The sequence below is a fragment of the Kitasatospora sp. NPDC050543 genome, assembly GCF_044457565.1.
GTDB lineage: Bacteria > Actinomycetota > Actinomycetes > Streptomycetales > Streptomycetaceae > Kitasatospora.
Genome location: NZ_JBITGZ010000011.1, coordinates 113,436 through 228,778, shown reverse-complemented (window position 1 = coordinate 228,778; position 115,343 = coordinate 113,436). Strand labels below are relative to the sequence as shown.

Below are 115,343 nucleotides of genomic sequence, written 5' to 3'. Positions count from 1 at the left end.
GTGGTGGCTGGACGGCGAGCCCGTCCTGAGCGGCCCGCACCCGGACACCCCCGGCCACTGCCCCGAGCCCGACCTGACGGCGGTCCGCCCCTTGGTCCGGGCCCTGGGCTGCCGCTTCGTGACGACGGACCTGGCGCTGCGGACGGACGGCAGCGGCTGGCGGGTCGTGGAGGTGGGCGACGGCCAGGTCAGCGACCTCCCGCACGGCATCGACGCCGCCCCGCTGCTGACCTCGCTGATCGCCGCCTGAGCGGACGGCCGATCGCCCCCGGCCCGGCACGGCAGGGGGCGGGAGCGATCGGCCAGGGTTGCGCGACGCTCGGGCGGCCGGCTAGCGGGCGACCGGCGCCGGGGCAGCCGACCCGAGCACGGTGGGATCCGCGTCGGGAGCACCGGGGTGCCGGTCCGCGATGAACGCCCGCCAGAGCCTGGCGTATGTCCCGTCCAGGGCGAGCAGTTCCGCGTGCGTGCCGTCCTCGACGACCCGCCCGTGGTCCAGAACGACGACCCGGTCGGCCCGCTCCGCGGTGGTGAGGCGGTGGGCGATGACCAGCGTGGTGCGTCCGCCCGCGAGCCGGTCGGCGGCGTGGTTGACCGCCGCCTCCGTCGCCAGGTCGAGCGCCGCCGTGGCCTCGTCCAGCAGCAGCACGTCCGGATCGACGAGTTCGGCCCGGGCGAGTGCGATCAGCTGGCGCTGCCCCGCCGAGAGGTTCCGCCCGCGCCCGGTGACCTCGTGGTCGTAGCCGCCCCGGAGCCGGACGATCATCTCGTGCGCGCCCACCGCCCGGGCCGCCGCCTCCACCTCGGCGGCGGAGGCCGCGGGTCGCCCGTACGCGATGGCCTCGCGGATCGTGCCGGCGAAGAGGTAGGCCTCCTGTGGGACGACGCCCAGCCGGTGCCGGTACTCGGCGAGGTCGTAGTCGGTGACGTCGACACCGTCCACCCGGACGGTGCCGCCGGTCGCGTCGTAGAACCGGGCGACCAGCTTGACCAGGGTCGACTTGCCCGCACCGGTCTCACCGACCAGCGCGACCGTCTGCCCCGCCGGGATGCGCAGGTCGATGCCGGAGAGCACGTCCGGGCTGCCGTCCCCACCACCGTTGTACGCGAAACTGACGTCCTCGAAGTCGATCTCCCCGCGCAGCTTGCCGACGGGTACGGGCTGCGCGGCGATCGCGGTCGTGGTGGGTGTCCGCAGCAGCTCCCGGATCCGGCCGAGGCCCACCGCGGCCTGCTGGTAGCCGTCGAAGACCTGCGAGAGCTGGTTGACCGGCGCGAAGAACAGGTCGATGTACAGCAGGTACGCGACCAGCGCACCGACCGTCAGGCTCCCCGAGTCGACCCGGGAGGCCCCCACGATCAGGACCAGGGCGGCCGCGACGCTGGAGAGGAACTGCACGAAGGGGAAGTACAGCGAGATGTAGAACTGGGCGCGCACCCGCGCGTCCCGGTAGGCGATGCCCCGGGCGACGAAGCGGGAGGTGTTGGCGTCCTGGCGGCGGAACGCCTGGACGATCCGCATGCCCGCCACGTTCTCCTGGAGATCGGCGTTGACGGTGCTGATCAGGTCCCGGGAGATCTCGTACTGGGCGGTGGACTTACGGCGGAACACCAGCGTCGCCGCGACCAGCAGCGGCAGGACGGCGAAGACCACCAGCGCCAGGCCCGGGTCGATGATCAGCAGGGCGGCGAAGATCCCGAAGAAGGTCAGCAGGCTGACCACGGCGGTGACGACGCCGGTTTGCAGGAAGCTCGTGAGGGAGTCGAGGTCGGTGGTCATCCGGGTGAGGATGCGGCCGGAGAGCTCGCGCTCGTAGTAGTCCAGTCCGAGCCGGTTGAGGTGGGCGAAGATCTTGATTCGCAGGGTGTAGAGCACCCGTTCACCGGTCCGGCCGCTGACCCGGTTCTCGGCTCCCTGCACCAGCCAGTCCAGGGCCACGATCACCAGCGCGGCGAGCGCGGCGGTGGCCACGCCCGCCATGGCCGTCTTGCTGACTCCGTCGTCGATGCCGTGCCGGATCAGGATCGGCAGGACCAGGCCGGCCGCGGCGTCCAGCGCCACCAGCAGCAGGGCGAGGGCGAGCGGACGACGGAACGGCGAGAGCATCCGGCGGAGGCTGAAGTCCGGGTCGCCGGCCTGGGCCTCGTCGAGTGGGACGCGGGGGGTATCGGTGGCCGGCGCGAGCGCGGCGACCTTGGCGAGCAGGTCCGGGCCGGCGGTCCGGGCCGCCTTGGCGAGGGCTTTGGTGGCCGCCGACGACGGGAGCTGCGCCTCGGGCGCGGGCGCGGGGGCGGTGGCGGTGGCGGTGGCGGTGGCGGTGGCGGGCGCGCCGGTGGGGGTGGTGTCCGCGGGGGGCGCGTCGGCGGGGGGCGCGGCTTCGGCTTCGGACTGCTGTGCTTCCATCTGCGGTGGTTCCGGCTGCGGTGGTTCCGGCTGCGGTGCCTCCGGATCGGGCTCGAACCCGGTGATGGCGGCGACGCCTGGCTCAGCCTGCTTCCCGGCCTCGGGGTCGGTGATCAGCGCGCGGTAGCGGGGGCACCGGCTTTCGAGCTCTTCGTGTGTACCCACGTCGATCAGCCGGCCGTGGTCCAGCACCGCGATCCGGTCGGCGAGCTGGAGCGTGGAGCGGCGGTGCGCGATGAGCAGCGTGGTCCGCCCGGCCATCACAGACCGCAGCGCGTCGTGGATCTCCGCCTCGACCTGCGGGTCCACCGCGGAGGTCGCGTCGTCGAGGAGCAGGATCCGGGGGTCGGTCAGGATGGCCCGGGCGAGCGCGATCCGCTGCCGCTGGCCGCCGGAGAGCGTCAGGCCCTGCTCTCCGACCTTGGTCTCGTAGCCGGCCGGGAGCTCCCGGATGAACTCCTCCGCCTGCGCGGCCCGGGCCGCGGCCACGACCTGCTCGTCGGTGGCGCCCGGCCGCCCGTACGCGATGTTGGTGCGGACCGTCTCGGAGAACAGGAAGCTCTCCTCGGGAACGATGCCGACGGCGGCCCGGACCGAGTTGAGGGTCAGGTCGCGCAGGTCGTGCCCGTACAGCCGGACGGCTCCCGCTGTCGGGTCGTAGAACCTGGGCACGAGCTGCGCGACCGTGGATTTGCCGGAACCGGACGATCCCACCAGCGCCAGGGTCTCGCCCGGTGCGAGCCGCAGGGTGAGGCGGTGCAGGACGGGCGTGGGGTGCTCGGGGTCGTACCGGAAGTCGACCTGGTCGAACTCCAGCGCCGGTACGGAGGCGCTGGCGCCTGCGGCGGCGGGCGCGGTGGTGTGGTCGGTCGCGATCGCGGGTGCAGTTGTGGTCGCGGGTGCGGGTGCGGCCGTCGGACCAGGCGCCGGACCAGGCGCCGGATCGGTCAGGTCGAGGGTCACCGCGCCGGGGCGCTCCTGGACGAGCGGGCGCTCGTCGATCAGCTGAAGGACCCGCTCCACGCCGGCCCTGGCCTGCTGGCCGACCGTGATGACCATGGTGAGCATCCGGACCGGGCCGGTCATCTGCGCCACGTAGGTCGAGAACGCCACGAAGGTACCGAGGGTCACCTGGCCCTCGACCGCCAGCCAGCCGCCGAACGCCAGCACGGCGACCTGCGCGAGCGCGGGTATCGCCTGCATGGCGGGGTTGTAGCGGCTGTTCAGCCGGATCGAGCGCAGCCGGGCCGCATACAGATCGCGCGACGCGGCCTCCAGCTTGCCCAGCTCCTGGCTCTCCTGGCCGAAGCCCTTCACCACCCGGACGCCGCCGACGGCCTCGTCGACCACGCCGGCAACGGCCGCGGCCTCCTGCTGGGCCGCCCAGGTCGCCGGGAACAGCCGCTTGCGGCTGAGCAGCGAGACCCACCACAGCGCCGGCCCCATCACCAGCGCGATCAGGGTCAGCGGCAGCGACAGCCAGAGCATGACCGCGAGGGACATGACGAACATCAGCAGGTAGCCGGTCATCATGGGCAGCATCGACAGCAGTCCGTTGATCAACTGCAGGTCGGAGGTGGCCCGGCCGACCACCTGGCCGGTGTCGAGGCGGTCCTGGCGATGGCCGTCGAGGCGGCCGAGCGAACGGAACAGGTCGCTGCGCAGGTCGTGCTGCACGTCGAGGGCGAGTTGGCCGCCGTAGTAGCGGCGGACCTGGGTGCAGCCGAAGACCAGCAGGGCGGCGAGGAGCAGCACGGCGGCCCAGGGTGCCAGCGAGCGGTCGTGGGCGGTGATGACGTCGTCGATGATCAGCTTGGTGACCAGCGGGACCAGGGCGGTGATGGTCATACCGACGAGCGAGGCCCCGAAGGACAGCAGCACGTTGCGGCGATAGCGCCAGCAGTAGCCGACCAGCCTGCGCAGCCAGCCGGAACTCTCCGGTCCGGAGACCTCCGAGGTTCCGGCCGGTCCGGCCGACCCCGCTGGGTCGGCCTGTCTGCGGGAGCCGCCGCGGCGTACGCCGCCCGCCCGGGCGGCACCGCGATCGGCGTCGTGCTGCCCGGTACCGCTGTCCTGGGTGTTACCGCCTCGGGACAGCTCCGCAGTGGATCCGTGAGTCTCAGGCATATTTAGGGATACTAACCATTCCGTCACGTGGCCGTCCATGCGATCCGGCAGGACCGACGGAGGGGCCAACAGTCGCTCGCCCGAGCTGATTCCTCGCGCCTGCCCTGTCGGCCCATCTGCTACCAGCGTGAACGATGAACGCCGAAACGCACACCCGTCGGGAGAGGCACCCGCCCACCCCCTTTGGTCCTAGGCCATCCGCCCCCGGCCGCCAGGCCCGGTCCCACGGGACTGGTAGCCGGGGGCCGGTCCCACGGGGCTGGTCCCACGAGGTCAATCCCGTGGTACCGGCTCAGCCCGGTGTGATTCAGGCGGCCGCGGCCCGCCCCGCCGATTCGGCAGCGGCCACGAACGCTCCGTGGGCGAGGCTGTGCAGCAGTGCCGCCATGCTGTCGCGCGACAGGCCGGGCCGTTCACCCTGTGCGACGTGCGGGCCCAGGCTGTGCGGGGTCGAGTTGAGCAGGCCGAACACCGCGTGCACGGCGGCCCGGGCCACCGGCTCGGCGTCGGGTTCGGCCAGCGGCGGGAAGGCCTGGCGGACGACGTCCACCCAGAGTTCGAGGTAGCCGCGCTGCAACCGGCGCACCCGCCGACGGTCCTCCTCCTTGAGGTGGAGCAGCTCGCGGTCGTGCAGGGTGATCAGGTCGCGGTCGTCGAGGGCGAAGTCCACATGGCCGCTGATCAGGGAGTCCAGCACGGCAGCCGCACCCGCAGCGCCCGCCACACCCATCGCACCCGTCGCACCCGTCGCACCTGCGGGGTCAGCGGTGTCAGCGGTGTCGGCCAGCGCCATCAGGTCGGCGCCCACTGTCGCTCCGTCGCTCTGCCCCGCGCCGGGCATCCGGCCGTCGCCACCGGCGCCGACGCGCCGGCGGCCCTCCTGGAGGAGCCGCTCGCTGATGCCGATCAGCAGGTCCGCGAGCATCGCGTCCTTGCCGGCGAAGTGCCGGTAGAGCCCGGGCCCGCTGATGCCGACCGCCTTGCCGATCTCGTCCACGCCGACGCCCAGGAAGCCCCGGGCGGCGAACAGCCTGGCAGCCTCCCTGCGGATCTGGTCGCGACGTGGGAGCGCGGGGGCGGCTGGGGCGTTCGACATGCTGCCCATCGTAGACAGTCGGGTTATCGAGCGTTAACCTGACGGCAGGAGTTAACGCTCATTAACTTGGGGCCGCGGGCTCATCCCGCCCTGCTGTCACCTGGTTCCGAGGGCAAGGGAGCTCTTGGGATGTTCCTCACCACCGCCGGCGTGCCCGCCGGTACCCCGCTCGCCACCGCGGGCGGCCCGCCCGCCGGGCGCGGCGCCGCGGCCCCCGCCGCAGCCGCTCCGGCACCCCGGCTCGGGACGGCGGTCGATCCCGGATCGGACGCCTACCGGTCGAACACCGCTGCTCATCAGGCACTGGTGGCCGAGCTGCGCGACAAGCTCGCGACGGCCGCACTCGGCGGCGGGGCGAAGGCGCGGGCCCGCCACACCTCCCGAGGCAAGCTGCTCCCGCGCGACCGCGTGGACACCCTGCTGGACCCGGGCTCACCCTTCCTGGAGCTGGCCCCGCTGGCCGCCGACGGGATGTACGACGGGGCAGCGCCGGCCGCCGGCGTCATCGCCGGCATCGGCCGCGTCGCCGGACGCGAGGTCGTCGTGGTCGCCAACGACGCCACCGTCAAGGGCGGCACCTACTACCCGATGACGGTGAAGAAGCACCTGCGCGCCCAGGAGGTGGCGCTGGAGAACCGGCTCCCCTGCATCTACCTGGTCGACTCCGGCGGCGCGTTCCTCCCGATGCAGGACGAGGTCTTCCCGGACCGCGACCACTTCGGCCGGATCTTCTACAACCAGGCCCGTCTCTCGGCCGCGGGCATCCCGCAGATCGCCGCGGTCCTGGGCTCCTGCACCGCCGGCGGTGCGTACGTACCGGCCATGAGCGACCAGGCCGTGATCGTCCGCAACCAGGGCACGATCTTCCTCGGCGGCCCGCCGCTGGTGAAGGCGGCGACCGGCGAGGTGGTCACCGCCGAGGAGCTCGGCGGCGGTGAGCTGCACACCCGGACCTCGGGCGTGACGGACCACCTGGCCGAGGACGACGCCCACGCGCTGTCCATCGTCCGGACGATCGTGGCCGGCCTCGGCCCGCGTGCGGACAAGCCGTGGCCCCTCACCCCGGCCGAGCCGCCCGCCGTGGACCCCACCGGACTGTACGGAGCCGTGCCGGTCGACCCGCGCACGCCGTACGACGTCCGCGAGGTGATCGCCCGGCTGGTCGACGGCAGCCGCTTCGCCGAGTTCAAGGCCGAGTACGGCGCCACCCTGGTGACGGGCTTCGCCCGGATCCACGGCCACCCCGTCGGCATCGTCGCCAACAACGGCGTGCTGTTCTCCGAGTCCGCCCTCAAGGGCGCCCACTTCATCGAACTGTGCGACCAGCGCGGCATCCCCCTCCTCTTCCTGCAGAACATCACCGGCTTCATGGTCGGCCGGCAGTACGAGGCGGGCGGCATCGCCAAGCACGGCGCCAAGATGGTCAACGCCGTCGCCTGCACCCGCGTCCCGAAGCTGACGGTGGTGATCGGCGGCTCGTACGGAGCCGGCAACTACTCGATGTGCGGCCGGGCGTACTCACCTCGCTTCCTGTGGATGTGGCCCGGGGCCAAGATCTCGGTGATGGGCGGTGAGCAGGCCGCCTCGGTACTCGCCACCGTCCGACGCGACCAGATCGAGGCGCAGGGCGGCGAGTCCTGGCCGGCCGAGGCCGAGGACGAGTTCAAGCGGCCCGTACGGGAACAGTACGAGCGGCAGGGCAACGCGTACTACGCCAGCGCCCGGCTCTGGGACGACGGGGTCATCGACCCGATGGACACCCGGACCGTGCTCGGCCTCGCGCTGACCGCCTGCTCCAACGCCCCGCTCCCGGTGCCCGGCCCGTACGGCGTCTTCCGGATGTGAGCCCGGCCGGGCCGGGCGGCCGTCGTGGCTGCCCGGTTGACCGGCTCCCGGCCGAGCACCTGCCCGGACACCCGCCCGACGCCGGACCGACGTCCGACGCCTCGGCTGGTCGGGGCTCGGCTGACCGGTTGACCGGCCAGCCGGCGGGCCGAAGGCCTCGTCCCGTGGCAGGCCCGCTCCGCTCGCTCTCATCCTCTCTTGCACGGCTCCCCTCGACCCGGAGGAACGCCTCCCATGTTCGACACAGTTCTGGTCGCCAATCGTGGCGAGATCGCCGTCCGGGTCATCCGCACCCTGCGGCGGCTCGGCGTGCGCTCGGTCGCCGTGTTCAGCGATGCCGACGCCGACGCGCCCCACGTCCGCGAGGCGGATGTCGCGGTACGGCTCGGCCCCGCCGACCGCAGTGACAGCTCTGCGGCCGAGACCTACCTGCGGACCGACCAGATCCTCGCGGCGGCCCGCCGTACCGGCGCCCAGGCCGTCCACCCCGGCTACGGCTTCCTCGCGGAGAACGCCTCCTTCGCCCGCGCCTGCGCCGACGCCGGCATCGCCTTCATCGGACCTCCTCCCACTGCGGTCGAGCTGATGGGCGACAAGATCAACGCCAAGGCCGCCGTACGCGCCGCCGGCGTGCCGGTGGTACCCGGAAGCCAGGGCACCGCGCCCACCGACGAGGAGCTGACCCAGGCCGCGGAGGGGATCGGCTATCCCGTCCTGCTCAAGCCGTCCGCCGGTGGCGGTGGCAAGGGCATGCGCCTGGTCCGTGACCCGGCCGACCTGCCCGCGGAGCTCGCCGCCGCCCGCCGGATGGCCAGGACCGCGTTCGGCGACGACACCCTGCTGCTGGAGCGCTGGATCGACCGGCCGCGCCACATCGAGGTCCAGGTGCTGGCCGACGCCAACGGCACCACCGTTCACCTCGGCGAGCGCGAATGCAGCCTGCAGCGCCGCCATCAGAAGCTGATCGAAGAGGCACCCTCCGTTCTGCTCAATGCCGAGACCCGCGCCGCCATGGGCGCAGCCGCCGTCCGGGCGGCCGAGGCCTGCGGTTACACCGGAGCCGGCACCGTGGAGTTCATCGTCCCCGGCATCGACCCGGCCGCTCCCGCCCCGCCCGAGGGCGTCCTGGACTTCTTCTTCATGGAGATGAACACCCGCCTCCAGGTGGAGCACCCGGTGACGGAGCTCGCGATCGCCGTGGATCTCCCGGACGCCGCGTACCCGCAGCGGCTCGACCTGGTCGAGTGGCAGGTACGGATCGCCGCCGGCGAGACTCTCCCGTTCGCCCAGCCCCACATCTCCTTCCAGGGCCACGCCATCGAGGCCCGGATCTGCGCCGAGGACCCGGAACGGGACTTCCTGCCCACCGGCGGCCGCATCCTGCGCCTGGACGAACCACACGGTGAGGGAATCCGGGTGGACTCCGGCGTCACCGCCGGCACCATCGTGACCAGCATGTACGACCCCATGCTGTCCAAGATCATCGCGTACGGGCCCGACCGACCGACCGCGCTGCGCCGGCTCCGCGCCGCCCTGGCGGACACCCGGATCCTGGGGGTGACCACCAACGCCGGCTTCCTGCGGAGACTCCTCGCCCACCCCGACGTCGTCGCCGGCGACCTCGACACCGGACTGGTCGAGCAGACCGCCCAGCAGCACCCGGCCCTGCTGGCCTCGCCCTACTCCCCCGCCGGCCTCACCGGGCCCACGGATCTCGGCGCCCCGGCCGAGCCCGATGCCTCGACTGCCCCGACGGAAACCGCTGGTCCCGCTGCGGCACCGGCACACCTCCTCTACTACGCCGCCGCGCTGACGCGGCAGCTCGACCTCGCCCCGACGGCCTCCGCCGAAGGCTGGACCGATCCGTTCTCCCTCCCGTCCGGCTGGCGGCTCGGCGGCCAGAGCGCCTGGACCGCCCACCGACTCCGCATCCCCGGCCATGACCCGGTCTCGGTGTACGTACGACCTGCCAGTGCGGGCACCGTAGCCGAGGCCACTGACAATCCTTCAGTCACCGCACCCGACCTGCAGGTCCGACTCGACGACGGCCCGATCCTGGCGGCCCGCGTGGTGCGGGCCGGGGAGCGGCTGCACCTCACCCTCGACGGTCTGCAGACGACCTTTGCACACACCACCGACAACGCACCCGCGGCGGCGGCCGGCGGCCCGGTGACCTGGCTGGGTATCGATGGCGACGCCTGGGCCGTGCACGCGTACGACCCGGTCGGCGACCGGGCCTCGGCCGGCGCCGCCCACCACGGCGCGCTGACCGCCCCGATGCCCGGCACCGTCACCGTCGTCAAGACCACGGTCGGCGAGCAGGTCAGCCGTGGCCAGGCCCTGCTCGTCCTGGAGGCCATGAAGATGGAACACGTGATCTCGGCCCCCCACGACGGGACCGTGAGCGAGCTGCGCGCCACCACCGGAGCCACGGTGGCCATGGAGGAGCTGCTCGTGGTGGTCACCCCCGCCGAGGAGGCGGCCGGTACCGACCCGGCGGGCGCACCCTCCGAGCTGAGCGCCGGGGTGGCGTCATGAGCGCCCCCGAGCAGCACCTCGCGCCGCCCCGCGAGCCCGACACGCTCGAACTCGGCCTGCCCGCCCCCGTCCGGGCCCCCGGCCTGCCCGCCGAGGTCCGCATCCACGAGGTCGGCCCGCGGGACGGCCTGCAGAACGAGAGCGCCCTCGTCCCGGTCGAGGTGAAGGCCGAGTTCATCGGCCGGCTGGCCGCCGCCGGTCTGCGCACCGTCGAGGCCACCAGCTTCGTCCACCCCAAGTGGGTACCGCAGCTGGCCGACGCGGAGGACCTGGTACCGAAGCTGGCCGGGCTCCCCGCCGAGTACCCCGGCCTGCGGCTGCCCGTGCTGGTCCCCAACGAGCGGGGGCTCGACCGGGCGCTGGCCCACCACGTCACCGACGTGGCGGTGTTCGCCAGCGCCACCGAGACCTTCGCCCGGCGCAACCTCAACCGCTCCGCGGACGAGGCGATGGCGATGTTCCAGCCGGTCGTACAGCGCGCCACCGCGGCCGGGGTACCGGCCCGCGGGTACCTGTCGATGTGCTTCGGTGACCCCTGGGAGGGGCCCGTACCGCCCGCCCAGGTGATCGGCTTCGGCGTGCGGCTGCTGGAGATGGGCTGCACCGAGCTCAGCCTCGGCGACACCATCGGCGTGGCCACCCCCGGCCAGGTCACCGCCCTGCTCGACGGCTTCGTCCGCGCCGGCGTGCCGGTGGAGCGGCTCGCGGTGCACTTCCACGACACCTACGGGCAGGCCCTCAGCAACACACTGGCCGCGCTGCGCAGCGGGATCACCGTCGTGGACGCCTCGGCGGGCGGCCTCGGCGGCTGCCCCTACGCGAAGAGCGCCACCGGCAACCTCGCCACCGAGGACCTGGTCTGGATGCTGCACGGCCTCGGCATCAGGACCGGAGTCGATCTGCGGGCCCTGGTCGGGACCAGCGCCTGGATGGCGCGCAAGCTCGGCCGTCCCAGCCCGTCCCGCGCCGTTCAGGCCCTGCTCGGCGATCAGGGCTGACCCGGAGCCCGCACTCAACCCCACCCCCCACCGGTCGCACCATCAGATCGGCGGGGCACTCCCACCCACACCCGCGGCCACCTTGCCCGGGTCTCAGGAGGACCACCATGCTCGACCACCGGCTGAATTCCGAGTACGAAGAACTGCGCCGCACCGTGGCCGAGTTCGCCCAGGACGTGATCGCCCCGAAGATCGGGGAGTTCTACGAGCAGGAGGAGTTCCCGTACGAGATCGTCCGGGAGATGGGCCAGATGGGGCTCTTCGGCCTGCCCTTCCCCGAGGAGTACGGCGGCATGGGCGGGGACTACCTCGCGCTCGGCCTCGTCCTCGAGGAGCTCGCCCGGGTGGACTCCTCGGTGGCGATCACGCTGGAGGCAGCCGTCTCGCTGGGCGCGATGCCGATCTACCGGTTCGGCACGGAGGAGCAGAAGCGGGAGTGGCTCCCCCGGCTGACCTCCGGCGAGCTGCTCGGGGCCTTCGGCCTGACCGAGCCCGAGGGCGGCTCCGACGCGGGCGCCACCCGCACCACGGCCCGCTACGACGAGGCCACCGACGAGTGGGTGATCAACGGCACCAAGTGCTTCATCACCAACTCCGGTACGGAGATCACGGGTCTGGTCACGGTAACCGCGCTGACCGAACCGATCGCTCGTTCGAGTGAAGAGGGCGAAATTCTCTCGCCGCAGCGCGAGATCTCCTCCATCATCGTGCCCACCGGGACCCCGGGCTTCCAGGTATCGAAGAAGTACTCCAAGGTCGGATGGAACGCATCCGACACCCGCGAACTGTCCTTCACCGACTGCCGCGTTCCCGCGGCCAACCTGCTGGGCGAGCGCGGCCGCGGCTACGCCCAGTTCCTGCGGATCCTCGACGAGGGCCGCATCGCCATCGCAGCCCTGGCCACCGGCCTGGCCCAGGGGTGCGTCGACCAGTCGCTCACCTACGCCAGCACCCGACGGGCCTTCGGCCGGCCCATCGGTGCCAACCAGGTCATCCAGTTCAAGCTCGCCGACATGGAGATGCGCGCCCACACCGCCCGCCTGGCCTGGCGGGACGCCGCCTCCCGGCTGGTGCACTCCGAACCGTTCAAGAAGGAGGCCGCGATCGCCAAGCTGTACTCCTCCGAGGCCGCCGTCGACAACGCCCGTGAGGCCACCCAGATCCACGGCGGATACGGCTTCATGAACGAATTCCCGGTCGCCCGCTTCTGGCGCGACTGCAAGATCCTCGAAATCGGCGAGGGGACCTCCGAGGTCCAGCGCATGCTGATTGCGCGGGAGCTCGGCATCACTTCCTGACCCACCCGCGGACAGCCCCGGCAAGGGGCCAACACAGCAAGGGACGGGCCGGCGAGGGACGGGCCGGCAAGGACACCCACACCAGCGGGGAGCACGTCCGACCGGGACACCGGCCGGGCGGGTGCGGGGCACGGCTCCGGCGGCTTCGATCCGGTCGTACTGCGCCGATACCGGATCGACCACGCCGGAGCCCCACGCGCCGCTCTTACTCCTCCGACTCCACCGCCCTCGACCCCACCGCACTCAACTCACCTCGGGCGGGCCGCAGATGGCCGACGGCGACCGATCCGTACGGCATGGTCGTACAACCGGGCCGCCGAGCCCACCCTTGATGGTCAAGGAGACAGGGGGCTCAGAGGGCCAAGAGGCCAACTGGCTCCCCCAGCCCGCTCCTGGACCTCCACCCGTACACCCGACCCGCAGCGGAGTCCCCTACCAGCTTCTCAGCGCGGTTAGTTCAGGCCGCGCGCCCAGGTGCGCTCATCCGTCGGAACCCGGGCACGACGATCACCGGCTCAAGGGATGACGATCACCGGCCGGTTGGCGCGACGGGCCAACCGGCCCGACACCGAACCGAAAATCTTGCCCAGCAGACCGTGCGTACTGCCGACCACGATGGCGTCGGCGGCGTACTCCCTGCCGACCTCCTCGATCTCATGGCAGATGTCGCCGCCGCGCTCCACCAGGATCCAGGGCACCCCGGCGAGGAAGTCCGCACAGGCCAGTTCCAGCCCGAGCACCTCGGTCCGGTGGTCCGGCAGATCGACGAAGACCGGGGGCTCGCAACCCGCCCAGACCGTGGCCGGCAGCCGGTTGGCCACATGGACGATCACCAGACCGCACTGGGAGCGACGGGCCATGCCCACTGCGTAGGCGAGCGCACGCTCGCTGGAGAGCGAGCCGTCGAATCCCACCACCACACCGTGCTGGAAGGCCGGGTCACAGGGGCTCACGGCTTCTTCCCGGGCCGTCGGCTCACCCGGCGTTCCCGGCGTTCCCGGCGTTCGGGACGGTCGCGAACGGTCGGGCCCGGGGCGCCCCGTCACCGCTCGCTCCGCAGGGGCGTCGCGATGCTCCTCGCGCCGTTGGCGGGGCTTGGGCCAGCCACCACGCGCAGAGTCCCTGCCATCGGCCCCGGCGTCGGCCTGCGGCGGTCTACGGCCCCGGAAAGGCCCGAGGTCGGGGTCGCCGACCGTCGACGCGGCGATGTCCGCGTCTTCTGGTCGGGAGGACTCAAAACCAGCCATGGCTCAAGGCTCTTCGAGGGAGATGGGCCGACAGGAAAGGACAACGCTGCCCAGGCAGCAGGCCCGCCCACGGCACGAAGTCGGTCTGTGCCGAGCACCACCGTATGTGACCTGTTCCTTTCAGAGTACGACGGGCGAGAGACCCCGCCCAGTGCGGAGCCCCGGAACAGCGACGTTCCCGCGAAAGAAGGAGGTGCACTCCGACCGCGACGCGCCCCTCGGCGCGGGGATTACGCCCCCCATGTCCAAGAGGTTCACTGGAGCTTGACGGAGCGGGCCCGACGGCGCAACTGGCCTGCCACACACCGTGACCGGTTTGTCATCGAGCGACGGAGACACCCCCTATTTCGTCCACCTCGTCTCCCGCTCCGTCCCCGGAGCCACCACAGCCGTGGCGCCTGCGACACCCAACCCCTCATCCGCTACCCCTGTACGCCCGAGTCGCGTGTACGCCACAGTCGCGCGCCGAAGCTGTCCAATCCCCACCTGACGACTCCGGCACCGGCCGGCAGTGCCCGCCCTGCCGAGGCTCTACGCGCCGCCGGATTCGTACGGTCGCGGTCGCACTGTCGGATTCGCACTGCCGGTGGTGCGGCGGCGCGGTGGAGGTTCGCCCGCGCGGTGGAGGTTCGCCCGCGCGGCCGGCGCAACGGCACCGGCGTCGTCACACCCAGGTACCGCGCGCTCACCGCTATATATCTATTTCAGCCAATTCGCACCAGTTCGCGACGTCAGTTGGCAATTGCCAAGTGCATACCCAGCGGCGCTGGCACCATGCTCGGCATGCCGCTGCTCCTGTTCGACCTCGACAACACCCTGCTCCCCCGGGACGCCGCCTTCCGAGCCTGGGCCCAGGACTTCCTGGCCGAACGCAGACTGCCCGCCGGCGAAGTCGACTGGCTGACCACGATCGACGGTGGCGGCTACGTGCCGCGGAGCACCGTACTGTCCGCCGTCCGCCGTCGCTACGGACTCGACCACTCGCTCGACTTCCTGCTCGCGCACTACCGACGCGGCATCAACTCCCACATCCACTGCCCCACGGGTCACGTCGAGGCGCTCCAGGCTGCCCGCGCCGCCGGCTGGACGCTGGGCATCGTCAGCAACGGCGGCACCCGGCCCCAGTTGGAGAAGATCCGCCGTACCGGCCTCGCCCCCCTGGTGGACGGCTGGGTGATCTCCGAGGAGGCGCGGTGCCTCAAGCCGGACCCGCTGATCTTCGAGATCGCCGCGCAGCGCTGCGGCGTGGCCCCCACCGGCGACTGGGCCGCACACACCTGGATGATCGGCGACCACGCCCCTGCCGACATCGCCGGAGCCGAGCTGACCGGACTGCGCAGCGTCTGGCTGCACCACGGCCGGCCGTGGTCCGAGCCCGGCTACCGGCCGACCCTGAGCACTCGCGGGCTGCCCGAGGCGGTCGGGCTGGTCCTGTCGGCGGTCAACGCCCGGAGCCCGCGACCGGCCGCACGACCCGGGGTACGACCGGACGCTCGCCCAGCGCCGCGTGCAGCGGCGCAAACGGCGGCTCGGGCAGGGGTCCCGATGGTGTCCCCGGTCGGCGGCGGGGTGAGGAGCCAGGCCGATGGCCCGAGCGATACCCGGGCAGCGGAGGTGGGAGCGCTCAGCGGCGCCCGCGCGGGTGCGCAGATGGCGACATCCGCCCCGGGCTCGTCGTACGCGCCCGCCGGGCCCCAACTCGCCTCAGCCGCCGTCGCGGCTCACACCCAGGAGCCGCCTGTCCGAAACCTGCCCGGTACGGCGGGTACGGCGGGCAGCACGGCAGGCACCACGGCCGCCGGGGCATCTCAGCCGCGTCCGCGGAGCGCCGGACCGGCCTCGGCCGTCGGATCGCGCACCACGGTGGACCTGGTGAGCAGCGGCCGGGGCGTGCCCACCCCCGCCGCCCTCAGCGGTCTGCCGAAGGCCGCACCCGGACGACGCCCGGGCTCCGCCGGCTACCTCGCCTCGGGCGCGGCCGGGTAGCCCCACCAGCGCGTCACGCCCTGCTCGACGAAGCCGAGCTTCCGATAGAGCGGCTCGCCGAGCAGAGTCGACACCAGCGTTGCGGAACGGCCCGGGTGGGCGGCCAGGGCCGTCTCCAGGACGGCGCGGGCCACGCCCTTGGAGCGGTGCTCGGGGAGCGTGGCGACCCAGTACACCCCCACCGTCCGCCCGTCGTCGTGCGTCAGGCAGGCACCGGCGTTGGCACCGCCGCTCTGCGCGAGCCAGACCCGCAGCCCCGGCTCTGCCAGCAGGCTCTCCGGCAGCATTCCCCCGCGCACCCAGGGCTGCTCGGCCTTCACCGGGAATCCCTCGACCACCGTCCGTTCGACGTCCGCCAGGCCGTCAGCGTCCCCGTACGGCACCTCCCGGATCGTCAGGTCGGCGATCGGTCGGCCCTGGCCGGGGGCGCCTGGCCGGCCCACCCGGGGGGCGCTCTCCACCGGCCCGGGCTCGCGGACCATGACGGCCATGTCCAGCCCGTGAATACACCCGAAGCGTGAAAGGTCGAGGCGGGTGTACGGGTCTTCCAGGCACAGCTGCGTCGTCCCCCAGCTGCGCAGCAGGTCCGCCAGCTCCTCCTCCAGGGGGGCCGGCTCACCGTACGGCCGGGTGACGATCAGCCGGTGCGGGTCGGTCGCACCCGGCGCACAGTGGACGGCGGTGAGGCCGGGCCGGTGCAACCGCTCCCAGCCGCGGGCCCGGGCCTGAGCGGACCAGAATTCAGCTGCGTTGTCGTTGGCCAGTTCGAGCCGACTGTTGGTCTCCACGACAGGACGATAGCCGGGCGTGCCGGCAGCCGCTCAGAGGCCCGCAAGGGCTGCCCAGGCGGGGTCATACGGGCGCACACCTCTGTCCCGTGCGCCCCTCGTGCGCACCGCCTATTTTCGGTCAATCTCGTGCGGGTCCTCTCTCCTTGGGCAAAGCCGCAGCCCAGACCTGCCGGCCGGGTCCACCGGGGTGGGAGCGTCACGGACCGGCCGTGCGACAACCAGCCACCGTGCCACCCGCCCCCTTCCCAGAAGGGTCGACGGGTGCCACGCTTCGTGATCGAATGCATCACGCCAAATTGCCATGTCGACATAGCGTCGGATGGTGAACTTGTCACAACGGTGACGGTCCAACCAGTAGATTCGATCTTGGCCAGCAGTGCCGCACCACCACACCACACCACCGAGGGGGCTTGAGCGCCTTGAGCAGGGTGAGCAGGAGCGACGCGGGTCCTGACAGCGGCCAGGCCGTGGCCGGTCTCACGGGTCAGGCCTCGAGAAACACCGATACCTCGGCGAGCGCTGCTGCCTTCGACGGCTCCGACCTCGGCGGACGGCCCGTCAGCCGCCCGACCCACGGGTCCTCCCCTGCCCTCGCGCCGCACCCGTCGCACCCGTCGCACACCTCGGCGGCCACCGCCGCCCAGGGTCAAGGGCACGGCCAGAACCAGCTCCAGGGGTACCCGATGGGGTACGGCAGCCAGCAGGCCGGGCAGTTCGGCATCGCGTCGGCCGCACACATCGCCGGACTTGCCGTCAGCCCGACCGCGCCCGGCGGCGGTTCGCAGTCCGGCAGTCCGGCCAACGGGCAGGCCATCGGCCAAGGCATCGCTCAGGCCCTGGGCCAGGGCATCGGCCAGCCCGGCGGCCTCCCGGCCGGTTCGCCCAACGGCGGCGGCCCCGCCGGCGGCACGTCGACGCCGGCGCTCGCCGTGGCCCCGCGCAAGCTCTCCGGCCGGCGCCGCCGCGAGACGGTCGCCGTGCTGATCTTCGGCGGCGCGCCGATCTTCGAGAGCTCCATCCCGCTCTCGGTCTTCGGCGTCGACCGGCAGGACGCCGGGGTACCCCGCTACCGCCTGCTGGTGTGTGCCGGGGAGGACGGCCCGCTCGCGACCACCGGCGGGCTGACCCTCACCGCCCCGTACGGCCTGGAGGCACTGGCCCGGGCGGGCACCATCGTGGTCCCCGCCTGGCGTTCGATCTCCCAGCCACCGCCGGTGGAGGCCATCGCCGCCCTGCGCAAGGCCCACCACGAGGGCGCCCGGATCATCGGCCTCTGCACCGGCGCGTTCGTCCTGGCCGCCGCCGGTCTGCTGGACGGCCGGCCCGCGACGACGCACTGGATGTACGCGCCGACGCTCGCCAAGCGCTACCCCCGGGTCCACGTCGACCCGCGCGAACTCTTCGTCGACGACGGCGACGTGCTCACCTCGGCGGGCACCGCCGCCGGGATCGACCTCTGTCTGCACGTGGTGCGCAGCGATCACGGCGCCGAGGCGGCCAACGCGCTCGCCCGCCGGCTCGTGGTGCCGAGCCGGCGCAGCGGCGGCGGGCAGGCACAGTACATCGACCAGTCTTTACCGGAGGAGATCGGCAACGACCCGCTGGCCGAGGTGGTCACCTGGGCCCTGGAGAACCTCAACCAGCAGTTCGACGTCGAGGTTCTGGCGGCTCGCGCCTACATGAGCCGGCGCACCTTCGACCGCCGGTTCCGCACGCTCACCGGCAGCGCGCCGCTCCAGTGGCTGATCACCCAGCGGGTGCTCCAGGCCCAGCGGCTGCTGGAGACCTCCGAGCTGTCGGTGGACGATGTCGCGCGCCGCTGCGGCTTCCGGTCGCCGGTGGCGCTCCGCGGGCACTTCCGCCGCCAGTTGGGGGTCTCCCCGGCCGCGTACCGGACCACCTACCGGTCCCGGCGGCCCGGGCAGCAGCCGACGACCGCCTCGACGTCGGGCCACCCCTCCGAGCGGCTGGCCGAGCGGTTGTCCGGCCCGGGTGCCACGCACTTCCCGGGCCAGCCAGGGCAGAACGTGTCCGGCGGCGGCGCCCACCCGGCGTCGGTGCCGGCCCAACTGCCGGGAGGCCAGCCGGCGCACACCTCGCACCACGCGCTCCAGCCCGTGCCCGTCCAGCCGGGGCAGGGTCAGCAGCACCCGCGCCAGCCGCATCAGCAGTACCCGGTGCACGGTGGTCACGGCGGGTCCGGCAAGGGGTCGGCGGCCAGGCCGCTCGTCCCGGCGCAGGGCGGTCCGGCGGCCGGCCGGCCGCCTCGTACGGTCGAGCACGCGGCTGCCGAGGACGGGCTCCCACAGCCCGGCGCCCGGGGCCAGGGGCAGGACCGTCGCAGCGCGGCGGCTCCCGGCCCGGACGGTACCGGAGGCGGGTCCGCCGGTACCGTCAACGGTGGCGGGATCGGCAACGCCCGTGGTACGGCCGAGCGGCTCGCCGCCAAGGACCGCGCCCAGGACCGCGCCCTGTCCGACCACGCGAGCGCCGGTCACCCGGCCTCCGGACAGGGCGCACCCGCGCCCGGGACGACCGGGCACGGAACAACCGGGCACGGAGCGGCCGACCACACGTCGACCGGGCAGCCCGCGGACCAGAAGTCCCGGGCCTCGGGCTCCCGTGCGGGCCTGCCGGTGCCCGCAGCGCGCGATCGCGCCGTAGGGTGAGTGACGTGAATGACCGTTTGGTATGGATCGACTGTGAAATGACGGGGCTCGACCTCGGCCGGGACGCCCTGGTCGAGGTCGCGGCACTCGTGACGGACTCCGAGCTCAACATCCTCGGCGAGGGCGTGGACGTCATCATCCGCCCACCCGCCGAGGCGGTGGAGAACATGCCCGAGGTGGTGCGCACCATGCACACCTCCTCCGGCCTGCTCGACGAGCTGGAGCACGGGGTGACCCTGGCGGAGGCCGAGGCGCTCGTCCTGGCCTACGTCCGCGAGCACGCGCCCGAGGCGGGCAGGACCCCGCTGTGCGGGAACTCGGTCGCCACCGACCGCGGCTTCCTCGCCCGGGACATGCCGACGCTGGAGAAGCACCTCCACTACCGGATCGTGGACGTCTCCTCGATCAAGGAGTTGGCCCGCCGCTGGTACCCCCGGGCGTACTACAACAGCCCGCAGAAGGGCGGGAGCCATCGGGCGCTGGCGGACATCCGCGAGAGCATCGCCGAACTGCGGTACTACCGCGAGGCCGTGTTCGTCGACCAGCCCGGCCCGGACACCGACACCTCCCGCGCCATCGCCGCGAAGTACCAGCTGCCCGGCTCCTGAGCCGTCGCGCGGGGGCGCGGCCGCCGTGGGCGCACCGTCCGCGTGCCCCTCACGTGCCCTCCGCGCTGCGTCCGCTCGCCGTCCGGCGCCGCGGCCGCGGGCCTGGTCGGCAGCACCGTCGGGCCGACGGTAACCCTGGCGCGAGCACCCTCTCGGATCCTGTAGAGTTCTTCCTGTCGGAGCGGGAACGCCCCGGACAGATGGTGGGTGTAGCTCAGTTGGTAGAGCACCTGGTTGTGGTCCAGGTGGCCGCGGGTTCGAGTCCCGTCACTCACCCCAGAGCCTGAGGGCCTGATCTCTTCTGGAGATCAGGCCCTCAGGCGTTTTTGGCGTTCGGCCACACCGCAGCCCCCGGAGCAGCCCGGGACCGGCCGGAGCCCACCACGACCGACGCGACCGGCACTTCGACCGACTCCCGAAGCAGCACTGTGACGAGCGCCACAGGCCATGGCCGAGCGGCCGGTGTCAGGACGGGACCGGCCGGCGAAATCTCCCTGCCGCCAGAGCTGCCCCAAGAAGCTACCGGCTAGTAACATGACCGCATGACCACACCTTCGATCGGCCAGCTGCTCGACTCGACCGTGCCGATGGCGCGCACCCTGAAGCTCGAGTACCTGGAGACCTCGCCCGAGCGCGCCGTCCTCCAGCTGCCGGACCAGCCCGAGTACCACAACCACGTCGGCGGGCCGCACGCCGGCGCGATGTTCACCCTCGCCGAGTCCGCGAGCGGCTGCATCGTCCTGGCCGCCTTCGGCGACCAGCTCTCGCGCGCCGTTCCGCTCGCCGTGAGCGCCGAGATCGCGTACAAGAAGCTGGCGATGGGCGTGGTCACCGCCACCGCCACCCTGGGCCGCCCGGCCGCCGACATCGTGGCCGAGCTGGACAAGGGCGAGCGCCCGGAGTTCCCCGTCACCGTCGAGATCACCCGCGCGGACGGCGCGGTCACCGGCGTCATGACCGTCATCTGGACACTCCGCCCCAACTCCTGACCCACCGCCGCCACGAGCCGCACGCCCCGGGGGCCCTGAACACGGTTCAGGGGCCCCGGGCGCATTCACCGGCCCGTGTCCGGATCACGCCGCTCCCGGCACGGTGAGGAGACCGATCTCCGGGGTACGGATCGGTAGTCCGCACCACCGCGCGTCCCCCACCACCCGCGCGGCCACGACACCCCGGGAGCGCACCGCATGCCGCCTGTTCCTCCCCACACCCCTCCCCACACCCGCACCCCGGCCACGACCGCGCCCACGCCCGAGACCACCCCCGCCCGCCCCGCCTTTCCGCCGGGCTTCGCCTGGGGCGCCGCGACCGCCGCGTACCAGGTCGAGGGCGCGGTCACCGAAGGCGGGCGGGGGCCGTCCATCTGGGACACCTTCAGCCACACGCCGGGGAGGGTCGCCGGCGGGGACACCGGTGACACGGCGGTCGACCACTACCACCGCTTCCGCGAGGACGTCCGGCTGATGGCGGACCTGGGGCTGACCTCGTACCGGTTCTCGATCTCCTGGCCACGGATCCAGCCCACCGGGCGCGGGCCTGCGACCGAGCGCGGCCTCGACTTCTACCGCGCGCTGACCGATGAGTTGCTGAGCCACGGGATCACCCCGCTCGCCACCCTCTACCACTGGGACCTCCCGCAGGAGTTGGAGGACCGCGGCGGCTGGCCGGCCCGCGACACCGCCGGCCGGTTCGCGGACTACGCGGCCCTCACCGCCGAGGCCCTCGGGGACCGCGTCACCAGCTGGACCACCCTCAACGAGCCCTGGTGCAGCGCATTCCTGGGCTACGGGTCCGGCGTGCACGCGCCCGGTCGCACCGACCCGGGCGAGGCGCTGAGCGCCGCCCACCACCTCAACCTCGCCCACGGCCTCGCCACCGGCGCGCTGCGGGCCGTCCTGCCGCCCGCCGCCCGCGTACTGATCTCGCTCAACCTCCACCAGATCCGGCCGTTCAGCGCCGACCCGGCCGACCTCGCCGCCGCCCGGCGGATCGACGCGGTCGGGAACCGGATCTTCACCGGCCCCATCCTCGGCGGCGAGTACCCGGAGAGCCTGCTCGCCGACACCGCTCACCTGGTCGACTGGGACACCCTGCTGCACCCGGGCGACCTGGCGCAGATCTCCCGCCCCATCGACCTGCTGGGCGTCAACTACTACACCCCGACCGTGGTCTCGACGCCCGGCAACGCCGACGGCGTCGCGCGCCACGACGGTCACGGGGCGGGTGCGCACTCTCCCTGGCCCGGCGCCGAGGACGTCGTCTTCCTGCCCGCCCCCGGTGAACGCACCGCCATGGACTGGCCGATCGACCCCGGCGGCCTCACCGACCTGCTGCTCCGCCTGCACCGCGCCCACCCGGGCCTGCCGCTGCTGGTCACCGAGAACGGCGCCGCCTTCGACGACGTCGTCGGCCCGGACGGCTTCGTCGACGACCCCGCCCGGATCGCCTACCTGCACGGGCACCTGGAGGCCGTGGCCGACGCCATCGCGGCGGGCGCCGACGTACGTGGCTACTACCTGTGGTCGCTGCTGGACAACTTCGAGTGGGCATACGGATACGGCAAGCGCTTCGGGGCCGTGCACGTCGACTACGCCACCCTGGCCAGGACCCCGAAAGCAAGCGCCCGTTGGTACGCCGAGGTGATCAGGCGCGGTGGGCCGGTGCGGCAGGCGCCCGACCCGGACCGCGATGACTGTCCGTGATGGAGACAGAGGTCGAAATCGTGACCTAACACCCCGTCCGATCGTTCTGCCCTCACGTGCGAGCCAATTACGCGAGCGACCACCAGGCGCCGGGCCCGACCCGGCGTGACGGCGACCGTCGGGGTGGCGGGTGGCTGCCCAACCCCCGCGTCATCGCGGCGGGCGGGGCGGTGCTCGCCCAGGTATGGACGCTGGGCATCGGCGTGACCAGCTCGTACGCGGCCTCGATCGGCCCGACCGGCGGAGCGGTCAGCAGGGCCGTCAGCCGGGCTGCGGAGCAGGGCCCCGCCGGGACGGAAGTCGGCGGGACAGGCGCCGGTGGCGGGGGCCAGCACAGCGACCAGGCCGACCATCGCACCGGCGCCCAGATCTCCGGTCGGTCCACCGCCCCCGTCGGCGATCCGATGGCCACCGACCGGAGCACAGGGCAGGGCACGGAACGGACTCCGGGCCAGACCGAGTCCCCCGGGCTGGTCGGCAACCTCACCGGCGCCGTACCCGCTCTGAAGGGCAGCACGGCTCCGGTCAACCAGGTGCTCCAGGAGCGGATCAGGGCGGGTGGGCTGCCGCTGCCCGGCCAGGCGACGGCCGTCCCCGACGCCTTCTCGATCGCCTCCGTACTGCTGCCCGCCGTACCCACCCAACCGCACACGTCGGACCCACGGTCGCCGCGGGACGCCGTACCGAGCCCGGAGCAGAAAGCGGCACCCGCGTCGACCTCGGCCCCCGGTGCCGGCTCCGGAACCGGCACCCGCACGGAGGCCGGAGCCGTCCCGTCGGCCGTCGGCGCCGATGCCCCCACCGACGGCAGCCCTCTCAACTCGCCGCCGCCCGCCCCGGGCAGCAGCACCGCCGCGCCCGGCACCGCCCGGCCGGCCACCGGCGGGGCCGAGCGACGGCTGCAGTCGGCCGAGCAGATCCTTGAGGACGACCTCGCGCTGACTGCGCTGGCCGCAGCGGCCACCACCACCGTCTCGGCGCCGCCGGACACCACCGGCACGGCCACCGCGGTGCTCGCCCCCATCGCGGCGGGCATGCTGCTCACCGCCGCGGCCATGTACAAGCACCGCGGCCTGCCGAAGGGGCACTGAGGCACCGCGGCCCCTTCAGCGCCGGAGACCGTCAGCAGGCGGTATCCGGCGGCTGTCCACCGGTGCGCGTCGGACGGTGCGCCGCGTCGTGCGCTGCGCCGCTCCCCCGACGGCTGGCGGCATGGGTACCTCCCAGCGAGGCGTCGGACGTGCGCTAGCGGAACACGCCCGGCGGGGGTGCCGGGGAGGGAGCCGCCGTCTCGTCCGTGGCCGGGGCGGCGCCGGCGGTGAAGTCGGCCAGCGGGCGGCCGTGTTCGACCCGGCCGAGGGCCGCGTCGCCGGCCACCCGGCGGGTGAGTTCCGCGATCGGGAGCGGGGTGTGGGCGCCGGCCAGGATCAGGTTGCCGAAGCGCTTGCCGCGCAGCACCGCCGGGTCCGCCACCAGGCAGAGTTCTGGGAACACCGCGGCCAGCGTGGCCACCTGGGCCCGCGCGAACGGCAGGGCCGCGCCGTCCGCGATGTTGGCGGCGTACCACCCGCCGGGGGCGAGGGCCCGGGCGGCCAGGGTGGCGAACTCCACGGTGGCGCAGTGGCCGGGCACTCTGGCGCCGGAGAAGACGTCGGCGATCACGAGGTCGACGGCGCCCTCGGGTGCCCGCTCCAGCACCGCCCTGGCGTCTGCCCCGCGGACCTTCACCTGCCAGCCGCGCTCCAGCGGGAGTTCGGCGCGGACGAGTTCGGTGAGCGCGGTGTCGATCTCGGCGACCTGCTGGCGCGAGCGGGGCCGGGTCGCGGCGACGTAGCGGGCCAGGGTGAGCGCGCCGCCGCCGAGGTGCAGCACGGTGAGCGGCCTGCCGGGCGGGGCGGCCAGGTCGATCAGGTGGCCGAGGCGGCGCTGGTACTCGAAGCCGAGGTACGTGGGGTCGGAGAGGTCGACCATGGACTGGGGGGCGCCGTCGATCAACAGCGACCAGGCCCGTGCACGGTCCCGGTCGGGGACGAGTTCGGCGAGACCCGAGTCGACGGGCCGGCTGAGCGGGCCCTGCGCGTGTGTGCGGCCGGCGGTGTCGGCCGACGGTTCGAAGTCCCCCGTCGTGCGGCTCCGGCCGGCCCTGCTGCTGCGTCCCATGCCCGCCATTATCGCCGCCGGCCCGGCGGAGCCCGCAGCTCAGCGGGGGTGGGGCAGGCAAGGGCGGTGCGTGGGCGGTGCGCTGGCCCCGTCGCGGGCAGGGCGCGGGGCAGGCGCGAGGCGCGCGAGGCAGAGCCTCAGAACGGGCCGAGACCGCCTGCGGTCAGTGTGCAGGCGGCCTCGCAGAGGGCGGAGCGCAGGACCCAGGGGTCGGTGGGCCGGGCGGCGGCCCCCGACGCCGAGGGGGGCATCACCCAGCGCGGGTCGCTGGTGGGCAGTAGCACCGCGCCTGTCGTACAGGAGCTGCCGGGCAGGTGCCAGCCGTCCGCCGTACCGGGTGGGACGAGGAACGAGACGGTGCTGCCGCTCCGGCTCTGCAGAACGGCCCCGCAGGCCCGGCGCAGCCGCAGGATGTCGACAGCCTCCAGGCCGTGCCGCACGGAGACCGTCACGGTGTCGAAGGCGGCGACCGCCATCGGCTGGTCCAGCGGGCCGGGGCGGCGGACCGCCGCCGCGCCGCCCGCGCGGACGGGCCGGTCCTCGGGGCACTCGGGCAGCAGGGCAGGTGCGACACCCGGGAGCACTCCTCCGCCGGCCGGGCGACGGTACTGCGGCACTCCGGTGGCCATCTTGGGGCCCTCCTGTCACCTCGTCAGATCGGAAGCGGGGCCGCCCGAGGGGTGGTGGGGGTGGCCGCCCTGCACGGCGGCGGACCGGCAGGCGACCGGGCTTCCACGTAACAGGACAACGCGGCGGGAGTGCCGTAGGCCACGGGGCGGCTTACAGCAAGGCATGGCATTTCATGGCAGAACTCGGCAACGGGATCCGATATCAACCGAATTGACCCTACATACTCCTAGAACTTGCCGTGGTCGGGTGATTACTCCCGGTACTGTCGGAGCAACGCCCCGGGACTGCTCCGGACCCACTCGGGCCCCACCGGGCCCACTCGGGCCCCACCGGGCCCACTCGGGCCCCACCGGGCCCACTCCGGACCCGTCGGGGGGGGGCACCACCGTAGCCAGACGTAGCAGCCCGTACGCAACTGTCCTCGACGGTCCACCCGCTCCGCCGAGCTCGGCCGAGCTCCACCGAGCCCAGCCGAGCCAAGTCCGTGGCCCACCCCGGCCCACGGCACCCCGCCCCACCCCGCCCCCGCAAGCACCGAAGGCCCCGCGCACCACCAAGTACCCCAGCACGACCACGGAGTGCAGCATGGCAGCCACGATCCCGGCCGGGCCGGACCGACCGTCGCCCAACACCGCGATGCGCGAGCTGCGCGGCGACCGCTCACCCGGCGAGTTCGCCACCGCCGTCCGCCGTGCCGCCCGCGAGATCGGGGAGCACGTGTCCTGCGACGCGCGCTACGTCGGGCGGGTCGAGGCGGGCGAGATCCGCTGCCCCAACTACGCCTACGAGCGGGTCTTCCGGCACATGTGGCCGGACCGCTCCCTGGAGGATCTCGGCTTCGCACCCCGCACGGCCGTCCGCCGCCGCCGGCCGGCCGATTCCGCGGCCGAACGCCCGGTCGGCCGGACGCAGCCCGTTCCAGTGCCGCAGGCGGTGCCGATACCGGTACCGGTGGTGCCCTGGTGGCCCTACGATTCGCATCATCCCGACGAGGAGAACGACGACGTGCGTCGCCGTACGTTCCTGAGCGGCGGTTCGACCGCCCTGGCGACCCTGATCGGCCTGGACCCGCCGGCCCACGCCGAGGCCCCGGGCCAACCGCCCATCACCCAGCCGCTCACCGCCCGGCCCTTCGCCGTGCCACCACCCGGGGGCGAGCTGCCGCCCGGCCTGTTGCCGGCGGCCGTACCGGGCCGGGCCGGGACCGGCGCGCCGCCGCCCCGCAAGGTCGGCGCCGCCGAGGTGCGCAGCGTCGAGCAGGCCATCCGGGACATCCGGCTGCTGGACGACGCGCACGGCGCCGACGCGCTCTTCGAGCTGGCCGGGCAGTCCCTGCGCAGCGCGTACGTGCTGCTGAACGACGGCGAGTACAACGAGGCCACCGAGCGCCGGCTCCAGGCCGGGGCCGGCGAACTGGCCATCTCGGTCGGCTGGCTGGCGCACGACTCCAACCGGCTCGCGGACGCCCGCTCGTTCTACTCCGAGGCGCTGGCCACCGCCCGGATGGCCAACGACGCCGCGCTGGAGGCCCATGTCTTCTGCAACAGCGCCTTCCTGGCCCGCGACTCCGGCCGCCCCCGTGAGGCACTGCGCGCCGCACAGGCCGGGCAGAGCGCCGCCCGGCGGCTGGACTCCGACCGGCTGCTGTCGCTGCTCGCGATGCGCGAGGCCGGCGGCTGGGCGGTGCTGAAGGACCAGGCAGCCTGCGAACGGGCGCTGTCCCGGGCATACACGCTGTTCGACCGGGGCGAGTCGGAGTCCGACCCGGAGTGGATGTCCTTCTACGGGGAGGCGGAGATCGCCGGCCTGGAGTCGCAGTGCTGGTCCGCGCTCGGCGACTGGGACCGCGCCACCGAGCAGGCCCACCGCGCCATAGCGCTCCAGCAGCCGCACTTCGTGCGCAACCGCGCGCTCTACACCGCCGAGCTGGCCCACGACCGGCTCGGCCGGGGTGACCTGAGCGGTGCGGCCGGGTACGGCTCGGCGGCGGTCACCTTGCTCGGCGAGGTCCGCTCCGCCCGGATCAAGGGGATGCTGGCGGTCACCGCGAACCGGCTGCGCGGGCATACCGCCGTGCCCGAGGTCGGGGCGTTCCTGGCGTCCTACGACCTCGTGGTCGCCGCCTGACCGGCCGGAGGCCGCGACACGAGGGCCCGCGACACGCTGCGCCCTGACCACCGGTCAGGGCGCAGTCGCCTTCGGCGTGCGGCGCTACTTCGCCAGCTCCTCCAGGTGGCTGACGTCGTTCCAGACCTCGATCGCGGGCAGGCCGTACTCCCAGGAGAGCACGCTGAGTGCGGCCGTCCCCAGCTTGAGGCGCTGGGCGAACTCGGGTGGCTGGCCGAGCCAGCGGGCCGCGAAGATGCGCAGCAGGTGGCCGTGGGCGAAGAGCACCACGTCGCGGTCGGCCTCGTGCATGGTGGTGGTGTCGGGGTGCGGGACGCCGTGGGCGGAGTGAAGCTCCCCGATCAGCGTGTCCACCCGGGCCGCGACGTCAAGGAGCCGCTCGCCGCCGGGTACGCCGTCCCGCCAGATCAGCCAGCCCGGGTGATCGCTCTGGCGGATGTCGTGGCCGGTACGGCCCTCGTACCGGCCGTAGTCCCACTCCATCAGCTCGGGCCGCTCGACGGCCCGCCCGCCGAAGCCGGCCAGCTCGCAGGTCTCCTCGGCGCGGGAGAGCGGGCTGGTGAGGACGATCGCGTCCGGCAAGCCGTTCCAGGGGGCCTTGGCCAGGCGGGCGCCGAGCGCGCTCGCCATCGCGCGGCCCTCCTCGGTGAGCGGGATGTCGGTACGGCCGGTGTGCCGGCCGGTGGCCGACCATTCGGTCTCGCCGTGGCGGACGAGCACGATTCGGGCGGGCATGGGAAACTCCTCGCGGCAGGGGCGGCGGCAACGGTCGGTCTCGCCATTGAGCACCGGTCTCCATGATCTCCCACCCCACGGCGGCCCCGCCCGCCCACGGGCCGCCGGGGCCCGCGCTGACCCGGGACACCCCGCGGCACCGGCGCACCGGCGCACCGGATTGTCGGACCCGGGTGCAACACTTGGCCGCACCATGAACGTCTCGCACATCGGGCACCCCGAGCCGCTCACCCAGCGCCTCGCCGAGCTGCGCGGCCCGGCGCCGCAGCGCAGCCTGAACGCCCGTGCCCTCGCCGCGCTCGCCGCGAATCCCGGGTGCCGCCGCCGCGCCGTGCTCGACGCCGCCGGGGTCGACAAGACCGCCCTCGCCAGGCAGCTGGGCAATCCGGCGCCGTTCGGCCAGTCGCCGTTCGCCATCGCGCGCGGCAACGTCTTCGAGGCCCGCCTGAAGGACGACGACTACGCGGCCCTGCTGGAGCCGCTGCGCCGCCACCTCGGACTGCCCGCCGACGGCGCCGCCCCGATCGCGGTGCCGGATCTGCTGCGCCGCTCGGGCCCGGCCGTCCGCGCCGAGCGGACGGCCGCCGTACTGGCCGAGGCCGCGGCCGACCGATCCGCCTGGACGCTGCTGGACCACCCGCTGCTGCGGCTGACGGTGGCCGGTGGCCCGGCCTACCTGGAACCGGACGCCGTGGTGGTGCACGGCGGGCGGTGCACGGTGGTCGAGATCAAGTCCTTCCCGGTGCTGGACGGCGGCGCCGATCCCGCCAAGGTCGGCGCGGCCGCCCGGCAGTCCGCCGTCTACGTGCTGGCGCTCCAGGAGACCGCCGCCGCGCTGGCCGGCGCCGTCGTCGACCCGGACCCGTACGCGACGCCGGACTTCCCGGGCAGCCCGGAACTCAGCGTGCTGCTGGTCTGCCCGAAGGACTTCAGCAACCGGCCGACCGCCGTCGCCGTCGACATCCGCCGGGAGCTGGCCACCACCCGGCGCCAGCTGACCCGGATGACCGGGATCGACCAGCTGCTGTCCGAGCTGCCGCCGGGGACGACGTTCGACCTGGCGCCCGACCAGGCGGGCCTGCCGACCAGGCCGGCCGAGGAGCTGGCGGAGGCGGTCGGGCACGTCCCCGCCGCGTACAGTCCGGACTGCCTCTCCACCTGTGAGCTGGGCTTTCACTGCCGTTCCCAGGCCCGCTGCGCGGACCGGGTGGAGCAGCTGGGCCGGGGTGTACGCGGCGAGCTGGGCAGCATCCGCACCGTCGCCGAGGCCCTGGCGGCCGCCGCGCGCCCGGCACCGGGCCGGCCGGGCGCCGACTCGGGCGCCAACGCCGACGCCGGGTCGGACGCCGAATCGGACGAGGCCGCCGCCCGGCTGGCCTACGCGGCCGCGCTGCGCGCCGAGGCCCTGGCCGGGGGCATCGGATGACGCCGCGCCGCCCGACTGCCCGCCGGGCCGCCCGCACCTCCACCGCCCGCACCGTCGGCACCGCCCGCACCACCCGGCGGGGTGAGCGATGAGCCTGCTCGGGACTCTCGCCCGGCTGGAGGCCGTCCGCAGCGGCCGGGCCGAGCCGCTCGCCACCGTCCGCCACCGCCACCTCTCCGACCGCCCGATGGTGGTGGTGCCGCTGGTGTACGCCGGTGAAGAGGGCGCGCCGCTGGCCGTCCTGCTCGGCACCGAGCGCGACGCGCCGCGGCTGCACATCGTGCCGCAACCGCTGAACCGGCCGCTGCGCTTCGACTTCCTGGCCGGCTTCGCCGCCGACCTGCTGCCGTACCTGGAGTCCTTCGGCGCGCAGGTCGAGCAGATCGAGGGGTCCGAGAAGGATCCGCAGACCGGCGAGAAGACCCAGGTCCTGCGGGAACTCTGCGCCGAAGCGCCGCAGTTGATCGTCCCGAACAGCGGCGCGGTGCGCCATCTGGCGCTGCTCGGCCGGTCCACCCGGTTCCGCCGGACGATCGAGGACGCCGATCCCGGGCCGTACCCGGCGCCGGCCCGGGTGCCGCTGCTGGGCCGCTGGCTGACGCACCTGACCGACCGCGCCCAGGTGCCCGGCAGCAGCCTGCTGCTGCCGATGACGGTCCTGCTGGCCAGGCACTGGGCGACGGGCCAGAGCCACCTGGAGGACCAGCACCTGGCCGCGCGGCTCGCCTGGCACTGCCCGCCCGGCGGCCTGCCGGGCGCCGCGGCGGCCGAGCTGGCGGAGTCGGCCCGCGACGCGGACGGCCAGCTGCTGCACCCGCCCGCCGGGCCGGCCACCGACCCGCGCTTCGACGAGCTGGTGCTGGCCCCGGCGATCACGCGCTACGACGCCGCCGCCTCCGTCCTGCGGCACACCGACCCGGACGCCGAGCCGCATGCCCACCGGCGGGCCCGGCGGCACGTGGACGAGGCGGTCGAGCGACTGCACTCCGTGCTGGAGCGCGCCCTGCTCCCCACCTGGCGGGACGTCTGGCACGGCCTGGACCTGCTGCGCGCCCTGCCGCCCGCCGCCCATCTGGAGGAGCGCTGGACGGGGGACCGCTGGTCGTACACCGGGCACCGCGACCGGCTGGCCGCCGGGGAGCCGCCGCAGCCGCGGCTGGACGACGCGGTGACGGCGGCCCGCAAGCTCGCGCAGCGCGAGCGCGAGCAGGTGCGGCTGGAGGTCCAGGAGGCGCTGGACGATCCGCTGGCGATGGCGGAGCGCAGGCTGGCCGGCGAGGCCTTCAGCGGGGTGGTCACCGAGGTGGTGCCGGAGTACACCTCGGGCCGCTCCCCCAGGCCCCGCCCGCTGGTGACGGTCCGTACGGGCGACCGTCCGCACGCGGACCTCGGCCGGGAGGCGCACCGGGCGCACGCGCCGGCGGCCCAGAAGGCCGAGATCGCGGCGGTCGACGCGGCCGGCGGCCTCATCACGCTGCGCATCCTGTCGGGGATGGGCCGCAAGCGGGAGCCCGAGCCGGGCAGTCTGCCCGAGCCCGGCGAGCGGGTGACGTTCACGCTCTTCGAGCTGACGGCCCGCCAGTCCGCGCCGCTGCCCGAACCCGACGACACGCCGTGGACGCACGGCGGCCCGCCCGGCGGCGCGCACCCCGCGAGCGCCGCCAGCGCCACGACCAGCGCGAACGCCACGAGCGCCGCCGCCACGGAGGAATGGGAGTGACCAGCCCGATGGACCAGCCGAAGCGCACCCCCGGCGGCCGGCCGGCCGGCCCGACCTCCGGTGCAGGCCCGACCACGGGCGCGGTCCCGGCCTCCGGCTCAGGCCCCGGCGCCGCGGCCGACGCGGTGGTGGCCGAGATCCTGAACGCGACCGTCCGCCCCGTCGTGGGCGCCCAGCGCGGCGTGGTCGTCGACTCCCCGCCGGGCGCGGGCAAGTCGACGCTGGTGGTGCGGGCCGCCCGCGAGCTGGTCGGCGCCGGGGAGCGGCTGATGATCGTCGCCCAGACCAACGGCCAGGTGGACGACCTGGTGGACCGGCTGGCGGAGAAGGCCCCGGACATCACCATCGGCCGCCTGCACGCCGCCGACTCCCGCCCGGCGCCGGAGGCGCTGCGGCACGCCAATGTCACCGCCGCGGAGAAGGTCGGCGACCTCGCCGAGCTGGACGTGGTGATCTCGACCTCCGCCAAGTGGCAGTGGGTGAAGGCCGAGGCGCCGTGGCGGCACGCGATCGTCGACGAGGCGTACCAGATGCGCTCGGACGCGCTGCTGGCCGTGGCCCGGCTGTTCGAGCGGGCGCTGTTCGTGGGCGACCCCGGGCAGCTCGACCCGTTCACGGTGGTCGGCACCGAGCAGTGGGCGGGCCTGTCGTACGACCCGTCCGGCAGCGCCGTGGTCACGCTGCTCGCGCACAATCCGCAGATCGAGCCGTACCGCCTGCCGGTGTCCTGGCGGCTGCCGGCCAGTGCGGCGCCGCTGATCTCCTCGGCCTTCTACCCCTATACGCCGTTCCGCTCCGGCACCGGGCCCGACGAGCGCCGCCTCACCGCCTCGGTGCGGCCGGACGGCTCTGCGCTGGACGCGGCGATCGACCGGGCCGCCGAGCACGGCTGGTCGCTGCTGGAGCTGCCGGCCAGGCACACCGTACGGACCGACCCGCAGGCGGTCGCGGCCGTGGCGGCCACCGTCCGGCGGCTGCTGGAGCGGGGGCTGACCTCGCACTCCGAGCAGGGCGAGGCGCCGTTGTCCCCCGCCCGGATCGCCGTCGGCACCGCCCACCGGGACCAGGCGGCGGCCGTCCGCGCGGCCCTCACCGCGCTGGGCGTGCCGGTCGACCACGCGGCGGGCCCGGCCGTCACCGTGGACACCGCCAACCGGTTGCAGGGGCGGGAGTACGACGTGACGGTGGTGCTGCACCCGCTCTCCGGCCGCCCCGACGCCACCGCCTTCCATCTGGAGACGGGCCGGCTCTGCGTCCTGGCATCCCGGCACCGGCACGCCTGCATCGTCGTCGCACGCGAGGGGATCGCCGCTCTGCTGGACGAGCATCCGGCGACGGAGCCGGTGCAGCTGGGCGTGTCGGTGCAGTTCCCGGACGGCTGGGAGGCCAACCACGCCGTCCTGGCGCACCTGCGCAGGCACCGGGTGGCGCTGCGTTGAAAGCCCGCCCCGCGCGCCGGGCAGGTGGGGCGCCACCCCGGCGCACGGGGCGGGAATAGCGCCCGCCGCCACACCGTTCCGTTAGCGGCTGCCGCCGAGCGACAATGGACGGCGGTCACGAGCTGCTGCCCCTGCCCGGGCGGCCGCGGCGGCCCGCGGCCGTACCCAGCACCCACCACCCCCCGGAGGTGTCACGCTATGCCCGACTCCCACGCGAAGGCGTCCGACCGGAGCGGCTCCCCCGCGCCGGCCGCCCAGGGCCACGGCACCCCCGAGCCGCCCGCCCGCCGCCTGCGCCCGGCCCAGCTGCTCTTCGAGCCGCAGGCCGCCGAAGCGGAGCCGGAGCGGTTCTTCGACCTGGAGTCGATCGAGGACCCGGCCGATCTGCTGCGCCGCTCCACCGAGCTGGCCCTCGCCTTCCGGGCCGCCGCCGAGCGCGCCACCGACTACCAGGCCGTCGCGGCCGCCCAGCTGGCGGACCCGCGCCGCTTCGACGCGCTGTCCGCCGCCGAGATCGCCGCCCGCGCGGACTGGACGCCGGACTACGCGGCCAAGATGGTCGAGTACGGCCACACGCTGCTGCGCCCGCAGCGCGACAAGGGCGACCGCTGACGCTGCGCCGCCCGGTGGCGGCCGGCCGCCGGCGCCGGCCCGGGCCCACCGGGTAGCCGCAGCCTCGGCAGCGGCCTCGGCCTCGGGCTCAGTCCCGGGCTCGGTCCCAGGCAGCCCGGGCGTGTCGCCACTGGCATATGCGCGGGGCAGGGTACGCCGCACCGCTTGGCGCTGTCCGGCAAACCCTGCTTTCCCTCCGCATCACCCACGCGAGGGAGCACCCTGCTCCTCGTGGACATCTGGACCTATCAATCCGTGGAGTACGTGACCGTGGCGGGGGAGGCCTGGCTGGCCTCCGCCAGTGAGTACCCGCGCAGCATGCGCGCCCTGTGGGAGTCACGCCCGTGGGCGGCGTCCGTGCTGCCGTGCGGCCGCGCCTTCGACGTGATCAGCATGCCGTCGCTGTTCGGCCGCAAGGTGCTGGACGAGCTGTGGAACTCCGGCCCCGGCTGCGGCCCGGTGGCGACCTACCGCGGGCGCACCCTGCTGTTCGTCCAGCCCGGCGCGGCGCCCCGGCTGCGTACGCTGCTGGCCTGGGAGGAGTGGGCCCGCGACGTGCCACCGCTGCTGTGCCACGGCCTCGGCGACGCAGTGACGGTGCCCCCGGTGCAGCGGATGGTGAACTCGCCGGACTCGCCCGGCCAGGGCGCCGGCCGCTGGATCGTCGCCCCGGACACCAGGGAGCCGTGGCTGCCGGGCGCGGCCGTGGTGCTCTGGGCCTGTGTACGGGCGACCCGCGAGCCGGTGGCGAGCGGCGTCCTGGACGAGGTACCGCCGCCGGCCGACTTCCGGACCGTACTGCCCCGGCCCCGCACCGGGCAGCTGCGGCCGCTGCCGTCCGCCTGAGCGATCCGGGCTGCTGCCGGCCGCCGGTATTCGATTTTGGCTCCATGACGGGCCGCTGCTAAAGTCTTCTCTGTCAGCAGGCGCCGCTAGCTCAGTTGGTTAGAGCAGCTGACTCTTAATCAGCGGGTCCGGGGTTCGAGTCCCTGGCGGCGCACAGACGGTTCGAAGGCCTCTCGCGAAAGCGGGAGGCCTTCGGGCGTATCGGAGCACCCATGGGCAGGCGCCCTGGGCCCACCCGTCAGGCCTGCTCCGCAGCCTTGGCCTGCTCGGCGGCTTTGGCCTGCTCGGCGGCCGCGAGGCGGCGCCGGGCCTGCGCCCAGTCGATCGGCAGCTCCTCCGCGGCGGCCTCCCAGAAGGTGAAGGTAGAGTCCTTCATCACCCCGCGCAGCGAGGTCATGATCGACCGGTGCGGCTCGGCCCGGACGTAGCCGTTGAGGCTCTCGCGGTCCTCCCAGGCCGAGAGCGTCCAGAAGGTCCGACTGAGCGGCTGCGCGACGAGCGAGGCGCCGACCGCGCCGCGGGCGGTGCGCACCTGGCGCCAGGCGGCCAGGGACTTGAGGAAGAACCGGGGCACGTCCCGCAGCGAGCGGACCTCCAGCCGGGAGGCCATCACCAGGACACGCGTCTGCGGCTGCGGCGGGTTGGGCGTGACCCAGGGAAGCGTGGGCATGTCGATCGACCTCCGGTCGGGCGAAGCGGGCCTCTCCATAATAGACACTGGAACTCTCCAGTATCCATAGGGTCTGCTTAAAGAGGCCCCCCGCCATTGCGGCGAGGGGCCTCGGGAGAGCCCTGGATCAGCGGCCGCGCACCGAGCGGTAGCGGGCCACCAGCTGCGCCGTGGAGCTGTCGAGCTCCCCGGCGCCCTCGCCGGTGAGCAGCACCGGCTCGATGCGCTTGGCGAGCACCTTGCCGAGCTCCACGCCCCACTGGTCGAAGGAGTCGATGTTCCAGATCGCGCCCTGGACGAACACCTTGTGCTCGTACAGCGCGACCAGCTGGCCGAGCACCGACGGGCTCAGCTCGTCGGCCAGGATGGAGGTGGTCGGGCGGTTGCCCCGGAAGGTCTTGTGCGGCACCAGCTCGGCCGGCACGCCCTCGGCGGCGACCTCCTCCGCCGTCTTGCCGAAGGCCAGCGCCTGGGTCTGGGCGAAGAAGTTGGCGAGCAGCAGGTCGTGCTGGGCGACCAGGCCGGGCTGGAGGTCGGCCACCGGCCGGGCGAAGCCGAGGAAGTCGGCCGGGATGAGCTTCGTCCCCTGGTGCAGCAGCTGGTAGTAGGCGTGCTGGCCGTTGGTGCCCGGGGTGCCCCAGACCACCTGGCCGGTCTGCCAGCTGACGGGGTTTCCGTCCCGGTCGACCGACTTGCCGTTGGACTCCATGTCCAGCTGCTGGAGGTAGGCGGTGAACTTGGACAGGTAGTGCGAGTACGGCAGCACCGCGTGCGACTGGGCGTCGAAGAAGCCGTTGTACCAGACGCCGAGCAGACCGAGCAGCATCGGGACGTTGCGCTCGGCGGGGGCGGTGCGGAAGTGCTCGTCGACCAGGTGGAATCCGTCCAGCATCTCGCGGAAGTGCGCCGGGCCGATCGCGATCATCAGCGAGAGGCCGATCGCGGAGTCGAAGGAGTAGCGGCCGCCGACCCAGTCCCAGAACTCGAACATGTTGGCCACGTCGATACCGAAGTCCGCCACGCCCTCGGCGTTGGTGGAGAGCGCCACGAAGTGCTTGGCCACCGCGTCGGTGTCGGCACGCAGCTCGGTGAGCAGCCAGTTCCGGGCCGAGACGGCGTTGGTGATGGTCTCGATGGTGGTGAAGGTCTTGGAAGCGACGATGAAGAGGGTCTCGGCGGCGTCGAGGTCGCGGATCGCCTCGTGCAGGTCGGCGCCGTCCACGTTGGAGACGAAGCGGACGTCGAGGTCGCGTGCGGCGAAGGAGCGCAGCGCCTCGTACGCCATGGCCGGCCCGAGGTCGGAGCCGCCGATGCCGATGTTGACGACCGTCCTGATCCGCTTGCCGGTGTGGCCCCGCCACTCGCCGGAGCGGACCTTGTCGGAGAAGGCGGCCATCTTGTCGAGCACGGCGTGCACGGCGGGCACCACGTTCTCGCCGTCCACCTCGATGACGGCCTCGCGCGGGGCGCGCAGCGCGGTGTGCAGGACGGCGCGGTGCTCGGTGTTGTTGATCTTCTCGCCGCGGAACATCGCGTCCCGCAGCCCGGCGACGCCGGTGGCGTCGGCCAGCTCACGCAGCAGGTCGAGGGTCTGGTCCGTCACCAGCTGCTTGGAGTAGTCCACGTACAGGTCGCCGACGCTGAGGGTGTAACGGCTGCCGCGGCCGGGGTCGCCGGCGAACAGCTCGCGCAGGTGCAGCTCGCCCAGCTCCGCCCGGTGCTTGCCCAGGGCGGCCCACTGCGGGGTGCGGTCCAGCGGCGTACGGCCGCTGGCGGGGGTCTGCGACATCGATGCTCCTCGATTCATCTGGAAGTGCAGATACCGGCTGGGCCAGGCGGGAGGGTTTCGCGAGGTCCGGCGGTACCGGGGTGGTGCGCCGGCTGCGTTGACGGCCTGCCCGGGCCAGCCTATGCAACGCGGCGGGCCCTTTCGCACATTCCGCTCCACGCTGCCGCGAGCCCCGGCGCGGCGGTGCCAGGCCCCGGCCGGAACGGCCCGCACGGAGCGGACCGGACCGAGCGGCCGCGCACCGGGGGCAGGGGGCAGGGGGCGGGGGGCGGGGCGGGCACGCTCAGCTGCGTTCGGAGCGCAGGTCCAGGCCCCGCATCACCCGGTCGACCAACTCCGGGTCGGCCCCCGGCTCGCTACGGGCCGTCAGCATCTCGCGCCGGGAGGCGGCGATCATCTCCTGCTCGACGGTGTGCGCCGCGTGCCACTGGGCGATCCTGATCCGCGCCTCGGCGGCCTCCTCCTCGGCGTAGTTCTCCGGGCAGAGCCGGGCCAGCCGGTCGTACTGGCGGGTGCGCAGCCGCTCGGCGACCTCGGTGGGCAGCCTCTCCTGCTCCTCCAGTTCCCCGAGCCGGTCCAGCCCGGCCTTGGCCGCGCGCCACCAGAGTTCGCGCACCGCCTGCTCGTGGGCGTCGTGGCCGAGGTCCAGCCGGAGCAGCCGCACCAGCCACGGCAGCGACAGGCCCTGGACCAGCAGCGTGAAGAGCACCACGGTGAACGCGATGAAGACCAGCCGGCCACGCTCGGGGAAGGGCTCGCCGGAGTGCAGGGTGAGCGGGACGGCCAGCGCCAGCGCGACGGTGGCGACGCCGCGCATCCCGGACCACCAGAGCACCACGGTCTCCCGCCAGCTGATCGGGGTGTCCTCGTCCTCGCCGCCGCGCAGCCGTCTGGACAGCCAGCCCGCCGGCAGCAGCCACACCAGCCGGATCACCACGACCGTGGCGATCACGGCGGCGGCGTCGCCGAGCATGGCCGTCCAGCCGGAGCCGACCTCCCGCAGCACGGTGGCCAGCTCAAGGCCGATCAGGCCGAATGCGACGCCGGTGATCAGGATCTCGACGATCTCCCAGAAGGCGTTGCCGACCAGCCGGTAGGAGACCTCGTCGGCGTCTGCCGCGCGTTCGGCCAGGTGGAGGGCGCAGACGACGACGGCTAGCACGCCGGAGCCGTGGACCTCCTCGGCGAGGCTGTACGCGGCGAAGGGCACCAGCAGGTTCAGCGCGACCTGCTGGGTGGGGTCGTCGAGCATCGCGGCGAGCCTGGCGTTGAGCCAGCCGAGGGCGACGCCGATGACCACGGCGAGTACGGCGGAGAGCACCAGGCGCAGCACCGCGTGTTCGACGGAGAAGTCACCGCTGACCACGGCATCGATGGCCAGGGAGTAGATGACGATCGCGGTGACGTCGTTGAACAGCCCCTCGCTCTCCAGGACGGCCACCAGGTGGCGCGGCAGCCCGACGCTGCCGGCCACCGCGACGGCGGCGACCGGGTCCGGCGGTGAGACCAGCGCGCCGAGCGCGACGGCGGCCGCGACCGGCAGGGCGGGCAGCAGCCAGTGGACGGCGCCCGCGACGGCGATCGTGGTGACCACCACCAGCGCGACGGCGAGCAGCAGGATCGATCGGGCGTTGGCACGGAAGTAGCGGACCGAGGAGCGCCGGGCGACGGCGAAGATCAGCGGCGGGAGCACCAGCGGCAGGATCAGCTCGGGTTTGATCTCGACATTGGGGATCTGCGGCACCAGAGCCATCACGATGCCCAGCAGTGTCATCAGCACGGGCTGCGGTACGCCGGTGCGGCGCGCCAGCGGCATGGTCACCACGGAGGCGAGCAGCACCAGGAAGAGCAGTGGCAGCTGGCCCACGGGGAGTCCTCTCGGCGGATCGGGATCTCTCGGTGGCGGGGCCGGGGCAGGGCGACCATCGGGGCGGGTCGGGGCGGGCGGGTCCGGGGTGCGGCCCGGGGTGCGGCCCGGGGCCTCTACCGAAGGGTAAATCTGACAATGGGCCCGGCTTGCCCCGGCGCGCCGTACCGGCCCGACCTCAAGCCCGCTTCACACCTGCCTCACATTCGCCCTACATCCGCCGCACGTCCGATGAGGTCCGATGAGGTCCGTGACGTCCGGGGCGAGGCCACCCCGGCACTCCTGGCGCCCTTACGGCCCGGCCCGGCGACCCCGGGCGAACCGATTGGAGATTTCCGCCTCTGACCAGGTAATGTTCTTCCTGTCAGCAGGCGCCGCTAGCTCAGTTGGTTAGAGCAGCTGACTCTTAATCAGCGGGTCCGGGGTTCGAGTCCCTGGCGGCGCACAGACAAGCCTCAGGGCCCCTCGCTTCGGCGAGGGGCCCTGAGGCGTTGGCGAGGCGGTTCACCAGCAGCCGTGCAGGAGCGCCACCAGTTCGGCGGCGAACTCCTCCGGCCGCTCGATGTGGACGCTGTGGCCGGCGTCGAGGACCACCTCGCGGACGGCTCCGCCGGCCGCGGCATAGCGGCCGAGCACCGCCCTGGTCTGCGCAACCATCGGCTGGGCGGGGCACTCCTGCTCGCCGGGCCAGCCGGGGACGACCCCGAGCGCGCCGAGGTGGGCGAGGTCGAACAGTGAGGTGTCGGAGACGATCACGTCGTGCGAGCCGCGCAGCCAGAGCACCGGCGGCTTGGGGTCGGCGAGCTCCAGGTCGTCGATCCGGAAGTGGGTCGGCGCCAGAGAGTTGAGCACGCCGCGGTCGCCCGGCGCGGTGCCGGGCCAGGCGTCGGTGCTCCGCGAGTCGCCGGGGTAGTGGTCGTCGCCGACCCGGGTGGAGAGCATCCCGGCGAGGTACACGTCCAGCAGCTCGGACTCCAGCGGCGGCTTGACGTAGCAGCTGGTGAGCACCGTCCGTGGGGAGAGCGGCGACTCCTCCCCGCGCTCGCCCGCCGCCAGCAGCCGGACGAACTCCGCATTGGCCGCCCCGCCCCCGGAACCCGCGCCGTCCGGGTGGTTGAGCCGGCCGTCGGACCCGTGCGTGCCACCGAAGCCGTACGGGGAGACGGGGTTGACCAGCGTCACCGAGCGCAGCCGCTCCGGGTGCTCGCGCAGCTGCTGGAGCACCACTCCCCCGCCCATGCTCCAGCCGACCAGGTGCACTCGGTGCAGGCCGAGCGTCTCGGTGAGCGCGGTCAGGTCGTCGCTGTGGTCGCGCAGCCCCCGGGTGGCGTCCACGGGCAGCGGGTCGGTGCCGCCGAAACCGCGCAGGTCCACGGCGATCGGCCGGTACCGCTCGGGCAGGTCGAGCATGGCCCGCTGCCAGAACAGCGCGGAGGAGACGTTGCCGTGCACGAAGACCACCGGCTCGCCGGACCGGCCTTCGATCTCAAGGATGTTGACGGTCAGCCGGGAGGTCGCGACCTTGCGGGCGGTGAGGGTGGGCAGCAGCATGACGGGGGTGTCCTTCCTGGCTCGCAGGGCACGGGTTTCGGGCGGCCGCGGGCGCCTCGGGCTCCTCGGTCGTCACAGGCTCGGCGCTCAGGTGAGCCAGCTCTCGACCTGGGCGCAGGCGGCGGCGTTCCACCCCAGTTCCAGGTGGTTGGCGGTGGCGATCAGCGCGGTACCGCCGACCGTGCCGATCCCGGTGGTGTCGAGCGCGCTGGAGACGAAGACCACGCCGTCGCTCGGCCCGCGGTTCTCGTTGAAGATCCCGACGATGCTCGGTGTACCGCCGGCCAGCAGGTAGGCGGGTACGGAGGCGGGCACCCCGGCCTGGCGCAGCGGGGCGATCAGCGAGCCGGCGTCCACGGCGCTCTGGATGCCCGTGCCGTAGGTGTAGAGGCCCTGGCCGCCGTAGTAGGTGGTGTACCAGTCCTGCTGGCTCTGGTCGATGCCGTAGACGGCGTCGAAGCGGGCGAGCATCTGGCGCTGGCCGGGGTAGTCGTCGTACCCGCCGGTGGGCGCGAAGGCGTACTCGGGGTGCGTGGTGTAGGTGCCGTAGCAGGTCATCCGCAGGTGCGGGGAGGGAGCGTTGATCTTGCCGCCGCACTCCGGCCAGATGCTGAGGTCGTGGGCCCAGCCGTGCGCGTAGGGGTAGTCGTAGCCGCCGTTCGGGCCGCCGAGGGTGACCAGTCGGCGGACGTCGCCCGCGTACGCCCGGCCCCAGGAGGGTTTGACGGAGGAGACGTACGCGCGGGTGGACATCTCTCCCTTGCTCCAGCCGACCAGGTCGACCTGCGGCACGCCGAGCCTGGCGCGGATCAGCGCCACCGCGTCGCCGACCTCCTGGGCCTGCATCAGGTTGTCGCCCTGCTTGTGCGCGAAGCCGATCGCGAAGACCCGGTGGCCGCGGGCGCTCAGGTACTGCATCAGCCCGGTGCCGGGGCAGGAGAGCGCGCCGCAGCCGTAGCCGCCGGACTCGCCCGGGTTGGCCCAGGCCCGGTCCGGGTTGTCGTTGGCGCCGTGCACCAGCAGTACCGGTACCTGGCGGGCGCCGGTGTTCCAGCCGGGCGCGGAGTAGAGCAGGAAGCGGCCGGAGTACGGCTGCTTCACCCCGCCGAAGTAGGTCAGCCGCCGGCCGTCCTGGTCGCCCCGGCCGTCCGGCGGGTACTGCTCCTGCCGGAACCCGGACGTGGTGTCCAGGTAGCGTTCGACCTGCTCCCAGCCGTTGCCGGCGGCCGCGCCGCCGTACGTCGCCTCCAGCTTCAGATAGGCCGGTGGCGCGGCCGAGGCGGGCAGCGCCCCGGCGAACACGCTCACCAGCGCCAGCACCACCGCCAGGATCCAGCCGCCTCGTGTCCGCACCGTCCGCCACCTCCCATGCCCCTCGGGCCCGAGCGGCCCGCCCGCCACGGTAGGCGGGGTGGGTGTGGGCCACCCATGTGGGCGGCCCACACCCACCGGGCCGCGATGTGCGGTCCGCACCCCTGTACGGCTGCGGGCGGGCGGGCCGGTCCGCCTCCGGTGCAGCCGGTTTGACGGCCGGTCGGCGGACCGGCCGGTCGTCGACACGGAGGCGTCGGTACGGGCGGGTCGGTACGGGGCGGTCAGCCGAAGTAGGCGTCGAAGTTCTTCGAGAACTCGCGTCCGCCGTATCGGTCCCAGTTGATCGACCAGGTCATCAGGCCGCGCAGGCCGGGCTGGGCGCCGGCCCGCGGGACGTAGTCGCCGCAGTTGGCGAGCCGGGTCAGGCAGTCCAGCGCCTTGTTCACCTCGGCGGGGGCGACATAGCCGTTGCCCGCGTTGACGGTGGCCGGCATGCCGATGGCGACCTGGGAGGCGGCCAGCGGCGGGAAGACGTCGGCGGTGTTGCCCGCGACCGGGAACCCCTTGAGCAGCATGTCGGTCATCGCGACGTGGAAGTCGGCGCCGCCCATCGCGTGGTACTGGTTGTCCAGGCCCATGATGGAGCCGGAGTTGTAGTCCTGGACGTGCAGCAGGGTGAGGTCGCCGCGCAGCGCGTGGATCACCGGCAGGTAGGCGCCGGCCCGCGGGTCCTGGCCGCCCCAGGGACCGGAGCCGTAGTACTGGTAGCCGAGCTGGACGAAGAAGGTCTCCGGGGCCATGGTGAGCACGAAGCCGGCGCCGTACCTGGCCTTGAGGGTCTTCAGGGCGGAGATCAGGTTGACCACCACCGGGGTGGTCGGGTTCCTGAGGTCGGTGTCGCCGGTGTTCAGCGACAGCGAGTGGCCCTCGAAGTCGATGTCCAGGCCGTCCAGGCCCCAGCGGTCGATGATCGCGGAGACCGAGGAGACGAAGGCGTCCCGGGCGGCGGTGGTGGTGAGCTGGACCTGGCCGTTCTGGCCGCCGATCGAGATCAGCACCTTCTTGCCCCTGGCCCGCTTGGCGGCGATCGCGGCCTTGAAGTCGGCGTCGGACTCCACACCCGGGCACTCGGTGGCCGGGCAGCGGTTGAAGCGGATGTCCCCGGAGGTGACGGAGGTGGGCTCGCCGAAGGAGAGGTCGATGAAGTCCCAGGAGTCGGGGACGTCCGCGACGCGGGTGTAGCCGGCGCCGTTGGCGAAGCTGGCGTGCAGGTAGCCGACCAGCGCGTGCGGGCCGGCGGGCGGCGGGGTGCTGGTGGCCGTCGCCGTGGGGGACGCGGTCGCCGTGGGCGAGGACGTCACCGTGGGGGACGCGGTCGCGGTCGGGGACGCCGTCGCGGTCGGGGACGAGGTCATCGTCGCCGTCGGTGAGGCGGAGGGGCTCGGTGCGCCCGGGCCGTCCAGCGAGACGTCGTCGGCGTAGTAGGTGCCCTGCCCGTACCAGCCGTGGGTGTAGACCGTCGCGCTGGTCTGGCCGGCGGCGGTGGTGAAGCTGAGCGTGAGCTTCTGGTACGCCCCGCCGGTGCCGGGCGTCCAGGTGCTGGCACCGCCGTCCACGCCCAGGTAGACGTAGGAGCCCTTGACGTGGGCGCTGAGCGTGTACGTCGTGCCGGGCGCGACGGTCACCGTCTGCGAGCACTTCGCGCTGTCGCTCGCCGAGGCGGCCCCGGCGAGGGCGTAGCCGCCGGTGCGGGCCTGGCCGGGGACGACGCTGCCGGTGCCGCCGGTGCAGCTCCAGGGAGCGAGGGCGCCGCTCTCGAAGCCGCCGTTGGCGAGGAGCTCGCCGGCCGAGGCGGACGGCGCCAGGCCGACCAGCAGGCCGGCGCCGGCGGCCGCGACGGCCAGGGCGGTACCGGCCGCGACCGGCCGGAGGGACGTGCGGCGGGTACGACGGGCCGGACGGCGGCCGGGGTCGGTGGCTGATGCCGCCGCCGATGGTGTTCTGCGCATGCGGGGTTACTCCTGCCGGGCGCGGATCGTGGGGGACGTCCATGGGCATGGCGGAGCCTGGGCCTTGGCCGGTGGGGGTTCGGCCGCCGAGTCACCCATTTGGACTAGACCACTGAAGTGGATCCGCGGGCGCCCTGTCAATGACCCCGCACGCCCCCGGACGGCCCGCCGGGCCACCGGTTGCGGGGCCTCAGCGCCCGTCGAACGATTGAGAGGTGACGGCCCCCGGCTACCTCCGATACCCCCACCTGCACGGCGACCTGCTGACCTTCACCGCCGAGGACGACGTCTGGCTCGCCCCGCTCGCCGCCGACGGCACCACCGGCCGCGCCTGGCGGGTCAGCTGCGACCGCACCCGGGTCAGCCACCCCCGCTTCTCCCCCGACGGCACCACCCTCGCCTGGACCAGCTGGCTGGCGCTCACCCCCGAGGTCTGGACCGCCCCCGTGGCCGGCGGCCCGGCCGGACGCCTCACCCACTGGGGCAGCCAGGACACCCGGGTCCGCGGCTGGCTGCCCGACGGGGAGGTGCTCGCCGTCACCTCGTACCACGAGCCGTTCGCCCACTACACCTGGGCACACGCCGTCCCGCCGGACGGCGCGACCGCCCGCCGGCTGCCCTGGGGCCCGGTCGGCGACGCCCAGATGAGCCCCGAGCACACCGCGCTGCTCACCGGCACGGCCCCGCACGAACCGGCCGCCTGGAAGCGCTACCGGGGCGGCGCCACCGGCCGCCTATGGGTGGACGGCGAGCGCATCCTCACCGACCACCCCGGCCACCTCGCCTCCCCGATGACCATCGGCGACCGGATCGCCTTCCTCTCCGACCACGAGGGCATCGCCAACCTCTACTCCTGCGACCCCGACGGCTCCGACCTGCGCCGTCACACCGACCACGCCACCTACTACGCCCGGTGGGCCGCCACCGACGGCACCCGGATCGTCTATCAGCACGCCGGCGACCTCTGGCTGCTCGACGGCCTGGACGCCCCCGCCCCCCGCCGCCTCGACCTGCCGCTCGGCGGCGCCCGGGCCGGCCGGCGCCCGTACCAGGTCAACGCCGCCTCCCACGTCAAGGACCTGGCCTGCGACCTCACCGGCCGGACCGGCGTGATCACCGTGCGCGGCAGCCAGTACTGGCTCACCCACCGCGACGGCCCCGCCCGGGCGCTCGCCGACACCCCGGGCGTGCGCACCCGGCTGCCCGTGGTACTCGGCAGCAGCGGCGAGGCCGCCTGGATCACCGACGCCGAGGGCCTGGACGCCGTCGAGATCGCCCCGCTGCCGGGGCACGAGGAGCACCCCGCCAGGGAACCCCGCCGGATCGCCGCCGGCCGGATCGGCCGGGTGCTGGAACTCTCCGCCGCCCCCGACGGCCACACCCTGGCCGTCGCCGCCTCCGACGGCCGGCTGCTGCTGGTCACCACCGGCGACGGCGAGGTACGCACCGTCGCCTCCTCCGGGTACGGGCCGGTGGGCAGCGCGGTGTTCTCCCCCGACTCGCGCTGGGTCGCCTGGTCCGAACCGGTCGCCGGCCGCTCGCTGCGCCGCATCCGGCTCACCCGGACCGACGCCGCCGCGCCCGTCACCGACGTCACCGACGGCCGCTTCGAGGACGAGCAGCCCGTCTTCACCCGGGACGGCCGCTACCTGGTCTTCCTCTCCTGGCGCGGCTTCGACCCGGTGCACGATGTGCACACCGGCGACCTGTCCTTCCCGCTCGGCTGCCGCCCGTACCTCGTCCCGCTGGCCGCCGACACCCCCTCGCCGTTCGCCGCACCCGCCGAGGGCCGCGCGCCCGGCGCCGTCCGCGACCGCGGCGAGGCGCCCGGCGACGGCACCGTCACCGTCGAACCGCAGGGCATCTCCGGACGGCTCGTCCCCTTCCCGGTGATCGCCTCCAAGTACTCCGCCACCGACTCCGTCCGCGGCGGCCTGGTCTGGCTGCGCTGGCCGATCTCCGGCGCCCTCGGACAGACCTTCGCCAACCCGGACGACACCTCGGGCCGCCCCTCGCTGGAGTACTTCGACCTGGCCCGCGGCACCCGCACCACGCTGGTCGACAAGCTGGACGGCTACGCCGTCTCCGGCGACGGCGGCTCGGTCGCCGTCTACTCCACCGGAACGCTGCGGATCGTCCCGGTCGCCACGCCCTCCGCCGCCCTCAGCGTCGACCTGCGGCGGATCACCCACACCGTGCACCCCGCCGAGGAGTGGCGCCAGGCCTACCACGAGGCCGCCCGGATCGTCCGCGACCAGTTCTGGGACACCGACATGTGCGGCCTGGACTGGCCCGCGCTCACCGCCCAGTACGCGCCGCTGCTCGAACGCATCGCCAGCCCCGACGACTTCGCCGACCTGCTGCGCGAACTCCTCGGTGAACTCGGCACCTCGCACGCGTACGTCACCCCCGCCCGCCGCGCCGAGGGGCCCACCCCCGTCCAGCAGCCGCTCGGGCTGCTCGGGGCCAACGTCCGCCGCACCCCCGAGGGCCGCTGGCTGGTCGACCGGGTCCTGCCGGGCGAGTCCTCCGACCCACGTGCCCGGGCCCCGCTCGCCGCCCACGGCGTACAGGCCGGTGACGAACTGCTCGCCGTGGCCGGCCGCCCGCCCGACCCGCTGCGCGGCCCCGCCCCGCTGCTGGCCGGCACCGGCGGCACCACCGTCGAACTCACCCTGCGCACCGGCGGCCCCGACGGACCGCTGCGCCGGATCACCGTCACCCCGCTCACCGACGAGCGGCCGATCCGCTACCAGGACTGGGTGACCAAACGCCGCCAGCTGGTCCGGGAGTTCAGTGACGGCCGGTGCGGCTATCTGCACATCCCCGACCTCGGCGGCTCCGGCTGGGCCCAGTTCAACCGCGACCTGCGCCGGGAACTGGACAAACCCGCGCTGGTCCTCGACGTGCGCGGCAACGCCGGCGGCAACGTCTCGGAGCTGGTGCTGGAGAAGCTCGCCCGCCGGGTGCTCGCCTGGGACTTCAGCCGCGGCCGGCAGCCCGTGCGCTACCCCAGGGACGCCCCCCGCGGCCCGGTCGTCGCCCTCGCCGACGAGGCCACCAGCTCGGACGGCGACGTCATCATCACCGCGATCAAACTGACCGGCCTCGGCCCGGTGATCGGCAGCCGCACCTGGGGCGGCGTGGTCGGCATGACCGGCCGCCACCAGCTCGGCGACGGGACGCAGATCTCGGTGCCCAAGAACGCCTCCTGGTTCACCGGCGGCCTCGGCTGGTCGGTGGAGAACCACGGGGTGGAACCCGACGTCCACGTGCTGCGCGCCCCGCACGACTGGGCCCGCGGGCGGCACCCGGAGCTCGCCACCGCCGTCCAGCTCGCACTGGAGCTGCTGGAGGACGCCCCGGCGGCCATCCCCCCGCCGCTGGACACGCCCCGCCCCGACCTGCGCCGCCCACCACTGCCGCCGCGGTAGCGCGGGCGGCGGCACACGGGGCGGGCGGCGGCGGCACGCGGGCGTAGCCAACCCGGGGAGGCGTGGCGGGCGCACGGAAGGGGCGCGCCCCGGCAGGCGCGCCCCTTCCGTATTCAGATGGCCGTGTGCCGGCGGCGGTGTGGCAGCGGCCGGGTCCCGGCGGGATCGTCCGGGCGGTCGGTCAGTCCCAGGGATCGCCCTCGGCCGTCATCTCGTCCCGCGCCCGCTGCTCCTCCTCCGACAGCTTGGTGCTCGGCTGCGTGTCGCCTGCCCGCGTGGACTCGTCGAGGAACGCGTCCGCCGCCTCGTCGTGGGCGAGGGCCGCGCGCTGAGCGGGGTCGGACATGGCGTCGGAGCCCTGCTCCTGCATACCGCCGAGGGAGGATTTGGCCTCGTCGGTGGCATCGTGCGCCTTGTGGCGGAACCTGTCGAAGATGCCCATGTCTCCTCCTCCGGGTGGTTACCGGGCTGTCCCCACTCTCACACCGCCGGGGCCCGCCCGCATCCGGGGACACCGGGCCCGCGGCTTGCCAGGCCCGGTGGCGCATCCGCAGAACAGGTCCGGGCCGATGATCAGTCCGCGCGGTGGCGCCACCAGGACATCAGCGTGGCGCACACGAAGAGGGCGGGCGTGCCCACGGCCGCCACCGTCCCCGGGTTCAGCACCGACTTCAGCCCGTCCGGCAGTTCGATGAACAGCGGCAGCAGCATCACCACGACGAGCGCCGGGAACGTGATCATCGTCCAGGACAGCCCCGACATCAGCGCGATCATCCGCAGCTCCCGCCGGTCGATCCGCCGGGCCGCGTCGGCGTCCGGCGTCCAGTCCTCCCCGCGCAGTTCCTCCCAGGCGGCGCGCAGCGCGGCCACCTCCCGGTCGACGTTGACGTGCTTGTCGTCGATGTAGAGCAGCTGGAGCCGGCCGGCGTCGCGGCCGTACGCGAACACGAAGAACCTCGGCGCCTCCTTGTGGGCGCCCGCCTGGGGGTTGATCTCCTTGCGGATGTCCTGGATGTCCTCCCAGGCCAGCCGGCGTTGCCGGACGAGACCCCGGACCCGGATGCTCTTGAGGTCCGCGGTGGTCGAGGCGCGCTGCGCGCCGATCACCAGCCAGGCGATCAACGCGGCGGCCAGCCCGGTGATCAGCCACTTGATCCCGCCGGAGACGTCCTCGGCGGACCAGACCGGCAGCAGCCCGGCCACCGTCGAGAACGACAGGATGCCGAGCAGGATCCCCGCCCTGCCCGGGCCCGCCCGGTACTCGCGCGGCAGCGTCTCGTGACTCATGGCCCACCTCTGACGATCAGTCAACTTCACTGCGGTACAGGCAGTGTAGGGCCGCGTACGGCCGGGCGACAGGCTTCGGCCCACGGGAGGACGCGTGGTCTCCCGTGGGCCGCCGGAATCGGCCGGGTGTCAGCCGGTGGTCAGCCGGTGATGCTGGCCCTGCCCGTCTCCAGATGGCCGGAGAAGCGCTGCGACCAACCGGCGTCGGAGTCGACCGTCACCGTGAGGTCGTACCAGCCGTTCTGGTACGCCACGACGTTGAAGTAGTCGCTGACGTTGCCGCCCGCCGGGACCTGGTACGTCCAGGGCCCGTCGGTGCGGTAGTTGTTGGCGGCGATGGTGAAGGTGACCGGCGCCGTCCCGGCGTTGGCGAGCCTGAACCAGATCGCGAGCTTGCCCGTGCCGGGCTCGACCGCGTACGAGGCGGTGACCGTGACGTTCCTGCCCGCCTTGGTGGCGTCCCCCTTGAAGCGGCGCAGGAAGCGGTTCGGGCCGGTGACGCCGAGGTCGTACGGGCCGTTGCCGAAGCCGAGGCCGCAGTTGAAGAAGTCGCTCTGGTTGCCGCCCGGGTCGACGGTGTACTGCCAGGGGCCGCCGCTGCGGTAGGCGTTGGCGTAGGCCGCGAAGTGCGCGGCGCCGACGGCCGCCGGGCCCTCGTTGGCCATCTTCAGCCAGACCTTCATCACGCTGCCCGAACCGAACTCCAGGTGGTCCAGGTTGGCGTTCGGCTGGTACGGCAGGGCGCGGGCCGGGCGGGTGCCCGGCTCCTGCACCGGGAGGGCGTTGTTGACGGGCGCGGGGTTGGGCAGCGGCCCGCAGGTGGACAGGCCGATCACGGCGTCGGTGTTGGGCAGTGCCGGCATGCCGTAGACCGGGTTGGCGAAGTCGAACACACCGGTCAGGTCGCCGGTCACCTTGCGGCGCCAGGCGCTGATGTTCGGGCAGGTGGCGGGCTTGCCGATGGCCGCCGTCCAGCGCTCCAGGAAGCGCAGCACCGAGGTGTGGTCGAAGACCTCGGAGTTCACCCAGCCGCCGCGGCTCCACGGCGAGACGGCGATCATCGGGACACGGAAGCCGAGGCCGATCGGCGTGCCGTTGTAGAACTCGCCGGCGGTGCCGGCCGGCGGCGAGGGCGGCGGCACGTGGTCGAAGAAGCCGTCGTTCTCGTCGTAGTTGAGGAACATGATGGTGGAGTTGAAGACGTCCGGGTCGGCGTTCAGCGCGTCCATCACCATGTGCACGAAGTGCGCGCCGTCGGCGGGCGTGGCGTACGGGTGCTCGGAGGAGGCCTGGTCCGCGACCACCCAGGAGACCTGCGGCAAGGTGCCGTTGAGTACGTCCGCGCGGATCGCGGCGGCGATGTCGTCCGGGGTCCGCCCGGTGACCTTGGGCACCGAGCCCATGCCGCGGTCGTGCAGCGGGTTGCCGGCCGGGGCGTCGGTGAACTGCTTGAAGTACGCGAGCGCGTTGTCGCCGTAGTTGTCGGCCGCGTTCTGGTAGACCTTCCAGCTGACGCCGGCGTTCTGCAGCGCCTCGGCGTAGGTCTGCCAGCGCAGACCGGACTCGTCCCCGCCGTCGTAGGCCGGGCCGCCCGCCGTGCCGCCCGGGTCGATGGTGCCGCTCCAGTGGAAGGTGCGGTTGGGGCCGGTGGCGCTCAGGGTCGAGCAGAAGTAGGCGTCGCAGATGGTCCAGTTCTCGGCCAGCGCGTAGTGGAACGGGATGTCCTGGCGGGTGAGGTGGCCCAGGGTGCGGACGTTGCCCTTGGCCCAGACCCAGGAGTCCATCCTGCCGCTGTTCCACGCGGTGTGCTGGTCGGACCAGCCGTGCGCGAGGTCGCCGTTGCACTGGGCGAGGCGCTCGGGGTCGGCGCCGCCGGCCGGCTTGGTGGCGCTGAACTGCCACGGGTACTGGCGGCCGAGGCCGTTGGGCTGGTTGAAGACGCTGTAGCCGCCGGCGATCTGGATCGCGCTGCGGTCGGCGAAGCCGCGGACGCCGCGCAGCATCCCGAAGTAGTGGTCGAAGCTGCGGTTCTCCTGCATCAGCACCACGATGTGCTGGGCGTCGCCGAGCGTGCCGGTGTGCGACAGCGCGGCCGACGGCGCCGGGGCGACCGCCGCACCGGCCTCGGTGGCGGCGCCGGCACCGACCACGGCCGCCCCGGCGGCGGCCGCCCCCGACAGTGCCATGAACTTCCTACGACTCAGCTCGGCCATCAGCCCGCCCGCCCCTTCACTGGCGATGTTGTCCACACAAGTCGTGGACTTGTCGGTCGCGGAGCATCCTCACGCAGCCGTGCCGGGCTGACCAGAGGTCGGGAGCAGCGTTGTCGGACTGTTCGCCCGCCGGTCGGCGAGCGACCGGCGGGTGAACGACGAGGTCACCGGTCCTTCACGGTGATCCCCAATGCCTGTGCGAACTGCGGGGCGAGTTCGAAGAGTTGGCTGCTGCTGATCAGCGCCCCGCGCAGACCCTCGTGCCCGTCGGACAGCCCGAGCCGGACGGCTCCGCGCAGGTCGGTCTTCGACAGCCGGGCGCCGCGCAGCCGGACCTCCTCCAGGGTCGAGCCGAGGAACGTCACCTCGGTGAGCCTGGCGTCGCCGAAGTCCACGTCGCGCAGCACGCAGTCCTCGAAGACGACGTCCCGCAGCGTGGCGGCCCGCAGGTTCACCGACTCCAGCTTGCACTGCCGGAAGACCACCCGGCGCAGCGCCGAGCCGTGCGCCGCGATCCCGGCCAGCACCCCGCCGAGGAACGCGGCGTCCTGCCACTCGCTCTCCGCGAGATCGCAGGCCACCAGCCGGCTGCCCTGCACCCACACCTCGTTGAAGCGGCCCTGGCGGAGCCTGACCCCGCTCAGCGAGACGTTGCTGAACGCGCACTCCAAGAAGGTCGCCCCGCCGGCGGCCTCGTCCGTGTACTCGCCGCCGTCGAAGAGCGCGGTGTCGTAGCGCTCGTCCGACCGCAGCCGCCCGGTGTGCGGGGTCAGCAGATGGGCGTAGGGGAGATCACCGAGCTGGTCGGGCACGGGGAGCGGCATGGGCGAGACCTTACGGACGGGGGTCGGGCACGGTCGCTCGCATCGTCGCACGGGGGACTGACAGGAGGCCGGGGCGCGCGCCGGGCGCACTCGCACACCACCGGGCGCCGGCGGAGAGCGCTCACTCCCGCAGCCGACTGCTTCGCCCCCGCAGCATGCGGGTACGGACGTAGCGTGGCGCGCACTTGACCACTGACAGGCCGTGCGCGGCCGAGGGGGTACACCATGGCCGGCCACCGGATCGAACCACGCAAAGGCATCTGCGCTCCCGGGTTCTTCGGCTCCGAACTGCGCGAGGCCCGCGAGCAGGCGGGAATGAGCCAGGGCGACCTGGCAGCGCGCATCCCCTGCGACCGTTCGCTGATCGCCCACATCGAACTGGCGCGGAGGGTGCCGCAGGAGAACCTGGTCAAGGCCTGCGACGTCGTGCTCGGCACCGGAACCTTCCTGCACCGGATCTGGGGCAAGGTCGGTTGGTACCAGGAGATCGACCACCCCGACTGGTTCCGCCTGTTCGCCGAGCGAGAGGCGAAGGCGACCATGGTCCGTGAGTACCAGCCCACCTGGATCTCCGGTCTGCTCCAGACCCCCGCCTACGCCCGCACGCTCTTCAGCGAGGGCGACGCGGCGGGTGATCCCGACCTGATCAAGGAGCGCTTGGCAGGCCGACTGGCCAGGCAGGAACGGTTTCTCGGCGGCTGGGACGCACCGCTGCTGATCGTCGTGATGGACGAGTCAGCCCTGCACCGGATCGTCGGCGGGCCGGAGATCATGTACGAGCAGCTCAGCCACCTGCTGAAGCTCGGCCGGCGGCCGAACATCATCATTCAGATCGCGCCGTTCTCCCTCGGCGGCCGTACGCTGTCCAACGGAGGAATGACCCTGCTGACGTTTCCCGGCGGGACGGAGTGGATCTACTCGGAGAGCTTGAACCGAGGACATTTTGGCAATGCTCCGGAGCAGCTGGTCCAGCGGGCGCAGGCCTACGATCGGTTGCGGGCCGCCGCCCTCTCGGCTCCGGAATCCGCGCGGTTCATCCGCCGCTCCATGGAAGGAATGCTGAACATGAGGCCGACCCGACCCGACCTGACGACCGCCCAGTGGTTCAAGTCCTCCTACACCGGCAGCAACGGCGGACAGTGCGTCGAGACCGCCTACAACTTCGCCGCCGAGGGCACCGTCCCCGTCCGGGACTCCAAGAACCCCACCGGGCCCGCCCTTCTCTTCTCCACCGCCTCCTGGCGTGACTTCGTCCGGGCCACCGCCGCAGGGGAGTTCGGGGACGTCTAGCCGAGGTCGGTGAGCTCCTGGGCGAAGACCGTACCCAGCGGCTCCGGGCCGATGTACTGCTGGCAGTTGCACTGCCGGGCCTCGTACTGGAGGGGTTTGCGCTCGGCGTCCCACGCGGTCGGGGCTTCTACCACCTCGTGGCACCGGCCGGCCTTGTCGTGCTTGGCGAGGTGGTGCGTGCAGCCGCAGACCGGCTCGGGCGGGCGGTTCGCCGCCTCCAGCGCCAGCTGCTTCCGCTCGGCGGCCTTGGCCAGCTCCAGCTTCCGCTCGTGGCGGGTCCTCAGCGCGCCGCGGACGTTCTCACCGACCGCTCCACCGAAGATCACCACGGCGGGTATCACCATCCACACCCAACCACCCATGCCAGCGACTCCCCACGCTCCGACCGGTCTCACAGCTTAGACCGACCGGCAAATGGGGTGACAAGAGCGGCGGCAAGGTAGAGGTAGAGGTAGAGGAACAGGTCCACCTCGCCGGCGGGTCCTGCGCCGCGCGCGGTGCGACGTCGCCCGCGGTGTCGTAACGTCACGTCAGTCGCACAGGGCTGCCACTTGCGCCTTCATCAGTCCCCCCGTGGCCAGCGGGATGGGCGGCTCCTTCTTCAGGTCCGCACCGAGGTCGTAGACGTTGACGGCGAGGACCAGCTGTCGCTCACCGTCGGCGGTGGTGAGGGACACGCTCATGAAGCCGGGTCCGGCGCCGTCGGTCTCCCAGGCACTGATCGGCTTGGTGTCCGGCTCCGATGCGCATGACACGTCCTCGCGCTGCACGCCCAGTCCGTACGCCGGCTTGCCGGGGAACTGCACCGTGGTCAGGAGTTCGCGCTGTTGGGCGGGGCGCAGCAGCTTGCCGGTGAACAGGGCCCGGTGGAAACGGGCCAGGTCGTCGACCGTGGAGATCATGGCGCCGGCGGTCCAGTCGTACGACGGGCTGAATCGGGTCACGTCCCGTCCCTTGAGGTCGTACCCGTGCAGATGAGGGCCGTGAATGGCCGGGTCGGTCAGCGGGAAGGAGGTGTCCTTCAGGCCGAGCGGGGCGAGAATCCGCTGATGGATCTCGGAGGGCGCGCTGTGACGTGTGACCGCCTCGATCACCAGACCGGCGAGCAGGTAGTTGGTGTTGGAGTACGCCCAGTCGCCGCCGGGCGCGAACAGCGGCTCGTGCCGGACGGCGCGGGCGATCACCTCCCGCGGGGTGTAGACGTAACCCCATTCGTGGCGCTCCAGGTAGGGGGCGAAGAACTCCGGCTCGGTGGCGGGGTCGTAGATCCCCGAGGTGTGGTTGAGCAATTGCCGGATGGTGATGGCCGCGCCGTCGTTGCCGTTTCCCTGGACCACGCCGGGCAGCCACTTCTCCACGCTGTCGTCGAGCGAGAGCCGTCCTTCGCCCTCCAGTTGCAGAAGCACCGTCGACACGAACGACTTGGTGTTACTGGCGGCCCGGAACCGGTGGTCCGGCCGGGCGTGCTCGCCGCTCGCCTTGTTCGCGAGCCCGGCCGCCGTCCGTGACTCCCGCTCTCCGCGCCTGGCATACGCCACGGCACCCGGGAAGCCGTCCGCGACTGCCTGCTCCAGGGCCTCCTGGAGAGCGGCGGGCGGTGAGGCCGGCGCCCGCTCCGCCGCAGCCGCCGGGCAGATCCCCGATACCGCCACCATGCAGACTCCCGCCCACAGCGCCGCGGCCCGTGCACGTGCTATCACCGTTCTTGCTCCTGCCTCTGTTGCCCGTACCGTTCGAGTCCAGCGTGCCGGGCCGCCGCACCCGTCGCCCAGCCTGCTGACACCCGGGTTGATACGGGGGCTGTCCCCACCCCACACCGTCCTGCCCCTCGCCAGGTCTGTGCCTGGCGAGGTCCTGACCAAGGTTGCCGAAGCTCGGGCGGGGCTCGTAAGAGCGCGTCATCCCGACGAACCGCAGAAGAGGCGACAAGGCGTCGATGGCGTGCCCGTACGAAGCATGCCCGTGGCCGTAGTTGACGACTGAGCGTAGAGAACTCAAGGATCACGCGGACTCATGCCGGCTGGTGCCCGCCCCGCCTCTCGGACGCCTGAGGCCGGTCGGTCCTGGTTCGCGCGAGCGTGTTGCGAGTGGCGTGTTCGCGGCGGCTCAGTCCGGCACCGCGCCGCCGCGCCCGGTCCGTGGGAGCCGCCAGCGCCGGTGGGGCGCCTGTCCTCGGTGGCTCTCGCCGACGAAGTCGTCGGAGCGGGCGGAGGATCCGGCGATGTCGGCCAGATCCTCGGCCAGGGTCTCGGACAGTTCGGCGTCGAGGTCGTTCCCCAGCCCCTCCGATCCCCATCGGACGACCAGCTGCGCGGCCTCGCTCAGGCCCTCCTCCGTGGCGTCGGGGTAGAGCATGCCGAGCATGGACCGCGCGATCTCAACGGCGCTTCGGTTCTGGGACATTGCGAATCCTCGTTCCCCTCGGTGTGCCACGGCGGCCGGGTCCGCTCATCGCCCGGCTCGCAGGCCGGTCATCGTCCGGGCTCCCGGACCGGTCATCGTCCGGATCACGGACCGGGTCGCCTGGCATCGCAGACCGGGCACTCGCCGATCGTCCCGAGCAGGCGAAGGATGATCCGGCAGAAGCTCTCCGCGGCCCGTACCGTCTCGACCCTGCCCAGATTGGCGTACTCGGACGTGCGCATCACCGCCGCCACGGCCACCTCCCAGTGGTCCTGGGCGGTCCGCCAGTCGTTCTTGTGGGCCTGCCGGACGAAGCACTCAAGGAAGTGCACGTCGCCGGGGGTCGCGTGGAATCCGCTGCCGAGCCACGTGATCGCGACGGGTGGCCGGAGCCGGTCCCCCAAGGTGCGCTTGCCGAAGGGCGAACTCGTGGTCAGACCCTTCGAGTTCGCGATGCGGGTCGCGATGACATGGCCGGCGAGGCCACCGATCAGCGCCGGTGCGACGAGCCAGCCGATGATCGACACGACCCAGCTGGCGAACGGGACCGGGCTGCCCGCGTCGGGCAGGTTCCCGGTGAGCACCTTGTAGGTGTCACTCCACCCCTGGGTGACTCCCGCGGCAACGTAGCTGGCCGCCATGACCAGCAGGAACACGGCGAAGTCGATGAACCACTGGGTGAGGCCCGCCAGCGCCTTGCGTGACCTGAACACCCGCCGCAGACGGTCGCCCCGCGACTCGGACGGAGGGGGCGTCAGGGCGGCGGGCGGCGGCGGCCAGAGCATGGATGTGTGGGTTCCCGTCCGTGCGGTCGACCTCCACCCGACGCTGCGGCCTGGCGAGCGAGCGGGTGTCGGTCTGCGTCATCGGATCACTCATGCTGCCAACGCCCTCCCGGCCGGGCGCCGGATTCCCACCGGGCGTGACGGATTCGTTAGCTCCGCCGGCCGTCCGGCCCGCCGCGGGCACGGCTCTGCGCCCGACCCCCGCTGACTGGGGGCCGGGCGCAGAGGTGTGTGAGTGCCGCCGGGGTCAGCCGGCTGCCGGGACGGCGGCCGCCAGGCCGTTCGCCCAGAGGGAGTTGACGCGGGTCTTCTCCCGGGAGTTGGGGTACGCGTTGGTGCAGGAGGTGCCGGGGCCGCCACCGGACATCAGCTCGCTGCACGGGCCGGAGTAGTGGTCGGGCAGACCGAGCACGTGGCCGGTCTCGTGGGCGATGACGCGGGTGGAGTCGTACTTCTCGTTCTGGCTGTAGTCGAGGAAGATGTAGCCGCCGCCGTGGCCGTCGGTGCTGGCGTACGAGCCGCTCTCGTCGTTGCCCTCGTAGTAGCGGAAGTCGGCGTTGCTGCCGGCGCGGAGCTGGACGTTGCGCACGGAGCTGTTCCAGATCTGCGCACTGCGGGCTATCTCGCCGGCGAAGGACGGTGCGGAGCTCGGGTCGTAGGTGACGGTGACGGCCTTGAGGAAGGGCGTCGCCTCCTGCTTGGCCAGGGCGGACTTCATCACGGCCTCGTAGAAGGCCTCGTTGTTGGCCTGCTCGGCGGCCGAGCCCTCGTACGAGCTGGCCACGTACCCCTGCCGGGGAGCAGCGGTGGTGGCAGCGGACGCGGGCACGGCAGCGGCACCGGCCGCGAGGACCAGTCCGAGGGCAGCCGAGAGCACGGTCATGGAACGGTTCATGTGGGGGACTCCGATTCGCGAGTTCCGCAGCCGTTGGGGCGACTTCGGAACCGGATTGAACTGTTGAACACAGAGCTTCATCCAGCGCGGCGGCCGGGCGGATGATGTCAACCGGCGATAGCCCCGCCCAATAGCCCCGATGACAGGGCGTCCCGGCAGTCTCACCCTCTGACATGTCCCTGGCGACAGCGCTGTGCCGTGGTTATGCTCCGAAGGTGGAGCTCGACGTGAGACACCTCCGCGTGCTGTGCGCGATCGCGGACACCGGCAGTGTGCGCAAGGCCGCACTGCGGCTCGGCATGACCCAGCCGTCCCTCACCACCCAGCTGCACCGCATCGAACGCTCCATCGGGGGGCGGCTGTTCACCCGTGAGCGGACCGGCAGCCGGCCCACCGCGCTCGGCCACTCGGTGCTGTCCCGGGCCCGGCCGATCATCACCGAGATGGCCGCGCTGGTCAGCGCGGCCCGCCAGGAGGCGGCCGGCGCCGAGAAGCGGCGGCTGCGGATCGGCAGCGTGGGCAGCCGCGCGGTGGCCGCCTGGCTGCGCCGGGTCCACGACCGGTTACCCGAGACCGACACCACCATCCACATCGACATCTCGGCCAACGCCCTGCTGCGGATGGTCGCGGACGACCAGCTCGACGTCGCCCTCGTGCACGAGAGCGAGGGCTTCCCGCTGCGGGTGCCGCAGGAGGCGGAGCAGCGCGTACTGGTGGCCCGCGAGCCGCAGTTCGTCGCGCTGTCCGTGGGGCATCCGGCCGCCGCGCTGCCGGAGGTGCGGCTCGCCGACCTCGCGCACGACACCTGGATGGTGGACCCGAGCGCCGACCACGAGTACGCGGCGATGCGCCGGATGTTCACCGAGGCCGGGCTCAACCCGCGCGTGGTGCAGGTCCGCGACAACGTGACGGCCGCCGAGCTGGTCGCCTCCGGGGAGGCCGTCCGCCCCTGCCAGCCCACCTCGCTGGCCGGGCCCGGCACGGTGGTGCGGCCCGTCCAGGGCGACCCGCTCGCGGTACGGCTGCTGCTGGCCTGGCGTTCCAGCGCCCTGAGCGCCCCGGCACTGGACGCCCTGTACGGCGATCTCCGCGCCGCCTACATCGGCCTGGCCCGGGTCAACCCCACGTACCTCGCCTGGCTGCGGCGGCACCGCAGCACCCTTCAGCACCTGCTCGGCCCGCCGCTGCCCCTGCCGTCGACGGACCTCGTGCCGGACCTCGACCTCATGGCCGACCTCGACCTCGTGCCGGATCTCCCGCGCGACGTACCGCGCGAACTGCCGCCGGACCTCGCCCCGGAGCCTTCGCGCCCGGGCGGGCCGTACCCGGGCGTGCCGTACCCCGGCATCCCGTGCCCGGGCCCCGCGCCGCTCGGGCTCAGGGTGCCCGAGTCCGTCGGGACGCGTTCCTACCGGCGGCCCTCGCGCGCGTGAAGGGCGACGCCCAGCGCGACGGTCAGCGCGCTCACCAGGCCCGCGGCCAGTACGCCGTCGTCACCGAACGCCGTGCAGGCCAGCACCACCACGGCGGCGGCCGGCGCCAGCACCTGCGCGACGCCGCTCTTGGTGTGCCGGGAGTGCAGCAACCAGACGGTGAAGAGATAGACGGCGGTCGGGACGGTCACCGTGGCGGTGGCGGCGGTCGCCGAGATGTGGGCGTTGCCGACGGCGTGTTCGACGGCGACCTCCAGACCGGCCCCGATCGCGGCGGCCGAGCCGTACACCAGGTAGTGGCCGTAACCCCACAGGAATGCCTGGCGGTTGGAGCGCAGATGCTCGTGCACCGAGCGGGCGAAGTAGATCCACCAGGCCGAGAAGCAGATCAGCAGACCGCCGGCCGCGAGCGGGATCAGCTCGGACAGCGCCCGGTGCTCGTCGACCGCCGACTGTACGGCGATGGTCGCGGCGGACACCGTCTCGCCGAGCACGATCAGGGTGAACAGGCCGTAGCGCTCGGCGATGTGGTGCGGGTGCCAGGTGGTCTGGGTGCGCAGCTCGGCGATGACCGGCACCGAGAGCTCGGCCAGCACCCCGAGCGGGATCACGTCCGGCCGGGTGCTCTCCGGCAGGGTGAGCACCACGACCCAGCCGATCTGGCAGAGCGTGATGCCGACCGCGTAGCGCAGCGCGACCGTCCGGGCCTGGCCGCTCTCGCCGGCGGCGGCGCGCAGCCACTGGGTGACCATGGCCAGGCGCATCACCACGTAGCCGATGACCGAGAGCGTGAGGTCGTGGTCGGCGAACATCCGGGGCACCCCGGCGGCGAGGATCAGCACGCCGGCGATCTGCACCAGTGTGGTGACCCGGTAGGGCACGTCGTCGCAGTCGTAGGCGGAGGCGAACCAGGTGAAGTTCATCCACGCCCACCAGATGGCGAAGAAGGCCAGCAGGTAGCCGGTCAGGCCGGCGGCGAGGTGGCTCTCGGCGAGGTCGTGCGCCAGTTCGCGGCCCGCCTGGGCGACGGCGACCACGAAGCAGAGGTCGAAGAAGAGTTCCAGCGGGGTCGCCACGCGGTGCGGTTCGTCCCGGCTGCGCGGCACCATCGGCCGCACCGGACGCGAGTCGTCGTAGGCCAGGTCCGCCGGGCTGGACGAGCCGGACGGGCGGGGCTGCTGGGGCGGGTGGGATGCGGCGGACTCGCTGGCCATGGCCTCGCCTTCGGGACGGATGCTGTCTCGGGTGATCCTGGCAGCGCGCGGGCCTCGGCGCACGCACCGCTGCGGCACGCCGGATCTCCCCGTTTCGACCGTTTTGCCGTACCGTCAGCCATAGTTGACGGAACGGTGCGCGAACCGGGTGACAGCTCGACCGGATCCGGGCGCGCCCCGCGCCGGAAGTCCTGTGCACGCCGATCGCCCGCTAGATTCGTCACCGATTGGAATCAAGTGGAACGACGACACGGGCGGCCTGCGGGCAACGCGGAAGGTCAAGGCCGGCGGCGGGACAAGGGGGGTGGCGCAATGCCGACCCCTCCGTGCCCACGCCCCGGCCTCGTGATCACCGCGCTGCTCGCCAGCGCCTTCGCCCGTGCGTTCGCCTTCGCCCGCGCCCGCAACTACGCCCGTGCCCGCGCCTGCCGCCCTACTTCTCCCAGCCGACCTTCGCGTAGTCCAGGCTGGCCAGCCCGAAGGCACCGTCGTTGGCCAGTCCCTTGCGCACCGCCAGCACCGTCGGGCGCTGGTAGAGCTCGACGGTGTGGCCGAGCTCCCAGATCTTGGCGTCGGCCTGGTTGTAGAGCTTGGCGGCCTCCACCGGATCCACCGAGCCGGCGGCCTTCTGCAACAGTGCGTCGATCTCGGCGCTGCCCAGCTTGGAGAAGTTGCCGAACACGTTGTCGCCCTGCGGGAGCCTGAAGTTCAGCAGGCTGCTGGAGAGCGGGAAGGAGTCGGTGTTGCGCCAGCTGGCGATGTCGAACTTGCCGGTGTTGACGTACTTGGTGAAGAAGTCGTTACCGGCCACCTTGTCGATGACGACCTTCACGCCGGCCGCCAGCCACATCGACTGGGCGGCCGTGGCGAGGTCGACCTGGGCCTGCGGGGCGGCGTCGTTGAACACCCAGTGCAGTTCCAGCGGCTGGCCGTCCTTGGTGCGCGGCTGGCCGGCGCCGGCGTCCTTCCATCCGGCGTCCTCCAGCAGCTTCTTCGCCGCCCCGAGGTCGAACCTGCCCCAGTCCCCCGAGTTGTCCTGGTAGCCCGTCTGGTTGGGCATGTAGATGTGGTTGCCGAGCAGCTTGAACTCGATCGGCACCCCGTTGTTTGCGATCTTGATCAGTGACTGCCGGTCCAGTGCCCGCCCCAGCGCCTGGCGCACCTTCTGGTCGGCCAGCGCGCCGCCCCCGCCGAACGACACGTGTACCTCGTCCCATGGGCTGGCGGCCCGGATCACCGTGTCCTTGGCGTCCTTGAGCTGGCCGTACGCCGTCGCGGTGCCGGCGGTGGCCTCGTCGATCTCGTTGTTGAGGTAGGCCTGGGTGGTGGCGGACTGGGACATCACCCGGAACGTGATCCGGTCCAGCTTGGCCTTCTGCCCCCACCAGTTGGGGTCGGGCACCAGGGTGATGGTCTGCGCCGTCTTGTCCGCCGTGCCGATCTTCAGCGGGCCGGCCGTGATCGGGATCTTCTCTACCCAGCCCTGGTTGAAGTCCTCCGGGGTGGCGATGCCGGCCGCCGGGATCAGCGGGCGGAACAGGTTCTGCCAGTCCGCGTACGGCTGCGAGAAGGTCACCTTGACCTCGCCCTGGTCCGCGCCCTGCTCGACCGCGGAGATCAGCTCGTAGCCGGCGGAGTCGGCGATGTTGTAGGCCGGGTCCTTGCCGTTGCTGGCCTGCCAGTCGGCCTTGAAGTCCAGGTAGCTCAGCGGCTTGCCGTCGGACCACTTGGCCTTGGGGTTGAGCTTGTAGGTGATCACCTGGGGCGAGGTGGAGGTGACCTTGGCGTCGAGCAGGTAGTCGGAGACCGGGCGGAAGGTGCCGGTGGCGTCCACGGAGAACAGGCTGGGCTCCACCGCCCGCATGATCTCCACGCCGTCCCCGTAGCGCCCGTCGACCTGGAACGGGTTCCACTGGGTGATCCACTGGTAGAGCGGGAAGCGCACCTCGCCGCCGTCCTTGATCTGCTCCAACGGCTTGGCGTTGATGTCCTGGGAGTCCTGTCTCGGCGCCTCGCTCTTGACCACGTTGTCGGCCGACCCACCGCTGCCCGAGGTGCAGGCGGTCGCCGCCAGGGCCACGGCGATGGCGGTCGCGGCCACCCGACTGAAGCGGCGGGCGGTGGTGGATGCGTCCATGAGGGATCTCCTCAGCGAGTTTCGACGAGTTGCGTGCCGCCAGGTGTGGCGACACTTGAGCGTGGGCAGCCAAGTCGGTGCCGGCCAGCCGAACGTAACAGCGGATCAGGAGGAGTACCAGAGGACCGACAGCAGCCCTGATCCGATCGACACGGGCCGCAACACCGCCGCAACACCGCGGCCGTGGAGCGGTGCAAGACTCTGCCCTGCGGCTTGCCCCACCAGGGTCGGCCGCACCCGAAGCACTGCCCGAAGCCGCCTCGGCCACCCCGACGCACCGCTTTGAACCGCCTCGACCACCCCCACCGAGCGAAGGCCGGATCGCCATGCCCACCAGGCACCCGAACAACACCCCCGCCCCCGGCGGCGGCTGATGATCCGCTACCTGGCGAAGCGCCTGAGCTACTACGCGGTGCTGCTGGTCGCCGCCGTCTTCCTGGCCTACGCGCTCTCCTGCGCCGCCCTCCAGCCGCGCGCCTACTTCGAGTCCAAGGTGCCCAGGCCCGCACCCGCCTCCGTCGACCGCCAGCTCACCGCGCTCAACATCAACGACCACACCCCGGTCGTCGAACGCTTCGGTCACTGGGCGGGCGGCCTCCTGCTGCGCGGCGACCTCGGCCGCACCATCCACGACACCCCGGTGAACGAGGACTTCGGCCGCCGGATCTGGGTCTCGCTGCGCCTGCTGCTGATCGGAAGCCTGCTCGGCATGGCGCTCGGCGTCGCCGCCGGCGCCTGGAGCGCCGTCAAGCAGTACCGGATCTCCGACCGGGCGCTGACGGTCCTCTCCTTCGTCCTGCTCTCCACCCCCGTCTTCCTGGTGGCGCTCTTCCTCAAGAACGGCGCCATCGCCGCCAAGGACATCGCCGGCCACGAGGTCGTCCCCTTCACCGGGTACGAGACCCCCGGCCTGACCGGCGGCCTCGGCGCCCACCTCGGCGACTGGGCGCTGCACCTGCTGCTGCCCACCCTGTCGCTCGCCCTCGGCGGCCTGGCCACGTACAGCCGCTACCAGCGCGGCACCATGCTGGACGTGCTCGGCTCCGACTACCTGCGCACCGCCGAGGCCAAGGGCCTGACCCGCAACCGCGCGCTGCTCAAGCACGGGCTGCGGACGGCCGTCATCCCGATGTCGACGATGTTCGCCTACAGCTTCCTGGGCATCTTCACCGGCGCGGCCTTCACCGAGACCATCTTCGGCTGGCACGGGATGGGCGAGTGGTTCATCCAGTCGATCAACGAGCAGGACGTCAACGCGGTGGTCGCGGTCAACCTGTTCGCGGCGGTGGTGGTGCTCGCCTCCGGCTTCCTCGCGGACACCCTGCACGCCGCCCTGGACCCCCGGGTGCGCCACTGATGACCGACGCCGGAAGTGCCATGACCAGTCCGATCGCCGAGCCCGCGGGGATACCCGCCACACCCACCACACCCGACTCACCCGACGCATCCGCCGACAGCCCGGTCGCCGGGCGTGCCCGACTGGTGCTCGCCCGGCTGCTCGCCACGCGCTGGGCGCTGGCCGGGGCGGCCATCGTCCTGCTGCTGTTCGCACTCGCCTTCGGCGGCCAGTACCTGACGCCCTGGGACTACGCCACGCCCGACTACACCGCGCTGCGCCAACCGCCGTCCGCCGCACACTGGTTCGGCACCAACGGGGTCGGCCAGGACGTCTTCGCGCAGACCGTCCGCGGCCTCCAGAAGTCGCTGGTGATCGGCCTGCTGGTGGCGCTGTTCTCCACCGTGCTGGCCTCGCTGGTCGGCGCCTGCGCCGGGTACTTCGGCGGCTGGACGGACCGCCTGCTGATGTTCCTGGTGGACCTGATGCTGGTGTTCCCCAGCTTCCTGATCATCACCATCATCTCGCCCAAGCTCAGGGGCGCCGGGTGGATCGCCTTCGTCGCGCTGCTCGCGCTGTTCAACTGGATGATCACCGCTAGGGTCGTCCGCTCGATGACGATCTCGCTCAGGGACCTGGAGTTCGTCCGGGCCGCCCGCTTCATGGGCGTACGGCCGCTGCGGATCATCCTGCGGCACATCCTGCCGAACGTCGCCTCCTTCCTGATCATCGACGCGACCATCGCCGTCGGCGGGGCGGTGATGAGCGAGACGGCGCTCTCCTACTTCGGCTTCGGCGTCCGCGCCCCCGACGTCTCACTCGGCACCCTGCTCGCCGCCGGGACGTCCGAGGCCCCGGTCTTCCCCTGGCTGTTCTACTTCGCGGCGGGGCTGCTGGTGCTGTTCGTGCTCGCCGTCAACCTGATCGGGGACGGGCTGCGCGACGCGCTCGACCCCACCTCCGAGTCCGCCCGGCCCGCCGAGCCGTCCCGGCCGCCCCGGCGGGCCCGGTTCACCGCACTGTCCCGCCGCAACGACCGGGGAACGACATGAGCACCGCCCTCGACACCGAACCCGACGCCGGCCTCGCCGCCGACCTCCTGACGGTCCGGGACCTGCGCGTCGACTTCACCGCCGCCCGCGGGCGCAGCGTCGTCCCCGCCGTCCGGGGCGTCGACCTCACCCTGCGACGCGGCGAGACCCTCGGCATCGTCGGCGAGTCCGGCTCGGGCAAGTCCGTCACCGCGCTCGCCGTCCTCGGCCTGCTGCCCGGCACCGCCCGCGTCCAGGGCTCGGTGCGGCTGGAGGGGCGCGAGCTGGTCGGCCTGCCGGGCCGCGAACTGGCCCGGATCCGCGGCAGCCGGGTCGCGATGGTCTTCCAGGATCCGCTGTCCGCCTTCACCCCCGTCTACCGGATCGGCGAGCAGATCGTCGAAGCCCTGCGCATCCACCAGCACCTCGACCGGCCCGCCGCCCGCAGGCGCGCCGCCGAACTCCTCGACCTGGTCGGCATCCCCGGGCCCGAACGCGCCCTGGACAGCTTCCCGCACGAGTTCTCCGGCGGCATGCGCCAGCGCGCGATGATCGCCATGGCGATCGCCAACGACCCCGACATCCTGCTCGCGGACGAGCCCACCACCGCGCTCGACGTCACCATCCAGGCCCAGGTACTGGAGGTCCTGCGCACCGCGCAGCGGGAGACCGGCGCCGCCCTCGTCCTGGTCAGCCACGACCTCGGGGTGATCGCCGGGATGGCCGACCGGGTCGCCGTGATGTACGCGGGCCGGGTGGTCGAAACCGCCGCCGTGGACGAGCTGTTCAGCGCGCCCCGGCACCCGTACACGCTCGGGCTGATCGGCGCCGTCCCCCGGCTGGACGGCCGGGGCGGGCCGCTGGTACCGATCCCCGGCGCCCCCGCGCCGATGGCCGGCCTGCCCGCCGGCTGCCCGTTCGCCGAGCGCTGCCCGCTCGCGGAGGACCGCTGCCGCACCACCGAGCCCGCGCTGAGCGGCCCGGACACCCACCTCGCCGCCTGCGTACGCTCGGCCGAGCTGGCCGAACGCCGGCCCGCACCGGCCGAGGTCTACCCCGTCCCACCGATGCCCGGCACCCCACCGCGCGCTCCCCGCGCGGAGCGCGCGCCCGTCCTGAAGGTCAGCGGACTGACCAAGACCTTCCCGGTGCTCAAGGGAGCCGTGCTCAAGCGCAAGGTCGGCGAGCTCTACGCGGTGGACGGCGTGGAGCTGGACATCCGCCAGGGCGAGACCCTCGGGCTGGTCGGCGAATCCGGCTCCGGGAAGTCGACCACCCTCTTCGAGCTGCTCAACCTGGCCAGGCCCGAAGCCGGACGGATCGAGATCCTCGGGCAGGACACCGCCGGGCTCTCCCGGGCCGCCGCCCAGCGGCTGCGCTCGGAGCTCCAGATCGTCTTCCAGGACCCGATGGCCAGCCTCGACCCCCGGATGCCGGTCGGCGACGTGATCGCCGAACCGCTGCGCGCCCAGCAGGCGCCGCGCGAGCTGATCACCCGCCGGATACCCGAGCTGCTGCGGCAGGTCGGGCTCGACCCGGCGCACGCCACCCGCTACCCGCACCAGTTCTCCGGCGGACAGCGCCAGCGCATCTCGATCGCCCGCGCCCTCGCCGTCCAGCCGCAGCTGCTCGTCCTGGACGAGCCGGTCTCGGCGCTGGACGTCTCCATCCAGGCCGGGGTGCTCAACCTGCTCCAGCGGCTCAAGGCCGAACTCGGCCTCGCCTACCTGTTCGTGTCGCACGACCTGTCGGTCATCCGGCACCTCGCCGACCGGGTCAGCGTGATGTACCTCGGGCGGACGGTCGAGCAGGGCGAGGTGTCCGCCGTCTTCGACCACCCGCGCCACCCCTACACCCGGGCGCTGCTCTCCGCCGTGCCGCTGCCCGACCCGGCGGCCGAGCGCACCCGCACCCGCGTCCTGCTGGCCGGCGACCCGCCGTCCCCCACCGAACGCCGCACCGGCTGCGCCTTCCGCACCCGCTGCCCCGTCCACGCCCTGCTCGATCCCGGGCGGCGCACCCGCTGCGCCGAGCAGGCCCCGCCGCTGGCCGCACCCGCCGACGCCCCGCTCGCCTACCACGCCGCCGCCTGTCACTACCCCGAGCCGGCCTGACCACGCCCGTCGCGCCGGGCGGCGCGGGCCGGGCGCCCGGAGTGGCAAGTCGGCCGGTCCGACTTCCCACTCCGGCCCGGCCACGGTGACCCACCGTGGCCGGGCCGCTGCGATTCGGCGGATCGGCGCACTGCGTGTAATGTCTTCCGCGTCAGCAGGCGCCGCTAGCTCAGTTGGTTAGAGCAGCTGACTCTTAATCAGCGGGTCCGGGGTTCGAGTCCCTGGCGGCGCACAGACAACCGAGAGGCCCTTCGCGAAAGCGGAGGGCCTCTCGGCGTTCCCAGCACGACCGGCGGCCCGGCACACTGAAGCCCCGTGCCGGATGCGCCGGCCAGGACAGGAGACGCCGATGGCCCGCCGCCCGCTCCCCGAGGAGCTGCTGCTCCTGTGCGCCGACCCCCGGACCGGGCGGATCAGACAGCCGCTCAACTTCCACCGGGTGATCGCCGGCGCTGTGCTGGCCGAGCTGCTGGTCCGCGGCGCGATCACGGTGGAGAAGCGGCACATCACCGGGTTCCAGCCGCTCGGCGCGAGCGATCCGGCGGGCGCCGCCGTGCTGGCCAGGCTGAGCGACTCGGGCAAGCGGCGCCGGGGGGCCGGGCTCGACGCCACCGTGCGCCGGACGTCGTTCAAGGCGGCGGACGGCTACCTCGATTCGCTGGTCACCCAGGGGCTGGTCACCGTGGAGTCGCGCCGGCTGCTCGGGTTCCTCCCCTACCGCCGGTTCGTCTCGACGTCACCGGAGACGGTGCGGGAGATCGGCGCCCGGGTCCGGGCGGCCGCGCTGACCCCGCCCGGCGGCGCGGCGGACGCGCGGGACCGCCAGCTGGCCGGGCTGATCGCCGCCGGCCGGCTGGAGCGGCGGGTCCTCCCCGGCCCGGAGGGTGCGCCGGCCCGGCGCGCGGTCCGGGTCCTGATGCGGGAACTGCCGATCGCCGCCGCCGTCCGACGCGTACTGAACTCGGACTCGGCCGACGGCTCCTCGGGCTGAACCGGCCCCCGGCACAGCGCGGCGCCCGGGCTCAGCCGGCGTCCAGGACCGCCGCGGCGACGGCGTCCGGGCGGTCGTACATCAGCAGGTGCCCGGACGGGGCGGCCGTACGGAACTCGGCACCGAGCGTGGCGGCCAGGTCGCTCTGGCGTGCCAGCCAGTGGCGGGTGTGGCGCGAGCCCCGGCCGCGGTCGGCCGCCAGGACCAGGGCCGGTACGTCCGGCAGTGGCGCCGCGCGGCGCACTTCGGCCAGGTCGGCGGCCAGGTCCAGGTAGCGGCCGTTCTCCCGGAGCATCGCACCCAGGACGCGGCCGGTGCGGTAGCAGCGGCGCACCAGGGCGTCGGGGGCGAGGTCCTTGCGGCGGACGGTGGTGACCCGGGCGGTCAGCCGCCGCGCGGTTGGCCCGAGCAGGTACGGCACACCGAGCGCGGTGGCGGACGCGGCGACCGTACGGGCCGCCCGGTCGCGCAGCGCCGGGGCCGGGCGGGGCCTGGGGGCGGGCTCGGTGCTGCCGTCCACCAGGACGAGGCCGGCCGTACGGTCGGGGTACAGCCGGGCGAAGGCCTCCACGTAGAAGCCGGCCAGCGAGTGACCGACCACCGTGCAGGGGCCGGGCAGGCCCAGGGCGTCCAGCACCCGGCGGATCCGTTCGGCCTCCCCGGCCAGGGTGGGCGCGGTGGGCGAGGGAGCGCTGAGGCCGTAGCCGGGGCGGTCGAAGCGGACCACGGTGCGGTACGGGGCCAGCAGCGGGAGGACCGGGTCCCAGTCGAACCAGCTGCTGCCGAGACCGCCGCTGAGCACGCAGACCGGCCCGCGGCCCTCGCGGCGCACATGGACCGGTCGCCCGTCGATCCGGACGAACGCCGCCGTCGTTGCGGTGGGGAGACTGGACACCAGCCCACCCTAATCGCCACTCATCGGACATATCACCCGCGCGCCGACGGCCCATGCCCCGACTTCCGCCGGGACCGTGTATTGTTCTCCGGGTCAGCAGGCGCCGCTAGCTCAGTTGGTTAGAGCAGCTGACTCTTAATCAGCGGGTCCGGGGTTCGAGTCCCTGGCGGCGCACAGACAACCGAGAGGCCCTTCGCGAAAGCGGAGGGCCTCTCGGCGTTCCCGGGCAGCGGTGGCCCGGCCCGCGCGAGCCCCGGCCAGGCCCGGTCGACCCCCGGTGTGACGCAATCGATCGGTAAACGGGACAAAGGTCCCTAACGTCTGACGAATCCACCTGTGCAGGCTGGCACGATCCGCCCGTAGGAAAGGCCCGCCGCGTTGCCACGTATCACTGTGAGGAAGACCGGTACCCGAGGCAGGCGGCGACCCCGGCGCACCGGCCGGCGCCGGCTGGTGCCCACCTGGCGGCTGACCCTGCTCGGCCTCGCCGCCTCGACGCTGCTCGGCGTGGGGCTGTTCGCCCTGGGCATCGCCCTGGTGCAGGTGCCCGACGCCCACGCCTCCGCGACCGCGCAGAGCAACACCTGGCTCTACCAGGACGGCTCCGTACTCGCCAGGACCGGTCAGACCAACCGCCAGAACGTCGGCCTCGACAAGGTCTCCCCCGCCGCGCAGCACGCCGCACTGGCCGCCGAGGACCGCGACTTCTACCACGAGGGCGCCGTCAACGTGCCGGGCCTGATCCGGGCCGCCGTGAACACCGCCAAGGGCCAGGGCACCCAGGGCGGCTCCACGATCACCCAGCAGTACGTGAAGAACACCTACCTGACCCAGAAGCAGAGCATCAGCCGCAAGGTGAAGGAACTCTTCATAGCGATCAAGGTGGACGCCACCGAGACCAAGGACGACGTCCTGGCGGGCTACCTCAACACCTCGTACTACGGCCGCGGCGCGTACGGCATCCAGGCCGCGGCCCAGGCGTACTTCGGCGTGGACGCGGCGGCACTGACCCCGGCGCAGGGTGCCTACCTCGCGACGCTGCTCAACGCGCCGAGCGCCTACGACGTCGCCACCGCGACCCCGGCGGGCAAGCAGAACGCCCTGAACCGCTGGAACTACGTGCTCGACGGGATGGTCCGGAAGGGCTGGCTCTCCGCCGCCGACCGGGCGAACGTCACCTTCCCCGCGGTCAAGGCCGCCCAGGCCGCCCCCGGCCTCGGCGGGCAGGCGGGCTACCTGGTGAACGCGGCCACCGACTACCTCACCTCGCACCGGATCATCAGCGAGGCCGAGCTCGCCGCCGGCGGCTACACGATCAGGCTGACCATCGACCCCGCGCGCGAGCGGGACCTCCAGGACGCCGTACAGAAGCAGCTCACCGACAACCTCGACCCGCAGCGGCGCAAGCAGGACGCCAACGCGCAGGCCGGCGCCGTCTCGATCGACCCGAAGAGCGGCGCGGTGGTCGCGCTGTACGGCGGCACCGACTACACCGGGCACTACGTCAGCAACGCCACCCGCCGGGACTACCAGGCCGGCTCCACCTTCAAGGCGATCGCGCTGGCGGCGGCGCTGGACGGCCGGGCGAAGACCCAGTCCGGGCAGGTCGTCACCCCGCGCACCGTCTACGACGGCACCAGCGGGCGCAAGGTCAAGGGCGGCACCGGCGTGCCGTACGACCCGCCGAACGAGGGCCGCAGGAACTACGGCCAGATCACCCTCCAGCAGGCCACCGACTGGTCGGTGAACTCCGTCTTCGCCCAGCTCGGCCAGGACACCGGGCTGGCGAAGGTCCGGGACACGGCCGTCGCGCTCGGGATGCCCGCCGACACCCCCGGGCTGGACGCCCACCCGTCGATCGTGCTGGGTTCCTCCACCCCGAGCGCCCTGGACCTGGCCGGGGTCTACGCCACGCTGGACAACGGCGGCCGGCAGACCGACCCCTGGCTGGTGCAGTCGCTGGAGCACGCGGGCGAGCAGGTCCCGCTGCCCGCGCCGAAGGCCACCCGGGCGATCGGTGAGCAGAGCGCCAAGCAGGTCACCGCGATGCTGCGCGGTGTCATCGACGACCCGGGCGGCACCGGTTTCCGGGCCAAGGGGCTGGGCCGGCCGGCCGCCGGCAAGACCGGCACCACCGACGACCAGAAGTCGGTCTGGTTCGTCGGCTACACACCGGAGCTGGTCACCTCGGTGGCGCTGTTCGGACAGGATCCGGCCACCGGCGCGCAGGTCAGCCTGAGCGGTACCGGCGGTGTGAACGGCGCGGCCGGCGGGCAGTACCCGGCGCAGATCTGGACGGCGTACATGAAGGCCGCCCTGTTCGGGAAGCCGGTGGCGGCGTTCGACACCCGCGGCGCACTGTCCGCCGGGGACAGCGGCACGCCCGACGCGGCGAGCCCCACCGCCGGCCCCTCGGCGCCGGCGGCCGAGCCCGCGGGCGCGTCCCCGAGTGCGGCCGCGCCCGGCGACGGGTCGGGTACCGGCTCGGGCTCCGGCGCCTGGCCGGGCTCGCACGGCGGCCGGCGCTCCACCCCCTCCACCGGCGCCGGTGCCGGTGCGGGCGGTACGGGCGGTCCGTCCGCGCCGGCCGGCGGCGGGGCCTCCTCCTCGGCGCCCGGCACGGCCGGCGGCTCACCGGCGCCCACCGCCCAGCCCACCCGCTCACCCGCGGCGACGGCCACCGGAAGCGGCTCGACCACGCCGCCCACCGGCCCGCCGGTCACCGCCCCGAACGACGCCGCCCTCCCGTAGGCAGCCCCCCCGGACGGCGGGCCGGGGGGCTGCGGGGGCGGCGGGTCCAGCCGGTGCGTACAAACGTGCAGCAGTGAAATCCAAGATGGCACCTTACGTTCCGGCCGGACCTGCTGACAGAATGCGCAAATGCACACGTCCCACCCGCTCGCCCGCGGCAGGTCACTGGGCCTGACCCTCGCGCTGGTCTCCGCCATCGCCTTCGGCGGCTCCGGCACGGCCGCCAAGCCCCTGATCGAGGCGGGACTCTCGCCCCTGCACGTGGTCTGGCTCCGGGTGACCGGCGCCGCCGTGGTGCTGCTGCCGCTCGCCTACAAGCACCGGGCCGCCGTACTGCAGCGGCCCGGGCTGCTGCTGGGCTTCGGGCTGCTCGCCGTGGCCGGTGTCCAGGCGTGCTACTTCGCGGCGATCTCCCGGATCCCGGTGGGCGTCGCCCTGCTGATCGAGTACCTCGGGCCGCCGCTGCTGATCGCCTACGTGAAGTTCGTCCAGCGGCGCCCTATCACCCGGGGCGCGGCGATCGGCGCGGCCGTCGCCGTGGCCGGGCTCGCCTGCGTGGTCGAGGTCTGGAACGGGCTGAGCTTCGACGCGCTCGGCGTCCTGTTCGCGCTCGGCGCCGCCTGCTGCCAGGTCGGCTACTTCGTCCTGGCCGACGCGGGCAGCCGCGGCGAGCGGCCGGTGGACCCGATCGCGGTCAGCGCGTACGGCCTGCTGGTCGGCGCGGTGCTGCTGACCGCCTTCACCCGCCCCTGGGACGCCGACTGGGGCCTGCTCGGCCACCGGGTGACGCTGGCAGGGCACTCGGTGCCCGCGCTGCTGCCCGCGGCCTGGATGGTGCTGGTCGCCACCGTGCTCGCGTACCTGACCGGCGTGATCGCCGTGCAGCACCTGTCGCCGCCGGTGGCCGGCGTGGTGGCCAACCTGGAGGCCGTGGTCGCCACCGTGCTGGCCTGGATCCTCCTCGGCGAGCACCTCGGCGCCCCGCAGCTGGCCGGCGGCCTGCTCGTACTGGCCGGCGCCTTCGCCGCCCAGATCAGCAAGCCCGCCCCGGAGGACGCGCGCCCGGCGGCCGCCGCCGCGCCGACGCCGTCACCGGCCGATGCCGTGCCACTCGCCGGAGCCACCGCCCTCAGCGTCCGCACCGGCCGCGGCGGCGGCAGCGAGGACTGACCCGGACCCGAAGCGGGAGGGGCGGAGCGGGAAGTCGGCCGATCCGACCTCCCGCTCCGCCCCTCCCTCGTCTCCGGTCCCTCGTCTCCGGTCCGGGTGCTCCGGTCAGCGGCCCGTCCAGCCGAACCAGTCGAGGTGCGGGACCGGCCAGACCACGGCCGCGACGGGGCCGACCACGTTGTCCACCGGTACCGCTCCGCCACCGGGTTCGCGCTGGTGGTAGCGGGAGTCGGCGGAGGCGCTGCGGTGGTCGCCCTCGACCCAGATCGACCCCTTGGGCACCGTCACCGGGCCGAAGTCCATCCCGGCGCAGGAGTCGTCCCCCGGGTGCAGGTACGGCTCGGCGACCTTCTTGCCGTCGACCGTCAGGGTCGTCCCCGAGCACTGGACGTGCTGGCCGGCGGTCGCGATGACGCGCTTCACCAGGTAGTTGTCGTCCCTCGGCGGCGCCACGCCGATGAAGCTCAGCACCTGCCCGGCGGCGTTGGTGACGGGGTTGCCGTCGACCGCCTTGGGCGGCAGCCAGTCACCGGGATCCTTGAACACCACCGGCTCGCCGGCCCTGGGCTCCCAGCCGAGCAGCGGTGCCGTCTTGTTGACGGCCACCCGGTCGTCGATCCGCAGGGTGTTCTCCATCGACCCGGAGGGGATGGTGAAGACCTGGAACAGGCAGGTCTTGATCCCCAGCGCGATCAGCAGGCCCACCGCGACCATCGCCGGCAGCTCGATCCACCACGGCCGCCGACGCGCCCTGCCCCGGCGGCCCCGGCGCCGACGGCCGCCCGCGCGGCGCGAGGCGCGGGTGGAGCCGGGCACGTCGGAGCCGGGTGCGGGGAACGGTGCGGCCGGGCCGCCGGTGGGGGTCTCGCTCATCGCAGGCGCCCCCGGACAGCCGCCGTCCGTCGCTGCCGCCCGCTCTGCTGCCGCCTGCCTGCCATCGCCGCACCGCCTCTCCCAGGAGACTGCACGCTAACGCCAAGGGTGAAGGGTCACGAAATCAGACATTTAGCTGCATCCGACGCGCGAACGCCGCAGCGCGGCCGTCCGAACGCCGTCCGAAGGCCGTCCGAAGGCCGCGTGACCTGTGTCCGCCCGGGTCCGCCCGGGTCAGGAGCGGGCGATGGCCTCGTGGTGGCGGATGACCTCGGCGATGATGAAGGTGAGGAACTTCTCGGCGAACACCGGGTCCAGGTGAGCACCGGCCGCCAGCTCCCGCAGCCGCTTGATCTGGTCCCGCTCGCGCGCCGGATCGGCGGCCGGGAGCTTGTGCTCGGCCTTGAGCCGGCCCACCCGCTGGGTCGCCTTGAAGCGCTCGGCCAGCATGTGGACGACGGCGGCGTCGATGTTGTCGATGCTCTCGCGCAGGCTGGTCAGCTCGGCCCGGACGGCGTCGTCGATCTCCACGCTCGGCCCGGTGGCCTGGCCGGCGGCGTCGGGGGTCGTGGGCTGGTCCGTCATCGGGGCGGCTCCGGGGCTGTCGGGCGGGATGGCACCCGGCCGACCTGTGGCCGGGCCCGGGCCCGGGCAAATGTAACAGGGCGGCCGGGGCGAACTCCCATCGTCAGGCCCGTCCGTCCGCGATCCGGACACTCCGGCGGACAGTCGCCGGCAGGAGGCCCGCCGGCGCGGAGCCTGCCCGTAGGCTGGTGCGCGGCATGGCCGGAAGTGACGAATCAGCACTCCCCTCACTACTGGAGGTACCGATCGTGGCAACCACCCGCACCGCACGCACCGCTTGGGAAGGCAACCTGCTGGAGGGCAGCGGCACAGTCACCCTCGCCTCCTCCGGCATCGGCGAGTACCCGGTGTCCTGGCCGGCCCGCGCCGAGCAGCCGAACGGCAAGACGAGCCCCGAGGAACTCATCGCGGCCGCGCACTCCGCCTGCTTCTCGATGGCGCTCTCGCACGGCCTGGCCGGCGCGGGCAACCCGCCCACCAAGCTCGACACCCAGGCGGACGTGACGTTCCAGCCGGGCACCGGCATCACCGGCATCCACCTGACCGTCACCGGCCAGGTCCCGGGTCTGGACGAGGCCGCCTTCGTCAAGGCCGCCGAGGACGCCAAGGCCAACTGCCCGGTCAGCCAGGCGCTCACCGGCACCACCATCACCCTGACGGCCAAGCTCGCCTGACGCCTGGCCAGACCGTGCGCTCCCCGACTCCGGCTCGGGGAGCGCACGCGCGGCGCACGCGCCCCTGCCGCGCGGGTGTGATGTAGACCCGGGGCGCCCCGCACGTACCACCACAGTTGACCCGAAAGCAGGGCGAATCACTCTCGCGGCGGTCACCGCCGGATGTGTGGGCGCTTTATGATCGGCCAGTGCCCTTCTCTTCACGCGAGCGTCCCACCGGGACGCCGCGCACCGAGCTCCGGGGGCCTGGACAGAGTGCGGGAAGCCGGCCCCGCAGCACCTGACGGTCGGCCGGATCAGCGTCAGCAACGGACGGGAGCGTGCCGTGCCGGGCCAGAACGAGGGGGCCGACGCACACCACCAAGGCGTGCGGCACGAGGGGTTGCCGCACCACCCGGGGGCCGGCGGAGCCACGAGCGTCGACCGGCCGTACCGGACGTACAGCCAGCAGACCCTGGGCGGCGCCCGCGCCGCGCCCGCGCTCTGCCCGTCCTGCTCCACCCCGCTGGGCGGCGACACCGACGGCCTGCTCGCGGCGCTGCGCGCCAGCGAGTCCCGGTTCCGGGCCGCCTTCGCGGACGCGGGCATCGGCATGGCCCTGATCGACTCCGGCGACCGGATCATCGAGGCCAACCCGGCCTTCGCCGCCATGATCGGCCGCGAGGTCTCCGACCTGGTCCGCACCCACATCCACGACATCATCGACCCGGAGGACACCCCCCGCCGGCTGTACCGCGAGCTGGTCCGCGGCGAGCGGGACCGGCTGCGGGTCGAGAAGCAGCTCAAGCACCGCGAGGGGCGGACGGTGTGGAGCAACGTCACCATCTCGCTGATCCGCGACGGCTCGGGCCGGCCGATGTACACCCTCGCGATGGTCGAGGACATCACCGAGCAGCGGCGCCTGGGGGACCGCCTCGAGTACCAGGCCCTGCACGATCCGCTGACCCGGCTGCCGAACCGGACCTTCTTCTTCGAGCGGCTGGACGCCACCTGGCTCGCCACCGGCACCGGCTCCCTGCTGGACGGGCGGGCCCCGGCCGGCCCGCTGGACGGCCCGCCGCCGGTGCGCCGGGTCGGGCTCTGCTACGTCGACCTCGACGGCTTCGCCGCGATCAACGAGACGCTCGGCCACCACATCGGCGACCAGCTGCTGGTGGCCGTCGCCGCCCGGCTGGAGCGCGAGTTCTCCGGCGGCGAGGGCCGGCTGGTGGCCCGGCTCGGCGGGGACGAGTTCGCCGTCCTGGTGACGGACAGCGAGGGCAGTCAGCAGCTCACCGCACTGGCCGCCCGGCTGATCGCCGCGCTGGAGCACCCCTTCGACGTGGCCGGGCACCAGTTGGTGGTCACCGCCAGCGTGGGCGTGGTCGAGCGGCCGGTGGACGAGACCACCCCGGCCGACCTGGTCAAGGACGCCGACGCCACGCTCTACTGGTCCAAGGCCGACGGCCGGGCCCGCTGGACGCTCTACGACCCGGACCGCGGCGCCCACCAGCTCACCCGCCAGCTGCTGTCCACCGCACTGCGGCCGGCCCTGGAACGCGGCGAGTTCACCGTGGAGTACCAGCCGCTGGTGGGCCTGGCCGACGGCCTGGTGCACGGCGCGGAGGCGCTGGTGCGCTGGCGCCACCCCCGGTACGGCACCCTCTCGCCGGACCGCTTCATCCCGCTCGCCGAGGAGTCCGGGGCGATCGTCCCGCTCGGCAAGTGGGTGCTGGAGGAGTCGTGCCGTCAGGCCCGGCGCTGGCTGGCCGAGTTCCCCGACAACGAGACCTTCGTCAGCGTCAACCTGGCGGCCCGCCAGATCTGGGACTCGGATGTCGTCGCCGATGTCGCCCAGGCGCTGGAGCGTACCGGGCTGCCGGCCAGACTCCTCCAGCTGGAGATCACCGAGAGTGCGGTGCTCGGCCCTGGCGGACGGCCGCTCCAGGCCCTCCAGGCGCTGTCCGACATGGGGATCCGGATCGCGATCGACGACTTCGGTACGGGCTACTCCAACCTCGCCTACCTCTCCCGGCTGCCGGTGCACGTGCTCAAGCTGGACGGCACCTTCATCGAGGGCTTTCGCGACCCGGCGCCCGGCGGGCGCCCCGACCCCCGCTCGCGGCGCACCGACGCGGACGAGCAGATCGTCGGCGCGATGGTGCAGCTGGCGCACGCGCTCGGCCTCACCGTCACCGCCGAGGGCATCGAGAACGCCGCCCAGGCGGAGCGCCTGCGGCTCACCGGCTGCGACACCGCACAGGGCTGGTACTTCGCCCGCCCCGGCGCGGCCGAGCTGGTGGCCGCCATACTGCGCGAGGGCCGCGTCCACCCGCACTGACCCGGCGCGCTACACCGGGCGGTCCGTCAGGCCGTAGGCGTGCGCGATCAGCCCGTACGAGCGGTGCCGGGCCTCGTGCCCGTGGATGTGCGAGGTGACCATCAGCTCGTCGGCGCCGGTGCGCTTGCGCAGCGCCTCCAGGCCGTCCGCCACCTCACCCGGCGCGCCGAGCACCACGTTCGCCAGCCAGCCCTCCAGGAAGTCGGCCTCGGCCGGGCTGTACGGGTACTCCTCGGCCTCCTGCGGGGTGGGGATCGGGCCGGGGCTGCCGCGGCGCAGCCTGAGCATGCCCAGCCCGGCCGACCTGGCCAGCCGGCGGGCCTGCCCCTGCCCCTCGGCGGCGACCGCGCTCACCCCGATCAGCGTGTACGGCTCCGCCAGCACGGCGGAGGGGCGGAAGCTGGAGTGGTAGAGATCCAGCGCCGGGATGGTGTTGTTGCCGCCGAAGTGGTGCGCGAACGCGAACGGCAGGCCGAGCCGGCCGGCCAGCCGGGCACTGAAGCCGGAGGAGCCGAGCAGCCAGACCGGCGGCCGGGACGCGCCCCGGGGGACGGCGGCCAGCCGGGCGTAGGGGTGACCCGGCGGGAAGTCGCCGTCCAGGAAGTGCGTGAGTTCGGCGAGCTGCTGAGGGAAGTCGTCGGCGCCCTCGGTGAGGCCGCGGCGCAGCGCCCGGGCGGTGGCCTGGTCGGTGCCGGGCGCCCGGCCGAGGCCGAGGTCGATCCGGCCCGGGTTGAGGGCCTCCAGCAGGCCGAACTGCTCGGCTATGGCGAGCGGCGCGTGGTTGGGGAGCATCACGCCGCCGGAGCCCAGGCGCAGGGTGGCGGTGTGGGCGCCGAGGTGGGCGAGCAGGACGGCCGGGGTGGAGCTGGCGACCCCGGGCATGCCGTGGTGCTCGGCCACCCAGAAGCGGTGGTAGCCCCACTCCTCGGCGCTGCGGGCCAGGGCGGTGGCCGCGGCGAGCGCCTCGGCCGGGGTGTAGCCGACGCCGACGGTGGCGAGGTCGAGGATGGACAGCGGCGCGGGCGCGGTGCCCCGGGGCACCCCCCGGACGGCGTCGCCCCGGTGCGGCAGGCCGCCGGCCGGCCGGTCGGTTGCGGGCGTCCGCTGGTCCTCGCTGGTCATGCCGTGGCCTCCTGGTCGGGTAGGGCGGGGCGCCTTCGGGCGCCTGCGACGCCTGGTACGCGGTGCTCCTTGTACGAGCGGGGTGTCCGCCGTCGGGGGACAACCGGCGGGGGCGGCCGGCTGTTCCCCGGGTCGGTGAAGTCGGCCGGCAGCCGGCGCGCGCCGCATCGCGCGCGCCCGGGGATCCCGTCGGCCGGCAGCCCGGCACGGCCTCGGACGGTCCCGCCCTCAGCCGGGATGCTGTCCTGTCCGGACGGCCACTCGACCGGCCGTTCGGCCGGTAGCCCACCTGACGGTCGACCAGCAAGCCTGCGGCGGTGGCGGTTTCACGCCAGCGCGGGAAGTCGCCAGCCCCAGGGGTCGCGGGTGGCGGCCGGTATCCGGCAGGCTACCGAGCAGGGCGGATCACGCACGGATCCGCACTCGTCAGCAAGGTCGGCGGGCTGGACCAGCACGCCCGATCCCCGCGAGCCCCCGGAGCGGCACCCCGCTCCGGGGGCTCGCGCCTTGCTGTGACCCCGGCCACACAGGGGGTGCTTCAGGGCATGAAAGGTCGACCCGCTAGCGTTGGCCCCTGTAGCCACTGCTCCCCCGGGCGGTCTGGAGGGAGTACGACATGGACATCGCAGCGTTGCTGGGATCCTCGTGGATCTGCGCCGTGGCGCTCTGCGCCGTACTCGGTGACGCCTTCCTGCCCTTCCTGCCCAGCGGCACCCTGGTCATCCTCGCCGTACTGAAGACCTCCCGGATCGACGGCGCTCCGCTGATGCTGGCCCTCGCCGTCGCGGTCGCGTCCTTCCTCGGCGACCTGCTGCTGCTCGGGCTGGCCCGGCGCGGGGCCCCCTCGGTGCACCGCCGCCTGGAGCACCGGCCGCAGCTGGCGGCCAGCGTCGAACGGGTACAGCGCGCGCTGGACAACCGCACCACGGGGGCCACCGCGGCGATCGTGGTGATCGCCCGCTTCGTGCCGGCCGGCCGTACCGTGCTCGACCTCGCGATGGGCCATTCCCCCGCCCATCCCCGTCGGTACCTGCGCTGGTCCGCGCTGGCGGCGCTGATCTGGGCGAGCTACATCGTGACGCTGGGCTGGCTGAACAGCCACTGGTTCGACACGGCCTGGCTGAGCCTGGCCGTGTCCTGCGCGGCGGCCACCGCGATCAGCTCCGCGAGCGCCCGGGCGGTCCGGCGCCATCGCCGGCTCCAGGCGGTCTGAGGCCCCGTCGGGACGGGCTGCGCGCGGTGTCCTCGCACGCGCCCCGGCGACGCGACGACCCGGCCACGCGACGGCGCACGTCACGGGACGGCACGTCACAGGACTGCAACAGAAGGCCCGTTCCCGGAGCCGTCCGGGACGCCGGGCACGTGGTGCTTACCAGGGGGCCGAGCCGAACGCGGCTTCTCCCCTCGGATCACGCGCTAATGGCGGAATAACCATTACCGTCCGATTATGACAACGCTGCCTGACGGCCCGTCGTCCGCACCGGGGTGCCCGCGCCGGGGCGGCCCGGCGGACCGCCACCGCAGCGACCGGACATCGGCACCAGGGGAGACCATGAGCAGCATCTCGCGCAGGACCGTGCTGGGCGCCGCCGCAGGGGCGGCGGCGCTCGGAGCCGTCACGGCTTGCTCCAGCGGCAGCTCCCCGTCCACCGCCACCACCCGGGGCGCGGCCGGCGAGAACGCCACGCCCGGCGGGAACGGCAGCGGCTCCGGCAGCCCCAGCGCGAGCGCGAGCGGAGCCGTGAAGGGCACGCCGATCGGCGACGGCTCGACCTCGGACACCGGCGCGCAGCCGAACCAGCCGAAGGCGGAGAAGCTCAAGCCGGGCGAGCGCCCGCCGCAGTTCGTGGTGTTCTCCTGGGACGGCGCGGGGGCCACCGACGACGGCCAGTTCCCGCGCTTCCTCAAGCTCGCCAAGGAGCACAAGGCGTCGATGACGCTCTTCCTCTCCGGCATCTACACCCTGCCCAAGGGCAAGGCCGACCTGTACCACCCGCCGCAGCACTCCGTCGGCGCCTCCGACATCCCCTACCTCTCCGACGGCGCGGTCAAGAACACCATCCACCTGCTCAGCCAGGCCTGGCTGGACGGGCACGAGATCGGCACGCACTTCAACGGGCACTTCTGTTCCTCCCGCCCGGACGGCAACGGCGTCAACAAGTGGTCGCCCGAGGACTGGCAGAGCGAGATCGACCAGGCCGTCTCCTTCGTGACGCAGTGGCGGACCAACACCGGCTTCACCGACGTCGACCCGCTGCCGTTCGACTACCACAAGGAGCTGATCGGCGGCCGCACGCCCTGTCTGGAGGGGCAGAAGGCACTGCTGCCGACCGCGGCCAAGCTGGGCTGGAAGTACGACGCGAGCTCGCCCGGCGGCCTGCAGATCTGGCCGCAGAAGGTGCAGGACGGCAAGATCTGGGACTTCCCGCTCCAGGGCATACCCTTCCCCGGGCACTCGTACCAGGTGCTGTCGATGGACTACAACATCCTGGCCAACCAGTCCAAGGGGAGCACCAAGGGCGACCCGGCCAAGTACAACGACTGGCGCACCCAGGCCCGCGACTCCTACCTCGCCGGCTTCGACCGCGCCTACAACAGCAACCGGGCGCCGCTGTTCATCGGGAACCACTTCGAGCAGTGGAACGGCGGGATCTACATGGACGCCGTCGAGGAGACGCTGAAGACCATCGCGGACAAGCCCGAGGTGCGGCTGGTCTCGTTCCGCCAGCTCGTCGAGTGGCTGGAGGTGCAGGACCAGTCGACGCTGCGCAAGCTGCGCACCCTCGGCGTGGGGCAGGCACCGTCCGGCGGCTGGCAGAGCTTCCTCGGTACGGCCGGGTGAGCGCGGCGGCCTGAGCCGCCGAGGTGGGGGTGGCGCGGGTGCGCTGAGCTGGGCCCGGGTACGGCGCGGCGGGCCGGGTGCGCTGAGCTGGGCCCGCTCAGCCGGCGGCGCCGAGCAGCCGCCGCGCCACGGTGTCCGCGCCGCGCCCGCCCCGGAGGATCGAGTAGTGGTTGGTGTCCGGGACGAACGCCGCCGAGGTCACCCGGTCCGGGTCCAGCCCCGCCGCCGCGATCCGCTCCTCGTCGTAGAGCGCCTGCGCCTCGTCCAGCAGCCCGCGCTCCGCGAGGAGCAGCTCGGCGGTGCACGGCAGCCGGTGCACCGCCGCCGCGGCGTCCGGGTCGAGCAGCACCTCGGCGCCGTCCGCCCGCACCGCCTCCAGGACGCAGGAGGAACGGAGTTCTGGCTCCGCGCCGATCAGGTCACGCTGGATGTACGCCTCGATCGCCGATGACCAGGCACCGCCGAACGCGGGGTGCTTGCGCCAGAAGGTCCGGTAGGCGTCCCGGTCGGCGAAGCTCATCGACAGCCGGGCGAGGGCGGGGCCGAGCACCGCCGCCAGCGCGTCCTGCGGCGGCACTCCGGCCGGCAGCGGCAGGCTCACCGCCCCGTCCACCAGGAGCAGCCGGCGCACCAGAGCGGGGTGGCGCACCGCCGTCAGGGCCGCGATCCAGGCGCCCATCGAGTGGCCCGCGAGGACGGTCGGCCCGAGCCCGAGGGCGGAGATCAGTTCGGCCATGTCGTCGGCGTGCCGGGCCAGGCCGTACGGGCCGCCGAGCGTGCGGCTGGCGCCGCGCCCGCGCAGGTCGGGTGCCAGCAGGGTGACGCGGCCGGCCAGCGCGCCGGCGACCTCGGACCAGGCCAGGCCGTTGGCGGTGATGCCGTGCACGGCCAGCACGACGGGAGCCGCAGGATCGGCGGCCGGCCAGCGCAGGACCGTCAGCGCGCCGCCCGCAACCGGCACCGTCAGTTCCTCGTGCCGCGACCTGTACCCGTTCACGCCTCGCCCCTCCCGCCGGCCGGTTGCTCCCCGCGCACTCTAGGCGCCGGGCCGGCGCCGGGACATGGCCGCGCGGCACGTACCCGGACCCGCTCCCCTGTGCACGGTGGACATACCCCCGGCAACGAGCACCCGTTCGAGTCCCGGACACCGGATCGAAGCATCAACGCCGACCCGGCGCCGGATGGCCGAGACCGTTCGGCGCCGCCCGCCGAATAGCTGATCGAATCCAGGATCGGTTGCGATCACGTGTTCCCCCGGGGAGAGTTGGACGGTCGTACGCGTTGAACGAGTACAGCAGACCGCGGCCCACCGGGGGGAGTGACCGCAGTGGCCAAGGCCTTGTCATCGGCCGCGCCGGCCGTGCCCGACCTATCCCTGACCCCTTACGACTACGCCCGCTTCAGCCACCTCGCCGGTCCGCTGCCCCGGCCGGAGCCGGAGCCGGGGCCGGCCGCCGCGCCCTACCGGGTGCAGTACCGCAGCCTGCTGCGCCACGATCCGCACCGCCTGCGCGCCACCCTGCTGCTGACCGCCGCGCCCGTGGTCGAGGCCACCCTGCTGGTCTGGCTGCTGCTGCCGGGCCACTGGCCGGACCGCCCCGGGGAGCACCACCCCTGGCTGCTCGCCGGGGACAAGGTGATGATCGCCATCGTCGCCATCGTCGAGGTCTTCCGGCTGGTCAACGTCGTCTCCAACGCCCACGCCACGCTCGTCGCCCGCGACCCCGTCCCGGTCGCGCCGCAGTCCGGCACCCGAGTGGCCTTCCTCACCACCTGCGTCCCCGGCAAGGAACCACCCGAGATGGTCCGCGCGACGCTCACCGCCGCCCGCGCCGTCCGCCACGAAGGGCCGTACGACCTCTGGCTGCTCGACGAGGGCGACGACCCCGCGATGCGCGCGCTCTGCGCCGAACTCGGCGTGCACCACTTCACCCGGCACGGCGTCGAGCGCTGGAACCGGCCCACCGGCAGCTTCCGGCGCAAGACCAAGCACGGCAACTACAACAGCTGGCTCCAGGCACACGGCGACGACTACGACTTCTGGGTCTCGGTGGACACCGACCACGTCCCGCTGCCCGAGTTCGGCGAGCGGATGCTCGGCTACTTCCGCGACCCGGACGTGGCCTTCGTCGTCGGCCCGCAGGTGTACGGCAACTACCGCAGCTCGGGCTCGGCCGTCACCCGGTTCTCCGAGAGCCAGCAGTTCCTCTTCCACGCGCTGATCCAGCGGGCCGGCAACCGCTACGGCGCGCCGATGTTCGTCGGCACCAACAACGCGGTGCGGATCAGCGCACTGCGGTCCATCGGCGGGCTCCGCGACTCGATCACCGAGGACATGGCCACCGGCCTCGAGTTCCACCGCCGCCGCAACCCCGCGACCGGCGCCCGCTGGAAGTCCGTCTACACCCCGGACGTGCTGGCCGTCGGCGAGGGCCCGTCCTCGTGGACGGACTTCTTCTCCCAGCAACTGCGCTGGAGCCGAGGCACCTACGAGACCATCCTCACCCAGTACTGGCGGGCCGCCTGGCGGCTGACGCCCGGCCGGCTGCTCAATTACACGCTGATGGTCTGCTTCTACCCGATGGCCGCCCTCACCTGGCTGCTCGGCGGGCTCTCCAGCGTGCTCTACCTCGGCTTCGGAGCATCGGGGGTGCAGGTCTCCTCCGAGATCTGGATGATGCTCTACAGCGACGCCGCCGCCCTCCAGGTCCTGCTCTACACCTGGAACCGCCGGCACAACGTGAGCCCGCACGAACCCGCCGGCTCCTCCGGCGTCGCCGGGATGGTGATGTCGGCGCTCTGCGGGCCGATCTACGCCGCCTCGCTGCTACAGGCGGCGCTGCGCCGCCGGAGCCGCTTCGTGGTCACCCCGAAAGGCGACTCCGCCAGCCGGGACCGGCTCGCCACCTTCCGGATCCACCTGTTCTGGGTGCTGGTCTTCGGCGGCGCCGTGACGGCCTCCTTCTTCACCGGCCACGACCATGTCGCGATGCGGGTCTGGGCCTGCATCGCGCTCTTCTTCAGCCTGCTGCCGCTCTGCGTGTGCGGCGCGGACGGCTACCGCAACCGCCGCCCCGCAACCGGCAGCGGCAGCGGCAGCGGCAGCGGCAGCGGCACGAGCTGACCGCACCGACGGCACCGCCCGCGCGGTCGCCCGAGCAGCCCGAGCAGCCCGTGAACACCGTGAGCACCGAGAACACTGAGAACACCGAGAACACCGGAGATCAGTACACGAGAGCGGTACCGGAGCGCAGTACAGGGGGCACCATCGTGAAGATCCGCAACGCCGGCCGCACCAGGCGCTTCGCCCTGGGCAGCACCGTCGTCCTCACCGTCGCCGGAATGAACGCACCCGCCGTGCTGGGCTTCGCCGGCAGCCAGTACCACCGGTACGTGATCAACCGGCCCGCCTACAAGGCCGAGTACGGCCACTGGCAGACCGTCGAGCTGCCGGCCGAGTTCCGGATCAACGCCGTCCACGCGACGCTGCTGCGCACCGGCAAGATCCTGATCATCGCCGGATCCGGCAACGACCAGCGCAGCTTCGACGCGGGCAGCTTCAAGAGCCTGCTCTGGGATCCGGCCCGCAACACCTACCGGCTGATCCCCACCCCCGCCGACATGTTCTGCGGCGGACACACCGCGCTGCCCGACGGCCGCCTGCTGGTGGCCGGCGGCACGCTGCGCTACGAGGCCCTGGACGGCGCGGTCAGGAAGGCCGCGGGCGCCATGCGGGTACGCAACGAGAACCCGGACACCGGCCGCACCCTGCCCAGGGGGACGGTGTTCACCGCTCCGGACGGCCGCGAGTACCGCTCCACCGCCGAGGTCACGGTGCCCGCCGCCGTCAAGAGCGGCAGCGGCGCCGCCACCAAGGTCACCGCCGCCGAGCAGCAGGTCTTCGTCGAGGCCGGCGAGCCCGGAGCCGCGTACGTCAACGGGAGCAGCACCCAGTACGCCATCAAGGGCCTGAGCGGCGCCGACGCCCGCAACCTCTACGGCATGGCGGAGCGGATGACGCTGGAGAAGCAGGACTTCCAGGGCATCCGGTCGGCCTTCGAGTTCAACCCGGACACCGAGCAGTACGAGCGGGTCGGCGACATGGCGTACGCCCGCTGGTACCCGACGCTCACCGGTCTCGGGGACGGCCGGGTGATCACCGTCTCAGGCCTGGACGACACCGGCCGCATCCTCGGCGGCCAGGACAACGAGATCTACGACCCGGTGGCCAGGACCTGGTCGAAAGCCCCCGACCAGTACTTCCCCACCTACCCCTCACTCTTCCTGACGGCCTCCGGCAAACTGTTCTACTCCGGCTCCAACGCCGGTTACGGCCCGGCCGACCAGGGCCGCCGGCCGGGCCTCTGGGACCTCGCGGCCAACAGCTTCCGGCCCGTCGAAGGCCTTCGCGATCCCGACCTGACCGAGACCTCGTCCTCGGTGCTGCTGCCGCCCGCGCAGACGCAGAAGGTGATGGTCCTCGGCGGTGGCGGCGTCGGGGAGTCGCCCCGCTCCACCGCCCGGACGGACATCGCCGACCTCTCCGCGCCCGACCCCGCCTTCACCCCGGGCCCGGACCTGCCGGCCGGCGGCACCCGCTACCTGAACAGCGTGATCCTGCCGGACGACACCGTGTTCACCACCGGCGGCTCCGCCGACTACCGGGGCAAGCACAGCAGCGATCTGCTGAAGGCCCAGGTCTACCACCCGGACACCAACGCCTTCACCACCGCCGCCGCACCCGCCGTCGGCCGGGACTACCACTCCGAGGCCCTGCTGCTCCCGGACGGACGGGTGGTCGTGCTCGGCTCCAACCCGCTCTTCGCCGACCGCGCGGACACCCGGCCGGCCGACTTCGAGCAGCGGATCGAGATCTACACCCCGCCGTACCTCTTCCACGGCGACCGCCCGGAGCTGACCGGCGCCCCGGCCGCCGCCAAGCTCGGCAGCACCATCTCGGCCGCCACCCCGGCCCCGGAGCGGATCGCCACCGCCAAGCTGATCCGGCCCAGTTCGGTCACCCACGCCACGGACGTCGAGCAGCGCTCGGTGGCGCTGGACATCGCCGGGCGCGGCGCGGGCACGCTCTCGCTCACCCTGCCCGCCAACCACGACCTGCTGCCGCCGGGCTGGTACATGCTCTTCGTCACCGACACCGCGGGAACCCCGTCCGTCGCCAGCTGGGTGCAGGTGACGGAGTGAGCCCCGGCCACCGCGCTATCCGTCGGAGGCCAGACCCAGGGCGTACGGGAGCCAGAACTCGCCCGGCCGGGGCTCACCCCGGCCGCAGTCGCCGTCCGACTCGCCCGGGTTCTTGACCCACAGGTAGGCGTCCACCCACGGCCGGCCCGTCTCCTGGGTCGGCCGCTCACCGAGCCGGCGCCCGGGTGGGTTGCACCAGGCCTCGCCGCCCAGCGGGCCGTTGCCGTTGCGGCTGGTGTCGATGACGAAGTGCTTGCCGCCGAGCGCCGCCGACAGCTCACTGCCGTACGCGGCACTCCGGTCGGTGGTGTAGAAGTTGGCGACGTTCACGGCGAAGCCGTCCGCCTCACCTATCCCGGAGCTGCGCAGGGCGCCGACCAGCGCCTGACGGTCCTGCACCCAGCCGGCGTTGCCGGCGTCCAGGTACACCCGCACCCGCTGGTGCTTCTTCAGTTCCTTCACCGCGAAGGCGAGCAGCGCATACCGCTCGGCGACGTCCGCGGCACCCAGACCACAGCCCTCCAGGCTGTGCGCGACGGCGTCCGGCTCCAGCACCACCCAGGCGCCGCGGTCGGCCAGACCCGCGCCGATCGCGGTGATCCAGGCCCGGTACGCGGCCGCGTCGGCGACCCCGCCGGCGGAGAACTGGCCGCAGTCGCGATGCGGGATGGCGTACGCCACCAGCACCGCGGTCCGCCCGACGGCGGCGGCCTGCCGGCTGAGCTCCTCGGCGGTGCCGCCGGTGTCCTGCTCCCCGAGCCAGCGTGCCGCCGGCTGCCCGGCGATCCGGGCGAGGGTGTCGGCCTCCGCCGTCCGGCCCTTGGCCCGTAGCTCGGCCAGTTGCGCGCCGGCCGGTGTCGCGGGGACGAAGAACGTCTGGCCGGACGGCTGCTCCGGGGCCGGGGCCAGCGAGGTGCTGCCGGCGGTGGGCGGCGGCGCGCCGGACGCCGCGGGCGCGGTGGCAGGAGGCTGCTCGGGCGCGGGCGCACCCGAGCAGCCGACAGCGCCCGCCGTCAGCGCCATCGCCACCGCGCCCAGCCGAAGCAGAGTCCTTCGCCACGTCCGGCGCACGAACGCCCCCCTTCGCCGGCCTCACGTCCGGCTCCAGCTTCGCACGTCCGGGCGGGCGGCCGCACGAGCCGCCGCCACGCCGGTGCTGGTCAGCTCGCCTTCGCGCCCGCCGGCTTCATACCGGCCGCCCCTTGCGCCGGTGGCCGTCGCTGCTGTGTTCCCCGTGCGTCAGTTCGCCTTGAGGTCCGGCACCCGCCAGTCGATGGACTCGGCGCCGAAGCCCTCCAGCGCCTCGTTGATCTGGGAGAAGGGGCGGCTGCCGAAGAACAGCTTGGCCGACAGCGGGGACGGGTGCGCGCCCTGCACCACGATGTGCCTGGTGGTGTCGATCAGCGGCAGCTTCTTCTTGGCGTAGTTGCCCCAGAGCACGAAGACGACCGGCTCGTCACGGGCGCTGACCGCCTTGATCACCGCGTCGGTGAACTTCTCCCAGCCCTTGGCCTTGTGCGAGTTGGGCTCGTGCGCACGGACCGTCAGCACCGCGTTGAGCAGCAGCACGCCCTGCTCCGCCCAGTGCATCAGGTAGCCGTTGTCGGGGGCCGGGATGCCGAGATCGGCGTCCAGCTCCTTGAAGATGTTGCGCAGCGAGGGGGGCGTCCTGGTGCCCGGCAGGACGGAGAAGCTCATGCCGTGCGCCTGGCCGTCGTCGTGGTACGGGTCCTGCCCGAGGACGAGCACGCGGACCTTCTCGTACGGCGTCGCCTCCAGCGCGGAGAACTCCTGCCCGCTCGGCGGGAAGACCTGGTGCGCCGCCCGCTCGGCCGCCACGAAGGCCGCCAGCTCCGCGAAGTAGGGCTTGCCGACCTCGTCGGCGAGCACCTCCTGCCAGGACTCCGGCAGTTCGAACCCCGCGCCCACGCCGGCCTCGACAGTGTCCGTCACGACTTCTACCTCCCACCAGGCGCCGGCCCACTGCCGCGCCGCCCCGACCTCGGCCGTACCGTCCAGTGCCCGGTACGCCCTCTTTCCACCCCGAACGCTACACAGGGCGACTGACAATCCGGGTCTCAGGCCGGAACGGACCCCGTACCGGGCAGCTCCTCCCCGGCGCCCGCACCCGCCGCGGGCTCCCCCGGCCGCCCAGGCCCCTCCGGACCCCCCGGGCCCTCCGGCTGCCCGGCCGCGGCCCGCCGTACCCGCACCTGCTCGACCACGTTGAGTGCCACCAGCACCGCGGCGAGCAGCACCAACGCGCCGATCGCCGGCATCCGCACCACCAGCGGCAGCAGGGCCAGCACCAGCACCGCCGCCACGATCCGGGTGGTGGCGACCGCCCGGAACATCATCCAGCGGGTGTAGCCGAAGGTGAGCAGGTACAGCCCGCAGCCCCCGTACAACAGCGCCGCCGACCCGGCGCCCAGGTGCTGCCAGGGGTCGGCGGCCGTCTCGCCGAGGCCGACGGCGACCGCGATCACGGCGCCGACCAGCGCCAGGTGCCCGTACTGGAAGACCCGCCGGATCACGTCGCGGCGCGAGTCGGCAACGGTCACCGCGTGCCGCATGGCGTCGGCCGCGTAAACGAAGTACTGCCACCAGAGGCCGCAGGAGATGGTGAACGCGGCCGCGACGGAGGTGAGTTCGGCCGCGTCCAGGCGGGCCTGGGCGGCGGTGGCACCGATCCCGACGATCGACTCGCCGAGCGCGACCAGCAGGAACAGCCCGAACCGTTCGGGCATGTGAGCCGGGTGGTAGCTCACCGCGGCCAGCCGCCGCCGGAAGACCACCGGGGCGGAGAGGTCGCAGAGCGCCGCGAGCGCCCACAACCCGAGCCGGAGGTTGCCGTCCACCAGTCCGCCCGCCAGCATCAGCGGCCCGCTGACCAGTGCCCCGACCCCGTACGGCCCCCGCCACACTCCCCGCAGCCGGATCAGCAGCCCCAGCAGCACCAGGCGGGCCGCCCAGTACCCGGCCCCGAAGAGCAGCCCCCGGCGGCCGTACGCGCCGGGCACGGCCAGCGCCATGAACAGCCCGGCCAGGCCCACGGCGAAGATGCCGAGGCGGTCGCGGGGGTTGTCCACGTCCCGGATGTTGGCCTGCACGGTCGTACCGACCCAGCACCAGTACAGCGGGACGAAGACCACCAGCGCGCGGGCCGTCCCCGCCCAGTCGTGGTGGTGGTGCAGCAGCCCCGAGACCTGCGTGATCGCGAACACGAACACCAGGTCGAAGTAGAGCTCCGCCCAGGTGACCCGCTTCTCCTCCGCCCCCGGCGGCTCCCCGGCCACCGGCTCTCCCACCCCCGGCCGCTCCCCCGTCGGCGGCCATTGCCCCGCCACCGGCTGCTCCCCCTGCCCGGACTTCTGCTGTGCCCCGGGATGACTCATCGGCCCCCGCCCCCTCCTACGACACCGCTTGCCACGACCGTGCGGTGGGCCCCGCCCCCGGCGCGTACCGGAGGCAGGGCCCGAACGACAGCGAACCCGCCGGCGCTAGACCATCTCGATCAGGTCGGCGATCGACTGCACCACCCGGGTCGGCCGGTACGGGAAGCGCTCCACGTCGGCCGCCGCGGTGAGCCCGGTCAGCACCAGGATGGTCTCCATCCCCGCCTCCATACCCGCGACGATGTCGGTGTCCATCCGGTCGCCGATCATCACCGCGCTCTCCGAGTGCGCCCCGGCGCTGTTCAGCGCCTCCCGCATCATCAGCGGGTTGGGCTTGCCGACGAAGTACGGATCCACCCCGGTCGCCTTGGTGATCAGCGCCGCGACCGAGCCGGTGGCCGGCAGCACGCCCTCGGTCGAGGGCCCGGTCTCGTCCGGGTTGGTGCAGATGAACCGCGCACCCGCGTTGATCAGCCGGATCGCCTTCGTGAGCGCCTCGAAGCTGTAGGTGCGGGTCTCCCCGAGCACCACGTAGTCCGGGTTGTTGTCGGTCAGCACGTACCCGGCCTGGTAGAGCGCCGTGGTGAGGCCGGCCTCGCCGATGACGTACGCCGTGCCGCCGGGCCGCTGGCCCATGAGGAACTTGGCGGTGGCCAGCGCGGAGGTCCAGATGCACTCCTCCGGCACCTCCAGGCCCATACCGGCCAGCCGGGCACTGAGATCGCGCGGCGTGTAGATGGAGTTGTTGGTCAGGACCAGGAACGGCTTGCCGGACTCCCGCAGCCGGCGCAGGAACTCCTCCGCCCCGGGGATCGGCGTGCCCTCGTGGATGAGGACGCCGTCCATGTCGGTCAGCCAGGACTCGATGGGCTTGCGGTCTGCCACGTGCGTGTCTCCTGAGGTCTTGCGATGGTCGTACGAAACCTGCTGTGTCGAACATCTGCTGCGTCGAATCATCTGACGTCATCCGCCCTGCCGAGCACCCGCCGCCTTGGGCACCTGCCCGGCCGAAACCTGCGCGCGCCGCACCGACGCATGCCCGTCCGCCGCACCGCGGCCGGCCGGGGGTACTGCCGGCTGCCCCAACGGCCACAGCCTAATCCGCACGCCTGCCCGAGGGCAGCGCGGTCCCGCCCACCGGAACCGGCGCGGCTGCGCACACCACCCGTCGCGGCCGGCCCGGGCGCGGCCACCGCCCGCCTCAAAGGTTCCTTAAGCCGCCCCTAACCGCACTGATGGCACGTCACCGCACCCCCGCGGCCGGTCTAGCGTGAACGACACCACCCTCACCCCCACTCCCCGAAGGAGTTCCCCACCCATGTCCACCCGCCGCCCGACCGCCGCCCTGCTCACCCTCGCCGGCTGCGCGCTGGCCGCCACCCTCGGGTCCGGCACCGCCTCCGCGCACGGATCGATGCAGAACCCGCTCAGCCGGGTCGAGGGCTGCTACCTGGAGGGTGCCGAACACCCCGAATCGGCGGCCTGCAAGGCGGCCGTCGCCCTGGGCGGCACCGCGGCCCTCTACGACTGGATGAGCCTGCGGATCGGCGACGCCGCCGGCCGCCACCGCGAGCTGATCCCGGACGGCAGGCTGTGCAGCGCCGGCTCGCAGACGTACCGGGGCCTGGACCTCCCTCGCGCCGACTGGCCCGCGACCAACCTCACCTCCGGCGCCGACTTCACCTTCCGCTTCCGCGCCACCGCCCCGCACCGGGGTACCTTCCAGCTCTTCATGACCAACAGCAGCTACGACCCCGCCAAGCCACTGACCTGGTCCAACCTCGAAGCCCAGCCCTTCGTCAGCGTCACCGACCCGCAGCTGGCGGACGGCTCGTACGTGCTGCCCGGCAAGATCCCCGCGGGCCGGACCGGCCGCCAGCTGATCTACGCGATCTGGCAGCGCTCGGACAGCCCGGAGGCGTTCTACTCCTGCTCGGACGTGGTCTTCGACGGCAGCGGCAGCACCGCCGGCACCGCACCCGTACCGACGGCGGACGGTACGTCACCCGCGGGCGGGCACAGCCACCCGGCGAGCCCGGCCGCGCCGACGGCGACCACCGGGCCGGCCGCCACCTCGCCGGCCGTCACCTCGCGGGCCGCCACCTCGCCGTCCTCCGGCGCCCCGGCCACCGGCGCGGGCAGCGCCCCCGCCCCCGCGCCCCCGGCCGCACCCGCCGCGGTGGCCGCCGCCCTCGCATCCACCCCGCCGGCCGCTCCCACCGCAGCCGTCCCATCCGCCCCCGCGGCCCCGCCCGCCGCCTCCGGCACGGCCGCCGCCGAGAGCCTCGCCCAGACCGGCGCCTCCGACCGCTCCACCGCGCTGCTCAGCGCGGTGGGCGTCGCCTTCCTGCTGGCCGGCACCACCGTGGCCGTCCTGCGGCGCCGCCGCCGTACCCCCGGCGCCCACGCCCGCTGACTGACGGTGCCGCAATCCCGGACGGTGGGGCACACCGTGATTGAGTAGGACATATGAGCCCCACGTCCCGCCCCCCGTTCCGCGTCGGCCTGATCGGCTACGGCCTGGCCGGCTCCGCGTTCCACGCGCCGCTGATCGCCACCACCCCCGGACTGCAGCTGGACGCGGTGGTCACCGCCAACCCCGACCGCCGCGCCCAGCTGCGCGAGGAACACCCCGGCGCCCGCGCCGTCGACACCCCCGAGCAGCTGCTCGCCGACCCCGGCGCGCTGGATCTGATCGTCATCGCCTCCCCCAACCGGACACACGTCCCGCTCGCCCGGGCCGCGCTGGAGGCGGGCCTGGCGACCGTCGTCGACAAGCCGCTCGCCGCCACCGCGGCCGAGGCGCGCGAGCTGTGCGAACTCGCCGAGGCGCGGCAGATGCTGCTCTCCGTCTTCCAGAACCGCCGCTGGGACGGCGACTTCCTGACCGCCCGCCGACTCGTCGAGGAGGGCGCGTTGGGCCGGGTGCACCGCTTCGAGTCCCGGTTCGAACGCTTCCGGCCCAAGCCCAAGGCCGGCTGGCGCGAACTGGCCGACCCGGCCGAGGTCGGCGGCACGCTCTACGACCTCGGCAGCCACCTGGTCGACCAGGCGCTGACCCTGTTCGGCCCGGTCGAGAGCGTCTACGCCGAGATCGACGTCCGCCGGGACGGCGCCGTGGTGGACGACGACGCCTTCCTCGCCCTCACCCACGCCGGCGGCACCCGATCGCACCTGTGGACCAGCGCCATCACCCCGCTGGCCGGCCCGCGCCTGCGCGTCCTCGGCGACCGCGCGGGGTATGTGAAGTCCGGCATGGACCCGCAGGAGGGCGACCTGCGGGCCGGCCACCGCCCGGGCGGCGACCGCCCGTGGGGCGCCGAGGACCCCGCGCAGTACGGCCTCCTGGGCACCGACGAGTCCGCGGTCCGCACCCCCACCGACCCGGGCGACTACCCCGCCTACTACGCGGGCATCGCCACCGCCCTGGCCACCGGCACGCCTCCCCCGGTCGACCCGCGCGACGCCGTCGCGACCCTCGCCGTCCTGGAGGCCGCCCGCACCTGCGCCGCCACCGGCAACGCCGTCCGGCTCGGCTGAGCACCGGACGCTAGACCGCGATCACCTCGACCGCCGCGCCCAGCCCGCGGAAGTCCGCGATGTTGCGGGTGTACAGCGGCAGGCCGTGCGCCGAGGCGATCGCGGCGATCATCAGGTCGATCCGCCGCGGACGCGGCTGCCGCCCGGCGGCGATGGTCAGCGCGACCAGCGTGCCGTACCGGGCGGCGGCCGCCGCGTCGAAGGGCAGCGGATCGAAGTCGGCGACCGCCGCCCCGAGCACCTCCAGCCGCGCCGTCCTGGTCAGCGCGTCGCGCGCCATCGCCACACCCTGCTGGAGCTCGCCGACGGTGATCGCGGTCAGCTCGGGCACCACCGGCAGGGCCGCCGGGTCCAGCAACGCCAGATCGATGTACACACAGGTGTCGAGCACCCCGGCCGGCCGCCGCCTGCGGCCCCTGCGCTCGGCCACTCAGTCACTCTGCCGCTCGAACGGGTCGTCGTCCTCGCCGACCCGCTCCTCGGAACCGAAGAAGTCGTCGGCCTCCTTGCGCATCTGCTCGTAGTCCACCCGGGGCAGCTTCCCGTGCCGGACCACCAGCTCCTCCGCACTCAGCCGACGCCGCCGCCCCACCGGCCGCAACTCGGCGACCTCCACCCCGTTACGGGTGATGTGGAAGATCTCCCCCGCCTCCACCGCGTCCATCACCGCGGCGGAGTTGTTCCGGAACTCGCGCTGGGTAATCGTCTTCATCCCTCCAAAGTAGCCCCGTGTAGCCCCCCTGGCTACATCAGAGAAGGCCCACGGAAGCTGATTGACAGGGCCCGCCGTGCCCGTACCATCGTCAGCAGTCACTACCCGAGTCCATTGCCCGCATCACCGACACCCGAGGAGGTCCCGCGATGACGCTGCTCGCGACGCTCCTCGGGCTGCTGCGGCTGCTGACGGGTGAGCTGCTGACCGGCGAGGGCGGGCTGACGGCCGTGGCCGCGGCCGCGACGCTGGTGCTGGTGGCCGGGATCGCGGCCGGGACGCTGGTGGCCGCCCGGCTGCTCGGGGCTCGGGCTCCGGCCGCCGTCCGGGACGGGATGCTGCGCAGGCGCGCGTTCCGGACCGCCTTCCTTCCACAGCGTGATCCGGATGCCCGGGGCCGTCGTCGGCCCAGGGCGCCGGGCGTGGCCCTGACGGCCGCGTAACCGCCGAACCGTTCCACCACGCGGCCGTCCTCCGCCGAACCTCTCACTCAAGAGACCCCGGAGGGCTCACCCCGTCATGTCCGTCTTCGCCATTCTCGATCCCGCCGTCCACGTGGCCCACGATGCCGTCACCGCGCTCGCCCACGTGGTGCCGACAGCCCTGGCGATCATCCTGTTCACCGTCCTCGTCCGCCTGGCCCTGCACCCGCTGGCGCGCGCCGCCGCCCGGGGTGAGAAGGCCAGGATGCGGCTCGCGCCCCAGGTGGCCGAGATCAACCGCAAGCACAAGGGCAAGCCGGAGAAGCTCCAGGCCGCGCTGGCGGAGCTGTACAAGGAGGAGAAGGCGTCCCCGTTCGCGGGCTGCCTGCCGATGCTGGTGCAGATCCCGTTCTTCTCGGTGATGTACCGCCTGTTCACCACCCCGAACGAGCTGCTCGACCACACCCTGTTCGGCGTCCCGCTCGGCCTGCACATCGGCCACGCGCAGGGCCCGGCGCAGGTGGCGGTCTTCGGCGCCCTGTACGCGGCGCTCGCCGCCGTGGGCTACGTCGGCTTCCGCCGGGCCCGTAAGGCGGCCGCGGCGGCGACCACGCCGATGCCGGGCGGGGGCGCGATGCCGTACCTGGCCTTCGGCACCGTGCTGTTCGCCGCGCTGGTGCCGCTGGCGGCCGGGCTCTACCTGGTCACGACCACCGCGTGGAGTGCGGCCGAGCGCGCCCTGCTGCACCGGAACACGCCGAGCACGCTGGAGACCGTTCTGGCGGTGTAGCGCGGCCCGGATCCACGAAGCGCGCCCGGAGCACCGAAGCGCGAAGGCCCGGGGCCCAGCCGTTGCGGCGGGGCCCCGGGCCGGAGGGCGCGGGCGGCGCGGACGGGTCAGCCGCGGGGCCAGGCCGCGAGGTAGCCGTCGATCTCGCCGCTGAGTCGGGTCTTGCCGCCGGGGTCGAGGAAGGAGGCCTCGACGGCGTTCTTGGCCAGCGCGGCGACCCCGGCCTCGTCGAGGTCGAGCAGCTTCGCGGCGACCGCGTACTCGGTGTTCAGGTCGGTGCCGAACATCGGCGGATCGTCGCTGTTGACGGTGACGAGCAGCCCGGCGTCGACCATCTGCCGGATCGGGTGCTCCTCGATCCGCTCGACGGCCCGGGTGGCGATGTTCGAGGTCGGGCAGACCTCCAGCGGGATGCGGTGCTCGCCGAGCCAGTCCATCAGCGCCGGGTCCTTGACGGCCTGGGTGCCGTGGCCGATCCGCTCGGCACCGAGCACCCGAAGGGCGTCCCAGACCGTCTCGGGTCCGGTGGTCTCACCGGCGTGCGGCACGCTGCGCAGGCCGACCGCGCGGGCACGGTCGAAGTACGGCTTGAACTGCGGGCGGGGCACGCCGATCTCGGGGCCGCCGAGGCCGAAGCTGACCAGGCCCTCGGGGGCGAGGTCGACAGCGAGCCGCGCGGTCTCCTCGGCGGCGGCGAGGCCTGCCTCGCCGGGGATGTCGAAGCACCAGCGCAGCACGACGCCGAGCTCCTTCTCGGCCGCCTTGCGGGCGTCCTCGATGGCCTCCATGAAGGCCACGTCCGGGATGCCGCGGCTGACCGAGCTGTACGGGGTGATGGTCAGCTCGGCGTAGCGGATGTGCTGGCGGGCCATGTCCTCGGCGACGCCGTAGGTCAGCGCGCGGACGTCCTCGGCGTCCTTGATCAGGTTGACGACGCTCAGGTAGACCTCGATGAAGTGCGCGAAGTCGGTGAAGTTGAAGTACTCGGCGAGCGCCGCCGGGTCGGTCGGCACCTTCGACTGCCCGCGGTGGCGGGCGGCGAGCTCGGCCACCACCCGCGGCGAGGCCGAGCCCACGTGGTGGACGTGCAGCTCCGCCTTGGGCATGCCGGCGATGAACGCCTCGATGCCGCTCCTGCTGTCCGGCTGGACCACGGTGTCACTCTCCTTCTGCGCGTTCCGCGCGCGGCTTCTACGCGCGTTCCCTCAGGTGCTGCAAAGGCTACGCGAGGGTGGCGCTCAGCCGCCCAGCACCACCGCGACGGTGTGGATCAGCAGCCCGGCCAGGGCGCCGACCACCGTGCCGTTGATCCGGATGAACTGGAGGTCCCGGCCGACGTTGGCCTCGATCTTGCGGGAGGCGTCGGCTGCGTCCCAGCCCGCCACCGTCTCGGAGATCAGCGAGGTGATCTCCTCCCGATAGGTGTCGACCATGTACTGGGCGGCATCCTGGAGCCAGCCGTCGACCTTCGTCTGGAGCTTGGGATCGGTCGCCAGGCGTTCGCCGAAGCTCCGCACGCCGTCCCGGATGCGCCGGCGCAGCTCGCTGTCCTCGTCCTCGGCGGCGGTCAGCACCAGGGTGCGGACGGCCGCCCAGGTGGAGGCGATCAGGTCCTTCACCTCGGGGCGGGCGAGCAGGTCGGCCTTGGCGTGCTCGACCCGCGCGATGGTCTCCGGATCGTGCTGGAGCTCGGTGGCGAAGTCGGCGAGGAAGTTGTCGATGGCGCCACGGGCGGCATGCCCGGGATCGTCCCGGATGTCGGTGACGAAGCGCATCAGCTCGCGGTAGACCCGCTCCCCGACCTGGTTGTCGAGGAACTTCGGCGTCCAGCCCGGGGTCTTCTCGGTGACCCGGTGGACGACCTCCAGATGGTTCTCGGTCAGCCAGTCGTGGGCCCGTACGGCGATCAGGTCGACCACCCCGTGGTGACCGCCGTCGGCGACCACCTTGCCCAGCATCCGGCCCATCGGCTCGGCGACCGAGGTGGCCTGCGCCCGTCTGGTCACCGCCTCGCCGACCACCGCCTGGACGTCGTCGTCGCGCAGCACCGCGAGCACGCCGCGCAGCGCCGCGGACGCCTCCCTGGTGACCCGCTCGGCGCTGCCGGGGGCGGCCAGCCACTCGCCGACCCGGCGGGCGATGCCCAGCGCGGCGAGCCGCCCGCGCACCACGTGCCCGGCGAGGAAGTTGTCACCGACGAAGTCACCCAGTGACTTGCCGAAGACGTCCTTCTTGGTGGGGATGATCGCGGTGTGCGGGATCGGCAGGCCGAACGGGCGGCGGAACAGCGCGGTGACGGCGAACCAGTCGGCCAGCGCACCGACCATGCCCGCCTCGGCGGCCGCCGCGACATAGCCCGCCCAGGAGCCCGCCCCGGCCGCCTTCGCCCAGGTCGCCAGGGCGAAGACCACGCTCGCGAAGGCCAGCAGGCCGGTCGCGATGGTCTTCATCCGCCGGACGCCACGTCTCTTCTCCTCGTCGGCCGCGGTGAATCTGACCCCGGGGCCCGTACCGCTCAAGGCTTCGTCGCTCACTCCGCCAGTCTGCCCCGTGCCCGGCGCGCGCGGGCCTCCTCGCCCCCCTTCGCGCGCCGGGCCGCTGCGCCCACCGGCCGCGGCAGGCCGCAGCCGGCCGGGCAGGCACCCCGCAGCCGGCAATCCGGGCCGGGTAGGACCGGACCCGACGGGTCAGCCGATCGCGACCTCCGCGTACATCCGGGCGATGACGTCCTCGATGGCCGGCTCGCGGAGCGAGAGGTCCTGGAGCGGGTAGCGCGCGGCGACGGCGGCCACGATCGGCGCGGCGCTCTGCTGCGCGGGGAAGGCCAGCCACTGGCGCGCACCCTCCACCTTGACCACCCGCGCGCCGGGCACCTCGATCGCGGGCCCGGGCTCGGCCAGGTCGACCACCAGGGTGCGCTCGCTCATCCCCGCCGTGTGGAGACCCTCCAGCCCGCCGTCGTACACCACCCGGCCGTGGTCGATCACCATCACCCGGCCGCAGAGCTGCTCGATGTCGACCAGGTCGTGGGTGGTGAGCAGCACCGTGGTGCCCTGCTCTCGGTTGACCTCGCGCAGGAACTCCCGGACCCGGCCCTTGCTGACCACGTCCAGGCCGATGGTCGGCTCGTCCAGGTAGAGCACCTGCGGGTCGTGCAGCAGCGCGGCGGCGAGGTCACCGCGCATCCGCTGGCCGAGCGAGAGCTGGCGCACCGGGGTGTCCAGCAGGGCGCCCAGGTCCAGGAGTTCCACGCAGCGTTCGAGGTTGGCCCGGTAGCGGCCGTCCGGGATGCGGTAGATCCGCCGGGCGAGCTCGTAGGAGTCGCGCAGCGGCAGGTCCCACCAGAGGGTGGTGCGCTGCCCGAAGACCACGCCGATACGGCGGGCGAGGGTGGTGCGTTCTCGGGCCGGGTCGACTCCGGCCACCCGTAGCCGCCCGGCGGACGGGACGAGGATCCCGGTGAGCATCTTGATGGTGGTGGACTTGCCGGCGCCGTTGGGGCCGATGTAGCCGACGCACTCGCCGGCGCCGATCTCGAAGGTCAGCCCGTCCACGGCGCGCACCTCGCGCTTCTCGCGGCGCAGCCGGCCGGTTCTGGCGCGGACGGTGAAGGTGCGGCGGACGTCGTCGAGTTCGATCAGTGCCATCTGAAGTGCCCTTTCCCGAAACGTGTTCGAGGTCATCTGCCTGTACGGCAACCGCTTTGAGGTCAGCTGCCATGGGTTCAGCCGCCGTGGGCTCAGCCGTGGGTTCAGCTGCCGGTGCCGCGGTACGCCCGCAAGCCCGCCCGCCAGGCGAGGCCGGCCAGCCAGGCGCTGAACACGGCGGCGACCGGGGAGGCGAACTGGAAGGCCGCGGGCAGCCCGATCGGGTCCGGCCGGCCCAGGACGTGCAGCGCGGGCAGCCAGTTGACGAAGGCCAGCGGTACGCCGAAGACGGCCCCGGCGACGAGTTCCTTGGCGAAGATGGTCGGGGGGTAGTGCAGCAGCGTCGCGCCGCCGTACGTGAAGGAGTTCTGGAGCTCCTTCGCCTCGCCCCACCAGAACTGGAGGGCCGCACCGCCGATGAAGAGCGCCGCGAAGATGACCGACCCGCAGGCCAGCAGGACGGGCACCAGCAGCACCCGGTCCCAGGTCCAGTGGACGTCCACCGCCACGAGCGACCAGAGCAGGACGGCCACGGCCTGGAACACCCGGCCGAGGCGGCGCAGCGAGAACCGCTCCGCGCAGACCTGGGCCAGCGCGGGAGCGGGCCGGATCAGCATGGTGTCGAGCGTCCCGCTGCGGATCCGCTCCCCCAGCGAGTCGACGCTGCCGACGAGGAGGTTGGCCACGCCCAGCGCGAAGGCCGAGGTGCCGTACAGGAAGCCGATCTCGGGCAGCGTCCAGCCGCCGAGCTCGTCGGTGTGCTGGAACATCAGCACCAGCACCACGAAGTCCAGCGAGGTCACCAGCAGGTTGGCGCAGAGCACCAGCACGAAGGAGGCCCGGTAGGACATGATCGCCCGGGTCCACATACCGGCCATCAGCCACCAGGCCCGCAGCGCCCAGCGGGCTCGCCCGAGCAGTGAGTCGGCGCCGAACGACAGCTCGGCGCCGGCCGACACCCCGGATCTTGACGAAGGATCAGCCACCCTGGACCACCACCTTGCGGGTCGCGAACAGCTGGACCAGCCGGCCCGCGGCCAGCAGGAGCACGGCCCACGCCGCCTGGAACCCGAGCGCGCCGAGCAGGCCGAGACCGGTCCGCCGCTCCAGGAAGACATCGGTCGGCACCTGGACCAGCGCGGCCCACGGCAGCATCGGAGCCAGCGAGCCCAGCGGCCCGGGGAAGAGGGCGATCGGCAGCAGCATCCCGGAGAAGAACATCGCCACCACCATCATCACCGAGCGCACCCCCTCGGAGTCGTGCAGCCAGAAGCCCGTGAGCGAGACCAGGTAGCGCAGCCCGAAGCTGACCACCACCGCGAGTAGCACCGAGAGCAGGAACTCCCCCCAGACGAGCGCGTGGTGCGGCAGCCGGATGTCGAACGCCAGCACTCCGGCGATCATCGGCGCCACGCCCCTGGCCAGCAGGTGGAACGCGGCCCGGCCCAGGTCGGAAGCCAACCACCAGCCCTGGAAGTCGACCGGGCGGTAGAGGTCGATGGCGATGTCGCCACTGCGGAAGCGCTCCTGGACGTCGTCCTGGAAGCCGCCGCCCCAGACGGCGACGGTGACCAACAGGCCCTGGCTGACCCAGATGTAGCTGACGGCCTGGCCCACGTCGTAGCCGCCGAGGCCGGGCCTGGCCTGCCAGAGGGCGAGGAAGGTGTAGGCCAGGATGAAGCCGAACACCGTGTTGGTGAAGGCGCCGGCCAGGGTGGCGGCGCGGTAGGTGGAGTAGCGGCGGAAGGCGCCGCGGGCGATGGCGAGGTAGAGCCCGGGCCTTCCGCCGGGGAGTGCCGCGGGCGGCCTCGGTGGTCCGAGCTGCGCCGATGCGGGCATATTGTCTCCTTGTCGACATATTCTGGAACGGAGAGGCGGGTTACCCGATCCGCGCGCACGCACGCCGGATCGGCTCCGACCGGCCGGACCCCGGGGGTGACCGGGCGGCGGGCGGGGCTGCGGCAACCTGCTGCACTGTGCGGTTTTCACCTTTCACCGTACCGCCGCCGATCACGGCACGCAGCTGTATTTGCCGCGCTCGCCGTGCAGCAAAAACACCTGATTCAGTGTCAAATCACCCATAATCACCCCATGAGTCAGGAGCCACCCGACCAGCCCGCCAGACCAGCGCCACCCACTCGGACGACGTCCCCCGGCCGGACCGCGCCCGCCACCCCGGCCATGCCCGGCGCCCGGACGTCGCCCCGTGGCCGAGCAGCCTCCCGCGCGCGCACCGCACCCAACGCCCGAAGCGCCCCGACACCCCCGGGTACCGCAGGTGCCACAGGTGCCACAGGCGCGCCGAGCACGACAGGTGCCACGGACGCCCGCCACACCCGCGGCGACCACCGTCGCACCGCCCGTACCGAACGCGCCGCCCGCCGCCATGCCCGGCCGCCCCGGCGCCGCGCCCTCCCCACCAGGCGGGTCACCCTCGGCGCCCTGGCCGGCCTGCTCCTGCTCGGCGTGGCCGCCTTCGCCACGCTCTACCTGATCGTCCCGGTGCCCGACCCCAATGCCCACGCCGTCGCCCAGAACAACATCTACTACTACGCCGACGGCACCACCGAGATCGCCCGCACCGGCGCCGTCAACCGCAGCGACGTCCCGATCGAGCAGATCCCCCTGGACACCCGGCACGCCACCGTCTCGGCCGAGGACCGCTCCTTCTACCAGAACACCGGCGTCGACCTCACCGGCATGGCCCGGGCCGGCTGGAACACCCTCACCGGCAAGGGCACCCAGGGCGGCTCCACCATCACCCAGCAGTACGTGAAGAACTACTACCTGACCCAGGACCAGACCGTCTCCCGCAAGGTCAAGGAACTCTTCATCGCCCTCAAGGTCGACCAGCGGCGCAGCAAGGACGAGATCCTCGCCGGCTACCTCAACACCAGCTACTTCGGCCGCAACGCCTACGGCATCCAGAGCGCCGCCCACGCCTACTTCAACATCGACGTCTCCCAGCTCGACACCGCCCAGAGCGCCTACCTGGCCGCCCTGCTCCAGGCCCCCAGCGCCTACGACGTCAAGAACACCACCCCCGCCAACCGCGCCAAGGCCCTCGCCCGCTGGAACTACGTCCTCGACGGCATGGTCACCCTCGGCTTCCTCGACCCCGCCACCCGCGCCGGCACCACCTTCCCCGAACCCGTCGACCCGAAGCCCGTCACCGGCCTGAGCGGCCAGGCCGGCTACCTCGTCGACATCGCCGACCGCTACCTCGCCAACACCGGCGCCATCGACGCCACCGCCCTGCGAGCAGGCGGCTGGCGGATCACCACCACCTTCGAGAAGGACCGCCAGGACGCCTTCGCCGCCGCCGTCCAACAGGAGCTGACCGCCGAACTCGACCCCAAGGCCCGCCCCGCCACCGACACCGACGTCCGCGTCGCCGGCGCCTCCGTCGAACCCGCCACCGGCCGCATCGTCGCCGCGTACGGCGGCCCCGACTACGCCCGGCAGCCCTACAACGACGCCCTGCGCCAGGACAACCAGATCGGCTCCACCTTCAAACCCTTCGACCTCGCAGCTGCCCTCACCGACGGCCACACCACCGAGGACGACCTCCCGATCACCACCGAGACCGTCTACGACGGCACCAGCGAACGACCCGTCGTCGGCGGCCCCACCCCCTACGCACCACCCAACGAGGACGACGACGACTTCGGGCCGATCACCCTGCGCGAGGCGATGGTCAAGTCCGTCAACTCCGTGTACGCGCAACTGGGCGTCGACGCCGGACTCGACGACGTCCGGCAGACCGCCCTCCGCCTCGGCCTCCCCGACAACACCCCGGGCATGGACCCCGCCAACACCTCCATGGCACTCGGCACCGCCACCCCCAGCGCCCTCGACCTCGCCGCCGCCTACGCCGCCCTCGCCGCTCACGGCCAGGCCCGCACCCCCTGGGCCGTCCTCAAACTGGAACGCCCCGGCCACGCCGACCCCCCCGAACTGCCCGACCACCCCGCCAGAACCGCCCTCGACCGGGGCACCGCCGACGCCGTCACCGACGTCCTTCGGCAGGTCGTCAGCCCCGCCGGCACCGGCGCCGCCGCCCTCGAACTCGGCCGCCCCGCCGCCGGCAAGACCGGCACCACCGACTCCGACCTCGCCGCCTGGTTCGCCGGCTACACCCCCGAACTCGCCACCACCGTAGGCCTGTTCCGCGAGAACCCGAAGACCCACGCCAAGGAACCGCTGAACGGCACCGCCGGCCTCACCCGCGTCAACGGCGGCACCTTCCCCACCGAGATCTGGACCGCCTACATGCGGGACGCCCTGGACGGCACCCCCGTCCGGCGCTTCGACCTCCAACCCAGCCGGGGCAACACCGTCAGGCAGCGCCCCACCGCCAGACCCACCCGCACCCGCCCCGGCTCCCCCACCCGGCCCGGCCAGCCCACACCCGTCCGCCCCACCGCCACCACCGCCGACCCGACCCCCACCCCGCCGGCCGCCCCCGCACCACAACCCTCCGCACCACCCAGCTCACCGCCCCCACCCGCCCCGGCGCGGCCCACCCAGCCCACACCCGCACCCGAAACCACCCGGGCACCCGCCCCCACACCCGCAGCCACCTCCCCGCCCAGGCCCGCCCCCGACAGCCACCGACCGACCCCCCACCGCCGCCAGCGCACCACCCGGCTGACCGGACCCACCGGGCACAGGACGGCCACCCACCCGGCGCCCTAGGCCGTCAACTCCCGCTCCAACGGCGTACGGAACCGCGGCGTCACCCGCACCGCCCCCAGCCACCCCGCCAACCGCGCAGCCTCCGCCTCCACCGCGGCCACCGCCTGCGCCCCCACATCCACGAACAGCCGCCACACCACCTCACCGTCCGCCCGCTGCGCCCAACCACCCACCACCCGGCCGTTCCACCACACCGTCGGCCCGGCATTGCCCGCCCGGTCGAAGAGCAGCGGCACATCCTCCGGACGCAGGTACCAGTCCCGCCCCCGCCAACCCATCACCGTCGGGTCCAGCGCCGGCAGCAACGCCGCCCACGGCTCACCGGCCCCCGGCGCGCCCCCGTCCAGATCCTCGTCACCGTCAGCATCACCGCCCACGGGCAACGCCACCCCCGGACCGGCCTCCAGCTCCACCTCACGCACACCGACATCGGCCAGCGCCTTACGCGTGTCGCCCAGCGTCCAGCCCGTCCACCACTTCAGGTCCTCCACCGTGGCCGGCCCGTACCCGGCCAACCACCGCCGCGCCACCTCCGCCTTCGCCTCCCGCACCGGCAGGTCCGGCCACTGCGGCACCAACGCCCACGGATAGCTCGTACTCAGCCACGACCCCCGCGGCCGGCACCGCCGCACATGCCCGTCCGAAGCCAGCAGCCGCAGCAACCGGCTCCCCACGCTCTGCTTCGCCTCGTACGGCTTGCCCTGCGCCATCAGCATCGTCTCGCGCAACGCCGGCACCGCCTCGGCGAGCTCACCCGTCGTCGCCTCACCCCGCTCCCCCAGCGCCGCCAGCACCTCCCGCTCGGTCCGCGCCAACCGAGCCTCGTCCCAGCCCTGCGCGAACTGCCCCAGGTGCTTGACCAGCGTCGCCCGCTCCTTGGCCGCGATGGCCCTGGCCGTGGAGGAACTCACGAACGGCGCGAAGCCCTCGGTCACCGCGAAGATCGTCCGCCGCATCGAGAGCAGCTTCACCAGCGTCACGTCCTCGTACAACGCCCGCTCCACCTCCGCCGCCGAAGGCTCCGCCAGCCGCGCGCACGCCGACAGGTACACCGTCGCGGCATCCGTCGCATGCAGCCCGACCACCGCGTCCGCCACCTCCTCCACCGTCGCGGCACGGCACGCGGGCACCAGCAGGTGGCGCCGCCCCACCAGGGCACGGCGCTGCTCGTCACTGATCCGGGGAAGGCGGCTGCTCATACCGGCGACCCTATGCCGCAGCCCCCCGCCCGGACCTCCGAACGCGCGAACAGCGCAGAACGGCGGCGGTGCCGCCCCCGGACCGCGCACGGCCAGGGGCGGCACCGAACCCGGCGAGCAGAACTCACCGGGAAAGACACACACCGGGAAGGACTCACAGGTACAGGCCGGTCGAACCCTCCGCATCACCGAAGCGCATCGCCGCCACCGCGTGCAGATCACGCTCGCGCAGCAGCACGTACGTCGCGCCGCGCACCTCGACCTCCAGCTTGTCCTCCGGGTCGTACAGCACCCGGTCACCGGGCTCCACCGAGCGCACGCTCTGGCCCACGGCCACCGCCTCCGCCCACGTACAGCGCTTCGAAAGCTCCGCCGTGGCCGGGATGAGAATTCCGCCGGTCGAGCGCCGCTCGCCCTCGCTGCCCTCGGTCTTCACCAGGACCCGGTCATGCAGCATCTTGATCGGCAGCTTCTCGCCCAGCCGGTCGTGCCGGGGGTGGTCGTGCTGATCGTGCTGCGGGGTCCGCTCCTCGTTGGTACTCACGCCCCGACCGTACCCGCCCCGGCACCGCGACGTGACCCTGGCCCGGCACGACGTGCCGCTGAACCGGGAGACGGAAAGGGCCGGGCGCGTCCGTCCGACGCACCCGGCCCGGCCCCCGCGGGAGGCAGGTCAGCCCTGCTCAGCCCTTCCGACGCCGACGCGCCGAAGCCACCAGCAGCACCACACCGGCACCCACCAACGCCACCGGGACGATCCGCTCCTTACGCGGCCGGCCCTTCTCGTCCACGAACTGCGCCTTCGCCCGCTCGACGGCCCCGCTCGCCGCCACGTACGCCCGGCCGGCCTTCTGCTCGACCGAGGCCAGCGCCTTCGCCTTCACCTGGGCAGCGATCGTCGTCGGATGGACACGCACCGCCAGCTCGTCCAGGGTGGACGCCAGCTGGGTGCGGGTCCGGGCGATGTCCGCCTCGATCTGGGCGGTCGTCCGCGCCTTGTCCTTCGTACTCGCCTCGCCCACTAGGGCCACCCCATTCACGATGTTGTCCTGTGCGACTGACCCAGTTTGTCAGCTGGCTGGCACGCACGCGCGGCCCCACCCACCAACAGGGGTAAGTTTGCCGTGGCACGACCACCCGTCCAGCACGAGGAGAGATCCACCGTGAGCGAGCGCCTCCAGGCCGGAGACACCGCGCCTGCCTTCACCCTGCCCGACGCCGACGGCAAGCAGGTGTCCCTTGCCGAGCACCTCGGCCGCAAGGTGATCGTGTACTTCTACCCCGCCGCCCTCACCCCCGGCTGCACCACCCAGGCCTGCGACTTCACCGACAACCTGGAGGTCTTCTCCGGTGCCGGCTACGACGTGATCGGCATCTCCCCGGACAAGTCCGAGAAGCTCGGCAAGTTCCGCGAGACCGAGGACCTGAAGGTCACCCTGCTCTCCGACGAGGAGAAGTCCGTCCTGAAGGCCTACGGCGCCTACGGCGAGAAGAGCCTCTACGGCAAGACCGTGGTCGGCGTGATCCGATCCACCGTGATCGTCGACGAGCAGGGCAAGGTCGAACACGCCCTCTACAACGTCAAGGCCACCGGCCATGTCGCCAAGCTGCTGCGCGACCTGAAGATCGCTGCGGCCTGAGGCCTCGCCGGCCCCGGCCCGGACGGCACCGCAGCGGTGGGGGGGGGCCCCCCCCCCCCCGGGGGCCCCCCCCCCCCCCCCCCCCCCCACCCCCCCCCCCCCCCCCCCGGGGGTCGCCCGCCGGCGGGGCGCGGCCGGGCGCCCCCGCGCGGGGGGGGGGGCCCGCGGCCCGGCCCCCCCCCCCCCCCGGGGGGGGGCGGCCCCCCCCCCCCCGGGGGGCCCCCCCCACCGCCGTCCCTCACCTCGATGCGCCTCCCCGTCGATCGGGTCAGCAGGCTCCGAGGTCGCTCCAGACGCCCCACTGGCCGGTGGTGCCGGGGTCCTCGCCCTTGGTCCACCACTTGTTGCTGTAGGTGTGGCCCTTCCAGGACACCTTGGTGCCGGTGGTGGCGTACGTGGCGGCCGCGTCCCAGCTCGGCGCGGTGCAGCTGCCGCCGGTCGGGGTGGCCGTGGCGGTCGGGCTCGCCGTGGCGGTCGGGGTGACCGTCGCGGTCGCGGTCGCGGTCGCGGTCGCGGTGGGGCTCGGCGTGGCCGTCGGGGACGCCGTACCGCCACCGCTCGTGCCACGGGCCAGGTCACCCGCCAGGCCGTACAGCGTCCCGCCGACGTTGACCGTCCAGTTCGCCGGGGTCGAGACCGGCAGGTAGTAGACGAAGTCCAGGTCGACCGACGCGCCCGGCGCCAGCGACTGCCAGCCCGGCAGCTTCACCGAGACCCGGTTGTAGGTGCCCTTGAGACCGCCCACGTTGCCCGGCCCCGGGTTGTCCTGCCTGATGACGGTCAGGCCGAAGCCCGACTGGTCCTTGGCGTTGCCCGGCGCGGAATTGCCGTAGTCGAACTGAAACTCCGTACCGCCCGGCAGCGTCAGCGTGGAGCTGTTGACGATGTGGATCTTCGGGTTGATCGGGTAGTTGGAGTCGCCCAGCGCGAAGTTGGTGAAGGACACCTCCACCGGCAGCGTCCGCTGCGGCAGCGCCGTGGTCGAGCGCACCGCGCCGTACGGCGAGGCCGCCTTGAACTTGTCGTACATCAGCGAGGTCAGCGTCGAGCCCTGAACGTACTCGCCCTTGCCGCCGTTCGCCGCCGCGTCCCAGCGGTAGTCGCCCGCGAGCTCCCAGATCATCGTGCCGCCGGCCCCCTGGCCGACGATGTAGTCCGCCTTCGCCGCGACCGACTGCTCGTCCTCGGTCGACAGGAACACCTTCTTGTCGTCGTTCCACAGCCACGGCGCCACCAGCGTGGAGCTGTAGTTGCGGGCGTAGCTGCCCTGCAGCGCGGTGTCGCTCAGCCCGTACTTCGCCAGGTAGTCCGGGACGACGCCCTTCTCCAGGTTCTTGGCGTGCCACATCGGGTTGGAGCCCGCTGGGGCCTCCTTGCCCGCGTCGTCCAGGTCGTGCCAGAGGTTGTCGATGCCGACCGCGCCGTCCCCACACGTGGTCAGACCCGCCCCGGCCGGGCAGGTACTGGTGACGGAGGTGCCCCAGAGGCCGTTGGTGCCACCGGTGACGTTCCTGAACCCCCGGGTGTAGTACGGCAGGCCCATGTTGATCCGCCCGGCCGGCATCGCACCGCGGAAGTAGTGGTACGCCCAGTCCGCGTTGAGATAGCCGATGCCGCCGTACTGCGAGGTCCCGTACACGTTGGCGGCCGCCAGCTCGGCGTCCTTGCCGTCGTCGAACAGCGAGGCGTTCGGACCCACGTACTTGTTCCACGCGCCGTGCAGGTCGTACGACATGACGTTGACGTAGTCCAGGTACTGCGTGACCGGGAAGGTCTCCATCCCGCGCAGCAGATAGCCGGAGGACGGCGAGGCGATCGACAGCAGGTAGTGCTTGCCGTCCGCCGCCCCCGCCCGGTCCAGCTTCTCGCGCAGCGTCTTCAGCAGCGCCGCGTAGCCCTTGACCAGCGAGCCGCGCTTGGCGTTGGCCGTCGGCCAGTCCAGCGGGTTGCCCGCGTCCTTCATCGAGGTCGGGTACTCGTAGTCGATGTCGACGCCGTTGAACCCGTACTTCTCGATGAAGTCGACCGAGGAGTCCGCGAAGGTGTTGATACCAGCCTGGTTGACGCTGCCGTCCGCGTTGACCGTCGTCGAGTAGAAGCCACCCGAGTCGACGCGCTTGCCGTCGTCCCCGAAGTAGCCGCCGGTCTCGGCCCAACCACCCACCGAGATCAGGGTCTTGACGTTCGGATGCTGCTTCTTGTACTTCGTCAGCAGATTGAAGTGCCCCTGGTACGGCAGCGAGGGGTCCATCTCGGCGCCCGGCACCCCGGGGAAGGTCATCCCGGTCGCGGCGTTCGTGGCGCCGTCGGCGCCGACCGAGAGCCGGTTGCCGCTGTCGACGTGCCCGAAGGCGTAGTTGAGGTGGGTCACCTTGTCCCAGGGGACATCGTTCACCAGGTACGCCGGCGTGCCGTCCTTGCCGGTGCGCCAGCCCGTGAAGTAGCCGATGATGCGGCGCTGGTGGTCCGGCCCCATCTTCTCCCGGCCGGCCTCGTCGTAGACGCTGCAGTACGGCACGTCGACACCGGGCGTGGCATACATGCCGTCCGGCCGACAGGACGCGTTGTCCACGGCCGCCGACGCCTGCGAGGGAGCCGCACCGAGCGTCGCGACCAGCAGACCGGCCAGCCCCGCCACCGCCAGCGAGGCGACACCGGCCCGGCCCCAGGGACGTTTGCGGCCGCGAGCAGCGGTGGGGCGCCGCTCAGCGGTGGTTCGGATCAACACTCGGTCCTCCAGGAGAGAGTGTCGGCACACGCCTGTGGGGAGCGCGCACGTGGGGATACAAGATTGCCGCCGAAGCTATGTGGTCTGAACCATGCAGGTCAATAGGTCTGTACCAATTGGCAAAGATTCCCCCTCACTCCCCCGTCACCCCGTGACCTCCACCCCCTCCCCCTCGTTCAACGAACGGGGGACGGGCGCACGACCACGGCCCGGAGGAACACCTTGCAGCTCAACTACACCCATGACGCACTGAAGAAGGCTGCAGCAGCGGCCACAACGCTTGATGAGGCTCTGGTCTCGCTCGGCCGCGAGCCTGACCGCTACAACCGCCGGTACCTTCGCCGCAAGCTCACCGCCTGCGCGATCGACAACTCGCACTTCCGGCAGGCCGGCACGGTCTACACGAAGGAGTTGCCGCAGGAGGCCGTCGCAGCCTCGCAGAGCGTGGCGGGCGTCGTCCGCCACCTCCAGCAACGTCAGGCCGGTGGCACCCAGGCCCATACCGGGCGACGCATCAAGGCGTTCGGGATCGATACTTCACACTTCACCGGCCAGGCGCACAACCGGGGAAAGAAGTTCCCCACCAAACTCCGACCCGAAGAACTGCTGGTGCAACGCCCAAGGGAGGCCAAACGAATCCCTGGCAGCAGGATCCGGCGTGCCCTGGCCGAACTCGGTCGACCGGACATCTGCGAGGGCTGTGACATCGGGCCCGAGTGGCGCGGTCGTCCGCTCACCCTCGAGGTGGACCACATCAACGGGGACTGGTCGGACAACCGCCCCGGCAACCTCCGACTGCTCTGCCCGAACTGCCACGCCATCACCGACACCTACTGTGGAAGGAACAAGAACAAGCGCTCCGCCCTCGCAGCCGCACCCACCGTGCCGCCACAGAGGCAAATGACGGTGTCCCTGGAGCAGCAGAAGCCTTAGACTGGCGACATGCGGCCGTGGCGTAATTGGCAGCCGCCCTGGCTTTAGGTGCCAGTGGGTCTTGCACCCGTGAGGGTTCGAATCCCTTCGGCCGCACTTGCCTAAGAAATGAAGGGCCCGTCCCCGGAGATCTTCTCCGGGGCGGGCCCTTCATTGCGCCCGGACGACCCGTCAGGCGAGGAGGTCGCGGACGAGGGGCGCGAGGGCGCGGAAGGCCTGGCCGCGGTGGCTGATGGCGTTCTTCTCGTCGGCGGTGAGTTCGGCGCAGGTCCGGGTCTCGCCGAGGGGCTGGAGGATCGGGTCGTAGCCGAAGCCGCCGTCGCCGGAGGGGGCGGTGCGCAGTTCGCCCGGCAGGCGGCCCTCGACGACGCGTTCGGTGCCGTCGGGGAGGGCGACGGCGGCGGCGCAGCGGAAGTGGGCGCCGCGGTGTTCGGGGGCGATGTCGGAGAGCTGGGCGAGCAGCAGGTCGAGGTTGGCGCGGTCGTCGCCGTGCTTGCCGGCCCAGCGGGCGGAGAAGATGCCGGGGGCGCCGTTGAGGACGTCCACGCAGAGGCCGGAGTCGTCGGCGACGGCGGGCAGGCCGGTGGCCTTGGCGAGGGCGTGGGCCTTGAGGAGGGCGTTCTCGGCGAAGGTGACGCCGGTCTCGGGGACGTCGGGGATCTCGGGGTAGGCGTCGGCGCCGACCAGTTCGACGTCCAGCCCTGCGTCGCCGAGGATGGCGCGCAGTTCGGCGACCTTGTGCTGGTTTCGGGTGGCGAGGACGAGTCGTCGGGTGCTCATGGGGCCAACCCTAGCCAAGGGGGCCGTGGCCGAGGGGCCGTGGCCGAGGGGCCGTGGCCGAGGCGGTCAGCCGGTGCAGACCTTGGTGAGGTTGCCGGCGGCGTCGCCGAGGGGCTTGAGGTCGGGGACCTGCTTGGCGTCGACGGCCTGCTGGATCTTGTTGACCTGGGTGTTGAGGTCGGTGATGGCCTGGGCGACGTCGGTGTTCTTGGAGTTCTTGCCGAGCTGGTCGAGGTCGTTCTTGAGGTTCTGCAGGGACTGCCCGGCGGCTGCGGCGTCGTTGCTCGCGTTGTTGAAGGCGTTGGTGACGTCGCTGATGTCGCTGGTGATCTTGATGGCGGTGTTGCCGCAGTCCAGTGCCTTCTGGGCGGCGGAGCAGCTGACCACGCTGAGCGGGAGGACGGCGATGAGCGCTGCCACGGCGAGGGTGGCGGGGCGGGCGATGCTGTGGGGCATCCGGTCCTCCTGGGTGAGCGGGTTCCGGTGGAGGGAACGTCCGGTGATGGGCCGATGGTTCCCTCCGCGGTGTTGGTGCGGGGAACGGTACGGGCTCCGGGCCCGGCCTGTACAGCAGCCGTGGTCCGGAGCCCGGTACCGGGTTCGCCGGTGAGCGGTCGGTCCGGCGGTCCGTCTGACCTCGGGCCGGGCCGGCGCGATCGGGGGTGTCAGCCTTCGAGGGCCTTGCGCTGGATCTCGTCGAGTTCGGCGCAGCCGAGGGTGCCGAGGTCGAGGAGCTGGTCGAGCAGGGCGCGGTCGAAGGGGGCGCCTTCGGCGGTGCCCTGGACCTCGACGAAGCGGCCGTCGGAGGTGCAGACGATGTTCATGTCGGTCTCGGCGCGGACGTCCTCCTCGTACTGGAGGTCGAGCATGGGGATGCCGTCGATGATGCCGACGCTGACGGCGCTGACGCCGCCGGTGATGGGCTGGCCCTTGGCGCGGAGGATCTTCTTGTCGCGGGCCCAGGAGACGGCGTCGACGAGGGCGACGTAGGCGCCGGTGATGGCGGCGGTGCGGGTGCCGCCGTCGGCCTGGAGGACGTCGCAGTCGAGGACGATGGTGTTCTCGGCGAGGGCGCGGTGGTCGATGACGGCGCGCAGGGAGCGGCCGATGAGGCGGCTGATCTCGTGGGTGCGGCCGCCGATCTTGCCGCGTACGGACTCGCGGTCGCCCCGGGTGTTGGTGGCGCGGGGGAGCATGGAGTACTCGGCGGTGACCCAGCCTTCGCCGCTGCCCTTGCGCCAGCGGGGGACTCCTTCGGTGACGCTGGCGGTGCAGAGCACCTTGGTGTCGCCGTAGGAGACGAGGACGGAGCCTTCGGCGTGCTTGCTCCAGCCTCGTTCGATGGTGATGGGGCGGAGCTGGTCGGGGGTGCGGCCGTCGATGCGTGACATAGGGTCCGAGCGTAGTCGGTCCTGGTCACGTGGTGGGCGTGCCGGTGTTGCGGGCGGGCGCGGCCCGTGCGGCGGTGGGGGCGGGTGAGGCCCGCGTGGCGGGGGTGCCGCCGCGCGGGCCGTGGGGCGACCGGGGGTTCAGGTCACATCATGTCTTCGATGTCGGCGGCGATGGGGTCGGCGTCGGTGCCGATGACGACCTGGATGGCGGTGCCCATCTTGACGACGCCGTGGGCGCCGGCGGCCTTGAGGGCGGCTTCGTCGACGAGGGAGGCGTCCTTGACCTCGGTGCGCAGGCGGGTGATGCAGCCCTCGACCTCTTCGATGTTCTCGATACCGCCGAGACCGGCGACGATCTTCTCAGCCTTGCTGGCCATGTGTCTTTCTCCCTCTGTCTCGGCGCGTCCGGCTGTTGTGCCGGGTGCCGTCCTGCCCTGTTGCCGTGGGTTGCTTCCGGTGCTGACCCGGGTTCAGCGGTGGTGGCGTGGTGCCGTGCTGCGGCGTGGTGCGGTGCGGTGGCGTCGTGCCGCGCCTTGCCGTGGTGCCGTGCGGTGGCGGTTGCGCGACCAGCTTCACCCGAGAGCAACCGGTATGCCACGTTAGTCCACGTTTGGCCCATTTCCGCGCGCACGCTCTGGATCTCCACCCGAGGATGACGATCAGCGGGGACTTCGGCCCCGGTCGCGCGCAGCCCTGCACCAATAGAGTGGTCTAAACCAATATATGTGCACTCCGGTGAACGCGGGAAGTGCCCCGACCGTTCCGGATTCCCGCCGCGACCGGTCCGCCGGTCGACGGGCACTGCTCTCGGAGGGCGATGATGAGTTCGGCGGGCGCCACGGCACCACGGACCGTATGGTGGCACTCCTTCTACGGCGGCCTCCAGAAGATGGGCCGCAGCCTCCAGCTGCCGGTGGCGGTACTGCCGGCGGCGGGCATCCTGAACCGGCTCGGCCAGCCGGATGTGTTCGGTGCGGACGGTCTGGGGTGGGACAGGGTCGCGAAGGTGTTCGCGGCGGCGGGTGGGGCGCTGCTGGACTCGGCGCTGGGTCTGCCGCTGCTGTTCTGCATCGGCGTCGCGATCGGCATGGCGAAGAAGTCGGACGGATCGACGGCGCTCGCGGCGGTGGTGGGCTTCCTCGTCTACTTCGCGGTGCTCCGGGCCTTCCCGGAGAAGTGCGAGCTGCCGACGGTGCTGGTCGGTGACCAGTGCGTGGATCTCAGTTCGGCGAAGGGTTCGCTCGCGGTGTACCAGAACCCGGGCGTGCTGGGCGGGATTCTGATCGGGTTGATGTCGGCCTGGCTGTGGGTGCGCTTCCACCGGACGAGGCTGGTCGACTGGCTCGGCTTCTTCAACGGGCGCCGCCTGGTGCCGATGATCACCGCACTGGTGGGGATGCTGTTCGCCTGTCTCTGCGTGTGGGTGTGGCCGCCGATCGGGCGGGCCATGACGGACTTCAGTCAGTGGCTGGTGGATCTGGGGTCGGGTGGGGCGGGGGTCTTCGGCGTGGCGAACCGGGTGCTGCTGCTGATCGGCATGCACCAGCTGCTGAACACATTCGTCTGGTTCCAGTTCGGCAGCTTCACCAAGCCGGACGGCATGCTGGTGCACGGTGACATCCCGCGCTTCCTGGCAGGTGATCCGACGGCGGGGCAGTTCCAGTCGGGCTTCTTCCCGATCATGATGTTCGCGCTGCCGGCGGCGGCGATGGCGATCGCGCACTCGGCGAAGCCGCACCGCCGCAAGGAGATCTACGGCCTGATGCTGTCGGTGGGTCTGACGTCGTTCGTGACGGGTGTGACGGAGCCGGTCGAGTACTCCTTCGCCTACATCGCGCCGGCGCTGTACGCGGTGCACGCGCTGCTGACGGGTGCGTCGATGGCGGTGACCTGGGGGCTGGGGGTGCATGACGGCTTCAGCTTCTCGGCCGGCCTGATCGACTACGTGATCAACTGGGGGCTGGCCACCAAGCCCTGGCTGATCCTGCCGATCGGGGCCTGCTTCGCCCTCGTCTACTACGCGCTGTTCCGGTTCATCATCGTCAAATTCAATCTGAAGACGCCCGGCCGGGAGGACGACGACCAGGTCGAGGATGTGACCAAGGCTTAGACCGACCGGCAAATGGTGGGTGGGGCAGCCCAGGCGGGCCCGAACGCAAGGCAGGCACGAGCCTGAGTGATCATGGAGTTCTTGACGCTCAGTGATCAGCCGGAGGGCTCGTGCCTGCGGTCCCATCATGCCTTTTGGAACCCCTGTGGGACCAATTCGCCGCTCTGCTGCCCGTGCGGAACGGATATGCCGAGAGCCATCCGCTGGGTTGTCACCGGCGACGCGTTCCAGACCGGACCGTCTTCGAGTACATCGTGCTCGCGCTGGTCCACGGCTCCGGCTACGAACGGATCGCTGGCGCCGGATGCTCCGACCGGACCATCCGGCGCCGCGTCAAGCAGTGGACTGAACTGGGGATATCCGAGAAGGTCCATGCCCTCGCACTCGAGGCCTACGACCGCATGATCGGCCTCGGGCTGAGCGAGATCTCGGTGGACGGCTGCATCACCAAGGCCCCGTCCGGTGGGGACAAGGCCGGGCGCTCCCCGGTGGACCGGGGCAAGCAGGGGCTGAAACGCTCCGTCGCGTCCGATGCCTGTGGTGTCCCGCTCGGGATCGTCTCCGACGGGGCCGACCGGCACGATTCACCCCTGCTCGGCCCCACCCTGGCAGCGGCCAAGGAACAGGCCGGCGCGATGCCGGAGACCGTCAACGTCAACCTCGACCGCGGCTACGACAGCGCCAAGTCCCGTCTGCTGATGGCCGGGTTGGGCTTCACTGCCGAGATCGCACGCAAGGGCGTGCCCGCCCCGATCCAAGCCGGAAAACGCTGGGTGGTAGAACGCACCCACTCGTGGATGAACGGCTACGGAAAGCTCCGTCGCTGTACCGAGAGGGGCGGCGAGGTCGTGGACTTCTACCTCTACCTCGCCGCCACTCTCGTCACGCTCCGCATGCTCATCCGACGCTCGACGAGCCGCTACCGCTGGGACGGCCGCCCCACCACCCGACGCCTCAAGTGATCCATTTGCCGGTCGGTCTTAATCCCAGTCCTGCAGCTGCTGGAGCAGGTCGGCGTCGCCCTCCATCCGCAGCGAGCCGGCCGGGATGCGCATGTACATGAGCAGGGCCATCTCGCTCGCCGTGCCGTAGATGGCGGCGGTGGGCTTGCTCTCGGCGGCCTCCGCCGCGGTGAGGCGGGTGAAGCGGGAACCGGCGGCGTCCACCGTCTGGCGCCAGGAGCCAGCCTCGGCTGCGTGGTAGTCCATGGTGGCGGGCTCGCCCCGCCACGGGACCGTGCCGGTGCAGACGGTGGCGAGGAACTCCTCGATGGCGTCGACCGCCTCGGTCGTCGGCAGCTCCTGCGGGGTACCAGAGGCCAGCTGGGCGTCGTAGGTGTGGATCAGCGACTCCGGGACGCGGCGGCGGGCCACGGCGGCCACCGTGTGCGGCGAGGCCAGCGGCTCCCACCAGGCCCAGCAGCCCCGGTCCGGGCCGGCCTCGCGCAGAGCAGTAAGCAGCTGCTCCGTCGAGTCGGCCAGCCAGGTTATGAGGGCCTCGCGCTCCCTGGGCGCCGCCAGCCCGTCCTTGCTCGGCCGCTCGTCGCCCGGCGCGGTGTTCAGCACGATGTAGGCCCAGAAGCGGTCCCCCTCACTGAGGTGGTTCGCCAGGTCGTACAGCGTCCAGCCCGGGCAGGACGGGACGTCGGCGTCGAGGCTGGGGGCCGCGGCGACGGCGGCGCGGAACGCGGCGGACCGCTCGTCAATCATCCGCAGCAGGGTGGGGAAGTAGAGATGCTCAGTCACGCAGACCTTGTATCACCCGGACCGGGACTCTCGCACTCGATTTTAGCGCCGATTCTCCCGCCGAAGGCCCCCGGACCCTGTTGTCCGGGGGCCTTCGGCTTGTCCGGAATGGGGCTGAGGGCTCTGGACGAACAGTCGTTTCGCATTCCCGCCGAGCGTCGGGGCGGGGCGGGCCCGGCGCCGCGGACTGCGGCGCCGGTGGCAGGGGCCGTCGGGGCCCGCTGGTGGGGTGCAGCGGAGCCCGGGGCCGCATTTTGTTGCGCAAATCGCCAAAAGCACAATCGCCCGCACTATTCATGATCGCCGTTCCGCAACAAGGTTTCGATTTCATAGCACTTGCCGCTGGCCCGGCTTTCAGGGCTTCCCCCCCTTCTCCACCCGTGCTACAAAACTGGTCTACACCACATGTGGTGTAGACCAGTCCGCGCGGTCCGGCCCCCTGTGCACCCCCGACCGACCGCCCTGCCGTAAGGAACCTCCCCCATGAGTACGTCTGCGCAGGCACCGGCGCCCGCCGCGGCTCCGTCCCCTACGAAGAAGTTCGGATCCGGAATCCTCCCCGGCCTCCAGAAGGTCGGCCGCAGCCTC

The 115,343-nt window shown here is 72.9% G+C and carries 89 protein-coding genes, 6 tRNA genes and 2 pseudogenes (2 of these 97 cut by a window edge); 48 read left to right on the top strand and 49 right to left on the bottom strand.

All coding sequences use genetic code 11. The annotated features are described in order from the left end of the window. On the top strand, positions 1-250 hold the 3' portion of the coding sequence (locus tag ACIBH3_RS16790) for an ATP-grasp domain-containing protein (protein ID WP_396312707.1). The gene continues 722 nt to the left of window position 1, outside the view; 250 of the gene's 972 nt are visible here — the last part of the coding sequence; its start codon lies off the left edge, out of view; its stop codon occupies positions 248-250. Between the two features lie 81 nt (positions 251-331). On the opposite strand, the gene ACIBH3_RS16785 is transcribed toward ACIBH3_RS16790, so the two are convergent. Together ACIBH3_RS16785 and ACIBH3_RS16780 are read right to left on the bottom strand one after the other, a co-directional pair. Further along, positions 332-4,531, bottom strand: a complete 4,200-nt coding sequence (locus ACIBH3_RS16785; protein WP_396312706.1) for an ABC transporter ATP-binding protein — start codon at positions 4,529-4,531, stop codon at positions 332-334. A gap of 307 nt (positions 4,532-4,838) precedes the next feature. Beyond that, a complete protein-coding gene (locus tag ACIBH3_RS16780) occupies positions 4,839-5,627 on the bottom strand; it encodes a TetR family transcriptional regulator (RefSeq protein ID WP_396312705.1) in 789 nt (262 codons plus the stop codon). Positions 5,628-5,756: 129 nt separating this feature from the next. Between ACIBH3_RS16780 and ACIBH3_RS16775 the strand changes: the two genes are divergently transcribed. The 4 genes from ACIBH3_RS16775 to ACIBH3_RS16760 all read left to right on the top strand — a co-directional run bounded on the left by ACIBH3_RS16775 (position 5,757) and on the right by ACIBH3_RS16760 (position 12,306). Further along, positions 5,757-7,472 carry a carboxyl transferase domain-containing protein gene (locus ACIBH3_RS16775; protein WP_396312704.1) on the top strand — a complete coding sequence of 572 codons (1,716 nt, stop codon included), beginning with the start codon at positions 5,757-5,759 and terminating at the stop codon, positions 7,470-7,472. Positions 7,473-7,706: 234 nt separating this feature from the next. Then, the gene (locus tag ACIBH3_RS16770) at positions 7,707-10,010 is read left to right on the top strand and encodes a biotin carboxylase N-terminal domain-containing protein (protein ID WP_396312703.1); all 2,304 of its coding nucleotides are present in this window, start codon (positions 7,707-7,709) and stop codon (positions 10,008-10,010) included. Continuing rightward, positions 10,007-11,008: a hydroxymethylglutaryl-CoA lyase gene (locus tag ACIBH3_RS16765; RefSeq protein WP_396312702.1), complete on the top strand. Its 1,002-nt coding sequence runs from the start codon at positions 10,007-10,009 to the stop codon at positions 11,006-11,008. Before ACIBH3_RS16770 ends, ACIBH3_RS16765 begins: the two co-directional genes overlap by 4 nt. A 107-nt stretch (positions 11,009-11,115) precedes the next feature. Next, entirely contained in the window at positions 11,116-12,306 is a 1,191-nt protein-coding gene (locus tag ACIBH3_RS16760; protein WP_396312701.1) for an acyl-CoA dehydrogenase family protein, read from the top strand. Positions 12,307-12,821: 515 nt separating this feature from the next. Here ACIBH3_RS16760 and ACIBH3_RS16755 read toward each other — a convergent pair. Then, positions 12,822-13,352, bottom strand: a complete 531-nt coding sequence (locus ACIBH3_RS16755) for a universal stress protein (RefSeq protein WP_396312700.1) — start codon at positions 13,350-13,352, stop codon at positions 12,822-12,824. Positions 13,353-14,336: 984 nt separating this feature from the next. Here ACIBH3_RS16755 and ACIBH3_RS16750 point away from each other — a divergent pair. Then, complete coding sequence (locus ACIBH3_RS16750; protein WP_396312699.1) at positions 14,337-15,539, top strand: HAD-IA family hydrolase; 1,203 nt, start codon at positions 14,337-14,339, stop codon at positions 15,537-15,539. On the opposite strand, the gene ACIBH3_RS16745 is transcribed toward ACIBH3_RS16750, so the two are convergent. Next, positions 15,512-16,327, bottom strand: a complete 816-nt coding sequence (locus tag ACIBH3_RS16745) for a GNAT family N-acetyltransferase (protein ID WP_396312698.1) — start codon at positions 16,325-16,327, stop codon at positions 15,512-15,514. The genes ACIBH3_RS16750 and ACIBH3_RS16745 overlap by 28 nt on opposite strands. A gap of 932 nt (positions 16,328-17,259) precedes the next feature. Here ACIBH3_RS16745 and ACIBH3_RS16740 point away from each other — a divergent pair. From ACIBH3_RS16740 to ACIBH3_RS16715, 6 genes and pseudogenes are all read left to right on the top strand, one after another. Further along, positions 17,260-18,256 (top strand): annotated as a pseudogene (locus tag ACIBH3_RS16740) (helix-turn-helix domain-containing protein); the annotation flags it as partial. A gap of 748 nt (positions 18,257-19,004) precedes the next feature. Further along, positions 19,005-19,607, top strand: a complete 603-nt coding sequence (orn, locus tag ACIBH3_RS16735) for an oligoribonuclease (RefSeq protein WP_396312697.1) — start codon at positions 19,005-19,007, stop codon at positions 19,605-19,607. A gap of 203 nt (positions 19,608-19,810) precedes the next feature. Beyond that, a tRNA-His gene (locus tag ACIBH3_RS16730) sits at positions 19,811-19,886 on the top strand. A gap of 263 nt (positions 19,887-20,149) precedes the next feature. Beyond that, positions 20,150-20,596, top strand: a complete 447-nt coding sequence (locus ACIBH3_RS16725) for a DUF4442 domain-containing protein (RefSeq protein ID WP_396312696.1) — start codon at positions 20,150-20,152, stop codon at positions 20,594-20,596. 198 nt (positions 20,597-20,794) lie between these two features. After that, entirely contained in the window at positions 20,795-22,309 is a 1,515-nt protein-coding gene (locus tag ACIBH3_RS16720; protein ID WP_396312695.1) for a GH1 family beta-glucosidase, read from the top strand. Between the two features lie 56 nt (positions 22,310-22,365). After that, positions 22,366-23,400 (top strand): hypothetical protein, encoded by a 1,035-nt coding sequence (locus ACIBH3_RS16715; protein ID WP_396312694.1) that lies wholly within the window; start codon positions 22,366-22,368, stop codon positions 23,398-23,400. 154 nt (positions 23,401-23,554) lie between these two features. Here ACIBH3_RS16715 and ACIBH3_RS16710 read toward each other — a convergent pair whose 3' ends face one another. Further along, complete coding sequence (locus ACIBH3_RS16710; RefSeq protein ID WP_396312693.1) at positions 23,555-24,478, bottom strand: spermidine synthase; 924 nt, start codon at positions 24,476-24,478, stop codon at positions 23,555-23,557. A 128-nt stretch (positions 24,479-24,606) separates the two neighbouring features. Then, on the bottom strand, positions 24,607-25,098 hold the full coding sequence (locus ACIBH3_RS16705; protein WP_396312692.1) for a hypothetical protein: 492 nt from the start codon (positions 25,096-25,098) through the stop codon (positions 24,607-24,609). A 586-nt stretch (positions 25,099-25,684) separates the two neighbouring features. On the opposite strand from ACIBH3_RS16705, the gene ACIBH3_RS16700 reads away from it, so the two are divergent. Continuing rightward, positions 25,685-27,226 (top strand): tetratricopeptide repeat protein, encoded by a 1,542-nt coding sequence (locus ACIBH3_RS16700; protein WP_396312691.1) that lies wholly within the window; start codon positions 25,685-25,687, stop codon positions 27,224-27,226. A gap of 84 nt (positions 27,227-27,310) precedes the next feature. Here ACIBH3_RS16700 and ACIBH3_RS16695 read toward each other — a convergent pair whose 3' ends face one another. Further along, entirely contained in the window at positions 27,311-27,961 is a 651-nt protein-coding gene (locus ACIBH3_RS16695; RefSeq protein WP_396312690.1) for a histidine phosphatase family protein, read from the bottom strand. A gap of 193 nt (positions 27,962-28,154) precedes the next feature. Here ACIBH3_RS16695 and ACIBH3_RS16690 point away from each other — a divergent pair, with 193 nt between their 5' ends. The 6 genes from ACIBH3_RS16690 to ACIBH3_RS16665 all read left to right on the top strand — a co-directional run bounded on the left by ACIBH3_RS16690 (position 28,155) and on the right by ACIBH3_RS16665 (position 34,158). After that, a complete protein-coding gene (locus ACIBH3_RS16690; protein WP_396312689.1) occupies positions 28,155-29,387 on the top strand; it encodes a hypothetical protein in 1,233 nt (410 codons plus the stop codon). 88 nt (positions 29,388-29,475) lie between these two features. Next, a complete protein-coding gene (locus tag ACIBH3_RS16685) occupies positions 29,476-31,107 on the top strand; it encodes a hypothetical protein (RefSeq protein WP_396312688.1) in 1,632 nt (543 codons plus the stop codon). An 8-nt stretch (positions 31,108-31,115) separates the two neighbouring features. Then, positions 31,116-32,546: an AAA family ATPase gene (locus tag ACIBH3_RS16680; protein ID WP_396312726.1), complete on the top strand. Its 1,431-nt coding sequence runs from the start codon at positions 31,116-31,118 to the stop codon at positions 32,544-32,546. 198 nt (positions 32,547-32,744) lie between these two features. Next, positions 32,745-33,158, top strand: a complete 414-nt coding sequence (locus tag ACIBH3_RS16675; RefSeq protein WP_396312687.1) for a hypothetical protein — start codon at positions 32,745-32,747, stop codon at positions 33,156-33,158. Between the two features lie 231 nt (positions 33,159-33,389). Beyond that, positions 33,390-34,004: a bifunctional DNA primase/polymerase gene (locus ACIBH3_RS16670; protein WP_396312686.1), complete on the top strand. Its 615-nt coding sequence runs from the start codon at positions 33,390-33,392 to the stop codon at positions 34,002-34,004. Positions 34,005-34,084: 80 nt separating this feature from the next. Beyond that, positions 34,085-34,158 (top strand) — tRNA-Lys (locus tag ACIBH3_RS16665). An 84-nt stretch (positions 34,159-34,242) separates the two neighbouring features. Here the strand turns inward: ACIBH3_RS16665 and ACIBH3_RS16660 are convergent. The 3 genes from ACIBH3_RS16660 to ACIBH3_RS16650 form a co-directional block, all read right to left on the bottom strand. Beyond that, positions 34,243-34,674: a DUF3291 domain-containing protein gene (locus ACIBH3_RS16660; RefSeq protein ID WP_396312685.1), complete on the bottom strand. Its 432-nt coding sequence runs from the start codon at positions 34,672-34,674 to the stop codon at positions 34,243-34,245. Positions 34,675-34,801: 127 nt separating this feature from the next. Further along, the gene (gene pgi / locus ACIBH3_RS16655; RefSeq protein WP_396312684.1) at positions 34,802-36,463 is read right to left on the bottom strand and encodes a glucose-6-phosphate isomerase; all 1,662 of its coding nucleotides are present in this window, start codon (positions 36,461-36,463) and stop codon (positions 34,802-34,804) included. A 283-nt stretch (positions 36,464-36,746) separates the two neighbouring features. Further along, positions 36,747-38,330, bottom strand: coding sequence for a Na+/H+ antiporter (locus ACIBH3_RS16650; RefSeq protein ID WP_396312683.1), 1,584 nt, complete (start codon positions 38,328-38,330; stop codon positions 36,747-36,749). 371 nt (positions 38,331-38,701) lie between these two features. On the opposite strand from ACIBH3_RS16650, the gene ACIBH3_RS16645 reads away from it, so the two are divergent. After that, positions 38,702-38,775: transfer RNA gene (locus ACIBH3_RS16645), tRNA-Lys, on the top strand. A 59-nt stretch (positions 38,776-38,834) separates the two neighbouring features. Here the strand turns inward: ACIBH3_RS16645 and ACIBH3_RS16640 are convergent. From ACIBH3_RS16640 to ACIBH3_RS16630, 3 genes are all read right to left on the bottom strand, one after another. After that, entirely contained in the window at positions 38,835-39,881 is a 1,047-nt protein-coding gene (locus tag ACIBH3_RS16640) for an alpha/beta fold hydrolase (RefSeq protein WP_396312682.1), read from the bottom strand. An 87-nt stretch (positions 39,882-39,968) separates the two neighbouring features. Further along, positions 39,969-41,234, bottom strand: coding sequence for an esterase/lipase family protein (locus ACIBH3_RS16635; protein ID WP_396312681.1), 1,266 nt, complete (start codon positions 41,232-41,234; stop codon positions 39,969-39,971). 242 nt (positions 41,235-41,476) lie between these two features. Continuing rightward, on the bottom strand, positions 41,477-43,204 hold the full coding sequence (locus ACIBH3_RS16630; RefSeq protein WP_396312680.1) for a chitinase: 1,728 nt from the start codon (positions 43,202-43,204) through the stop codon (positions 41,477-41,479). Between the two features lie 215 nt (positions 43,205-43,419). Between ACIBH3_RS16630 and ACIBH3_RS16625 the strand changes: the two genes are divergently transcribed. Then, positions 43,420-46,638, top strand: coding sequence for a S41 family peptidase (locus ACIBH3_RS16625; RefSeq protein ID WP_396312679.1), 3,219 nt, complete (start codon positions 43,420-43,422; stop codon positions 46,636-46,638). Between the two features lie 181 nt (positions 46,639-46,819). On the opposite strand, the gene ACIBH3_RS16620 is transcribed toward ACIBH3_RS16625, so the two are convergent. The 4 genes from ACIBH3_RS16620 to ACIBH3_RS16605 all read right to left on the bottom strand — a co-directional run bounded on the left by ACIBH3_RS16620 (position 46,820) and on the right by ACIBH3_RS16605 (position 50,962). Then, entirely contained in the window at positions 46,820-47,080 is a 261-nt protein-coding gene (locus ACIBH3_RS16620; protein ID WP_396312678.1) for a hypothetical protein, read from the bottom strand. A gap of 131 nt (positions 47,081-47,211) precedes the next feature. Further along, positions 47,212-47,925 carry a PH domain-containing protein gene (locus ACIBH3_RS16615; protein ID WP_396312677.1) on the bottom strand — a complete coding sequence of 238 codons (714 nt, stop codon included), beginning with the start codon at positions 47,923-47,925 and terminating at the stop codon, positions 47,212-47,214. A 140-nt stretch (positions 47,926-48,065) separates the two neighbouring features. Continuing rightward, positions 48,066-50,138, bottom strand: coding sequence for a phosphocholine-specific phospholipase C (locus tag ACIBH3_RS16610; protein WP_396312676.1), 2,073 nt, complete (start codon positions 50,136-50,138; stop codon positions 48,066-48,068). 164 nt (positions 50,139-50,302) lie between these two features. Beyond that, positions 50,303-50,962 carry a pentapeptide repeat-containing protein gene (locus ACIBH3_RS16605; RefSeq protein ID WP_396312675.1) on the bottom strand — a complete coding sequence of 220 codons (660 nt, stop codon included), beginning with the start codon at positions 50,960-50,962 and terminating at the stop codon, positions 50,303-50,305. 225 nt (positions 50,963-51,187) lie between these two features. Between ACIBH3_RS16605 and ACIBH3_RS16600 the strand changes: the two genes are divergently transcribed. After that, positions 51,188-52,252: a Scr1 family TA system antitoxin-like transcriptional regulator gene (locus ACIBH3_RS16600; protein ID WP_396312674.1), complete on the top strand. Its 1,065-nt coding sequence runs from the start codon at positions 51,188-51,190 to the stop codon at positions 52,250-52,252. Here the strand turns inward: ACIBH3_RS16600 and ACIBH3_RS16595 are convergent. The 5 genes from ACIBH3_RS16595 to snpA form a co-directional block, all read right to left on the bottom strand. Then, on the bottom strand, positions 52,249-52,614 hold the full coding sequence (locus ACIBH3_RS16595) for a hypothetical protein (protein WP_396312673.1): 366 nt from the start codon (positions 52,612-52,614) through the stop codon (positions 52,249-52,251). The two genes, ACIBH3_RS16600 and ACIBH3_RS16595, sit on opposite strands and share 4 nt — an antisense overlap. 168 nt (positions 52,615-52,782) lie before the next feature. Continuing rightward, positions 52,783-53,907 (bottom strand): serine hydrolase domain-containing protein, encoded by a 1,125-nt coding sequence (locus ACIBH3_RS16590; RefSeq protein WP_396312672.1) that lies wholly within the window; start codon positions 53,905-53,907, stop codon positions 52,783-52,785. 451 nt (positions 53,908-54,358) lie between these two features. Continuing rightward, positions 54,359-54,655: a hypothetical protein gene (locus ACIBH3_RS16585; protein WP_396312671.1), complete on the bottom strand. Its 297-nt coding sequence runs from the start codon at positions 54,653-54,655 to the stop codon at positions 54,359-54,361. A 104-nt stretch (positions 54,656-54,759) separates the two neighbouring features. Then, positions 54,760-55,368, bottom strand: a complete 609-nt coding sequence (locus ACIBH3_RS16580) for a DUF6313 family protein (RefSeq protein ID WP_396312670.1) — start codon at positions 55,366-55,368, stop codon at positions 54,760-54,762. Positions 55,369-55,687: 319 nt separating this feature from the next. Further along, positions 55,688-56,335, bottom strand: coding sequence for a snapalysin (snpA, locus tag ACIBH3_RS16575; RefSeq protein ID WP_396312669.1), 648 nt, complete (start codon positions 56,333-56,335; stop codon positions 55,688-55,690). Positions 56,336-56,562: 227 nt separating this feature from the next. Between snpA and ACIBH3_RS16570 the strand changes: the two genes are divergently transcribed. Next, positions 56,563-57,768: a LysR family transcriptional regulator gene (locus ACIBH3_RS16570; protein ID WP_396312668.1), complete on the top strand. Its 1,206-nt coding sequence runs from the start codon at positions 56,563-56,565 to the stop codon at positions 57,766-57,768. On the opposite strand, the gene ACIBH3_RS16565 is transcribed toward ACIBH3_RS16570, so the two are convergent. After that, a complete protein-coding gene (locus ACIBH3_RS16565; protein WP_396312667.1) occupies positions 57,744-58,982 on the bottom strand; it encodes a low temperature requirement protein A in 1,239 nt (412 codons plus the stop codon). The genes ACIBH3_RS16570 and ACIBH3_RS16565 overlap by 25 nt on opposite strands. Positions 58,983-59,415: 433 nt before the next feature. Next, the gene (locus tag ACIBH3_RS16560; RefSeq protein WP_396312666.1) at positions 59,416-61,119 is read right to left on the bottom strand and encodes an ABC transporter family substrate-binding protein; all 1,704 of its coding nucleotides are present in this window, start codon (positions 61,117-61,119) and stop codon (positions 59,416-59,418) included. Between the two features lie 373 nt (positions 61,120-61,492). On the opposite strand from ACIBH3_RS16560, the gene ACIBH3_RS16555 reads away from it, so the two are divergent. The 5 genes from ACIBH3_RS16555 (at position 61,493) to ACIBH3_RS16535 (ending at position 66,591) form a co-directional block, all read left to right on the top strand. Then, positions 61,493-62,476 carry an ABC transporter permease gene (locus ACIBH3_RS16555; protein ID WP_396312665.1) on the top strand — a complete coding sequence of 328 codons (984 nt, stop codon included), beginning with the start codon at positions 61,493-61,495 and terminating at the stop codon, positions 62,474-62,476. Between the two features lie 20 nt (positions 62,477-62,496). Next, positions 62,497-63,507 (top strand): ABC transporter permease, encoded by a 1,011-nt coding sequence (locus ACIBH3_RS16550; RefSeq protein WP_396312664.1) that lies wholly within the window; start codon positions 62,497-62,499, stop codon positions 63,505-63,507. Continuing rightward, positions 63,504-65,600: a dipeptide ABC transporter ATP-binding protein gene (locus ACIBH3_RS16545; RefSeq protein ID WP_396312663.1), complete on the top strand. Its 2,097-nt coding sequence runs from the start codon at positions 63,504-63,506 to the stop codon at positions 65,598-65,600. The genes ACIBH3_RS16550 and ACIBH3_RS16545 overlap by 4 nt, the downstream gene beginning before the upstream one ends. A 158-nt stretch (positions 65,601-65,758) precedes the next feature. Then, positions 65,759-65,832, top strand: a tRNA-Lys gene (locus ACIBH3_RS16540). Positions 65,833-65,949: 117 nt separating this feature from the next. Next, complete coding sequence (locus ACIBH3_RS16535) at positions 65,950-66,591, top strand: GPP34 family phosphoprotein (protein ID WP_396312662.1); 642 nt, start codon at positions 65,950-65,952, stop codon at positions 66,589-66,591. Between the two features lie 31 nt (positions 66,592-66,622). Here the strand turns inward: ACIBH3_RS16535 and ACIBH3_RS16530 are convergent, their stop codons facing one another. Next, complete coding sequence (locus tag ACIBH3_RS16530; protein ID WP_396312661.1) at positions 66,623-67,486, bottom strand: alpha/beta fold hydrolase; 864 nt, start codon at positions 67,484-67,486, stop codon at positions 66,623-66,625. 100 nt (positions 67,487-67,586) lie between these two features. Between ACIBH3_RS16530 and ACIBH3_RS16525 the strand changes: the two genes are divergently transcribed. The 3 genes from ACIBH3_RS16525 (at position 67,587) to ACIBH3_RS16515 (ending at position 71,407) form a co-directional block, all read left to right on the top strand. Next, a tRNA-Lys gene (locus tag ACIBH3_RS16525) sits at positions 67,587-67,660 on the top strand. Positions 67,661-67,939: 279 nt separating this feature from the next. After that, complete coding sequence (locus tag ACIBH3_RS16520; RefSeq protein ID WP_396312660.1) at positions 67,940-70,237, top strand: transglycosylase domain-containing protein; 2,298 nt, start codon at positions 67,940-67,942, stop codon at positions 70,235-70,237. A gap of 129 nt (positions 70,238-70,366) precedes the next feature. Continuing rightward, positions 70,367-71,407 (top strand): EamA family transporter, encoded by a 1,041-nt coding sequence (locus tag ACIBH3_RS16515; RefSeq protein ID WP_396312659.1) that lies wholly within the window; start codon positions 70,367-70,369, stop codon positions 71,405-71,407. Positions 71,408-71,512: 105 nt separating this feature from the next. On the opposite strand, the gene lepB is transcribed toward ACIBH3_RS16515, so the two are convergent. Then, positions 71,513-72,280 (bottom strand): signal peptidase I, encoded by a 768-nt coding sequence (gene lepB / locus ACIBH3_RS16510; protein WP_396312658.1) that lies wholly within the window; start codon positions 72,278-72,280, stop codon positions 71,513-71,515. A 234-nt stretch (positions 72,281-72,514) separates the two neighbouring features. After that, positions 72,515-72,865, bottom strand: a complete 351-nt coding sequence (locus tag ACIBH3_RS16505; RefSeq protein WP_396312657.1) for a chorismate mutase — start codon at positions 72,863-72,865, stop codon at positions 72,515-72,517. A 248-nt stretch (positions 72,866-73,113) separates the two neighbouring features. Here ACIBH3_RS16505 and ACIBH3_RS16500 point away from each other — a divergent pair, with 248 nt between their 5' ends. Then, the gene (locus tag ACIBH3_RS16500) at positions 73,114-73,539 is read left to right on the top strand and encodes an OsmC family protein (RefSeq protein ID WP_396312656.1); all 426 of its coding nucleotides are present in this window, start codon (positions 73,114-73,116) and stop codon (positions 73,537-73,539) included. A 325-nt stretch (positions 73,540-73,864) separates the two neighbouring features. Continuing rightward, a complete protein-coding gene (locus ACIBH3_RS16495; RefSeq protein WP_396312655.1) occupies positions 73,865-75,859 on the top strand; it encodes a putative bifunctional diguanylate cyclase/phosphodiesterase in 1,995 nt (664 codons plus the stop codon). 9 nt (positions 75,860-75,868) lie between these two features. On the opposite strand, the gene ACIBH3_RS16490 is transcribed toward ACIBH3_RS16495, so the two are convergent. Continuing rightward, positions 75,869-76,981 (bottom strand): LLM class flavin-dependent oxidoreductase, encoded by a 1,113-nt coding sequence (locus ACIBH3_RS16490; RefSeq protein WP_396312654.1) that lies wholly within the window; start codon positions 76,979-76,981, stop codon positions 75,869-75,871. Between the two features lie 616 nt (positions 76,982-77,597). On the opposite strand from ACIBH3_RS16490, the gene ACIBH3_RS16485 reads away from it, so the two are divergent. Then, positions 77,598-78,194: a DedA family protein gene (locus ACIBH3_RS16485; protein ID WP_396312653.1), complete on the top strand. Its 597-nt coding sequence runs from the start codon at positions 77,598-77,600 to the stop codon at positions 78,192-78,194. 339 nt (positions 78,195-78,533) lie between these two features. After that, positions 78,534-79,823: a hypothetical protein gene (locus ACIBH3_RS16480; RefSeq protein ID WP_396312652.1), complete on the top strand. Its 1,290-nt coding sequence runs from the start codon at positions 78,534-78,536 to the stop codon at positions 79,821-79,823. 97 nt (positions 79,824-79,920) lie between these two features. Here ACIBH3_RS16480 and ACIBH3_RS16475 read toward each other — a convergent pair whose 3' ends face one another. Next, complete coding sequence (locus ACIBH3_RS16475; RefSeq protein ID WP_396312651.1) at positions 79,921-80,820, bottom strand: alpha/beta fold hydrolase; 900 nt, start codon at positions 80,818-80,820, stop codon at positions 79,921-79,923. A gap of 330 nt (positions 80,821-81,150) precedes the next feature. On the opposite strand from ACIBH3_RS16475, the gene ACIBH3_RS16470 reads away from it, so the two are divergent. Beyond that, positions 81,151-82,947 carry a glycosyltransferase family 2 protein gene (locus ACIBH3_RS16470; protein ID WP_396312650.1) on the top strand — a complete coding sequence of 599 codons (1,797 nt, stop codon included), beginning with the start codon at positions 81,151-81,153 and terminating at the stop codon, positions 82,945-82,947. Positions 82,948-83,093: 146 nt separating this feature from the next. Beyond that, positions 83,094-85,025: a galactose oxidase-like domain-containing protein gene (locus ACIBH3_RS16465; protein ID WP_396312725.1), complete on the top strand. Its 1,932-nt coding sequence runs from the start codon at positions 83,094-83,096 to the stop codon at positions 85,023-85,025. A 15-nt stretch (positions 85,026-85,040) separates the two neighbouring features. Here ACIBH3_RS16465 and ACIBH3_RS16460 read toward each other — a convergent pair whose 3' ends face one another. The 4 genes from ACIBH3_RS16460 to ACIBH3_RS16445 all read right to left on the bottom strand — a co-directional run bounded on the left by ACIBH3_RS16460 (position 85,041) and on the right by ACIBH3_RS16445 (position 89,305). Further along, a complete protein-coding gene (locus ACIBH3_RS16460) occupies positions 85,041-86,096 on the bottom strand; it encodes a glycoside hydrolase family 6 protein (RefSeq protein WP_396312649.1) in 1,056 nt (351 codons plus the stop codon). Between the two features lie 168 nt (positions 86,097-86,264). Further along, entirely contained in the window at positions 86,265-86,978 is a 714-nt protein-coding gene (locus ACIBH3_RS16455; RefSeq protein WP_396312648.1) for a uracil-DNA glycosylase, read from the bottom strand. Positions 86,979-87,103: 125 nt separating this feature from the next. Continuing rightward, positions 87,104-88,333, bottom strand: a complete 1,230-nt coding sequence (locus ACIBH3_RS16450; protein ID WP_396312647.1) for a low temperature requirement protein A — start codon at positions 88,331-88,333, stop codon at positions 87,104-87,106. Between the two features lie 192 nt (positions 88,334-88,525). Beyond that, the gene (locus ACIBH3_RS16445; RefSeq protein ID WP_396312646.1) at positions 88,526-89,305 is read right to left on the bottom strand and encodes an HAD-IIA family hydrolase; all 780 of its coding nucleotides are present in this window, start codon (positions 89,303-89,305) and stop codon (positions 88,526-88,528) included. Positions 89,306-89,738: 433 nt separating this feature from the next. On the opposite strand from ACIBH3_RS16445, the gene ACIBH3_RS16440 reads away from it, so the two are divergent. Together ACIBH3_RS16440 and ACIBH3_RS16435 are read left to right on the top strand one after the other, a co-directional pair. Beyond that, the gene (locus ACIBH3_RS16440) at positions 89,739-90,836 is read left to right on the top strand and encodes a lytic polysaccharide monooxygenase (protein WP_396312645.1); all 1,098 of its coding nucleotides are present in this window, start codon (positions 89,739-89,741) and stop codon (positions 90,834-90,836) included. Between the two features lie 53 nt (positions 90,837-90,889). After that, positions 90,890-91,960 (top strand): Gfo/Idh/MocA family oxidoreductase, encoded by a 1,071-nt coding sequence (locus ACIBH3_RS16435; RefSeq protein WP_396312644.1) that lies wholly within the window; start codon positions 90,890-90,892, stop codon positions 91,958-91,960. 10 nt (positions 91,961-91,970) lie between these two features. On the opposite strand, the gene ACIBH3_RS16430 is transcribed toward ACIBH3_RS16435, so the two are convergent. Then, on the bottom strand, positions 91,971-92,390 hold the full coding sequence (locus tag ACIBH3_RS16430) for a type II toxin-antitoxin system VapC family toxin (protein ID WP_396312643.1): 420 nt from the start codon (positions 92,388-92,390) through the stop codon (positions 91,971-91,973). Beyond that, the gene (locus ACIBH3_RS16425; protein WP_396312642.1) at positions 92,391-92,672 is read right to left on the bottom strand and encodes a type II toxin-antitoxin system Phd/YefM family antitoxin; all 282 of its coding nucleotides are present in this window, start codon (positions 92,670-92,672) and stop codon (positions 92,391-92,393) included. 149 nt (positions 92,673-92,821) lie between these two features. Here ACIBH3_RS16425 and ACIBH3_RS16420 point away from each other — a divergent pair, with 149 nt between their 5' ends. After that, on the top strand, positions 92,822-93,115 hold the full coding sequence (locus tag ACIBH3_RS16420; protein ID WP_396312641.1) for a DUF6412 domain-containing protein: 294 nt from the start codon (positions 92,822-92,824) through the stop codon (positions 93,113-93,115). Between the two features lie 76 nt (positions 93,116-93,191). Then, positions 93,192-93,884, top strand: a complete 693-nt coding sequence (locus ACIBH3_RS16415; RefSeq protein WP_396312640.1) for a YidC/Oxa1 family membrane protein insertase — start codon at positions 93,192-93,194, stop codon at positions 93,882-93,884. A gap of 107 nt (positions 93,885-93,991) precedes the next feature. Here the strand turns inward: ACIBH3_RS16415 and ACIBH3_RS16410 are convergent, their stop codons facing one another. The 5 genes from ACIBH3_RS16410 to ACIBH3_RS16390 all read right to left on the bottom strand — a co-directional run bounded on the left by ACIBH3_RS16410 (position 93,992) and on the right by ACIBH3_RS16390 (position 99,370). Beyond that, the gene (locus ACIBH3_RS16410; protein ID WP_396312724.1) at positions 93,992-94,990 is read right to left on the bottom strand and encodes an adenosine deaminase; all 999 of its coding nucleotides are present in this window, start codon (positions 94,988-94,990) and stop codon (positions 93,992-93,994) included. Between the two features lie 132 nt (positions 94,991-95,122). Next, positions 95,123-96,523, bottom strand: a complete 1,401-nt coding sequence (locus tag ACIBH3_RS16405) for a DUF445 domain-containing protein (protein WP_396312723.1) — start codon at positions 96,521-96,523, stop codon at positions 95,123-95,125. A 48-nt stretch (positions 96,524-96,571) separates the two neighbouring features. Further along, positions 96,572-97,531 (bottom strand): ATP-binding cassette domain-containing protein, encoded by a 960-nt coding sequence (locus tag ACIBH3_RS16400; protein WP_396312639.1) that lies wholly within the window; start codon positions 97,529-97,531, stop codon positions 96,572-96,574. 104 nt (positions 97,532-97,635) lie between these two features. Then, a complete protein-coding gene (locus ACIBH3_RS16395; protein WP_396312638.1) occupies positions 97,636-98,517 on the bottom strand; it encodes an ABC transporter permease in 882 nt (293 codons plus the stop codon). Next, entirely contained in the window at positions 98,510-99,370 is an 861-nt protein-coding gene (locus ACIBH3_RS16390) for an ABC transporter permease (protein WP_396312637.1), read from the bottom strand. Before ACIBH3_RS16390 ends, ACIBH3_RS16395 begins: the two co-directional genes overlap by 8 nt. A gap of 252 nt (positions 99,371-99,622) precedes the next feature. On the opposite strand from ACIBH3_RS16390, the gene ACIBH3_RS16385 reads away from it, so the two are divergent. Then, entirely contained in the window at positions 99,623-102,229 is a 2,607-nt protein-coding gene (locus ACIBH3_RS16385; RefSeq protein ID WP_396312636.1) for a transglycosylase domain-containing protein, read from the top strand. Here ACIBH3_RS16385 and ACIBH3_RS16380 read toward each other — a convergent pair. The 3 genes from ACIBH3_RS16380 to ACIBH3_RS16370 form a co-directional block, all read right to left on the bottom strand. Beyond that, positions 102,226-103,428, bottom strand: coding sequence for a winged helix DNA-binding domain-containing protein (locus ACIBH3_RS16380; protein ID WP_396312635.1), 1,203 nt, complete (start codon positions 103,426-103,428; stop codon positions 102,226-102,228). The genes ACIBH3_RS16385 and ACIBH3_RS16380 overlap by 4 nt on opposite strands. 154 nt (positions 103,429-103,582) lie before the next feature. Then, positions 103,583-103,885, bottom strand: coding sequence for a co-chaperone GroES (locus tag ACIBH3_RS16375; protein ID WP_057237824.1), 303 nt, complete (start codon positions 103,883-103,885; stop codon positions 103,583-103,585). A gap of 226 nt (positions 103,886-104,111) precedes the next feature. Then, positions 104,112-104,459, bottom strand: coding sequence for a DUF3618 domain-containing protein (locus tag ACIBH3_RS16370; RefSeq protein ID WP_396312634.1), 348 nt, complete (start codon positions 104,457-104,459; stop codon positions 104,112-104,114). Positions 104,460-104,591: 132 nt separating this feature from the next. On the opposite strand from ACIBH3_RS16370, the gene bcp reads away from it, so the two are divergent. Then, complete coding sequence (gene bcp / locus ACIBH3_RS16365) at positions 104,592-105,068, top strand: thioredoxin-dependent thiol peroxidase (protein WP_396312633.1); 477 nt, start codon at positions 104,592-104,594, stop codon at positions 105,066-105,068. 268 nt (positions 105,069-105,336) lie between these two features. On the opposite strand, the gene ACIBH3_RS16360 is transcribed toward bcp, so the two are convergent. Then, positions 105,337-107,712 (bottom strand): chitinase C-terminal domain-containing protein, encoded by a 2,376-nt coding sequence (locus tag ACIBH3_RS16360; RefSeq protein WP_396312722.1) that lies wholly within the window; start codon positions 107,710-107,712, stop codon positions 105,337-105,339. Between the two features lie 306 nt (positions 107,713-108,018). On the opposite strand from ACIBH3_RS16360, the gene ACIBH3_RS16355 reads away from it, so the two are divergent. Beyond that, positions 108,019-108,729: an HNH endonuclease signature motif containing protein gene (locus tag ACIBH3_RS16355; protein WP_396312632.1), complete on the top strand. Its 711-nt coding sequence runs from the start codon at positions 108,019-108,021 to the stop codon at positions 108,727-108,729. Positions 108,730-108,740: 11 nt separating this feature from the next. Next, positions 108,741-108,825 (top strand) — tRNA-Leu (locus ACIBH3_RS16350). A gap of 75 nt (positions 108,826-108,900) precedes the next feature. Here the strand turns inward: ACIBH3_RS16350 and rdgB are convergent. The 4 genes and pseudogenes from rdgB to ACIBH3_RS16330 all read right to left on the bottom strand — a co-directional run. Then, positions 108,901-109,509: an RdgB/HAM1 family non-canonical purine NTP pyrophosphatase gene (gene rdgB / locus ACIBH3_RS16345; protein ID WP_396312631.1), complete on the bottom strand. Its 609-nt coding sequence runs from the start codon at positions 109,507-109,509 to the stop codon at positions 108,901-108,903. 66 nt (positions 109,510-109,575) lie between these two features. After that, the gene (locus ACIBH3_RS16340) at positions 109,576-109,965 is read right to left on the bottom strand and encodes a hypothetical protein (protein ID WP_396312630.1); all 390 of its coding nucleotides are present in this window, start codon (positions 109,963-109,965) and stop codon (positions 109,576-109,578) included. A gap of 209 nt (positions 109,966-110,174) precedes the next feature. Continuing rightward, a complete protein-coding gene (gene rph / locus ACIBH3_RS16335; protein ID WP_396312629.1) occupies positions 110,175-110,900 on the bottom strand; it encodes a ribonuclease PH in 726 nt (241 codons plus the stop codon). A 143-nt stretch (positions 110,901-111,043) separates the two neighbouring features. After that, a pseudogene (locus tag ACIBH3_RS16330) lies at positions 111,044-111,286 on the bottom strand (glucose PTS transporter subunit EIIB); the annotation flags it as partial. A gap of 434 nt (positions 111,287-111,720) precedes the next feature. Here ACIBH3_RS16330 and ACIBH3_RS16325 point away from each other — a divergent pair. Continuing rightward, complete coding sequence (locus ACIBH3_RS16325) at positions 111,721-113,010, top strand: PTS transporter subunit EIIC (RefSeq protein WP_396312628.1); 1,290 nt, start codon at positions 111,721-111,723, stop codon at positions 113,008-113,010. Positions 113,011-113,120: 110 nt separating this feature from the next. Then, entirely contained in the window at positions 113,121-113,972 is an 852-nt protein-coding gene (locus ACIBH3_RS16320) for an IS5 family transposase (RefSeq protein ID WP_396312627.1), read from the top strand. An 18-nt stretch (positions 113,973-113,990) separates the two neighbouring features. Here the strand turns inward: ACIBH3_RS16320 and ACIBH3_RS16315 are convergent, their stop codons facing one another. Continuing rightward, complete coding sequence (locus ACIBH3_RS16315) at positions 113,991-114,755, bottom strand: maleylpyruvate isomerase family mycothiol-dependent enzyme (RefSeq protein ID WP_396312626.1); 765 nt, start codon at positions 114,753-114,755, stop codon at positions 113,991-113,993. 483 nt (positions 114,756-115,238) lie between these two features. Between ACIBH3_RS16315 and ACIBH3_RS16310 the strand changes: the two genes are divergently transcribed. Next, positions 115,239-115,343, top strand: the 5' end (the start) of a protein-coding gene (locus tag ACIBH3_RS16310) for a PTS transporter subunit EIIC (RefSeq protein WP_396312625.1). The gene runs 1,155 nt beyond the window's last position; only the first 105 of its 1,260 coding nucleotides appear in the window; its start codon is at positions 115,239-115,241; its stop codon lies beyond the right edge, outside the window.

Coding starts and splice junctions, on each gene's coding strand:
- ACIBH3_RS16660 (WP_396312685.1), bottom strand. CDS start 34,674: ATGCCCACGCTTCCCTGGGTCACGCCCAACCCGCCGCAGCCGCAGACG.
- ACIBH3_RS16725 (WP_396312696.1), top strand. CDS start 20,150: ATGACCACACCTTCGATCGGCCAGCTGCTCGACTCGACCGTGCCGATG.
- ACIBH3_RS16480 (WP_396312652.1), top strand. CDS start 78,534: ATGAGCAGCATCTCGCGCAGGACCGTGCTGGGCGCCGCCGCAGGGGCG.
- ACIBH3_RS16675 (WP_396312687.1), top strand. CDS start 32,745: ATGCCCGACTCCCACGCGAAGGCGTCCGACCGGAGCGGCTCCCCCGCG.
- ACIBH3_RS16720 (WP_396312695.1), top strand. CDS start 20,795: ATGCCGCCTGTTCCTCCCCACACCCCTCCCCACACCCGCACCCCGGCC.
- ACIBH3_RS16685 (WP_396312688.1), top strand. CDS start 29,476: ATGAGCCTGCTCGGGACTCTCGCCCGGCTGGAGGCCGTCCGCAGCGGC.
- ACIBH3_RS16680 (WP_396312726.1), top strand. CDS start 31,116: ATGGACCAGCCGAAGCGCACCCCCGGCGGCCGGCCGGCCGGCCCGACC.
- ACIBH3_RS16440 (WP_396312645.1), top strand. CDS start 89,739: ATGTCCACCCGCCGCCCGACCGCCGCCCTGCTCACCCTCGCCGGCTGC.
- ACIBH3_RS16535 (WP_396312662.1), top strand. CDS start 65,950: ATGGCCCGCCGCCCGCTCCCCGAGGAGCTGCTGCTCCTGTGCGCCGAC.
- ACIBH3_RS16555 (WP_396312665.1), top strand. CDS start 61,493: ATGATCCGCTACCTGGCGAAGCGCCTGAGCTACTACGCGGTGCTGCTG.
- ACIBH3_RS16550 (WP_396312664.1), top strand. CDS start 62,497: ATGACCAGTCCGATCGCCGAGCCCGCGGGGATACCCGCCACACCCACC.
- ACIBH3_RS16765 (WP_396312702.1), top strand. CDS start 10,007: ATGAGCGCCCCCGAGCAGCACCTCGCGCCGCCCCGCGAGCCCGACACG.
- ACIBH3_RS16585 (WP_396312671.1), bottom strand. CDS start 54,655: ATGTCCCAGAACCGAAGCGCCGTTGAGATCGCGCGGTCCATGCTCGGC.
- ACIBH3_RS16615 (WP_396312677.1), bottom strand. CDS start 47,925: ATGAGTCACGAGACGCTGCCGCGCGAGTACCGGGCGGGCCCGGGCAGG.
- ACIBH3_RS16640 (WP_396312682.1), bottom strand. CDS start 39,881: ATGCTGCTGCCCACCCTCACCGCCCGCAAGGTCGCGACCTCCCGGCTG.
- ACIBH3_RS16695 (WP_396312690.1), bottom strand. CDS start 27,961: ATGCCCGCCCGAATCGTGCTCGTCCGCCACGGCGAGACCGAATGGTCG.
- ACIBH3_RS16515 (WP_396312659.1), top strand. CDS start 70,367: ATGCACACGTCCCACCCGCTCGCCCGCGGCAGGTCACTGGGCCTGACC.
- ACIBH3_RS16630 (WP_396312680.1), bottom strand. CDS start 43,204: ATGCGCAGAACACCATCGGCGGCGGCATCAGCCACCGACCCCGGCCGC.
- pgi (WP_396312684.1), bottom strand. CDS start 36,463: ATGTCGCAGACCCCCGCCAGCGGCCGTACGCCGCTGGACCGCACCCCG.
- ACIBH3_RS16600 (WP_396312674.1), top strand. CDS start 51,188: ATGGCCGGCCACCGGATCGAACCACGCAAAGGCATCTGCGCTCCCGGG.
- ACIBH3_RS16435 (WP_396312644.1), top strand. CDS start 90,890: ATGAGCCCCACGTCCCGCCCCCCGTTCCGCGTCGGCCTGATCGGCTAC.
- ACIBH3_RS16420 (WP_396312641.1), top strand. CDS start 92,822: ATGACGCTGCTCGCGACGCTCCTCGGGCTGCTGCGGCTGCTGACGGGT.
- snpA (WP_396312669.1), bottom strand. CDS start 56,335: ATGAACCGTTCCATGACCGTGCTCTCGGCTGCCCTCGGACTGGTCCTC.
- ACIBH3_RS16760 (WP_396312701.1), top strand. CDS start 11,116: ATGCTCGACCACCGGCTGAATTCCGAGTACGAAGAACTGCGCCGCACC.
- ACIBH3_RS16485 (WP_396312653.1), top strand. CDS start 77,598: ATGGACATCGCAGCGTTGCTGGGATCCTCGTGGATCTGCGCCGTGGCG.
- rph (WP_396312629.1), bottom strand. CDS start 110,900: ATGTCACGCATCGACGGCCGCACCCCCGACCAGCTCCGCCCCATCACC.
- ACIBH3_RS16375 (WP_057237824.1), bottom strand. CDS start 103,885: ATGCTGCATGACCGGGTCCTGGTGAAGACCGAGGGCAGCGAGGGCGAG.
- lepB (WP_396312658.1), bottom strand. CDS start 72,280: ATGAGCGAGACCCCCACCGGCGGCCCGGCCGCACCGTTCCCCGCACCC.
- ACIBH3_RS16415 (WP_396312640.1), top strand. CDS start 93,192: ATGTCCGTCTTCGCCATTCTCGATCCCGCCGTCCACGTGGCCCACGAT.
- rdgB (WP_396312631.1), bottom strand. CDS start 109,509: ATGAGCACCCGACGACTCGTCCTCGCCACCCGAAACCAGCACAAGGTC.
- ACIBH3_RS16620 (WP_396312678.1), bottom strand. CDS start 47,080: ATGGGCATCTTCGACAGGTTCCGCCACAAGGCGCACGATGCCACCGAC.
- ACIBH3_RS16380 (WP_396312635.1), bottom strand. CDS start 103,428: ATGAGCAGCCGCCTTCCCCGGATCAGTGACGAGCAGCGCCGTGCCCTG.
- ACIBH3_RS16690 (WP_396312689.1), top strand. CDS start 28,155: ATGAACGTCTCGCACATCGGGCACCCCGAGCCGCTCACCCAGCGCCTC.
- ACIBH3_RS16700 (WP_396312691.1), top strand. CDS start 25,685: ATGGCAGCCACGATCCCGGCCGGGCCGGACCGACCGTCGCCCAACACC.
- ACIBH3_RS16705 (WP_396312692.1), bottom strand. CDS start 25,098: ATGGCCACCGGAGTGCCGCAGTACCGTCGCCCGGCCGGCGGAGGAGTG.
- ACIBH3_RS16385 (WP_396312636.1), top strand. CDS start 99,623: ATGAGTCAGGAGCCACCCGACCAGCCCGCCAGACCAGCGCCACCCACT.
- ACIBH3_RS16425 (WP_396312642.1), bottom strand. CDS start 92,672: ATGAAGACGATTACCCAGCGCGAGTTCCGGAACAACTCCGCCGCGGTG.
- ACIBH3_RS16605 (WP_396312675.1), bottom strand. CDS start 50,962: ATGCCGCTCCCCGTGCCCGACCAGCTCGGTGATCTCCCCTACGCCCAT.
- ACIBH3_RS16775 (WP_396312704.1), top strand. CDS start 5,757: ATGTTCCTCACCACCGCCGGCGTGCCCGCCGGTACCCCGCTCGCCACC.
- ACIBH3_RS16410 (WP_396312724.1), bottom strand. CDS start 94,990: ATGCCCAAGGCGGAGCTGCACGTCCACCACGTGGGCTCGGCCTCGCCG.
- ACIBH3_RS16785 (WP_396312706.1), bottom strand. CDS start 4,531: ATGCCTGAGACTCACGGATCCACTGCGGAGCTGTCCCGAGGCGGTAAC.
- ACIBH3_RS16590 (WP_396312672.1), bottom strand. CDS start 53,907: ATGGTGGCGGTATCGGGGATCTGCCCGGCGGCTGCGGCGGAGCGGGCG.
- ACIBH3_RS16400 (WP_396312639.1), bottom strand. CDS start 97,531: ATGGCACTGATCGAACTCGACGACGTCCGCCGCACCTTCACCGTCCGC.
- ACIBH3_RS16340 (WP_396312630.1), bottom strand. CDS start 109,965: ATGCCCCACAGCATCGCCCGCCCCGCCACCCTCGCCGTGGCAGCGCTC.
- ACIBH3_RS16780 (WP_396312705.1), bottom strand. CDS start 5,627: ATGTCGAACGCCCCAGCCGCCCCCGCGCTCCCACGTCGCGACCAGATC.
- ACIBH3_RS16750 (WP_396312699.1), top strand. CDS start 14,337: ATGCCGCTGCTCCTGTTCGACCTCGACAACACCCTGCTCCCCCGGGAC.
- ACIBH3_RS16390 (WP_396312637.1), bottom strand. CDS start 99,370: ATGCCCGCATCGGCGCAGCTCGGACCACCGAGGCCGCCCGCGGCACTC.
- ACIBH3_RS16490 (WP_396312654.1), bottom strand. CDS start 76,981: ATGACCAGCGAGGACCAGCGGACGCCCGCAACCGACCGGCCGGCCGGC.
- ACIBH3_RS16770 (WP_396312703.1), top strand. CDS start 7,707: ATGTTCGACACAGTTCTGGTCGCCAATCGTGGCGAGATCGCCGTCCGG.
- ACIBH3_RS16560 (WP_396312666.1), bottom strand. CDS start 61,119: ATGGACGCATCCACCACCGCCCGCCGCTTCAGTCGGGTGGCCGCGACC.
- ACIBH3_RS16595 (WP_396312673.1), bottom strand. CDS start 52,614: ATGGGTGGTTGGGTGTGGATGGTGATACCCGCCGTGGTGATCTTCGGT.
- ACIBH3_RS16505 (WP_396312657.1), bottom strand. CDS start 72,865: ATGACGGACCAGCCCACGACCCCCGACGCCGCCGGCCAGGCCACCGGG.
- ACIBH3_RS16610 (WP_396312676.1), bottom strand. CDS start 50,138: ATGGCCGAGCTGAGTCGTAGGAAGTTCATGGCACTGTCGGGGGCGGCC.
- ACIBH3_RS16545 (WP_396312663.1), top strand. CDS start 63,504: ATGAGCACCGCCCTCGACACCGAACCCGACGCCGGCCTCGCCGCCGAC.
- ACIBH3_RS16710 (WP_396312693.1), bottom strand. CDS start 24,478: ATGGCGGGCATGGGACGCAGCAGCAGGGCCGGCCGGAGCCGCACGACG.
- ACIBH3_RS16565 (WP_396312667.1), bottom strand. CDS start 58,982: ATGGCCAGCGAGTCCGCCGCATCCCACCCGCCCCAGCAGCCCCGCCCG.
- ACIBH3_RS16325 (WP_396312628.1), top strand. CDS start 111,721: ATGAGTTCGGCGGGCGCCACGGCACCACGGACCGTATGGTGGCACTCC.